The organism is Acinetobacter sp. WCHAc060006, assembly GCF_004209135.1.
GTDB lineage: Bacteria > Pseudomonadota > Gammaproteobacteria > Pseudomonadales > Moraxellaceae > Acinetobacter > Acinetobacter cumulans.
The window spans coordinates 1-115,343 of the sequence record NZ_SGSS01000001.1 but is presented as its reverse complement, the minus strand read 5'-3'; the positions used below and the strand labels follow the sequence as shown (position 1 = coordinate 115,343).

General features: G+C 39.9%; 109 protein-coding genes and 2 pseudogenes. 40 read left to right on the top strand and 71 right to left on the bottom strand.

Annotation, left to right across the window (positions count from 1 at the left end; translation table 11 throughout):
* The first annotated feature begins 134 nt into the window (after positions 1-134).
* The 14 genes from ppsA (at position 135) to alr (ending at position 15,926) form a co-directional block, all read left to right on the top strand.
* Positions 135-2,513 (top strand): phosphoenolpyruvate synthase, encoded by a 2,379-nt coding sequence (gene ppsA / locus EXE29_RS00555; protein ID WP_120363633.1) that lies wholly within the window; start codon positions 135-137, stop codon positions 2,511-2,513.
* Positions 2,514-2,594: 81 nt separating this feature from the next.
* Complete coding sequence (locus tag EXE29_RS00550) at positions 2,595-3,371, top strand: RDD family protein (protein WP_120363632.1); 777 nt, start codon at positions 2,595-2,597, stop codon at positions 3,369-3,371.
* 297 nt (positions 3,372-3,668) lie between these two features.
* Entirely contained in the window at positions 3,669-4,745 is a 1,077-nt protein-coding gene (gene cyoA, locus EXE29_RS00545) for a ubiquinol oxidase subunit II (RefSeq protein WP_106984884.1), read from the top strand.
* Positions 4,746-4,748: 3 nt separating this feature from the next.
* Positions 4,749-6,737 carry a cytochrome o ubiquinol oxidase subunit I gene (gene cyoB, locus EXE29_RS00540; RefSeq protein ID WP_106984885.1) on the top strand — a complete coding sequence of 663 codons (1,989 nt, stop codon included), beginning with the start codon at positions 4,749-4,751 and terminating at the stop codon, positions 6,735-6,737.
* Between the two features lie 4 nt (positions 6,738-6,741).
* Entirely contained in the window at positions 6,742-7,362 is a 621-nt protein-coding gene (gene cyoC / locus EXE29_RS00535) for a cytochrome o ubiquinol oxidase subunit III (RefSeq protein WP_117007602.1), read from the top strand.
* A complete protein-coding gene (locus tag EXE29_RS00530; RefSeq protein WP_171356355.1) occupies positions 7,359-7,688 on the top strand; it encodes a cytochrome o ubiquinol oxidase subunit IV in 330 nt (109 codons plus the stop codon). Before cyoC ends, EXE29_RS00530 begins: the two co-directional genes overlap by 4 nt.
* Before the next feature lie 10 nt (positions 7,689-7,698).
* Positions 7,699-8,577 (top strand): heme o synthase, encoded by an 879-nt coding sequence (cyoE, locus tag EXE29_RS00525; protein WP_120363631.1) that lies wholly within the window; start codon positions 7,699-7,701, stop codon positions 8,575-8,577.
* A gap of 110 nt (positions 8,578-8,687) precedes the next feature.
* A complete protein-coding gene (locus EXE29_RS00520; protein ID WP_120363630.1) occupies positions 8,688-10,802 on the top strand; it encodes a PA5441 family protein in 2,115 nt (704 codons plus the stop codon).
* A gap of 6 nt (positions 10,803-10,808) precedes the next feature.
* Complete coding sequence (locus EXE29_RS00515; protein WP_106984890.1) at positions 10,809-11,558, top strand: DUF3142 domain-containing protein; 750 nt, start codon at positions 10,809-10,811, stop codon at positions 11,556-11,558.
* Between the two features lie 244 nt (positions 11,559-11,802).
* Positions 11,803-12,189 (top strand): 30S ribosomal protein S6, encoded by a 387-nt coding sequence (gene rpsF, locus EXE29_RS00510; protein WP_106984891.1) that lies wholly within the window; start codon positions 11,803-11,805, stop codon positions 12,187-12,189.
* 12 nt (positions 12,190-12,201) lie between these two features.
* Positions 12,202-12,429 carry a 30S ribosomal protein S18 gene (gene rpsR / locus EXE29_RS00505; protein WP_004278792.1) on the top strand — a complete coding sequence of 76 codons (228 nt, stop codon included), beginning with the start codon at positions 12,202-12,204 and terminating at the stop codon, positions 12,427-12,429.
* A 9-nt stretch (positions 12,430-12,438) separates the two neighbouring features.
* Positions 12,439-12,885 (top strand): 50S ribosomal protein L9, encoded by a 447-nt coding sequence (rplI, locus tag EXE29_RS00500; protein ID WP_106984892.1) that lies wholly within the window; start codon positions 12,439-12,441, stop codon positions 12,883-12,885.
* 238 nt (positions 12,886-13,123) lie between these two features.
* Complete coding sequence (gene dnaB / locus EXE29_RS00495; RefSeq protein ID WP_106984893.1) at positions 13,124-14,563, top strand: replicative DNA helicase; 1,440 nt, start codon at positions 13,124-13,126, stop codon at positions 14,561-14,563.
* A 289-nt stretch (positions 14,564-14,852) separates the two neighbouring features.
* Positions 14,853-15,926 (top strand): alanine racemase, encoded by a 1,074-nt coding sequence (gene alr, locus EXE29_RS00490; RefSeq protein ID WP_120363629.1) that lies wholly within the window; start codon positions 14,853-14,855, stop codon positions 15,924-15,926.
* A 66-nt stretch (positions 15,927-15,992) separates the two neighbouring features.
* Here alr and EXE29_RS00485 read toward each other — a convergent pair whose 3' ends face one another.
* From EXE29_RS00485 to EXE29_RS00465, 5 genes are all read right to left on the bottom strand, one after another.
* A complete protein-coding gene (locus EXE29_RS00485) occupies positions 15,993-16,415 on the bottom strand; it encodes a BLUF domain-containing protein (RefSeq protein WP_120363628.1) in 423 nt (140 codons plus the stop codon).
* A 102-nt stretch (positions 16,416-16,517) separates the two neighbouring features.
* On the bottom strand, positions 16,518-17,252 hold the full coding sequence (locus EXE29_RS00480) for a proteasome-type protease (protein ID WP_106984895.1): 735 nt from the start codon (positions 17,250-17,252) through the stop codon (positions 16,518-16,520).
* A gap of 18 nt (positions 17,253-17,270) precedes the next feature.
* On the bottom strand, positions 17,271-18,053 hold the full coding sequence (locus EXE29_RS00475) for a transglutaminase family protein (protein ID WP_120363627.1): 783 nt from the start codon (positions 18,051-18,053) through the stop codon (positions 17,271-17,273).
* The gene (locus tag EXE29_RS00470; RefSeq protein WP_120363626.1) at positions 18,050-18,652 is read right to left on the bottom strand and encodes a hypothetical protein; all 603 of its coding nucleotides are present in this window, start codon (positions 18,650-18,652) and stop codon (positions 18,050-18,052) included. Before EXE29_RS00470 ends, EXE29_RS00475 begins: the two co-directional genes overlap by 4 nt.
* Before the next feature lie 28 nt (positions 18,653-18,680).
* Complete coding sequence (locus tag EXE29_RS00465; protein ID WP_120363625.1) at positions 18,681-20,222, bottom strand: circularly permuted type 2 ATP-grasp protein; 1,542 nt, start codon at positions 20,220-20,222, stop codon at positions 18,681-18,683.
* Positions 20,223-20,467: 245 nt separating this feature from the next.
* Between EXE29_RS00465 and EXE29_RS00460 the strand changes: the two genes are divergently transcribed.
* Together EXE29_RS00460 and EXE29_RS00455 are read left to right on the top strand one after the other, a co-directional pair.
* On the top strand, positions 20,468-21,469 hold the full coding sequence (locus EXE29_RS00460) for a helix-turn-helix transcriptional regulator (protein ID WP_106984899.1): 1,002 nt from the start codon (positions 20,468-20,470) through the stop codon (positions 21,467-21,469).
* Positions 21,470-22,034: 565 nt separating this feature from the next.
* On the top strand, positions 22,035-23,705 hold the full coding sequence (locus tag EXE29_RS00455) for an FMN-binding glutamate synthase family protein (protein WP_120363624.1): 1,671 nt from the start codon (positions 22,035-22,037) through the stop codon (positions 23,703-23,705).
* 85 nt (positions 23,706-23,790) lie between these two features.
* Here EXE29_RS00455 and EXE29_RS00450 read toward each other — a convergent pair whose 3' ends face one another.
* From EXE29_RS00450 to EXE29_RS00435, 4 genes are read right to left on the bottom strand one after another with little or no spacing between them, the layout of a single operon-like run.
* Complete coding sequence (locus EXE29_RS00450; protein ID WP_106984901.1) at positions 23,791-24,828, bottom strand: alpha/beta hydrolase; 1,038 nt, start codon at positions 24,826-24,828, stop codon at positions 23,791-23,793.
* Complete coding sequence (locus EXE29_RS00445; protein WP_120363623.1) at positions 24,828-25,967, bottom strand: YdcF family protein; 1,140 nt, start codon at positions 25,965-25,967, stop codon at positions 24,828-24,830. Before EXE29_RS00445 ends, EXE29_RS00450 begins: the two co-directional genes overlap by 1 nt.
* A 3-nt stretch (positions 25,968-25,970) precedes the next feature.
* Positions 25,971-27,005, bottom strand: a complete 1,035-nt coding sequence (murB, locus tag EXE29_RS00440; RefSeq protein WP_120363622.1) for a UDP-N-acetylmuramate dehydrogenase — start codon at positions 27,003-27,005, stop codon at positions 25,971-25,973.
* Between the two features lie 15 nt (positions 27,006-27,020).
* Positions 27,021-27,530, bottom strand: a complete 510-nt coding sequence (locus tag EXE29_RS00435; RefSeq protein WP_106984904.1) for a low molecular weight protein-tyrosine-phosphatase — start codon at positions 27,528-27,530, stop codon at positions 27,021-27,023.
* 117 nt (positions 27,531-27,647) lie between these two features.
* On the opposite strand from EXE29_RS00435, the gene EXE29_RS00430 reads away from it, so the two are divergent.
* The 3 genes from EXE29_RS00430 to EXE29_RS00420 all read left to right on the top strand — a co-directional run bounded on the left by EXE29_RS00430 (position 27,648) and on the right by EXE29_RS00420 (position 30,530).
* On the top strand, positions 27,648-28,808 hold the full coding sequence (locus EXE29_RS00430; RefSeq protein WP_120363621.1) for an iron-containing alcohol dehydrogenase: 1,161 nt from the start codon (positions 27,648-27,650) through the stop codon (positions 28,806-28,808).
* 310 nt (positions 28,809-29,118) lie between these two features.
* On the top strand, positions 29,119-29,931 hold the full coding sequence (locus tag EXE29_RS00425; protein ID WP_106984906.1) for an OmpW/AlkL family protein: 813 nt from the start codon (positions 29,119-29,121) through the stop codon (positions 29,929-29,931).
* A 149-nt stretch (positions 29,932-30,080) separates the two neighbouring features.
* Complete coding sequence (locus EXE29_RS00420; protein ID WP_120363619.1) at positions 30,081-30,530, top strand: acyl-CoA thioesterase; 450 nt, start codon at positions 30,081-30,083, stop codon at positions 30,528-30,530.
* Positions 30,531-30,544: 14 nt separating this feature from the next.
* Here EXE29_RS00420 and dnaX read toward each other — a convergent pair whose 3' ends face one another.
* From dnaX to EXE29_RS00395, 5 genes are all read right to left on the bottom strand, one after another.
* Positions 30,545-32,770: a DNA polymerase III subunit gamma/tau gene (dnaX, locus tag EXE29_RS00415; RefSeq protein ID WP_120363618.1), complete on the bottom strand. Its 2,226-nt coding sequence runs from the start codon at positions 32,768-32,770 to the stop codon at positions 30,545-30,547.
* Positions 32,771-33,119: 349 nt separating this feature from the next.
* Positions 33,120-33,581 (bottom strand): copper resistance protein NlpE N-terminal domain-containing protein, encoded by a 462-nt coding sequence (locus tag EXE29_RS00410; RefSeq protein WP_117007594.1) that lies wholly within the window; start codon positions 33,579-33,581, stop codon positions 33,120-33,122.
* Positions 33,582-33,664: 83 nt separating this feature from the next.
* Positions 33,665-34,924 (bottom strand): serine hydrolase domain-containing protein, encoded by a 1,260-nt coding sequence (locus tag EXE29_RS00405; protein WP_120363617.1) that lies wholly within the window; start codon positions 34,922-34,924, stop codon positions 33,665-33,667.
* A 96-nt stretch (positions 34,925-35,020) separates the two neighbouring features.
* Positions 35,021-35,875: a MaoC family dehydratase gene (locus tag EXE29_RS00400; protein ID WP_120363616.1), complete on the bottom strand. Its 855-nt coding sequence runs from the start codon at positions 35,873-35,875 to the stop codon at positions 35,021-35,023.
* 155 nt (positions 35,876-36,030) lie between these two features.
* Positions 36,031-37,422, bottom strand: coding sequence for a 3-oxoacyl-ACP reductase (locus tag EXE29_RS00395; protein WP_120363615.1), 1,392 nt, complete (start codon positions 37,420-37,422; stop codon positions 36,031-36,033).
* 241 nt (positions 37,423-37,663) lie between these two features.
* On the opposite strand from EXE29_RS00395, the gene EXE29_RS00390 reads away from it, so the two are divergent.
* Positions 37,664-39,187, top strand: coding sequence for an acetyl-CoA C-acetyltransferase (locus tag EXE29_RS00390; protein WP_120363614.1), 1,524 nt, complete (start codon positions 37,664-37,666; stop codon positions 39,185-39,187).
* 91 nt (positions 39,188-39,278) lie between these two features.
* Here EXE29_RS00390 and aceI read toward each other — a convergent pair whose 3' ends face one another.
* Entirely contained in the window at positions 39,279-39,710 is a 432-nt protein-coding gene (aceI, locus tag EXE29_RS00385; RefSeq protein WP_120363613.1) for a chlorhexidine efflux PACE transporter AceI, read from the bottom strand.
* A 125-nt stretch (positions 39,711-39,835) separates the two neighbouring features.
* On the opposite strand from aceI, the gene aceR reads away from it, so the two are divergent.
* The 3 genes from aceR (at position 39,836) to leuE (ending at position 42,578) form a co-directional block, all read left to right on the top strand.
* Positions 39,836-40,726, top strand: a complete 891-nt coding sequence (aceR, locus tag EXE29_RS00380) for an HTH-type transcriptional regulator AceR (RefSeq protein ID WP_117007588.1) — start codon at positions 39,836-39,838, stop codon at positions 40,724-40,726.
* 89 nt (positions 40,727-40,815) lie between these two features.
* Positions 40,816-41,805 (top strand): transaldolase, encoded by a 990-nt coding sequence (gene tal / locus EXE29_RS00375; RefSeq protein WP_117007587.1) that lies wholly within the window; start codon positions 40,816-40,818, stop codon positions 41,803-41,805.
* Positions 41,806-41,930: 125 nt separating this feature from the next.
* Entirely contained in the window at positions 41,931-42,578 is a 648-nt protein-coding gene (gene leuE / locus EXE29_RS00370) for a leucine efflux protein LeuE (protein ID WP_120363612.1), read from the top strand.
* Positions 42,579-42,647: 69 nt separating this feature from the next.
* Here the strand turns inward: leuE and EXE29_RS00365 are convergent, their stop codons facing one another.
* From EXE29_RS00365 to EXE29_RS00355, 3 genes are all read right to left on the bottom strand, one after another.
* Positions 42,648-43,211: a TetR/AcrR family transcriptional regulator gene (locus EXE29_RS00365; RefSeq protein WP_117007585.1), complete on the bottom strand. Its 564-nt coding sequence runs from the start codon at positions 43,209-43,211 to the stop codon at positions 42,648-42,650.
* Complete coding sequence (locus EXE29_RS00360) at positions 43,211-43,555, bottom strand: SMR family transporter (protein ID WP_117007584.1); 345 nt, start codon at positions 43,553-43,555, stop codon at positions 43,211-43,213. The genes EXE29_RS00365 and EXE29_RS00360 overlap by 1 nt, the downstream gene beginning before the upstream one ends.
* A 134-nt stretch (positions 43,556-43,689) precedes the next feature.
* Positions 43,690-44,682, bottom strand: a complete 993-nt coding sequence (locus EXE29_RS00355) for an alpha/beta hydrolase (RefSeq protein WP_410159302.1) — start codon at positions 44,680-44,682, stop codon at positions 43,690-43,692.
* Positions 44,683-44,935: 253 nt separating this feature from the next.
* On the opposite strand from EXE29_RS00355, the gene EXE29_RS00350 reads away from it, so the two are divergent.
* Together EXE29_RS00350 and EXE29_RS00345 are read left to right on the top strand one after the other, a co-directional pair.
* Positions 44,936-45,379, top strand: coding sequence for a universal stress protein (locus EXE29_RS00350; protein WP_106984921.1), 444 nt, complete (start codon positions 44,936-44,938; stop codon positions 45,377-45,379).
* 114 nt (positions 45,380-45,493) lie between these two features.
* Entirely contained in the window at positions 45,494-45,940 is a 447-nt protein-coding gene (locus EXE29_RS00345) for a universal stress protein (RefSeq protein ID WP_120363611.1), read from the top strand.
* A gap of 213 nt (positions 45,941-46,153) precedes the next feature.
* On the opposite strand, the gene EXE29_RS00340 is transcribed toward EXE29_RS00345, so the two are convergent.
* From EXE29_RS00340 to pepN, 3 genes are all read right to left on the bottom strand, one after another.
* A complete protein-coding gene (locus EXE29_RS00340; RefSeq protein ID WP_106984923.1) occupies positions 46,154-46,603 on the bottom strand; it encodes an RDD family protein in 450 nt (149 codons plus the stop codon).
* Between the two features lie 124 nt (positions 46,604-46,727).
* Complete coding sequence (locus EXE29_RS00335) at positions 46,728-46,934, bottom strand: hypothetical protein (protein WP_106984924.1); 207 nt, start codon at positions 46,932-46,934, stop codon at positions 46,728-46,730.
* A 327-nt stretch (positions 46,935-47,261) separates the two neighbouring features.
* On the bottom strand, positions 47,262-49,871 hold the full coding sequence (gene pepN / locus EXE29_RS00330) for an aminopeptidase N (RefSeq protein ID WP_120363610.1): 2,610 nt from the start codon (positions 49,869-49,871) through the stop codon (positions 47,262-47,264).
* Positions 49,872-50,555: 684 nt separating this feature from the next.
* Here pepN and EXE29_RS00325 point away from each other — a divergent pair.
* The 3 genes from EXE29_RS00325 to thiM all read left to right on the top strand — a co-directional run bounded on the left by EXE29_RS00325 (position 50,556) and on the right by thiM (position 53,106).
* Positions 50,556-50,819 carry a hypothetical protein gene (locus EXE29_RS00325; RefSeq protein WP_106984926.1) on the top strand — a complete coding sequence of 88 codons (264 nt, stop codon included), beginning with the start codon at positions 50,556-50,558 and terminating at the stop codon, positions 50,817-50,819.
* A gap of 246 nt (positions 50,820-51,065) precedes the next feature.
* Complete coding sequence (locus EXE29_RS00320; protein WP_106984927.1) at positions 51,066-52,223, top strand: hypothetical protein; 1,158 nt, start codon at positions 51,066-51,068, stop codon at positions 52,221-52,223.
* Between the two features lie 13 nt (positions 52,224-52,236).
* The gene (gene thiM, locus EXE29_RS00315) at positions 52,237-53,106 is read left to right on the top strand and encodes a hydroxyethylthiazole kinase (protein WP_120363609.1); all 870 of its coding nucleotides are present in this window, start codon (positions 52,237-52,239) and stop codon (positions 53,104-53,106) included.
* A gap of 76 nt (positions 53,107-53,182) precedes the next feature.
* Here thiM and EXE29_RS00310 read toward each other — a convergent pair whose 3' ends face one another.
* A complete protein-coding gene (locus EXE29_RS00310; RefSeq protein ID WP_117007579.1) occupies positions 53,183-53,914 on the bottom strand; it encodes a hypothetical protein in 732 nt (243 codons plus the stop codon).
* Between the two features lie 286 nt (positions 53,915-54,200).
* Positions 54,201-55,721, bottom strand: coding sequence for a TerC family protein (locus EXE29_RS00305; protein ID WP_106986763.1), 1,521 nt, complete (start codon positions 55,719-55,721; stop codon positions 54,201-54,203).
* A 769-nt stretch (positions 55,722-56,490) separates the two neighbouring features.
* On the opposite strand from EXE29_RS00305, the gene EXE29_RS00300 reads away from it, so the two are divergent.
* A complete protein-coding gene (locus EXE29_RS00300) occupies positions 56,491-56,955 on the top strand; it encodes a MarR family winged helix-turn-helix transcriptional regulator (RefSeq protein WP_106985782.1) in 465 nt (154 codons plus the stop codon).
* Positions 56,956-56,980: 25 nt separating this feature from the next.
* Here EXE29_RS00300 and EXE29_RS00295 read toward each other — a convergent pair whose 3' ends face one another.
* The 5 genes from EXE29_RS00295 to EXE29_RS00275 all read right to left on the bottom strand — a co-directional run bounded on the left by EXE29_RS00295 (position 56,981) and on the right by EXE29_RS00275 (position 63,215).
* A complete protein-coding gene (locus tag EXE29_RS00295; protein WP_117007578.1) occupies positions 56,981-57,640 on the bottom strand; it encodes an SOS response-associated peptidase family protein in 660 nt (219 codons plus the stop codon).
* A 120-nt stretch (positions 57,641-57,760) separates the two neighbouring features.
* A complete protein-coding gene (locus EXE29_RS00290) occupies positions 57,761-58,243 on the bottom strand; it encodes a hypothetical protein (RefSeq protein ID WP_106985784.1) in 483 nt (160 codons plus the stop codon).
* A gap of 82 nt (positions 58,244-58,325) precedes the next feature.
* Positions 58,326-60,488 (bottom strand): malate synthase G, encoded by a 2,163-nt coding sequence (locus tag EXE29_RS00285; RefSeq protein ID WP_117007577.1) that lies wholly within the window; start codon positions 60,486-60,488, stop codon positions 58,326-58,328.
* A 485-nt stretch (positions 60,489-60,973) separates the two neighbouring features.
* Positions 60,974-62,122, bottom strand: coding sequence for a cell division protein ZapE (gene zapE, locus EXE29_RS00280; protein ID WP_106985786.1), 1,149 nt, complete (start codon positions 62,120-62,122; stop codon positions 60,974-60,976).
* Between the two features lie 85 nt (positions 62,123-62,207).
* Positions 62,208-63,215 carry a helix-turn-helix domain-containing protein gene (locus tag EXE29_RS00275; RefSeq protein WP_120363608.1) on the bottom strand — a complete coding sequence of 336 codons (1,008 nt, stop codon included), beginning with the start codon at positions 63,213-63,215 and terminating at the stop codon, positions 62,208-62,210.
* Between the two features lie 167 nt (positions 63,216-63,382).
* Between EXE29_RS00275 and EXE29_RS00270 the strand changes: the two genes are divergently transcribed.
* Together EXE29_RS00270 and EXE29_RS00265 are read left to right on the top strand one after the other, a co-directional pair.
* Complete coding sequence (locus EXE29_RS00270; protein ID WP_106985788.1) at positions 63,383-64,888, top strand: flavin-containing monooxygenase; 1,506 nt, start codon at positions 63,383-63,385, stop codon at positions 64,886-64,888.
* A 50-nt stretch (positions 64,889-64,938) separates the two neighbouring features.
* Positions 64,939-65,847 carry a LysO family transporter gene (locus EXE29_RS00265; RefSeq protein ID WP_120363607.1) on the top strand — a complete coding sequence of 303 codons (909 nt, stop codon included), beginning with the start codon at positions 64,939-64,941 and terminating at the stop codon, positions 65,845-65,847.
* Positions 65,848-65,933: 86 nt separating this feature from the next.
* Here EXE29_RS00265 and EXE29_RS00260 read toward each other — a convergent pair whose 3' ends face one another.
* The 29 genes from EXE29_RS00260 to EXE29_RS00120 form a co-directional block, all read right to left on the bottom strand.
* On the bottom strand, positions 65,934-66,128 hold the full coding sequence (locus tag EXE29_RS00260; RefSeq protein WP_106985790.1) for a hypothetical protein: 195 nt from the start codon (positions 66,126-66,128) through the stop codon (positions 65,934-65,936).
* Positions 66,129-66,255: 127 nt separating this feature from the next.
* Positions 66,256-66,936 carry an orotidine-5'-phosphate decarboxylase gene (pyrF, locus tag EXE29_RS00255; protein ID WP_106985791.1) on the bottom strand — a complete coding sequence of 227 codons (681 nt, stop codon included), beginning with the start codon at positions 66,934-66,936 and terminating at the stop codon, positions 66,256-66,258.
* 245 nt (positions 66,937-67,181) lie between these two features.
* Positions 67,182-67,547 (bottom strand): lipopolysaccharide assembly protein LapA domain-containing protein, encoded by a 366-nt coding sequence (locus tag EXE29_RS00250; RefSeq protein ID WP_120363606.1) that lies wholly within the window; start codon positions 67,545-67,547, stop codon positions 67,182-67,184.
* Positions 67,548-67,565: 18 nt separating this feature from the next.
* Positions 67,566-67,871 carry an integration host factor subunit beta gene (locus EXE29_RS00245; protein WP_106985793.1) on the bottom strand — a complete coding sequence of 102 codons (306 nt, stop codon included), beginning with the start codon at positions 67,869-67,871 and terminating at the stop codon, positions 67,566-67,568.
* Positions 67,872-68,035: 164 nt separating this feature from the next.
* The gene (rpsA, locus tag EXE29_RS00240; RefSeq protein ID WP_106985794.1) at positions 68,036-69,712 is read right to left on the bottom strand and encodes a 30S ribosomal protein S1; all 1,677 of its coding nucleotides are present in this window, start codon (positions 69,710-69,712) and stop codon (positions 68,036-68,038) included.
* A gap of 107 nt (positions 69,713-69,819) precedes the next feature.
* Positions 69,820-70,503 carry a (d)CMP kinase gene (gene cmk, locus EXE29_RS00235; RefSeq protein ID WP_117007573.1) on the bottom strand — a complete coding sequence of 228 codons (684 nt, stop codon included), beginning with the start codon at positions 70,501-70,503 and terminating at the stop codon, positions 69,820-69,822.
* Positions 70,504-70,521: 18 nt separating this feature from the next.
* On the bottom strand, positions 70,522-70,953 hold the full coding sequence (locus tag EXE29_RS00230; RefSeq protein ID WP_106985795.1) for an SRPBCC family protein: 432 nt from the start codon (positions 70,951-70,953) through the stop codon (positions 70,522-70,524).
* A 60-nt stretch (positions 70,954-71,013) separates the two neighbouring features.
* Positions 71,014-71,532 carry a tRNA adenosine(34) deaminase TadA gene (gene tadA, locus EXE29_RS00225; RefSeq protein WP_106985796.1) on the bottom strand — a complete coding sequence of 173 codons (519 nt, stop codon included), beginning with the start codon at positions 71,530-71,532 and terminating at the stop codon, positions 71,014-71,016.
* Positions 71,533-71,538: 6 nt separating this feature from the next.
* A complete protein-coding gene (locus EXE29_RS00220) occupies positions 71,539-72,660 on the bottom strand; it encodes an enoyl-CoA hydratase/isomerase family protein (protein WP_106985797.1) in 1,122 nt (373 codons plus the stop codon).
* Entirely contained in the window at positions 72,657-73,370 is a 714-nt protein-coding gene (ung, locus tag EXE29_RS00215) for a uracil-DNA glycosylase (RefSeq protein WP_120363605.1), read from the bottom strand. Before ung ends, EXE29_RS00220 begins: the two co-directional genes overlap by 4 nt.
* 45 nt (positions 73,371-73,415) lie before the next feature.
* Positions 73,416-74,012 (bottom strand): 6-pyruvoyl trahydropterin synthase family protein, encoded by a 597-nt coding sequence (locus EXE29_RS00210; protein ID WP_120363604.1) that lies wholly within the window; start codon positions 74,010-74,012, stop codon positions 73,416-73,418.
* Positions 74,013-74,137: 125 nt separating this feature from the next.
* On the bottom strand, positions 74,138-75,097 hold the full coding sequence (gene gspK, locus EXE29_RS00205) for a type II secretion system minor pseudopilin GspK (protein ID WP_120363603.1): 960 nt from the start codon (positions 75,095-75,097) through the stop codon (positions 74,138-74,140).
* Positions 75,097-75,762 carry a type II secretion system protein GspJ gene (locus EXE29_RS00200; RefSeq protein WP_120363602.1) on the bottom strand — a complete coding sequence of 222 codons (666 nt, stop codon included), beginning with the start codon at positions 75,760-75,762 and terminating at the stop codon, positions 75,097-75,099. Before EXE29_RS00200 ends, gspK begins: the two co-directional genes overlap by 1 nt.
* Positions 75,759-76,139: a type II secretion system minor pseudopilin GspI gene (gene gspI / locus EXE29_RS00195; RefSeq protein WP_120363601.1), complete on the bottom strand. Its 381-nt coding sequence runs from the start codon at positions 76,137-76,139 to the stop codon at positions 75,759-75,761. Before gspI ends, EXE29_RS00200 begins: the two co-directional genes overlap by 4 nt.
* Positions 76,129-76,683 (bottom strand): prepilin-type N-terminal cleavage/methylation domain-containing protein, encoded by a 555-nt coding sequence (locus EXE29_RS00190; protein ID WP_120363600.1) that lies wholly within the window; start codon positions 76,681-76,683, stop codon positions 76,129-76,131. The genes gspI and EXE29_RS00190 overlap by 11 nt, the downstream gene beginning before the upstream one ends.
* A gap of 9 nt (positions 76,684-76,692) precedes the next feature.
* Entirely contained in the window at positions 76,693-77,307 is a 615-nt protein-coding gene (locus EXE29_RS00185; protein ID WP_106985804.1) for a TetR/AcrR family transcriptional regulator, read from the bottom strand.
* A 43-nt stretch (positions 77,308-77,350) separates the two neighbouring features.
* Positions 77,351-78,124 carry a TatD family hydrolase gene (locus tag EXE29_RS00180; protein ID WP_120363599.1) on the bottom strand — a complete coding sequence of 258 codons (774 nt, stop codon included), beginning with the start codon at positions 78,122-78,124 and terminating at the stop codon, positions 77,351-77,353.
* 29 nt (positions 78,125-78,153) lie between these two features.
* Positions 78,154-78,495, bottom strand: coding sequence for a PilZ domain-containing protein (locus tag EXE29_RS00175; RefSeq protein ID WP_106985806.1), 342 nt, complete (start codon positions 78,493-78,495; stop codon positions 78,154-78,156).
* A gap of 13 nt (positions 78,496-78,508) precedes the next feature.
* Positions 78,509-79,489, bottom strand: a complete 981-nt coding sequence (locus tag EXE29_RS00170) for a DNA polymerase III delta subunit-related protein (protein ID WP_120363598.1) — start codon at positions 79,487-79,489, stop codon at positions 78,509-78,511.
* A gap of 12 nt (positions 79,490-79,501) precedes the next feature.
* Entirely contained in the window at positions 79,502-80,263 is a 762-nt protein-coding gene (gene kdsB, locus EXE29_RS00165) for a 3-deoxy-manno-octulosonate cytidylyltransferase (RefSeq protein WP_106985808.1), read from the bottom strand.
* Positions 80,260-81,279, bottom strand: coding sequence for a tetraacyldisaccharide 4'-kinase (gene lpxK, locus EXE29_RS00160; protein ID WP_117007566.1), 1,020 nt, complete (start codon positions 81,277-81,279; stop codon positions 80,260-80,262). Before lpxK ends, kdsB begins: the two co-directional genes overlap by 4 nt.
* Positions 81,280-81,281: 2 nt before the next feature.
* The gene (gene msbA / locus EXE29_RS00155) at positions 81,282-83,009 is read right to left on the bottom strand and encodes a lipid A export permease/ATP-binding protein MsbA (protein WP_117007565.1); all 1,728 of its coding nucleotides are present in this window, start codon (positions 83,007-83,009) and stop codon (positions 81,282-81,284) included.
* The gene (locus EXE29_RS00150; protein ID WP_117007564.1) at positions 83,009-83,431 is read right to left on the bottom strand and encodes an ExbD/TolR family protein; all 423 of its coding nucleotides are present in this window, start codon (positions 83,429-83,431) and stop codon (positions 83,009-83,011) included. Before EXE29_RS00150 ends, msbA begins: the two co-directional genes overlap by 1 nt.
* An 8-nt stretch (positions 83,432-83,439) precedes the next feature.
* Positions 83,440-84,087, bottom strand: coding sequence for a MotA/TolQ/ExbB proton channel family protein (locus EXE29_RS00145; RefSeq protein ID WP_117007563.1), 648 nt, complete (start codon positions 84,085-84,087; stop codon positions 83,440-83,442).
* 31 nt (positions 84,088-84,118) lie between these two features.
* Positions 84,119-85,006, bottom strand: coding sequence for a ParB/RepB/Spo0J family partition protein (locus EXE29_RS00140; protein WP_120363597.1), 888 nt, complete (start codon positions 85,004-85,006; stop codon positions 84,119-84,121).
* The gene (locus EXE29_RS00135) at positions 85,003-85,785 is read right to left on the bottom strand and encodes a ParA family protein (RefSeq protein WP_106985814.1); all 783 of its coding nucleotides are present in this window, start codon (positions 85,783-85,785) and stop codon (positions 85,003-85,005) included. Before EXE29_RS00135 ends, EXE29_RS00140 begins: the two co-directional genes overlap by 4 nt.
* A gap of 25 nt (positions 85,786-85,810) precedes the next feature.
* Entirely contained in the window at positions 85,811-86,443 is a 633-nt protein-coding gene (gene rsmG / locus EXE29_RS00130) for a 16S rRNA (guanine(527)-N(7))-methyltransferase RsmG (protein ID WP_106985815.1), read from the bottom strand.
* A gap of 85 nt (positions 86,444-86,528) precedes the next feature.
* Positions 86,529-87,218 carry an N-acetylmuramate alpha-1-phosphate uridylyltransferase MurU gene (gene murU / locus EXE29_RS00125; protein ID WP_120363596.1) on the bottom strand — a complete coding sequence of 230 codons (690 nt, stop codon included), beginning with the start codon at positions 87,216-87,218 and terminating at the stop codon, positions 86,529-86,531.
* On the bottom strand, positions 87,218-88,231 hold the full coding sequence (locus tag EXE29_RS00120; protein ID WP_117007559.1) for an aminoglycoside phosphotransferase family protein: 1,014 nt from the start codon (positions 88,229-88,231) through the stop codon (positions 87,218-87,220). The genes murU and EXE29_RS00120 overlap by 1 nt, the downstream gene beginning before the upstream one ends.
* Positions 88,232-88,351: 120 nt before the next feature.
* On the opposite strand from EXE29_RS00120, the gene EXE29_RS00115 reads away from it, so the two are divergent.
* Positions 88,352-90,835, top strand: coding sequence for an LPS-assembly protein LptD (locus tag EXE29_RS00115; protein ID WP_120363595.1), 2,484 nt, complete (start codon positions 88,352-88,354; stop codon positions 90,833-90,835).
* Positions 90,835-92,154: a peptidylprolyl isomerase gene (locus EXE29_RS00110; RefSeq protein WP_117007557.1), complete on the top strand. Its 1,320-nt coding sequence runs from the start codon at positions 90,835-90,837 to the stop codon at positions 92,152-92,154. Before EXE29_RS00115 ends, EXE29_RS00110 begins: the two co-directional genes overlap by 1 nt.
* A 107-nt stretch (positions 92,155-92,261) precedes the next feature.
* On the opposite strand, the gene hfq is transcribed toward EXE29_RS00110, so the two are convergent.
* The 4 genes from hfq to tsaE all read right to left on the bottom strand — a co-directional run bounded on the left by hfq (position 92,262) and on the right by tsaE (position 96,267).
* On the bottom strand, positions 92,262-92,777 hold the full coding sequence (gene hfq / locus EXE29_RS00105; RefSeq protein ID WP_117007556.1) for an RNA chaperone Hfq: 516 nt from the start codon (positions 92,775-92,777) through the stop codon (positions 92,262-92,264).
* A gap of 92 nt (positions 92,778-92,869) precedes the next feature.
* The gene (gene miaA / locus EXE29_RS00100) at positions 92,870-93,814 is read right to left on the bottom strand and encodes a tRNA (adenosine(37)-N6)-dimethylallyltransferase MiaA (protein ID WP_117007555.1); all 945 of its coding nucleotides are present in this window, start codon (positions 93,812-93,814) and stop codon (positions 92,870-92,872) included.
* A gap of 6 nt (positions 93,815-93,820) precedes the next feature.
* Positions 93,821-95,800, bottom strand: a complete 1,980-nt coding sequence (gene mutL / locus EXE29_RS00095; RefSeq protein WP_117007554.1) for a DNA mismatch repair endonuclease MutL — start codon at positions 95,798-95,800, stop codon at positions 93,821-93,823.
* Positions 95,797-96,267 carry a tRNA (adenosine(37)-N6)-threonylcarbamoyltransferase complex ATPase subunit type 1 TsaE gene (gene tsaE, locus EXE29_RS00090; protein WP_106985822.1) on the bottom strand — a complete coding sequence of 157 codons (471 nt, stop codon included), beginning with the start codon at positions 96,265-96,267 and terminating at the stop codon, positions 95,797-95,799. Before tsaE ends, mutL begins: the two co-directional genes overlap by 4 nt.
* 129 nt (positions 96,268-96,396) lie before the next feature.
* Here tsaE and EXE29_RS00085 point away from each other — a divergent pair, with 129 nt between their 5' ends.
* From EXE29_RS00085 to EXE29_RS00075, 3 genes are all read left to right on the top strand, one after another.
* Positions 96,397-97,308, top strand: a complete 912-nt coding sequence (locus EXE29_RS00085; protein WP_228198689.1) for a pseudouridine synthase — start codon at positions 96,397-96,399, stop codon at positions 97,306-97,308.
* Between the two features lie 106 nt (positions 97,309-97,414).
* Entirely contained in the window at positions 97,415-97,756 is a 342-nt protein-coding gene (locus EXE29_RS00080) for a type II toxin-antitoxin system RelB/DinJ family antitoxin (protein ID WP_106985824.1), read from the top strand.
* A gap of 93 nt (positions 97,757-97,849) precedes the next feature.
* A complete protein-coding gene (locus EXE29_RS00075) occupies positions 97,850-98,293 on the top strand; it encodes a GNAT family N-acetyltransferase (RefSeq protein WP_106985825.1) in 444 nt (147 codons plus the stop codon).
* Positions 98,294-98,428: 135 nt separating this feature from the next.
* On the opposite strand, the gene EXE29_RS00070 is transcribed toward EXE29_RS00075, so the two are convergent.
* Positions 98,429-99,145, bottom strand: a complete 717-nt coding sequence (locus tag EXE29_RS00070) for a pseudouridine synthase (protein ID WP_120363593.1) — start codon at positions 99,143-99,145, stop codon at positions 98,429-98,431.
* Between the two features lie 152 nt (positions 99,146-99,297).
* Here EXE29_RS00070 and EXE29_RS00065 point away from each other — a divergent pair, with 152 nt between their 5' ends.
* Entirely contained in the window at positions 99,298-99,759 is a 462-nt protein-coding gene (locus tag EXE29_RS00065) for a DUF441 domain-containing protein (RefSeq protein WP_117007550.1), read from the top strand.
* Positions 99,760-99,921: 162 nt separating this feature from the next.
* On the opposite strand, the gene EXE29_RS00060 is transcribed toward EXE29_RS00065, so the two are convergent.
* The 7 genes from EXE29_RS00060 to hrpA all read right to left on the bottom strand — a co-directional run bounded on the left by EXE29_RS00060 (position 99,922) and on the right by hrpA (position 111,600).
* The gene (locus tag EXE29_RS00060; RefSeq protein WP_120363592.1) at positions 99,922-101,112 is read right to left on the bottom strand and encodes an MFS transporter; all 1,191 of its coding nucleotides are present in this window, start codon (positions 101,110-101,112) and stop codon (positions 99,922-99,924) included.
* A gap of 171 nt (positions 101,113-101,283) precedes the next feature.
* Positions 101,284-101,607, bottom strand: coding sequence for a gamma-glutamylcyclotransferase family protein (locus EXE29_RS00055; protein ID WP_106985829.1), 324 nt, complete (start codon positions 101,605-101,607; stop codon positions 101,284-101,286).
* A 135-nt stretch (positions 101,608-101,742) separates the two neighbouring features.
* Positions 101,743-103,458 (bottom strand): DEAD/DEAH box helicase, encoded by a 1,716-nt coding sequence (locus tag EXE29_RS00050; protein WP_117007548.1) that lies wholly within the window; start codon positions 103,456-103,458, stop codon positions 101,743-101,745.
* A 105-nt stretch (positions 103,459-103,563) separates the two neighbouring features.
* On the bottom strand, positions 103,564-105,594 hold the full coding sequence (locus EXE29_RS00045) for a hypothetical protein (protein WP_120363591.1): 2,031 nt from the start codon (positions 105,592-105,594) through the stop codon (positions 103,564-103,566).
* 177 nt (positions 105,595-105,771) lie between these two features.
* Positions 105,772-106,542, bottom strand: a complete 771-nt coding sequence (locus EXE29_RS00040; RefSeq protein ID WP_120363590.1) for a lysophospholipid acyltransferase family protein — start codon at positions 106,540-106,542, stop codon at positions 105,772-105,774.
* A gap of 54 nt (positions 106,543-106,596) precedes the next feature.
* Positions 106,597-107,706 carry a beta-ketoacyl-ACP synthase III gene (locus EXE29_RS00035; protein ID WP_106985833.1) on the bottom strand — a complete coding sequence of 370 codons (1,110 nt, stop codon included), beginning with the start codon at positions 107,704-107,706 and terminating at the stop codon, positions 106,597-106,599.
* A 30-nt stretch (positions 107,707-107,736) separates the two neighbouring features.
* Positions 107,737-111,600: an ATP-dependent RNA helicase HrpA gene (hrpA, locus tag EXE29_RS00030; RefSeq protein ID WP_106985838.1), complete on the bottom strand. Its 3,864-nt coding sequence runs from the start codon at positions 111,598-111,600 to the stop codon at positions 107,737-107,739.
* A 520-nt stretch (positions 111,601-112,120) separates the two neighbouring features.
* Here hrpA and ahpC point away from each other — a divergent pair.
* Positions 112,121-112,684 (top strand): alkyl hydroperoxide reductase subunit C, encoded by a 564-nt coding sequence (gene ahpC / locus EXE29_RS00025; protein WP_067767636.1) that lies wholly within the window; start codon positions 112,121-112,123, stop codon positions 112,682-112,684.
* A 106-nt stretch (positions 112,685-112,790) separates the two neighbouring features.
* Here the strand turns inward: ahpC and EXE29_RS00020 are convergent.
* Positions 112,791-113,765: pseudogene (locus EXE29_RS00020) on the bottom strand (linear amide C-N hydrolase).
* A 475-nt stretch (positions 113,766-114,240) separates the two neighbouring features.
* Here EXE29_RS00020 and EXE29_RS00015 point away from each other — a divergent pair.
* Entirely contained in the window at positions 114,241-114,447 is a 207-nt protein-coding gene (locus EXE29_RS00015) for a KTSC domain-containing protein (RefSeq protein ID WP_106985834.1), read from the top strand.
* Positions 114,448-114,533: 86 nt separating this feature from the next.
* Here EXE29_RS00015 and EXE29_RS00010 read toward each other — a convergent pair whose 3' ends face one another.
* A complete protein-coding gene (locus EXE29_RS00010; RefSeq protein WP_106985835.1) occupies positions 114,534-114,749 on the bottom strand; it encodes a DUF1653 domain-containing protein in 216 nt (71 codons plus the stop codon).
* A gap of 234 nt (positions 114,750-114,983) precedes the next feature.
* Between EXE29_RS00010 and EXE29_RS00005 the strand changes: the two are divergent.
* Positions 114,984-115,343, top strand: a pseudogene (locus EXE29_RS00005) (alkyl hydroperoxide reductase subunit F); the annotation flags it as partial.

Sequence of the window (115,343 nt, the reverse complement as noted above, 5' to 3'; positions counted from 1 at the left end):
TTGTCTAAGTGCTATATAATCTTTATAGTAAACCATCTTACATGACTGTCACTTAGTAAATCCAAAATGCTAAGTAATTTGTTATAATTTCATGCCAAGATAGTGATTAATACTGCAAAAGTGGAGTAACAACTTTGGAAGCGCGCGTAATTGGTCTAGAAAAATTAGGGAAACATGACGTTGAACTAGTAGGTGGGAAAAACTCATCTCTCGGTGAAATGATCAGCCATCTATCAAATGCTGGTGTATCTGTCCCGGGTGGTTTTGCGACAACAGCACAAGCTTATCGTGAATTCCTTGAGCAAAGTGGCCTAAACGCTAAAATTAACGCAGAGCTCGCAGCACTCAATGTTGATGACGTGATTGCTCTCGCTGAAACAGGCGCTAAAATTCGCCAATGGATTGTTGACACTCCGCTTACAGCAGAGCTTGAAAAAGAAATCCGCACAGCATTCGAAGCACTTTCAAACGGCAACCCTGACATCGCGGTTGCCGTTCGTTCATCTGCAACTGCAGAAGACTTACCAGATGCGTCATTTGCTGGCCAACAAGAAACTTTCTTAAACATTCGCGGTATCGATAACATTCTGATCGCGATTAAAGAAGTTTTTGCTTCACTTTATAACGACCGCGCAATTTCTTACCGCGTACACCAAAACTTTGCACACGATGTTGTTGCATTGTCTGCTGGTATCCAGCGTATGGTTCGCTCTGAAACTGGTGCTGCTGGTGTAATGTTTACACTAGATACAGAGTCAGGCTTCCGTGATGCAGTATTCATTACAGCATCTTATGGCTTGGGTGAAATGGTTGTACAAGGCGCAGTTAACCCTGACGAATTCTACGTATCAAAACCGCTTCTAAATGCAGGTAAACACGCGATTCTTCGTCGTAACCTTGGCTCTAAACACCAAAAAATGATTTACGGTGAAGAAGGCGCTGCAGGTAAATCTGTTGTTGTTGTTGATGTAGACAAAGCTGAACGTCAACAATTCGCATTGAACGATCACGAATTACAAGAACTTGCTAAACAAGCCTTGATCATTGAAAACCACTATGGTTCTCCAATGGACATCGAATGGGCTAAAGATGGCGATGACGGTTTAATTTATATCGTTCAAGCACGTCCAGAAACTGTAAAAAGCCGTGAAAATGTCGGTACTATGGAACGTTACCTTTTAAAACAAAAAGGTACTGTAGTATGTGAAGGTCGTTCAATTGGTCAACGTATCGGTTCTGGTAAAGTTCGTATCGTGACTTCAATTAAAGAAATGGACAAAGTTCAAGACGGCGACGTACTTGTATCAGACATGACTGACCCAGATTGGGAACCAGTAATGAAACGTGCTGCTGCAATCGTAACAAACCGTGGTGGCCGTACTTGCCACGCTGCAATCATTGCACGTGAATTAGGTGTTCCAGCAATTGTTGGTTGTGGCAATGCAACTGAAGTACTTGTAGACGGTCAAGAAGTGACTGTTTCATGTGCTGAAGGTGACACTGGCTTCATCTACGAAGGTTCTTTAGATTTTGAAGTTCAGCGTAACTCTATCGAATCTATGCCTGCTCTTCCGTTCAAAGTAATGATGAACGTAGGTAACCCAGACCGCGCATTTGACTTCGCTCAAATTCCAAACGAAGGTATTGGTCTTGCACGTTTAGAGTTCATCATCAACCGTATGATTGGTGTTCACCCTAAAGCATTGCTTAATATTGACAGCCTTCCACGTGAAACGCGTGCTGCAGTTATGGCGCGTACTGCTGGTTATGCATCTCCGATCGAATTCTATGTTGAAAAACTCGTTGAAGGTATTTCTACACTTGCAGCTGCTTTCGCTGACAAACCAGTGATCGTGCGTATGTCTGACTTTAAGTCAAACGAATACGCAAACTTGATCGGTGGTAAGTTATACGAACCTGAAGAAGAAAACCCAATGTTGGGCTTCCGTGGTGCAAGCCGTTATGTATCTGACAACTTCCGTGACTGCTTCGAATTAGAATGCCGTGCATTGAAGAAAGTTCGTGACGAAATGGGCTTAACAAACATTCAAATCATGATTCCATTCGTTCGTACTGTAAACGAAGCGAAACGTGTAATTGAATTACTTGCTCTAAATGGTCTTAAGCGCGGTGAAAACAGCCTTAAAGTGATCATGATGTGTGAATTGCCAACCAACGCATTGTTAGCAGACCAATTCCTTGAACACTTCGATGGTTTCTCTATCGGTTCAAACGACTTAACTCAGCTTACACTTGGTTTAGACCGTGACTCAGGTATTGTTTCTCATTTATTTGACGAACGTGATGCAGCTGTAAAAGTTTTACTTTCTATGGCAATCCAAGCATGTCGTAAAGCTGGCAAATACGTAGGTATTTGTGGTCAAGGTCCTTCGGATCACCCAGACCTTGCTTTATGGTTAATGGAACAAGGTATTGAATCTGTTTCATTGAACCCAGACTCAGTATTAGACACTTGGTTCTTCTTATCAGAAGAAAAAGCTCAACAAGCTTAAAAATCTGTGTTAAAAAAAGACCCACATTTGGGTCTTTTTTTTCACCTATACTTTTTATATACGTTTTGAGATTGTATTTTTATGCAGATTTACTTGGCACGAAATAATCAACAAGCTGGACCATACACTTTAGAGCAACTTAATCAAATGCTCTCAAGCCAACAAGTTTTACTGACAGATTTGGCTTGGCACCAAGGTATGACCGAATGGAAGGCTTTAGGTGAACTCACTCAAGGACAACTTACATACCAACCTGCAGGTTACCCCCCCCCAACACCTGCACCTACACCATTCCAACAACCTGTTGCCACGGCACAAAAAAGCACAAATGTTGCATCGCAAACACTTGCCTCTATTCCAAGTCGCGCATTAGCAAAAATTATTGACCTATTGCTTTGGCTACCTGCAACCTACATTTTGACATCTTTCTTTAGCGCTCAAGAAACTGAAGCATTCAACAAACTGAATGAGCAATTTATTACCGCTGTTATGGATGCAAGTACAAATCCAACGGTCATTCAAAATTTGCAAAATCAAATTTTTGATATGTTTTCACAACAAGCATGGATGGCAATGACAGCATATCTTGTCATCATGCTTATGGTTCAAGCTTACTTTATTACCAAGTCAGGGCAAAGCATTGGTAAAAAAATCACCAAAATTCAAATCGTAGATGCCGAATCAGGTGAACAAGTTTCAACCTTACGTGCATTTACCCTGCGCAGCATCGTATTTATTTTAATCAACTTTATGTTCTTAATGGTGGCTATTGTTGATTATTTATTCGCTTTTGGCGCGAAACGTCAAACTTTACATGATAAATTAGCGAAAACTAAGGTGATTAAGCAGCAAAAATAACATAAATTAAGGGATGAGTTTTCATCCCTTTTTTATTCATTCCTTTGAAATTAAAATAAAATTATTAACAGCATTTATGAATTCCGACTGACAAAATAGGTTTTTAATACAGTCATTTAAACCCGCTTTATGTATAGCTTAGTTTCCAGATATGAGGCATAATGCCCAACAACGTAGCGGTGTCTCATGATTGGGAAGGATTTTCTATGTCTAATAAGAATATTCTCAATCATGCGACACTATAATCGCTATCCCATAATTTAATTAGGGAATGGGACTCTTCACCGAGGTTGTAAAATGAGACAAACAATTTTAGCTGTATTGTCTTTATCTGCGATCGCCGCACTGTTAACAGGTTGCGGTGGTGATATGGTACTTCTAAACTCGAAAGGTCCAGTTGCTCAAGGTCAATCTGACTTGATGATGACTGCGATCTATTTAATGCTTTTAGTGGTGATTCCATCAGCACTTATGGCGTTATGGTTTGGTTGGAAATATCGCGCGTCAAATAAAGATGCAGACTATAAACCAACATGGGCACATTCAACTGCAATTGAAGTTGTAGTATGGGGTGTTCCTATCATTATTATTGGTATTCTTGCGTACTTAACATGGTGGGGTTCCCACAAATATGACCCGTACCGTCCGCTAGAATCAGATAAAGCTCCTTTAACTGTTCAAGTTATCGCTGAACAATTTAAATGGATTTTCATCTATCCAGAGCAAAACATTGCGACTGTTAACGAACTACGCTTCCCAGAGAAAACTCCAGTAAGCCTTCGTTTGACTTCTAACTTCACAATGAACTCATTCTTCATTCCTGCATTGTCTGGTCAGATCTATGCAATGGCAGGTATGCAAACTCACCTGAACTTATTGGCAGACGAAACTAGCCCAGCTGAAGGCTTCCGCGGTTTCTCTTCTAACTACTCAGGTTACGGCTTCTCACAAATGCGCTTCCGTGCTCATTCTGTGACAGATGCTCAGTTTGCTGAATGGGTTGCGGCTGTGAAAGCAGGCAATGGTACTTCAGTAAATCCTGAAGCAGTTCAAAAAACTGTTTTAGACCAAGCTGAATTTGCAACCTTACGTGACGGCAACCGTTCTAAGCATCAAATTGAAATGATGGTTGCACACGCTGAAACTGAAAAGCAAAAAGAAGCAGCAGCTCTAGCTGAAGCAGAAGGTCCTTATCCTACTAAGCCACACCCTGTGACTTATTACTCTTCAGTAGAACCTAAATTGTTCGAATCTGTAATTAACAAATACATGAGCAACTACCACGGTGCTGATCACTCAGCTGCTGGTCATGAAGCAGTAGCTTCTGAAGCTCATGCAAATGCAGATCATGCGACTGCTTCTGTAGGGGAATAAGACATGAGCTTATTAGGTAAGTTAGGCCCGGATTCAATCCCACACGATCCAATCGTGTTGGTGACTGTGGCTATGATGATCCTAGGCGGTATCGCAGTTGTTGCGGGTATCACCTACTTCAAAAAATGGAACTACTTGTGGACTGAATGGTTCACATCTGTAGACCATAAAAAAATTGGTATCATGTATATCTTCGTATCGATTATCATGCTTGTGCGTGGTTTTGCCGATGCGATCATGATGCGTCTTCAGTTGTTCCTTGCAAAAGGCGGCGGCGAAGGTTACTTACACCCAGAACACTATGACCAGATCTTCACTGCCCACGGCGTGATCATGATCTTCTTCGTAGCGATGGGTCTTGTTGTTGGCTTAATGAACGTTTCTGTACCACTTCAAATTGGTGCACGTGACGTAGCCTTCCCATTATTAAACTCTTTAAGCTTCTGGTTATTCGCAGGCGCTGCTGGTTTAATGATGGCATCTCTTGCGATTGGTGAATTCGCTGCAACTGGTTGGATGGCTTACCCTCCACTATCAGGCATTGAATACTCTCCAGGCGTGGGTGTGGACTACTACATCTGGGCACTTCAGATTTCAGGTCTTGGTACTCTTTTAACTGGTGTTAACTTCTTTGTTACCATCATTAAAATGCGTGCTCCTGGCATGAAACTTATGGACATGCCGATTTTCACTTGGACTGCGCTTTGTACTGCGGTACTAATTATCGCTGCATTCCCTGTGTTAACAGCTACAATTGCAATGCTTTCCCTTGACCGTTACTTCGGTTTCCATTTCTTCACCAATGACATGGGCGGTAGTCCAATGTTGTACGTGAACTTGATTTGGACTTGGGGTCACCCAGAAGTTTATATTCTAGTATTACCTGCTTTTGGTATTTACTCAGAAGTTACTTCAACGTTCTCTCGCAAAACACTATTCGGCTACAAGTCAATGGTTTATGCGACTATTGCCATTACCGTTCTTTCATTCGTTGTGTGGGTTCACCACTTCTTTACAATGGGTGCAGGTGCGAACGTAAACGCGTTCTTCGGTATCATGACAATGATCATTGCGATCCCTACTGGTGTGAAAATCTTCTCTTGGTTATTCACCATGTACAAGGGCCGCATCACGTTTACAACTCCAATGTACTGGACACTTGGCTTCCTTGTGACTTTCGGTATCGGCGGTTTAACTGGCGTATTAATGGCAGTTCCACCAGCTGACTTCCTTGTACATAACTCATTGTTCTTGATTGCTCACTTCCATAACGTAATTATCGGTGGTGTAGTATTCGCAATGTTCGCCGGCATCATTTTCTACTGGCCAAAAATGTTTGGTTGGAAATTAAATGAAGCTTGGGGTAAAGCTGCATTCTGGTTCTGGTTCTTCGGTTTCTACTTTGCATTCATGCCACTTTATATCCTTGGTTTCATGGGTATGACTCGTCGTTTGAATACATATGACAACCCTGAATGGGATCCGTACTTAGCGATTGCTTTCTTCGGTTCTGTACTTGTTGCAATCGGTATCTTCTGTTTTGTTATGCAAATTGTTGTTGGTTTCCTTCAACGCAAAGACAATATGGACGTTACTGGTGACCCATGGGATGGCCGCGTTCTTGAATGGGCAACTTCATCTCCTGCTCCGTTCTATAACTTTGCTCACCTTCCAAAGATCAATGGTATTGATACTTTCTGGACTGACAAAGAAAACGGCATCGCGTACGCTAAACCTACTAAATATGAAGACATCCACATGCCGACTAACCGTGCGGCAGGTTTCGTAATTGCAATGTTTATTACAGTTATGGGCTTTGGTTTGATCTGGCACATTTGGTGGTTAGTTGTTGTTACGTTCATTGCTTCAATCATCAGCTTCATTGTTTCTTCATTCACGAAGAAAGTGGACTACTATGTTCCTGCAGCTGAAGTTGAGCGTATTGAAAACGAACGTTACGCAATTCTTGAAAAACACTTGAAGAAGGACTAAGACAATGGCTGAAGTACTTCATCACGATAACCACGGACACGATGAACATCATCACCACGATGATACAGACATCACAGTCTTTGGTTTCTGGTCTTACTTGATGAGTGACTTGATCCTATTCGGTACACTCTTCATTGCGTTTGCTGTTTTAAGCAGTCACGTTCCTGTGGGCACTCCAAGTGCAAAAGAATTGTTTGGCGATACTTTAGGTTTCGTTCTAACAGAAACTTTTGCTCTCTTAATCTCTTCTGTAACGTTTGGTTTTGCTGTACTTGCTGCATACAAAAAAGACGTTTCAAAAGTTTTAACTTGGTTAGCAATTACTTGGGTATTTGGTGCTGCCTTCATCGGCATGGAACTTTATGAGTTCAATCACCTTGTACACGCTGGTCATGGTCCAAGCACAAGTGCGTTCTTATCTGCGTTCTTTACTCTAGTTGGTACGCACGGTATTCACGTAACTTCTGGTTTGGTATGGATGCTTGTGTTGATGTTCCAAATCAAGAAATATGGTTTGACACTTCCAAACACTCGTCGTCTTGCTTGCCTAAGCTTGTTCTGGCACTTCCTTGACATCGTTTGGATCTGTGTATTCAGCGTAGTTTACTTAATGGGAGTTCTATAATGAGTCACGACCATAACTCAGCTGGTGCTGCACACGGCAATACTAAGCAATATACAATTGGCTTCATCCTGTCTGTTGCTTTAACAATCATTCCTTTTGGTATGGTTATGATGGGCGGTTTTAGCCGTGGTTTAGTTGTTGCGACAATTGCAATCACTGCAGTTGCTCAGATTCTTGTACAGTTAGTTTACTTCCTGCACATGAACTCTTCTTCAGAGCAACGCTGGAATGTTATTGCGTTCATCTATACAATTCTTACAGTTGCAATCTTATTGGTTGGTTCTGTATGGATCATGAACTACTTACACTACAACATGATGATCTAAACTGTTCGTCATGCTGAAAAAGTATTTATTCCTGACTAAGCCAGGAATTCTCTTTGGTAACTTCGTTACCACTCTGGGCGGCTTCTTTTTAGCCGCTCAGGGGTCTGTAGATTTCCTCCTCCTTCTTATCACCCTACTTGGTACAACCCTAGTTGTAGGCTCTGGCTGTGTCGTCAATAACGTCATTGATCAAGATATTGATCAAAAGATGGAACGGACGATGAACCGAGCACTCGTTAAAAAAACCATTAGTCCAGCTGTCGCATTGACTTTCTCTGCGGTACTTGGAATTTTAGGCTTTGCCCTACTTTGGTTTTTTGTGAATGCTTATGCTTTTGGCTTTGCTGTACTTGGTTTTGTGGTTTATGTAGTTTTTTATAGTCTTTGGAGCAAACGTACTTCAATTCACCAAACGGTGATTGGCAGTATTTCTGGCGCAAGCCCTCCAGTCATTGGCTACACCGCTGTTTCAAATGAATTTGATGTTGCAGCATTGCTAATCTTTTTAGCGTATGCACTATGGCAAATGCCACATTCATGGGGAATTGCAGTTTATCGTTTTGATGACTATAAAAATGCAGGCATTCCTATTTTACCTGTCGCTCGCTCAATTTTTCGTACTAAGGTCGAAAGCCTGATTTACGTGATTTTGTTTGCTTTGGTACTTAATGGTTTGTATTGCTTTGGCTATACCAATATGTTCTTTTTAATCACTTTTAATGCACTTTGTGCATACTGGGTGTATTTATCAATTATTGGATTTAAAGCCGAAAATGATCAGGTTTGGGCAAAACGCTATTTCTTATATTCAGTGATTTTAATTACTGCTTTAAGTTTTAGTTTTAGTTTTAGCTATTCCTCACCTGCACCGCATTTACCGCTGTTTTAAAAAAGATAGAGTTTTACTCTATCTTTTTTCTTTATACCCCTAAAAAAATTCTTGAGTCTTATTTTCTAATTGATACCATAGCGAGCACAATAATAACCTACCGCTCAATAATGAAATTAACCCCTACAGCTTTTAAAACTTCACTTTTTATTTCTACATTTCCTTTTGCTCTAATGTACAGCACACATGCTTTTTCTGGTGTAGACATCTATTGCGAGACTTCAGCTCAGATTCAAAATAATGAATATACCGCGTGCAATGCCCTTCCTGCGCTTACACCAGCCAATGACAACCAAGTCAACATGCTCTTGTTACTTAGCGACTTAGGCTTAGCCAAATTTAAATTTGCTACCGATACTGAAACCTTATGGTACACATCTTCAAGCACTGTTCCATTCGAAACCAAAGCACTCACAGCATCCGCCGTCAATTTGGCCAAAAATGCGCGACAACCCAACAAAGCACTAGATGGTTCAAATTCAGAATACTGCAACACCATTCTGAACAGCCATCAAGATTTTATTCAGCAGGTTAAAGCAGATAAAAAACTGTCCAGTACAGAGCGTGATTTTCTGATCAAAGCGCGTAGCCAGCTCAAAACTTGCGACGACCACATCAGTTTGATTACCGTAGATCCTCATTGGTCTGTGACTGCACGCCAATTTGCTTCATATCTAAATGGCAGTATCGCCTTCTACAATACTAACTTTTCCACAGCTTCTAAGATTTATTCAGCTTTAACTTCCGCAGATCAACCATGGATTAAAGAAACTGCGCAATACATGCTAATTCGTAGCAATCTCAACGCAACCTATCAAACCGGCTTAGGTGAATATGGAGATTTGGATCAGTCCAAAATTAATCAGCAATTACTCAAAAATACTTATGACAGCATTAGCCAGTATTTAAAACTGTATCCATCGGGCAGATATGCAGCCAGCGCGCGTGGTCTACTGCGTCGCTGTTACTGGATTGGTGGGCAACAGCAGTTATTGGTAAATGAAATCACTTGGCAAATTAACAATCCCAAATCGCCATTTTATAATCTAGAAATGAGTAATTTGGCCTATGAAATTGACCGTCACGTTTTCCAATCCCCATTGTTCAAAGCGCAGTATTTAAAAGATCCTTTCTTGTTAGCCATATATGATTTAATGCGAATGCGCAAACCTGAGTCGGCGGAAGACCGCGTAATAAATTGGAATGAATTAAACAGCCAAAAAACTGTATTTAAAACACAACCAGAACTATTCCAATATTTACAAGCTACGCATTTATTTTATGTGCAAAACAAACCCAATGAAGCCTTGAATTATTTGTCTAACCCTCAGGTTGGCAATTCAAACAGTTACCTAGCTCTGAGTCAAATATTGCTCAAAGGTAGGGTTATGGAAAAAGCCGGACAATCTGCAAATACGCAGCAATACTGGGAAAACTTACAAACCAAAGCAAAAACACCAGAGCAACGCGGACTGTTTGAGCTTATGCTGTATCCATATTATGCCAAGCAACAAAATGCCAGCTTTTTTGCCGGCGAAAACTCAAAAATTAAAGCGCGTTTTCTACAACGTAACTTCATTACCGAACAAGCCAACGAAAACAGCTTAATGCATATTGTGCAGGACAAATCTGCCAGCGAAGATCAAAAAAATCTAGCGCTAAATACGGTGCTAGAAAAATCCTTGATTCATCAAAACTACAGCTTGTTTAATCAAGCCTACACACTACTGCCAAAAAATGCTGCGCAATATGTTTTTAGTGACACCGACTACATATCTTATAAAAAACAGCCTCCACTGGGTAATTTTGTCTGGAAAGGTTCAACCATAAACTCCAAGCTTAGCTGCCCAGATCTTTATAGTCTTACGCAAAAACTGCAAGTTGCACCAAAAGATTTGAGCTTAAAGCTCTGTCTAGGTGAATATATTCGTTCAGATAAAGCTTACCGTTTAAGCAGTATCACAGAAGATGAAAAACAGCGCAGTACCTTGCAAGGGCCAATCTTCGCACGCGGTCAAGTCTATAAGGATATAATCAAATCAACGTCCAATGCCGATTTAAAAGCCTACGCACTGTACCGTGCAATCATGTGTTACTCACCAGGTGGGCTTAATGACTGTCAGGATGCTGACGTGGCTAAATCCGTACGCAAACAATGGTTTGACCAAATTAAGCGTGATTATCCAGAGACCAGCTGGGCTAAATCGCTGAAATACTATTGGTAATTAAAAATGAAAACTTGGCTAACAGCAGTTTGCATTATTTTATGCTACATATTTACGCTGACGGCATGTAAGCCAAGTCAATCTGCTCAGGCAAGTGATTATATCAATGCCAACAGCTACGATTCATTCTGGATTTGGGGCAATATCAAATCTGCCCCCTACCTCAGTCAAGCCAAAGAACTCTATATACTGCAGGGCAATATTTATCTCGAGCAACATACCCAGCAGTCAGTACTTAGCGTACAAGGTATTGCTCCAATGAGCATGCCACATCAAAAAATATGGCTGGTCTACCGCAATCACCATTTAAATTGGAACAACAATGAACTCAATAGCATATTAAAGCGTGTAAAACGCTGGGAAAATATGGGAAGCAATATTGAAGGCATTCAAATTGATTTTGATGCTAAAACCAAGAATCTACACGATTATGCTTTATTTCTGACACTGCTTAGATCTCAGTTGCCTCAAAAATACAAGTTAAGTATTACTGGACTGATGGACTGGAGTAATCTTCAAAACACAAAAACGCTCCAGTTACTCCAAAGCAGTATTGATGAAATTGCAATTCAAACTTATCAAGGCTCCACAACTATTCCGCATTATCGCGCATATTTAAGTAAAATTGCAGCGCTAAACTTGCCCTTTAAAATTGGCTTGGTACAGCATGGCCAATGGGATAAAAGCATTGATTTTAAAAACAATCCTAATTTCAAAGGCTATATTGTTTTTTTGTTGCGTGAAGCGCCTCACTAAAAATATCCAGTCAGATCTGCTCATACATGCATGTCGCATTTCAACACATCTGTACAAACAACAACCCCACTTATGCTAAAACCATAAAAAATACAGGCTTTTTAGCTAAACACCTTGTATTCCAATAGCAAACCCTCTAAAATCTGTGCCTCGCACACACTGCGACATAACTATTTTATAGTAGTTATGCCTCCTTGCTTCTAACAATTACGTTAGGGGCTGTCTAAACCGTAAGGAGCTGACAATGCGTCATTACGAAATCGTACTTTTAGTACACCCAGATCAAAGCGATCAAGTTGTGGGTATGGTTGAACGCTATATCTCACAAATCAAAGAAGCTGAAGGTCAAATCCACCGTCTTGAAGACTGGGGCCGTCGTCAATTGGCTTACCCAATCAACAAGATCCACAAAGCTCACTACATTCTTATGAATGTTGAGTGTGGTCAAGCTACTCTTGATGAGCTTGAAGAATTGTTCCGTTACAACGATGCAATTATTCGTAGCCTTATCATCCGTCGTGAAAACGCTATCACTGAAGAGTCACTATTGGCTAAGAGTGCTGAAGAAAAACGTGCGCGTAAAGCTCAACGTGAAGAAGCACAACAAGCTCAAGACTCTGCTGAAGCATAAGGAGAACACTAAATGGCACGTTTTTACCGTCGTCGCAAGTTCTGCCGCTTTACAGCTGAGAACGTTACGTACATCGACTACAAAGATATCGACACTTTAAAACAGTACATCACTGAAAACGGCAAGATTGTTCCTAGCCGTATTACAGGTACTAAAGCTCGTTACCAACGTCAATTAGCGTTAGCTATTAAACAAGCGCGTTACTTGTCTTTGATCCCTTACACTGACAATCATAAGTGAGGTTGAGCTGTGGATATTATCTTACTACAACGCATTAAAAACCTAGGTAAACTAGGTGACAAAGTTTCAGTTAAAGCTGGTTACGGCCGTAACTTCCTTATCCCACAAGGTAAGGCTGTTGCTGCAACAGAAGCTAACACTGCTGCTTTTGAAGCTCGTCGTGCAGAACTTGAGAAAGAAGAAGCTGAAATTTTAGCTGCTGCTCAAGCTCGTGCTGACCAATTGAACGAAGTTAACATCGTTATCACTGCTAAAGCTGGTGACGAAGGTAAACTATTCGGTTCAATCGGTACTCGTGACATCGCTGACGCGTTAACTAACGCTGGTCTAGTGGTAGATCGTTCAGAAGTACGTTTGCCAAATGGCGCGCTTCGCCACACTGGTGAATTCAACATCGCAATCCAATTGCACCATGATGTTGTTGCAGAAGTTCTTGTTACTATCGTAGCAGAGTAATTTCGCACCAAAAAAAGAGCATGCATTTGCATGCTCTTTTTTTATCTGTACATTTTGTCATAGTCTTAACAAAACTATTCACACAAATATTCATATACAGATACACCTCAATATAAGATGAATCCCCAGTATAGATGATCGTATTTCTATGGTAGAAAGCGTATGATCTACTGCTATATACCCTATTTATCTGCTATAAATATTTAAGCCCAAGTATTGACTGTTAAACGGAATATCTATGTCTCAGGCCAATGCCGATACGAAACAAAAATCAGCTCCTACACCTACATCAGAGTCAGGACAACTTAAAGAATTTCGTACGCCTCCACATAATCTTGCCATTGAACAAGCTGTGCTTGCAGCCCTCATGACTGTGGCTGAATCATTTGAACAAGTGGGTGATACGCTCGTTGAAAATGACTTCTATGCAACACGTCATAAATATATTTTTCGCGCCATTGATCAGCTCTCCAAAGACAGCTCACCTTATGATGCCGTTTTAGTGCATGACTGGCTGACTAAGCAAAACCTATTGGATGCAGTGGGTGGCGAGGAATATTTAATGCAATTGATGGCTGACTCACCATCAAGTTTCTACAACTTAGAAACCTATGCATCTAAAATTAAAGAATTTTCAACTTTAAGAAATATGATTAAAGTCAGCTCTGAAATTTTACAAAATGCCTATGACACCAAAGGTCGTACAGTCAGTGAAATTTTAGATCTTGCAGAAACCAATATTTTCTCGATTGCAGAACAGCACAATAACAACGCGAAAGCTCAAGGCCCTAAAGCAATTAATACTGTCGTTGCAGACGTTTTTGACAAATTAAATGAATTGTCACAAATGGAAGGAAACATTACAGGCTTAACAACAGGATTCTTAGAGCTCGACAATAAAACCTCTGGTATGCAAGCCGGCGATCTAATTATTGTCGCGGCCCGCCCTTCTATGGGTAAAACCACTTTTGCCATGAATTTGGTTGAAAGTGTGCTCTTTAATAATGACTTGCCAGCTTTGGTTTATTCAATGGAGATGCCTGCCGACTCTATCGCAATGCGTTTAATTTCGTCTTACGGTAAGGTACATCAAGGGCATTTACGTTCGGGTAAATTAGATGGTGATGAATGGTCTAAAGTGACTGGTACCATCTTACAGTTACAAGAAAAGAAACTGTATATTGATGACTCATCTGCACTTCCTCCAACAGAGGTACGTGCACGTGCGCGTCGTATTGCCAAACAGCATGGTGGTAAGCTCGGCTGTATTATGGTCGATTACTTACAGCTGATGAAAGTTCCAGGCATGGGTGATAACCGTGTGGGTGAGATTTCGGAAATCTCTAGAAGCTTAAAAGCTTTGGCAAAAGAAATGATGTGCCCTGTAATTGCCCTTTCACAGCTCAACCGCTCACTGGAAAACCGCCCAAATAAACGACCTGTGATGTCAGATTTGCGTGAATCTGGTGCGATCGAGCAGGATGCCGACTTAATCATGTTTATTTATCGTGATGAGGTTTATAACAAAGAATCTAAAGAAGCTGGTACGGCGGAAATTATCATCGGTAAACAGCGTAATGGTCCAATTGGTACTGTTCGTCTTGCCTTTGAAGGTCAATATACGCGTTTTAGTAATTTATCGCCTGAGTTCTATGCACAATATGACGATGAAGAATAATCAATAGAAGCAGGCTTAGGCCTGCTTTTTTATATGTATATTTTTTAACTTTTTGTTCAAATAATTACTTTAAAAAAACCAATTTAAATACTTGATCTGCACAGTATTTCCAATCAAATTTACTCGCATCATTTTGCTTAAAATTCACTAAAATAGTGCATCAAGAACGTCTTTGGCCTGCGCTTTAAACTAAATTAGCGTAAACTTACAGGCCAAATATATTTTATGGCTTCACTCGCTTAGCATAATCAATCTATAGCGAGCAAACCAATCCTAAGGAGTTATTAGGGTGCGCCAAGCAACTGTCTATATTGATCAATCTGCACTTCAATATAATTTAAACCGCGTCAAACAACTTGCCCCAACTGCGAAAATTGTCAGCATGGTGAAAGCCAATGCTTACGGACACGGTGTAAAAGACTGCTTAGCAGCCTTAACAGAAACCGATGCCTTCGGTGTTGCCTGCCTAGAAGAAGCTTTAGAAATTCGTGAATTCGGTTATCTACAACCAATTACGTTGATTGAAGGTATTTTCAGCGCGGATGAAATGACTGCCGTGTTAGCGCACAATATCGAAGTTGTTGTGCACCATCAACCACAGTTGGAATGGCTACTGGCAAACAAAGATGCATACATTGCAAAAAACCTAAAAGTTTGGGTCAAACTCAACAGTGGGATGAATCGTTTAGGCTTTAAAGTGCCTGAAATCATTGAGGTCATTAACTCACTCAAAGCTGAAGGTTTTACTTGCGTACTTGCTATGCATTTTGCCAATGCAGATGCAGACAATCATCCATTAAATGAGCAACAGCGTGACCAATTCCTGCACGTAAAACAAGCTTGTGCACCTATTTTAGGCTCTTGCTGTAACTCAGCTGCTATTTTTAAATGGCCTGAATTAAACTTTGATTTTGTCCGCCCTGGCATCATGCTTTATGGTGCAACACCTTTTGCCGACAAAACAGTTCATGAGCTTGACCTTAATCCTGTCATGACGTTTACAGCGGATATTATCGCTTTAAATACTATTCAAGCCGGTGAATCAGTAGGCTATGGTTCAACTTTTGTGGCTGAACAAACCATGCAGTTAGCTATTGTCTCTATTGGTTATGGTGATGGTTATCCACGCGCCTTCCCGAAACAAAACTACGTCCATGTTAATGGTCAAGCAAGCCGTGTGATTGGCCGTGTTGCAATGGATATGATTGCGATTGATGTGACTGGCTTAAATGCACCAATTGGCACGACCGTAGAGCTTTGGGGCAAAGACCGTCTAGTAGATGATGTCGCAGAAGCCAATGGTACGATTGGCTATGAATTACTTTGCCGTATGAGTGCGCGCCCAATCCGTAAAACGGTTTAAAAAGATAGAAAATCTATTTTTAGATCATTTCCACAAAAAGCCCAAGTCAATCTTGGGCTTTTTGATTTAAGCAGCTTCATCAGGCTGTGCATCATACAAATGCACCAAAAAGGCTTCCACCTGATCAACATTCAAAGCAAATGGCCTAAATTTTTCCTGCCCTTGTTCATGCAGATACTGGAGCGCATGACTATTTCTACTCACATATTTCATCGACCAGTCTGCAAAATGCGCTTGATCAATGCTCTTAAATCCATAAATCTTAATCTCACGATGCCGAAAATCTTTGCTTAGCTTTTCTACCAGTAGTTCAAGTATCAGCTCGTTACCTTCCAAACACTGAAAAAAGTAGCCATCTGCATAATACAGTACACCTGTCACAGCGTGACGATGGTTAAAATCTCGCGCTTCACTCAGGATGTTTCTTAAATCTTCCAGCAATGTCACCGGAGAAGATGCTGAACAGCTGGCATAACAAAGTTGCTTCATGTTCGAACTGCCCTCAGCTTTTTTAGCCCCTAAAAAATAAAAACTGCATTGGAATCTTATCGTTCCAATACAGTTTTAACATAGCATTCTTCAACGGATCAATTAATTAAAATAATCTTCTGTGGGCTTTGCTAGGCCAACTAAACCATTGCGTAATACATCAGACCAACCTTTACTAATCATTGTAAAATATGGGTCTTCTTCATAAATTCGCTTTCCATTAGGAATGACAAGACTATCTTTTTTATAAATAAGTGCATCCAATGGCAACCCCACAGACACATTAGAACGAATGGTCGAATCAAATGAAATTAGGCTACAACGCATCGCTTCATCTAAAGGCATGTCATAACGTAATGCACGGTCTAAAATAGGCTTACCATACTTACTTTCACCAATTTGGAAATATGGTGTATCCGAAGTTGCACTGATAAAATTGCCCTGCGGATAAATATTATACAATTGCATATCAGCACGACCAATTTGCCCACCAACTAACAAACTACAAAAGTAATTACTTTGCTCAACTGTATCTGAAGTGACATCTGCAATGACTTTTCTTAAGGTATGCCCAACCAATTCAGCAACCTCAAACATCGTATTTAAGCTATACAAATTAGGCTCTATTTTCAGCTCCAACTGATTTTGTAGATGACCAATCACGGCTTGCGTTGTGGCTAAATTGCCTGAGGTTTGTATCACAATGAAGCGCTCATTGCTTACACCAAAGGTATATAATTTGCGAAATACAGAAATATGATCTACGCCCGCATTAGTACGCGTATCACTAATAAACACCATGCCATCCTGTAAGCGCATCGCACAACAATAAGTCATTTTTAATCCTTCTTTTTTTCAACAGCGAAGTACTTGCACAATCGAACTCATTGATTCAATACCGCCTTTTTCCCGTACCCCCCGCACGGGAGCAACATCCCAATAATCACGGCCAATTGCAACATAAATATGCGCATTTGGTTTAAACAATTGATTACTAATATCAAAACAATACCATGCATTGTCTATAAATGCTTCAGCCCATGCATGACTGGCCAGATGTGCTGTTTGTGGTACATATAAATACCCCGATACATAACGTGCTGGGATACCCAAATACTTACACATTGCAATAAGCACATGACTATGGTCCTGACAAACGCCTTCACCATGCAAAAAAGCTTCTATTGCTGTGGTATGTACTGAGGTTCTTGCAGGTGTGTACGGAATACACTGTAAAATTGCCTCAGCCAAAGCCACTAAGTTTTGATGTGTCGGAGTTGGAACATACTGATGTGCGAAACACTGCATTTCCGTATTGCACAAGGTACGATCTGTCGGCTGTAAAAACATAGCAGGTGAGATATGTGCCAAATCTACACCCAAACTATTATTTACATTCAACTCCACAATTCCCTGCGCCATAATCGTCAATTGGCTATAAGGTTCGTATTGTGAGCTGGTCAACCAAATATTTTCAAATGCATCATGTTTCGCAATAGATTGACCAGGCACACTGACCGCCCAATGATGTACCTTTTGATGGACATTACTGGGTGGTGTCATACGAATATATTGAATGCTCCGATTTACATCCGCAGAATAACTATAATGCGTTTGATGGTTCACCATGAATTTCATGTATCAGCCTCAAATATCCGTTGAATCGAGTCATAAAAATGAAAAAAATGCGTGTTATTAGGAACTTGCTGCAATTGTGTCCATGTTTGTTCTAAATCAGACCAACCTAAGTGCTCCAATGAACTCACAATATGACCAACCTTCGCTAATGTCGTTGTTTCATCTTGTTGTAAACGTAACTCTCGATCGAGTTCCTCTATACCTTGCCCCAAACTAAAAAATAGAAAAATAGTTTCAGATTCAGTTTCTAAAATATCTTGGCATTCAGATGCCACATCACAAATATAGCCTCGATTTTCATTGGCATTTTTTATCAGCAAACTTAATTCTGCATAATTCACTGCACTTAGCACTGCGCGTAAATCTTGAATATTGTTTTTTGCACATTCAAACTGATAAGAAAATGAGGCCACCTGTGTTGGATCTAACAGGAGCTCATTTAACTCAATTGCATCCTCAGCATTTAAAGCAAATGCATGTGCATACTGCGTTGCTTCTTCGTCTACTTGAAAAGGAAATTGAGCACATAAGTACTGTATACGTGTTAAATATCGCCCCAACCAAAAAATATTTTGTACATTACTTTTTAATAAAATCATCTCATTTTCCTTTTATTGGTATAAGGCATCACACATGTAGGTTATCCACCACCCAAGTATCCTTAATCCCTCCACCCTGAGATGAATTTACCACCAATGAACCCGCTTGCATGGCTACACGCGTCAAACCACCAGGCACAATTTCTGTGCGATAAGGTGAACTCAGCACAAAAGGACGTAAATCAATGTGTCTTTCTGCAGCCCCATGCGCAGTCAGCGTTGGGCACACAGATAAATCCAAAGTAGGCTGTGCAATATATAAATGTGGCGTAAGGCTTATTTTCTTTCTAAATTCATGAATTTGTTGTTCAGACGCTTGGGGCCCAATTAACATGCCATATCCACCAGAACCTTGTGCTTCTTTTACCACCAATTGTTCTAAATGACTCAACACATAGTCTAAATCTGCTGCTTCACGGCATTGGTAAGTGGGCACATTTTTTAAAATGGCTTGCTCACCCAAATAAAACTGAATCATTTTATCTACATACGGATAAATTGATTTATCATCTGCCACACCAGTACCTGGTGCATTGGCAATCACAACATTATGCTGATGATACGCCGACATTAAACCTGCAACACCCAAGGTACTGTCTGGTCTAAACGTTAATGGATCCAAAAACGCATCATCTAAACGACGATAGATCACATCTACCCGTTGACGACCTTTAATGGTTTTGACATAGACCACGTCATTTTCTACAAATAAATCCGCAGAAGTTACTAACGGTACATCCATTTCACGTGCCAAGAAAGCATGTTCATAATAGGCACTGTTATAGCGACCTGGCGTTAAAATCACGATAAATGGATGATCACAATAAGCATTTTCTTCAAGAATTTGTCTGAGCAAGCTTGGATATTGCTCTATGCCCAAAATATTGCTCTTTGCACATAAATCGGGCATGAGTTTTTGGCTTATTTTGCGTGACTCCAACATATATGACACACCCGATGGCGTACGCAAATTATCTTCAAGCACATAAAACTCACCATGACGATCACGGATAATATCAACACCACTAATCTGGCTATATACCTGACCTTTTAAATGGTGCTGTACCATTTGAGGCAAATATGCCTCATGCGACAACACTTGTAACTCAGGAACAATACCCGCCTTTAAAATTTCTTGTTGATGATAGATATCATGTAAAAATAAATTGAGTGCACGTACACGTTGAGCACAACCAGTGGCTACGGTATTCCATTGTTTCTTCGCAATCACACGTGGAATTAAATCATAAGGAATTGTACGTTCTGTCCCCTCAGCCTCACCATAAACATTAAAGGTAATGCCTTCATATAAAAAATGTTCTTTCGCACGTTGGTTTAATGCTTTTAATTCATCTAAATTATGCTGCGATAGCCAATGTTCTATGTTTTGGCATGCTTCACCCGAGATTAAACGATCATCACGCATTTCATTAAAAAAATTTGACTTCAAATGTTCAAACAACGCATAGGACTGTGCTGTCGCTGTATTTCTACCCATGGTAGATACAGATGATGCATACGCCTCTAAGGATGTACTGGAAGCTGTATCGTGTATATTTTCTTTCAACATACCAACCTCTTCTCTTTGTAATCTATTGTAAGCAAATCAAAGCAATAAGCATGCCAGCTGTCTAAATTATCACCTTGCCTTACATTTATTGATCATTTCCAACATGTACACAAGACTAAAATTGCGCCATCTTGTTTCAAATTGTGCTGTTTTTTTAAGTCAAAGACTTGCGAAATAAATCCAGTTTTTTTATTGTGTATTTTGGCGTTGCCCATCTCACTACTAGATTAGTTATTGTCTAAATTATGTCCTCACAAGAAAAAGAAACATCCAACAGTCTCTATCGCCAATGGCAAATTTTGTCGCGATTACCCACAGGAAAGTGGATTGGGACACGTGAATTGCAAGAAAGCTTGGTACGCGAAGGTATCGATATTAGTTTGCGCACCATTCAGCGTGATTTAAACCAAATTGCCCAGCGCTTTCCAATTGAAAGTAGCAAAACATCGCCTCAGGGCTGGCGTTGGCGGGCTGATGCGCCTATTCAAAGCTTGCCACACATGACCAGTTCTCAGGCTGTAACTTTTATGATGGTTGAGGAACATCTTAAACATTTACTTCCGCCTAGCCTCATAGAGGAAATGAATCCTTGGTTTGATTTGGCTCGCCGAAGTCTTTCTACCCAAAACAGTGTGCGCCAATGGATCAACCGTGTTCGTATTGTGCCAGCCAATCAGCCTCTTATACCGCCAACTGTAGATAAAACCTCACAACAAACGATTTATGAAGGCTTACTCCAAGACAAGCAATTAGAATGTGTATATCAAGGCCGTGGTTTACAAAGTGAGGAAAAGACCTACATCTTAAATCCACTGGCATTGGTTCAAAAAGGTGCGATCATTTATTTAGTGTGCACCCGACATGACAAAACTGACATCCAAACATTCGCTTTGCACCGCTTTAAATCTGCGCAAGTGCTTAATTCACGTGCATTGCATCCAGTCAATTTTGATATAGATGCTTATATAGAATCTGGTGCATTGGGCTTTAGGGTTGATTTTAATCAACCTACTGAGAATATCGAGCTTCGCCTTACTGTTACAGAACAAGATGCAGGCTACTTTGAAGAATCTCAGCTCAGTAGAGACCAAACCATACAAAAACTAGATAATGGACAGATTTTAATTACTGCAACTGTACCCTATACCTCGCAATTGGTTTGGTGGTTACGTAGCTTTGGAAAACGTATTCAAAATATTGAACCCGAATATGTTTTACATGCAGTACAACAAATCAATGAACCTTAAAACGCTAAAAAAATCCAAATACTGTATTCAAGCTAAGCTTTGAATGAGATGTTATGGCCAAGCTTATCTAGCCATTTTGCAAGCATAAGGCTGCATAGAAAAAAGTCCCAAAACTGGGACTGATAATTTCTTAAAATGTTATTGTCATTCTTAGCGTTGATTGGCTGATTGAAATACTGTATTCAGTTGCTTTCCCCACTGCATACGGTATTGGTAAGTTAAAGTCAGTTTAGAGATCTTGATTAGCATAAGCATGCTAGATCTGCATTGTTAAAACGGATCGATTTTTTAGTCATCTTTATTGCTCCTTTTGCTGGGGTAAAATCAATTTATCTAAAAAATCTTAGCGAGTGAAATCATAAGAATTGCTTTATATAGCAGATCAAAACCTAAACAATTTTTCAGCAAAACTTAGTCCACTCTTTGCAAATAAGCATGCGTATAGCTCAGGAATTTCGCATATTAATTTGCACAGAAATACATTCAATCAACAAACTAAAACTTGAGAATTGCTAACAAAATCGGCACATTAAAAGCTTAATGCAGTCTATGGATAACTTTTTATATGCCAAGCCCAACACAATCTATACGACATAAACTGCTCAATACATTTTTTTCACGCCATTCTATTTGGTTCTTGTGTATTTTTATTTGTTTGTTGGTCACGTCATTCCATATTGGCTATGAGCCTCGCTATATTTATTATTTTGTTCCCAAAACCTTGCTCAATAGTGTTTGGGTTATCACGGCGATCTTAAGTTTGATTGGTTTGTATGACGTACTTCAAAATAAACACTCCATCTTAAAAAATTACCCAATCATGGGGCATTTTCGTTTTTTATTTGAAGAGTTCCGTCCTGAAATTCGCCAATATTTTATTGAAGCTGATCAAGATGCCCTTCCTTTCTCTCGCATGCAACGTAGCTTGGTTTACCAACGTGCAAAAAATGAAAATGCAGATAAACCCTTTGGTTCTATTTTAGATGTTTATCAGGATAATTATCGCTTCATTACCCATTCACTCAGCCCATGTAAACCTGCAAATCCTGCAGACTTTAGAATCAGCATTGGTGGGCCACAATGTACTCAACCTTATAGTGCATCAATTTTAAACATTTCAGCCATGAGCTTCGGAAGCTTAAGTGCTAATGCCATTCGTGCACTCAACAAAGGTGCACAGATGGGACAGTTTTACCATGACACAGGTGAAGGTAGCATTAGCCCATATCATTTAGAACATGGAGGCGATATTGTTTGGGAACTAGGAAGTGGCTATTTTGGTTGTTGCACACTAGATGGTCAATTTGACCCTGTTCGTTTTGCAGAACAAGCCAAACTTCCTCAAGTCAAAATGATTGAAATTAAGCTGTCTCAGGGCGCTAAACCTGGTCACGGTGGCATTTTGCCTAAAGATAAAATTTCTGCTGAAATTGCTCAAATCCGTGGTGTTAGTCGCGATCATGATTGCGTATCACCGTCAAGCCATCCTGCTTTTAGTACCCCCCTCGAATTGATGCATTTTATTCAACAATTACGAGAGCTTTCTAATGGTAAACCTGTAGGCTTTAAACTTTGCCTCGGCCAACCTTGGCAATTCATGGGTATTGTTAAAGCCATGCTTCAAACCCAAATTTTGCCAGATTTTATTGTGGTCGATGGCTCTGAAGGTGGCACTGGCGCAGCCCCTGTCGAGCTAATTAACTATATGGGTACACCGCTACGAGAAGGTCTACTCTTTGTACACAACAGCTTAGTTGGTGCTGGTTTACGCGATAAAATTAAAATTGGCGCCAGCGGTAAAATCATTAGTGCTTTTGATATTTCCAGTACAATGGCGATTGGCGCTGATTGGGTCAATTCTGCTCGTGGCTTTATGTTTGCCGTTGGTTGTATTCAAGCGCAGAGTTGCCACACCAACCAGTGCCCTGTGGGCGTTGCCACGCAAGACCCAGACCGCCAAAAAGCGATTCATGTACCTACCAAAGCAGAACGGGTCTATAACTTTCATAAAAACACCCTACATGGCTTGTCTGAAATGTTAGCCTCAGCCGGCTTAAGCCACCCAGCAGACTTAAAGGCACATCATTTAGCGCAGCGCATTAACGATCGTGAAATTAAAAACTATGCCCAGCTCCATTTTTGGCTAAAAGAGGGTGAACTTCTACACTGTGAGAATAAAGATCAAGAAAATTTTTATTATCGCATGTGGAATATGGCAAGCGCCGAGCGTTTTTAAATAACTGAATGGACATAAAAAAAGTAGCATATTGCTACTTTTTTTATGTTTTTGATCAACAAAAACTCAAGGCTAAACCTGCAACTTAGTAATAACTTTTACTGCTATTTGCATTTAAAAAAGCAGGAATTAAACCTGTTAGCGCAGCGCGAATATCTGCACGCTCGTTAATTAACTGATGAGAGCCTTCTTCTAACATGAGTAGCGTTTGTAAACGGAACTTACGGCGAATAAACTCAATATTGTAACGCCAGTCAACAGTCTGATCCTGCGCACCTTGTGCTAACCACACTGGAATGCGACATGCTGGACGATCTTCCATTTCCTGCATCCACTTCGACATTGCTAAAATCCAATCCATACCCATCATACGTGGCTGTAGTGGATCTTTTAGGCGTACAAAGCGTAAAAACTCAGGATTATGGTTATTGCGGCGAAAATGACGAGGCACTTCACGCTTAATACGGCGAATAATGCCCAAACCAACCGAATTGTGCCACCAAGCAGTTTTGGCTGGACGAATTAATGGCGATAACAACAATACGCGATCTACATACGGGTTTTCACGACGCTCAGCAAAGGCAAGCAAGTGATGCAACCAAATTGCGCCACCCGTGCTTTGACCAATGCCTAACCATGGCTGAGGCAATTGCGAAGCATGTTTTACATAACGGTATACGGCGTCTAATACGGCTTGGTAATGATCAAAATTTTGAATACTCGCAGGTGAGCCATTGCTTAAACCATGCCCAGGTAAGTCATAGGTCAAAATACTGTAGCCTTGCTCAAGTATTTCTCGAATTATCGGTTGATAAATACCGCTATGCTCTAAATAGCCATGCAATAAAAATACCGTCCCCTTACTCTGTTGACCTTGTTCTAATTTGGGTTGAAAGACCTGTACATGTAGCTTAAACAAAGGCATTTCAATTGCACCTTGCCAATGCTCACAATTCAAAGCATCTAAACCATACAAACGACGATAAGCTTGAATTTCCAAAGTCGGCGTATAAGGTCGATTTAAATTTAATTGTTCTAATAACAGAGGCGTAGTTTCACGGCTCGGTATAGGCAACTCTAATTGCTTTAAAATTGCAGGATTTAAAAAAGGTATATCAGACATTAAGGTACCTCCCTGCATTCTGTACCTACCCACATGTCGCGCATTGTCGCCAACATTTCATAATTGGCACGGCGACTATGGTCATAATTTTTTTCACTTGGGCGCCATCGGGTTAAATGCGTTGGCATTGGTGCTTCTATAGCGATTGTTTCAATGCCATTGAGTGCAAATAAACGTCGAGTTCTTGGCATGTGATAACGATCTGTAATGAGCATTACTGTAGGTGCACCACCTTTTTTCTGCAAGAGCAAAGAGCTAAACCGTGTATTTTCACAGGTATTCATACTACGGTCTTCAAGCAATTTGGCTTCTACACCACGCTCAGCCAACCAACGTTGCATATAAGGTGCTTCTACACCACTCAGTACAATTGGCAATTTATACTGCTGTTCTACTGTGAGCGTTTTTTCTAAACGTAAGCGTGTATAGTCATTTACAACAATATCTTTACCATTTTTATCGAGTGTTAAACCACCACCTAACACCACAATTGCATAAGGTTCAGATAAGTGCGCTGGCTTTGCTTGTGTGGCTTTTTTCTCATTTTCATTTTGGTTCTGAATCAGGGCAATATCTTTAAAAATTTCATCATCCACAGGCTCTGAAGCCGCCATTTCAACAGGATGTGTTTTTAAAAACTTAATATAATATTGCATCTGTTCATCATCAAGTTTTGCATTGAAATCAAAAACATTTGCCACTGTCGCTTCAGATGCACTACTTGCCTCTGCTTGATCAACCACAGGCGCCAATAATGGGACCTGAGGGCGATTTTTCTCTTCAACTTCTTTTTGAATGTCTTCTTCGATATTTTTTTGCAGTGCTTTATAACGTGCCTGTACCAACATCAAATCTTGTGCATTTTTAGTTTGGATCGCTTCTTCCATCACTTTTAAATACGCTTGACGTGCAATCCACATATCTGAGCCTGGCTCATAGCTTTCGTGGTCACTTAAAGAAGCCATTTTTTGACTTTTGGCAGCCACCTCATTCACTTCTACAGGTACAAAATAATTCAGTGCACGTACGATCAAACTAGAATAAAAAGGCGTATAAATAAAAACGATCAGACATCCGAAAAGCGCAAATAGTAAAGCGACTATTTGCACCAAACGGACTATCCATGGCGTTTTTTTCATTTTTTAGTCCTGATGTGAACGGATTAAACCTTGCTGACTAAACAACACAGGTTCAGGTTCTAAGTCAATTCCAAACTGATGATATACATCATTTTGTACAGCTTGATAGGTACGGCGTACATCGTGCAAAGTTGCATCAGCATAATTTACCAGCACCAAAGCTTGCTTATGAAACATTCCTACAACACCTAACTTTTTGCCTTTCCAACCCGCTTGATCAATTAGCCAGCCTGCTGCAATTTTGACCTGCCCATTCGCTTGAGGATAATGCGGTAAGTTAGGATGTTTTATTGCAATTGCTTCATAATCCTGCTGAGAAATGACTGGGTTTTTAAAAAAACTACCCACATTTGGAAATTCTTTAGGATCTGGTAATTTAGCTTGTCGAATATGAATCACCTGACGTTGTAAGTTTTCTGCGGTGAGCTCATCACCTACTGCTACTTTTAAATCACCATACTGTAATTTCAGTTCTGGTGTTTTCAACAGCTTAAATTGAACCGCACAGATAATGTAACGGTTTGGATCGTCTTTAAATACACTATGACGGTATGCAAAATCACAGTCTGCCGATGCAATACATGTAAATTTTTTCTGATTACGATCATAGACTTCAACCGTATCAATAAATTCACCTGCTTCAACACCATAAGCACCAATATTTTGTACAGGTGCCGCGCCTACAAGCCCAGGAATCAAAGCCAAATTTTGTAAGCCATACAACTGCTGTGTCGTCGTCCATAACACGAAGTCATGCCATACCTGACCAGCACCCACACACACCGTTCGGGTATGCTCATCTTCTACGAGAGTTTCAATCCCCATTATGTGCATGTGCAATACCAAAGCATTGATGTGCTCTGGCAGGAGCATATTACTGCCCCCTGAAAGTATAAATACATTCAGTTGCTCTGCCTCTGCAAAGGCCAATGCTTCTAACAGGTCTTGTTTTGAAGACACTTGAACATAATGAGAAGCAATCGAATTTAAATTGAGCGTATTAAAAGGCTTAAGTTGTACTTGAGTCTGGATATGCATATCGAATCTTAAACCTTAATATTTTAATTTTTTCTGAAGAACCTGAATCCAGGCACGACTGCTGGATTCACACTGGTCAAGTACCAACTCAAAACCATTTGCACCACCATAATACGGATCTGGAACAGCTTGTTCAAAAAAGTCAGGATCATGCTGACTCATGAGTGCAATATCAGCACGTAAGGCATTTGCACCAAACTCTTGCTGTGCTTGGATCTTTAAAGCTTGAATATTCGCTAAGTTTTCATAATCCATGGCAAGAATCAAATCGAATTCTACAAAATCTTGAGTTTTAAGCTGACGTGCACGTAAGGCAGACAAATCATAGCCACGCTTTTTAGCATGTTGCTGGCTTCTAGAATCTGGTGCCTTACCAGGATGGTAATTGCTGGTACCTGCAGAATCAATTGCAACATTCAAGTTCGCTTCATCACATAAGTGCCTGAACACAGCTTCAGCCGTAGGAGAGCGGCAAATATTACCTAGACAAACACATAACACCTGATAGGGCGTTTGGGATGACATAAGAACCTCAATGTTACTTTTATTTCAAGCATCTTATGTTAAGTTATTTAAAGGATGAATCCTATATCAACCCTCAACAATAATGCGCATTTAGATATAAAAATTAAGGATAAAGTCATGAGCCAATTTCAGTTTCAAACGGTGAGTAATATTATTTCGGGGTTGGGCTCAATTCTTGAGCTTAAAAACCTGCTCCATGACTTTAACCCGAAGCGCGTATTAATTGTGACTGATCCAGGTATGTTGCTTCATCAGTTGCATTTACCCATTGTCGAAATATTGGAAACGCTTAAACAAGACTATGTAATTTATGCCAATGTACAAGCAGACCCTCCTGAGCATTTGGTCCTCGATGCAGTACAATTTGCACAAAATGAAAAAATTGATCTCGTACTTGGCTTTGGCGGCGGTAGTTCTTTAGATGTGGCTAAAGTGATTGCGATCTTAGCGCACCCTCAACAGCATCAAACTATTCAAGACCTATACGGTGTAGGCAATGCCAAGCGACCACGCCTGCCTCTGATCTTAGTTCCAACCACGGCAGGAACCGGTTCAGAAGTTACTCCTATTTCTATCGTCACCACAGGTGAAACCACCAAAACTGGCATTGTTTCGCCTGTGTTATATGCAGATGTCGCTATTTTGGATGCTCACTTTACGCAAAATTTACCTGCTTCAATTACAGCTGCCACAGGTATAGATGCTATGGTGCATGCCATCGAAGCTTACACTTCTAAAATAAAGAAAAATCCTTATGCAGATATGTTGGCCAAGCAAGCGCTTCGCTTATTAAATAAAAATCTTCCGTTGGTACTCAACGATGGAAATAATCTTGAAGCACGACAAAACATGCTGGTTGGCTCAATGCTCGCTGGACAAGCATTTGCGAATGCACCCGTAGGTGCAGTACATGCCTTAGCCTATCCGCTTGGTGGGCATTTTCACATTTCACATGGACATAGCAATGCTTTAGTACTGACTGAAGTTCTAAAATTTAACGCACCAGAAGCCAAAGGCCATTACGCAGAGCTTATGCAATGGCTTGACCCTTATAGCACTGGATGTACAGCAGGCTTATGTGATTTATTTATTGATCACATGCAAAACCATCTAGATCAGAGTGGTTTAACGCTTAAATTGCAACAGCTCGATATTCCACATACCAAATTAACTGAGTTGGCTACTGATGCCATGTTGCAAACTCGGCTCCTACAAAACAACCCACGCCCCTTACAACAACAGGATGCTCTACAGATTTACAACGCAATTTACGCTTAAATAATAATTTATGACTGTCTAGCTGTGATGAATTCGACAGTCCTACACTTTTACTGTTTATTAAATCAGTGAAATGGCGATTTATTTATACATTCGAATTCAACACATTAGATGTTGATTAAAAATCAATCACAACAAACCATATTGTTTTTAAACAATTTTTATTACTTTTATATTTTTAAATAGCTTCATTTACATTGTAATTTTTCTTATTTATTAAGCTTTTTCATGTATTAACTGCATACACTTATATCTAAAACCACTTCAGGATTTGAAATGGTATGACGCAATACAGACTAAGGAAAAGCAAATGAATCATATTAAAAAATCAGCATTATTGGTCGCACTATGTGGTGCAATGCCTTTGGTTCATGCCTCTACATCTGATGGAAAAACATGGGCTGTTTCAGCAGGCTGGTTGCACATCATGCCTCAAAGTAGCGCGCAAGGTGTTTCAGGAAGTACAACAGATAAAACACCTATTTTAGGCGCTCAACAGGCCTCCTCTCCAAATGCTGGCTTTGAAGTACAAAATGCGGATACTGCTGGCTTAATGCTTGATTACTTTGTTAATGACAATGTTTCTCTCGAACTAGTTTTAGGTGCACCGCCAAAAATGGATTTATCTGGTAAAGGTGAAATTAGCCTCCCAGTTGTTGGATCAGTCGCAAACTTAGAGCAATTTAATAAAATTGCAACAACAGATGCATATACCCCAACCTTCACTGCACGCTATCACTTTGGCTCAATTAATAACCGTATTCGGCCTTATGTGGGCGCAGGTGTAATGTACGCACATTTCAGCAATGTAAAAGCAGATCCTGCCATCAATACAGAACTACAGACGCATAATCCGCTTGTAGGTGGTTTACTTAAACCTGAATTAGGCAAAATTAAAGTCGATGATGCTTTTGCACCCGTTGCTACGGTAGGTGTTGATGTGAATTTGACTAAAAATTGGTTTGGTACGGCGTCTGTCAGCTATGCTCATCTCTCGACAGATGCAAAACTTAATGTCATTGGTAATAGCAACACAGGTGACCGTGACACGGTGTTACTTGGATCAAGTAAAATTGAAATTAATCCCGTTGTCACCTACTTAGGCCTTGGCTATCGTTTCTAACTCAAAAATACAGAAAAAATTATTGTTTTAATTTTTAAGCTTTCATTTTGCCATAGCCATTCAAATTGCTTGAATGGCTTTTTTTTTACTTGAATAAACTGGCGTAGCAAAGTAAAAACACATAATGCTTGATAACAATACCGACCCAAATGAAACCAACGATCAGACAACGCAATCAATATCGCTTTATATTTCCTATTCAAACCCGCTGGGCAGATAACGACTTGTACGGGCATGTCAATAACGTCACCTATTACAGTTACTTTGACACAGCAGCCAATGCCTTATTAATTCAAAAAGCGGGCTTTAATATTCACCACTCTCCCATCATAGGTCTAGTGGTGAGCTCTTCTTGCAACTTTATGCAAGAACTCAGTTACCCTGAGATTATTGAAGTCGGTGTTGCCATTCAAAAAATTGGAAACTCCTCTTTAAGCTATGACTTGGCAATTTTTAAACAAGGACAAAATCACGCTGCTGCACAAGGTAATTTTGTACATGTTTTTGTTGAACGTGAACATAAAAAAAGCACCCCGATTCCACCAGAAATGCGAGATGCCTTAAAACACTATCTAATTGATTTAATTAATGAAGAATAATGTATTCCACCTGATTATTTCAGTTGAATATTATGTAGTTCACCATTAAATGCTTGGATTAAAGATTTCACGGTAGGCTCACTATGCAATAACTCTGAGGCGCGAACATACGCTTGCTCTTTACGTGCATTTAACAACACATAAGGCGTACGCTCACTCACATCGCCATACACCACATTAAAGCGTGTTGCTGGCCAAGCACTGTGTAATGCTTGCTCCAACAGGTGTTGCATTTGAGTCAGCAACTGTTCATATTTTTTAGGAATATGGAAGTTGCTCTCACCATCAATTGTGCCAATCATCACCCCATGTTGTGCTAACTCCTGTACAGCAGGTGACAAATCACTATGACGGAACCAGTATTCCCACTTATCGACTGTCCATTCACCTTGTAGGTCTTGTACAGGCAGTTTCAAAATATCCTGTGGCATAAGATGGCTAACAGATGCAGATGATACCGTGACTGAGTTTTGAGGTTGCTGTACTATTTCTTCCTGTACAAAACTTTCTACTACAGCTGCAACTGTCATGTCTTGTGCAAATAAACCAGCCTCTGCACCGTCTTGATCTGGCTCAGCTTGCGCTTCAGTTACAGGGCTATTTTTAATAACCGTTTCTAAGGGAGCAATAGATTCAAAGGCATAATCAGGTGTTAGATCTACAACTTGATCCCCCCCTGCCAAAGCATCTAAACCAAATAATGTTTCACCATTCGATGGATCAAAAATAATTTGATTTTGATCAGGCGACTGTATTTGATCTATCTGTGATGCATCCGCATTTTGCGTATGTGCTTCAGAGCTTATTTGAACATCGACTAGAACCTCAGACTCTAGCTGATGTTTCGTACCTTCAGGCTCTGGAGACAGCTCAAATTCAGCTTCATCCAAAAAATCATCTGATGAAGGCTCATTCACAGTTGCTTGCGATCTAAAGTCATCTTGCTCGTCATCATATTCATCAGAGAAAAAACCATCAGAATTTAGCGCTTCGTTTTTTTCATCCTGCGTTAAAGGGGCATCTGTTGCTAATGGTGATGCATGTGCTTCTGTTTGATCGCTTTGAGGTGTTAGCGCTTCGCTTACAGCTGCTGGTTCAACATGTGCAACTGGTTGAGCTGTTTGTACTGGTGCTGATGCAGATATTTCACTCGGTTGCATTGGGCGGAAAGCAAGCAAACGTAGCACGGTCATTTCAAAACCCTGCTCTTGTGTCACTGCTAGCTGTAGATCAGCTCGACCTTTACAAGCAATTTGATAATATAATTGCAAATCTTGTGCTGTGACTTGCGCTGATAAACGCATAATTTTTTGGTTAATTTCAGCACTGTATTTTAAAGCTAAATCTGGCAAATACTGTAGTAATGCCAATTCATGCAGTGTCGAAATCAATTGATCCAGCACCATAGAAACATCAAGTGCTTGCTGGCGGAATTGCATTAACAACTGGCTAATCCGCGCTTGCTGATTTTGATGTATCGCTAAAATCAAATCATAAATAATCGTACGATCAATCAGACCCAACATGTCTTTGACATCTTGGTGATGAATAGCACCCTGCCCATAAGCAATTGCTTGGTCTGTCAATGACATCGCATCACGAAGTGAGCCTTGCGCAGACTCTGCAATTTGCCAAATCGCATCCTGCTCTGCTTCGATGCTTTCTTTGTGTAACACATCGGTTAAATGCGTTGTAATTTCATCTACAGCCAGCGGACGTAAGGTAAATTGCAAGCAACGCGAAATGACGGTAATTGGCAATTTTTGTGGATCTGTCGTCGCAAACAGGAATTTTACATGCTCAGGCGGTTCTTCCAGCGTTTTCAAAAGTGCGTTAAATGAATGCGTAGACAGCATGTGCACTTCGTCAATCAGATAAACCTTAAAGCGTCCTTGCGTAGGCGCATAAGGAACATTATCTAAAAGTTCACGTGTATCTTCTACTTTTGTACGCGATGCTGCATCAATTTCAATCAGGTCGATAAAACGCCCTTCATTGACAGACTTACAGGTCGCACAAACTTCACATGGCGTAGAAGTAATCCCTGTTTCACAGTTCAAGCATTTCGCTAAAATACGCGCAATTGTGGTTTTACCTACACCGCGAGTCCCTGTAAACAAATAGGCATGATGTAGGCGACCACGGTCTAAAGCGCTGGTTAATGCGCGTGAGACATGGTTTTGGCCAACCAGTTCATTAAAATTGCGTGGACGGTATTTTCGCGCAAGTACTTGATACATGTATGCTCCTTTTCACATGCATAAGGATACTGTTTTTTTGACGAAGAGTGAATGCGCTTCTTGACTCACTGTGGCTATATCACTCAATTTATTTCAATTGCGGCCGATTGGCGGTTTTCCTGTTTTATCATTCTGGTTTAAGCGGTAAAAATAACAGGCTCAATAACTTAAAAGATACTTGATGATTTTCCAATTCAGCCACAGCCCACCATGGGATTTGGTAAGTCTGAGGATTATTTTGCAATATCTGATGTAAAGTATCCGTCAGCTGATGTAGCTAACTGATTCAATCGATATTCAGCTTAAAATCATTTTTTAATCAGTGCTTACTTTGGCTCAATATGTAGATTTAGGCACGTTCAAGTAAAAAGTTATCTTGCGCATCATAAGGTTGCGCGGTGTCATTCTTCAAAATTTCTAACTGTTTATTTGCTAAATTAACATACAGCAAATTACGACTTTCTACATTCACCAGCTCTAATTTAGTCTTTTCTGGATTATGAAATTTCATCGCGCCATGTAGTAAAGCTGGCTGGTCATTTCCACTCATGCTTTGACGATCTAAGGTATAGGTCATATCAGCATTTAAAGTTAGTTTAACCGCCATTCCCTCACAATCTTCACACAATGCGCTACAACTCATGCATGGCGTATGCCCGCTATAACTACCAACCCAAGCTGGGACGATGTGTTTCACTTGCACAGCCTCTGTTTGCTTTACAGTCGTCTCGGAGGCACGCTCACAACCCACCAAACCAGTCACAGTCAAACTAGAAAGAGAAACTAAGGGAATTAAGATCGACTTATTCATGTGTTGCCTGCCTGTCATACATTCGGCGGGAAAAATAGCACAAACAAACCGATACGTCGTCCATTAATGTACAGCATGTGCAATTAAAGCCAGCCTTTCCGCCCTTTTAGCACACGGTCTGCACAGCGGAGTGTTTCCTGCGTCAGCGCCCATAAACGGTAATCCCCCGTCAGTGAGCCTGTTGGAAAGTTATGTGTATATGCAAAGCTTAAATCACGCTCTGGGTCACACCATGCACCTGAGCCATTAAAACCAATATGACCAAAACCATTGGATGATTTTCCTAAACTCAGTACTCGGTGATAGCCCAGTCGCCAATGCATCGGCAATGGCATAATTCGGTCACGCTTTTTACTCTGGATTGTACTTAGTACTCGATACACTTCCGGTTTAATCAACTTTTGACCATTCCATACACCATTATTTGCCAGCATGGCATATATCTTAGCCAAACTTCCTGCTGTAAAAGCACCATTGGCTGCCGGAATGATGGCCTGAATGCCCTCATTACTAAAGAAACTAAAGTGCTTCATGCTTTTAGGAATCATTGCGTCCTGAAAATCTTGCGGATTCTGGCCACTCAACTCAATCAACTTATCCATCGGTGATGTCTTACGCTGTTTCGAGTGATCTGAAGATTTTTGTGGCTGCGCTACATTTGAACGTGGCGCTTTGGGCAATGGACGAGCTACGCGCTCAAACTGATCCTGCGGTACACCAAAATACGCGCCGTCCAAAGCCAAAGGTCCGACCAAATACTGTTGCATTAACTCAGATAAACTTCGCTTGGTCGCTTTTTCCAGTACACCACCCACCAGCCAGCCAAAGGTTAGAGGCTGATATGCCATGTCTTCACCCAAACCAAAACGTGGCGTCATATTTTCCATTACTTGGAGCATGTGTTGCCAATCTGCCATTTCAACGGCCTGATCAATATTATTACGGATGTCATATAAACCGCTTTGATGGCTCAAGATATGTCTAAGCGTTATATGAGATTTACCATTTTTTGCAAATTCAGGCCAATAATTAGCAATTGGTACGTCATAGTCAATAAAGCCTTCACTGACTAAAATATGCGCCAAGGTTGAGAGCACACCCTTACCTGTGGAATAGCAGATTGAAAGTGTATCTGACTGCCATTTTTCATCTGCCGATTTTTGACCTGTAAAAATATCCAGTACTTTATGCCCCTTAAAATAGACACATAGCGCAGCGCCACCTTGCGTGCTACGCGCATCCTGTAAGCGACTAAACAGCTTTGCTGCATCTTGAAAAGATGCATCAGCTTCACCTGAATAATGATCAGTACTTGCAAATAAAACTTCTTTGAGCTGGTTCATATCCTTTGAACTCCAATGCTATAAGGCATAAATGATATGACATATTTTCGGACAGAAAAAAAGCCTGATGCAATGAAGACATCAGGCTTTTTTGGCTTATAGCGCTGTGACTGTACCCGTCACATGCGGTTTTTTATTTTTTGCACTACGAATCATAAAGTCTGTTTCAGATGAATTCGCCGCAGTTAAAAATTCTACTTTTGACGGCAGGTACATCGGCAGTTTAAACCAAACATCTGCATCATACGCATCTGGCAGGCTTAAATTCGCCAATGCTTTCGCTTTGCTCCACATACCATGTGCAATGGCTTGTTTAAAGCCAAATGCTTTTGCTGTAACAGCATGAATATGAATCAGGTTAAAATCACCAGAGGTCATTGCATAACGACGTCCTGTATTTTCAGAAACCCCCCACTCCGCAACCAGCTGATAGTTTGGTGTTTTGCTCTCAGCCGTTTTTGCTGCAGCTTTTACATCGGTTTTTTGACGCGCTAAATAAGTGGTCAGCGACTCTACAACAACATCATTACCTACTTTTGCAGTGGTAATAAAGTCAAACTGTACGCCTTTATCATGCGGCTTTAATTCGCCAAACTTGCAAGACAGGCTTAGCTGTTCATTTACACCGACTTTACGGGTTTGCTTCACTTGGTTACGAATGTGCACCAAGCCTAAAATTGCAAATGGAAATGCTTCGGTAGTCATCATGTGCATTTGCAGGCTTTGCGACAGCACCGCCAAGTAAATTGCAGGAATATAGCCGTTGTTTTTAAAACCGCAAACTTCGTTATACGCTTTTAAGTGTTTTGCATCGACTTGAAATGAATCCACCACATATTCAACTTGCGGCAGCACTTTTTCACCTTTCGGCTTTTTAAAAATCAAGCCTTGGATGACTTTTGGATAAGCCAAATAAGGTTTTGGAAGTTGACTAAAATGGCGAGTATTCATACTGAACCTTTGAGAAGTTTTTATTTCAATGTCTTAAAAGCCCCTTCTCCCTCTGGGAGAAGGCTGGGATGAGGGTAGCCTCATGTCCCTTTATAGTAAATTTTACCTCTCCCTAGCCCTCTCCTTAAAGGAGAGGGAATTTTAAGAGGGATGCATTAAGCCCCTAACAGGCTTTGACCGCAAACACGTACTACGTTGCCATTTAGACCTGTAGATGCAGTTGAAGCAAACAATGCAATCGTCTCTGCAACATCGACTGGCAAACCGCCTTGACTCATCGAGTTCATACGGCGACCCGCTTCACGGATTGCAAATGGAATAGCAGCGGTCATTTGCGTTTCAATGAAACCTGGCGCAACGGCATTAATGGTCACACCATTAGTTAGTGTAGGTGCTGTAAATTTAACCACACCAATTACACCTGCTTTAGAAGCAGCATAGTTAGTTTGACCCAAATTACCTGCGATGCCTGAAATAGACGATACACAAACAATACGGCCATTCGCATTAAAACCGTCATTCGCTAACAAATAGTCATTCACACGTTCAATGGCAGACAAGTTGATGTTAATTACCAAGTCCCAAAGCTCAGGCTTCATATTTGCCAAAGTTTTGTCGCGAGTAATACCTGCGTTATGCACAATAATATCTAAACCGCCTTGCGCAGCTGCCGCAGCTTTAATTTTTTCGCCTGCATCGCCTGCTGTAATATCAATCGCAAGCGTTGAACCGCCAATTGCACCAGCTACACGGTCAAGGTCAGCTTGCTGCTGCGGAACGTCTAAACAAATCACATGCGCGCCATCACGTGAAAGTACATGCGCAATCGCTTCACCAATACCACGGCTCGCACCTGTCACAACAGCTGTTTTACCTGCAAGTGGCTTAGTCCAATCAATATCTACTGTGTCCGCTTTCGACACACGGATCACTTGACCTGAAACATAAGCTGAACGCGGTGAAATCGCGAAACGAAGCGCAGATTCTAGGTTTGCTTCAGCACCTGCATCTACATAGACCAAATTAGCCGCAATGCCTTTTTTGAATTCTTTACCTACAGATTTTACAAAACCTTCAAGCGCACGCTGTGCAATCGCCTGTTTTGCAGTTTTTGCAGTTTCAGGTGTAAGACCTACAACCACCACACGGCCAGAGGCTTGAACTTGGCGTGCAATTGGGTTGAAAAATGCATATAGCTCATGAAGCTGTTCTGAGTTTTCAATGCCCGATGCATCAAATACAACCACTTTAAATTTTGATTCTTTGTCGCCTTCATTAAATGCGCTTAGGTTCAAACCTGCTTTTGCCGCTGCCTGTTGCAATTCTGCATTATTGCCTGCATAACCATTTGCATGCACATTTGCCAAAACTTGAGCAATAGAACCAGCCAAAGTGCTGTTTGGCGCAGCGCCGACTAAAATAGCGCCTTTCACCACAGGAGAAGCAGATTCAAAACGCTCTAGGAAAGTCGGTGCTGGCAATCCTAAATTTTTAATGACAAATTTACCAATTGGAGATTTTGAAAATGCTTGGTATTGGTCAGTCATGTTTGTATCTCTCGAATAAATTAATTTTTTGATGGCTTTGAAGATATCCTTTAAACTTCAATATGATGTTATTGGCCTTATATTTCAATAGATCCACCAGTTTCCATTGAATCATACTTGAGTTAATGTAGATATGACTTGACCTGAATGCATTCTGCAATGTCATTCCAGTCAATTCAGCACTGCTGAGTTTATGATAATGTAGCCTTCAGAAACACTTTTACATGCTTGGAAAAGCCTTATGAGCAAGACTACTCAAGAAAATCCAGCAGTCGAAACTTCTGCTGAACAAGATGTGTCAAAACCATCAAAAACCGCATCTAGCCGCACCGCTCGAAAAACCAGTACAACGGCCAAATCAGCAGCAAGCGCTAAACCTGCCAGCACACGCTCAGCAGCGCCGCGTAGCAGCAGTAAAAGTACAGCGTCTAAAACTACAGCTTCAAAACAAACAACTCAAACTTCTGTTCAACAGGAAAAACACATGAGCCAAAATTCAGTTCGCCGCGTAGCAATCATTGGCGGTAACCGCATTCCATTTGCACGTTCAAATGGCGCTTTTTTCACAGCTTCTAACACTGACATGTTTACAGCTGCTTTAAATGGCTTGGTTGAACGTTTCAACCTGCAAGGTCAACGCTTAGGCGAAGTTGTTGCAGGCGCAGTTTTAAAACACAGCCGTGACTTTAACATGACACGTGAATGCGTATTAAATACTGAACTTGCTCCAGAAACACCTGCTTACGATATTCAACAAGCATGCGGTACTGGCTTGCAAGCTGCATTCCTTGTAGCAAACAAAATTGCTTTAGGTCAAATTGACGTAGGCGTTGCTGGCGGTGTAGATACGACATCTGATGCGCCAATCGCATTTGGTGATGGCTTACGTAAAGCATTGCTTGAATTAAACATTGCAAAAACGGGTAAAGAGCGCCTGAAAGCATTAACGAAAATTAATGTCAAAGATTTGATGGATGCACCTAAGAATGGTGAACCACGTACTGGCCTTTCTATGGGTGACCACCAAGCGATTACAGCGCTTGAATGGGGTATTCCACGCGAAGCGCAAGATGAACTTGCTGCGACGTCTCATCAAAAAATGGCGAAAGCATACGAAGAAGGTTTCTTCGATGACCTGATCACGCCATTCCTTGGTTTAGACCGTGACAACAACTTGCGTCCAGATTCATCTGTAGAAAAACTTGCGAAACTTAAGCCAGTATTTGGTAAAGGTGACGGCCGTACAATGACTGCGGGTAACTCTACGCCACTTACTGACGGCGCATCTTGTGTGCTTTTAGCTTCTGAAGAATGGGCGAAAGCAAATGGTCACGAAGTATTAGCTTACTTAACTTTCCAAGAAACTGCTGCTGTAGATTTTGTTGGCAAGAAAGAAGGCCTATTGATGGCGCCTGCTTATGCAGTACCGCGTATGCTTGAGCGTGCTGGCATTAGCCTTCAAGATTTCGACTACTATGAAATTCATGAAGCTTTTGCATCTCAAGTATTGTCTACACTTAAAGCTTGGGAAGATCCTAAATTCTGTAAAGAACGTTTAGGCCTAGATGCGCCATTAGGTTCAATTGACCGCACTAAATTAAACGTTAAAGGTTCTTCACTTGCTGCAGGTCATCCATTTGCTGCAACTGGCGGACGTATTTTAGCAACGGCTGCAAAACTGCTAAATGAAAAAGGTTCAGGTCGCGTATTAATCTCGATCTGTGCTGCTGGTGGCCAAGGCGTAACAGCAATTGTAGAAAAATAATTTGCATAATAGATTTTAAAAAGCACCTCAATTGAGGTGCTTTTTTATTTTTACAATATTTCTTGATGTACTCACTCTTTTGCGCTGTCCATTATGAAGATCTATGCGCAGGCTGATAGCCTAATTGAGCTTCAATGTAGTCATAACACCATTGGAAAATAAAGGTATAAACCAAAATACACATTGTAAGTACTAAATCAGTGATAAAGGCTTGGGCTAAAGACATATTCAGCGCATACGCCACCATAGGGATAGTCGCAAGCATTAAACCGCCCTCAAAACCAATTGCATGCAAAATACGCACACCTACTGTTCTTTTCAGTTTACGTTTTGCTTCAAATTTTTCAAAAAAATGGTTAAAAATCATATTCCAAATTACAGAGGTTACAGCCATAGCAATGCCCAAAGTGCCTGTAACTTCCATTGGCATTTTAAAAATAAAACTCAGCGCAATTGCAATGATCACCAATAGGATAATTTCATAGCTCAGCGCATGAACAATCCTTCTCTTGGAAATCAACATTTTCAACTACTCAACTTGTTTGTTTAAGATGAGCCTATTTTATTTGTATATTTTTGATTGATCGAGTTAGCTTCTTTCAATTTATTTGATAGATTAACGTAAATTTAGCTTCACAAGAGATTCCTATGAATCTGAACCAAGAACAATTGATTATTTTTAAAAAAGTCATGGAAACAGGTTCTTTTTCTGCCGCTGCGCGGGCTTTAGGAAAAGTACCTTCTGCTGTCAGCATGTCCATTGCCAACTTAGAAATTGATTTAAATCTGCAGCTGTTTGAACGTATTGGCCGTGAGCCAGTCCCTACTTCACATGCAAAAATATTATATGAAAAAGCTGAACAGCTACTCATCGAAATGAATCAATGGAAACAGCTTGCACGGTCGCTCAGCACGGGACTTGAATCTGAATTGAATATTGTTGTCGTATCTGAGCTACTGCATACCCGCTGGACGGATTATATTGCTGCACTGGAAGCCCAATTTCCCACACTGCAAATTAATATCTTTACAGCCCCCCAAGAAGATGCACAAAAAATGCTGATCAATGGCACGGCACAATTTGCATTGATGTTTGAACGTGAACAGCTTGAAAGCAATGAGCAGTTCATTGAACTTAAACAACAAGCTTTGATTCCTGTGGCAGCGAAGAACTACGCCCTTGCACAATTTACACAGCAAAGTTTTGAACAAATTTTACAAAGTAGACAAATTGTCGTTGCCAGTCGTGACCGCAATATTCGGCCTGAACTCTTATTTTCAAAAAATTACTGGCGTACAGACAACCATCACTCAGCCTGTGCCATGATTTTACAAAACCTTGGCTGGGGAGTTTTACCTGTCGAAATGCTGGATGAAAATCCATTTCTGAAAAAACAACTTAAAGTTTTAAACTTTTCAGATTTCACCCCAAAGTTTGATTATTTTGTAGATTTGGTATGGAATCGAGAAAGCCTTCAGGGCACGGCTGCGCGTTTTTTAATAGATTATGTAAAAAAACTGCGTAAAAACACCGTTTAAATGTCTTAAAAATAGCCACAGGCACTTTTGCTGTACAGTCTTTATGATATAACTAAATCAAGGGCAATAACTTTAAGAACTAGATTTAAATGACACATACAGCTTTAACTCAATTAAAAAATTTAACAACGATCGTTGCAGACAGCAGTGACTTAACTGCGATTGAAAAATTCCGTCCACTGGATGCAACAACTAATCCTTCTTTAATTACTGCGGCCGCAAACCAACCTGAAAATATGGCTTTAATTGAGGCCGCTTATCTGCAGGCACAGCAAGAAGGTTTACAGCATGATGCTTTGATTGAGCGTACTATTGATATTTTAACGGTAAAATTTGGCGCGGAAATTTTAAAGCTGGTCGAAGGTCGCGTATCAACAGAAGTTGATGCAGCGCTGTCTTATGACACTGAAGCTACAATTTCAAAAGCTAAAGAGTTGTTGGCACTTTATGCACAGTACGGTGTAGACCAAAACCGTATTTTGATTAAAATTGCATCTACATGGGAAGGCATACAAGCAGCCAAAGTATTAGAGGCTGAAGGTATTCACTGCAACCTGACGCTGTTATTCGGCTTACACCAAGCTCAAGCCTGTGCAGATGCAAAGGTTACGCTCATTTCGCCTTTTGTAGGTCGTATTTTAGACTGGTACAAAAAAGCAGAAAATGTGGACAGCTATCCGATTGAAAAAGATCCTGGCGTATTGTCTGTAAAACAAATCTACCACTACTATAAACAGCATGGCATCCGCACTGAAATTATGGGGGCAAGCTTCCGTAGCGTCGATCAAGTGCTAGGCTTAGCTGGATGTGATTTACTGACCGTCTCTCCGAACCTATTAGATGCATTAGCGCAAGATCAACGTACGGTAGAAGCGCAACTTTCTGCAGATCATACACATCCACACACTGAACACCCAATCAGTCCGCTCACAGAAACTGGATTTAAAGCACAGCTGGAAAAAGACTTAATGTCATTCCAATTACTGCAAGGTGGTATTGATGGATTTATTAAAGCACGCGAACAGCTGAGTCAGTTGTTACGCCAAGCTTTTGGTGAATCACAAGAAATTAAAGCTTAATTCTCTGCTTTACGCATAGAAGCTTTTATAAATCAGGTGAATTTTCTAATTTATCTACATATCTTGTCCACTCTAAAACTGATGTTGTTATACTGACGGCATCAGTTTTTTATTGGCAAAATCACGTGTTTGGCATTACAGACTTAACGACCTTTATTATTGGCACAACATTGATTGTGTTACTTCCGGGTCCAAATTCCATCTATGTAATGACCATCGCTTCACGCTACGGTATTCGCGCTGGCTATAAAGGTGCTTTTGGTGTTTATAGTGGCGATTTAATTCTGATTATTTTAACGGCTTTAGGTGCAGCATCTTTACTGCATGCATTTCCTTGGCTGTTTATTTTATTAAAAATTGTGGGCGCTGCATATCTAAGCTACTTAGGCATTAAGCTTTTAAAGGCTGCCTATGACACTTGGCGCACTTCCGATGCACCTCAAGCTGTACAGCAAAAAGAAGATCTTTCGTCATTAAAGCCCTTCCAAACTGCGCTTACCATCAGCGTTTTAAATCCCAAAGCAATTTTGTTTTATCTGTCTTTTTTCGTACAGTTTGCAGATCCCAATTACCCGTACCCTGCTTTAACATTCACCATGTTAGCTATCGTGCTGCAAATCATTAGCATGAGCTATTTAACTATTTTAATTTTTTCAGGCGCAAAATTGGCGTCTTACTTTACTGCACGTAAACGCTTAACTGCCAGCTGTGTTGCCAGTGTCGGCATTTTATTTTGCGGTTTTGGGCTGAAATTGGCATTTTCATCACTCTAAACACTAAAACCATACTTAAGATGAATTAGGGATCTTTTAACGACAATAATTATTTGTCCCTAACTGAAATTATGGCGCATTGCGGTAAGTACGGCGCATCATCTCCAACTCTAAACGCTGTGTTTCATCTGGATCATCTACCCCTGTAAACATAGTCAGCCAAAGACCGTCAGCCGCACAGCGTAAAAGTTGCAACTCAATGCCACTGTCTGTCTCTGCATGTAAAACCAAACGCCCATTTAACCATTCAATCCACTGTGCATTAAACGCCTGATCCGTCAGCATGACCATAGAAATCGCTGTCCATAAACTGCCAATTTCTTGCGCATCACGCTGTAAGGTAAAATGAATAAAAGCACGGGTAAAGCGGCCATAAGGCTCAGGGTCTCGCGCCATATATTCCTCAAAAGCCTGATCGAATCTTTGCAACACAGTACTAACAACCCCATGAATTAAAGCGGGTTTATTCGGAAAATGGTGGAGTAAACCACCTTTCGTTACACCGGATAAATCAGCAACAGCCTGCAAAGACACACCAGATAAACCTTTATCTGCGGTCAACTGAATCGCCACATCTAAAATACGTTGTCGGACTCGCTCAGGTTCTTTTTTCCGCTTGTAAGGATTATCCATTAATGCCCCGTTGAATTTGAAAATAAGTTAATCACCAATACACCTGAAACAATCAGTGCGATACCCAGCATTGCAGGCAAGTCCAAATTTTGTTTAAAAATAAAATAGCCCACTGCAGCAGTTAAAATAATACCCACACCCGCCCAAATGGCATAAGCAATGCCCAATGGAATAACCTTAATTACTTGTGACAGTAAATAAAATGCAATACAAAACAGCACAACAACAGCTATCGATGGCCAAAACTTTGTAAAGCCCTCAGATTTTACCAAAAAAGTAGAACCTGTGACCTCAGTAATAATGGCTAAGGCCAGCATGGCATAAGCCATATAAATCGGATTCATTGTATTTACACTCATCAAAACATACCGTATGGTCGGTATGTTATAGTTTTATAAAAAGAATGCAAGCCCATACGTGTATCTGTGAATCACTACTTTGTGTATCGATGCTACTTGAATGCAGTTTTTATATGATCTTAGGGCGCATATTGCGCTAAAAATTCAAAGGTTTTTTGCAAAGTTTGTTGGCTTGCTTTTTTACCCATCATAAATTGATATTCATGAACCAATAATTCTTTGCTCTCTGGGTAAAAAACTTCAGTTACGGGAACATTAACCTGTTTTAAACTTTGCACAAATGGCATGGATTGGCTTTGGGTTAAAAAGTCCTTATTTCCCCCGCTGATAAAGACAGGCGGATACGCTGCGCTCAAATGCTGACGTGGTGAAATACTGGCTAAGAAATCAACATCCTGCATTCGATCCCCTGTATAAGCTTGTACTAAATTGACAATCCCCCATTCTAATAATTTAATTTCTTCTGGAGCCATGTGTACAAAATCACTTAAATCATAAATGCCACAATGCAAAATCAGACCTTTTAAATCTGTTTGTTCTAAAACGGGTTTAAAGTTTTGAGATTGTGCATATCCAGGATTACTCACAAAACTGGCGTAGTGGCTAGCCATGTTTGCCCCAGCCGAATCTCCAGCTAAAAAGATCTGTTGTGCATTTAAATGGTATTGAGTCGCATGCTTTTGAATATAAGCAATCGCTTGGTTTATTTGATGTAACTGTGTGGGATAAATTGCTTCAGGTGCAAATTGATATTGTACAGACACCACGTTATAACCAGCATCTGCAAGACGTTTAAAATAGCCACGTGCATGTTCTTTATCGCCAGAAATCCAACCGCCGCCATGTATCCAAACAATAACAGGTCGAGGTACTAATTGCGCCACATAAGTAGGTTGATATAAATCAAGTCTAAGCTCTGGCGTTTGCATATAAGGAATATTGTTATATACCTTGATATGTTGAGGTGCGTGTCGATCAATGAATTTTTTTTGGATTTGGGTCGATGCATTAAATACACCTGCAATCACACGGCTATTGGACTTTGTTGATTGACATGCAGATAACTGTAACATCAGTAAAACACTTAAAATTGTCATTCCTGTTTTATGCATGATTCCGCTCACAACAAATAATACCAAACACAAATTATACCTTTAAATACAGAATAATTAATCTGGATCGCAAAACAGAAAAAACTAGTCAAAAGCTGAGCATTTTACTGTGAATTATTTGCCAATCAATTGGCATTTAATTAACTTAATTATATGAAATCAAATATTATTTTCCATTTAAAATTGAACCTTTACACGCAATATGCTATGTATAAAGAATACATTGATAAAGATAAATACTGGAGTTTTTCTCATGGCTTATCAACAAATTTTAGTCCCTGTAGATGGTTCAAAAATCTCTCTTTCTGCTGTTAAAAAAGCAGCTCAACTTGCTATTGCTTTCAATAGTAAATTAACGCTGATTAGCTTGGTTGCAGAAGATCCATTTACTGATGCTGACTTCTACTACTCAACTGCCATCATGCGTGATTACTTTGTGCAAGCCTATGAAAATGCCGAAAAAGCATTGCTTGAAGCATCTCAAATTGCAAAAGATCTTGGCGTAGATGCATCAACAGAAGTGGTAAAAGGTCTTGTTTCTGCCGAAGGCGTAGTGGCAACTGCCGAACAATACAAAGCCGATCTGATTGTAATGGGTTCACATGGCCGTAAAGGCTTCCAAAAAATCCTGCTCGGTAGTTTCGCACAAGATGTATTAAGTAATACTGAATTACCTGTACTGATTGTAAAATCTTAAAACTCACTACGATCCCAATGAGTCACCGTTTTAAGCGATTTACAACAACACAAAAATCACACGTTTTTTTATGAATGTATCACCATAATAATGTGATGACTTAAGGAGTCTAACATGAGCGCATATTCACACATTCTTGTTGCTTTAGATGAATCCCCTATGGCTTATGCTGCTGTAGAACAAGCCTTAAGCTTGGCACAAGACCTAAAAAGTCAAGTCACTATCATGAGCGTGATTGCAATTGATCCCTTTGTTGGTGTCGATTTTTATAAAGTTGCCCCAGCAATTACGGACTACTTTATGCAAGCAGAAAAGAATGCCAAAGAGCGCCTAGAAGATGTAAAACAATCTTTTGTTCGTGATGGCCTCAGTGTGAATATCAAACTTATTCATGGGGTATCTCCTTCACAAGGTATTATTCAAGTGGCTGATGAAGTCAATGCAGACTTAATTATTATGGGGTCTCATGGTCGCACAGGTATTCAAAAAGTTATGCTCGGCAGTGTAGCTCAAAATGTCCTGACCCAATCACCAATTCCTGTACTAATTGTCAAAGTCTAAATTCAAGCAAAAAAATATAATTAAAAAAAGCCCAATCCTTTTCGATTGGGCTTTTTACATCTCAGTAACAGCATAAAATTTAAAGCTTTACTCGTGCCAATGTAGAAAATGCTTTTTTAGAATCTAGTGACTTACAATAATCCTAGCCCGCAGATTAATTTATTGCGGTTCATTTCAATCAAAGTTGTATTCATTTTTTGACCAAACTACAATTTATTCATTGCTTTTAATAACAACGGTATTGGCCATTTTGTCATGCCAACCTTGTTTCTTTTGATCAAATGCAACCCAAATTAAACCCAATCCAAATACCAATGATGAAGGGAAATAGCCCAAATAACGTATCAACGATTGTAAGGGTTTTATTTTGTCACCTGTGGTGGCATCTACAATTTTAAGCCCCAAAAGAATTTTCCCAGGCGATGCCGACCAAATGTGCCAGACCAATAAAGTTAAAATAAAAGGTAAAATATAATTAATCGTGACATCAAACCATAATACGGATAATTGCTCAGAACGTCCCGTATCTAAAATTAAATCCCAATCCCCTTGGTAAAACCAAAAAAGAAGAAACAACATGATAATCAATAAAATAAAGGAATCGATAATACACGCGCCTGTACGGATCCAAAATCCTGCATATTGAGAAGGTTCCTGAAGCATGTGAATTATCCTTGTTTTTTGTTTTATTCACTTACTATAAAGCAGTCTATTTACAGACTAAATTGTAATTTTGTATAAAAAAATCCTTCTATTGAAGGATTTTTAATATCACTTGAAATTTGAATTAACTCATAGCTTTATGCAAATGTTGCAAAAATACTTCTGCCTCTAAGCCAGTATCAAAATGCTTTTCGAATACTGCATTTTTTTGCACGCTGTTTGGGGTGTACTCTGTTGCAACGGTAAAACCGCCACTTTGACTCTTAGAAATTCGCACTGCAATAATATGTTGGGTATTTAAATAAAAGCCATCTTCAACTTTAACTAACATAACAGCCTCAAAATTTCGCTCACACTAACTGAGTCTCATCAACTCTTTCACTTGATACATTTATTACAGTCAGACACTATAAAATGTAATGTATTTAAATAATTGTACTCCTAAAACGTGAAATACATAACACTTTTCACATAAATTTAATAATTTAGCATTATTAAAACAATGAATTATTCAATATACCTCATTTAAAAAAACATCATTTTTACAGGATGTTTTTTTATTTCATAAGTTTAAATTTATTTTTAAATTAACTTTATATACACAATAGACATAAAAAAACCGGATGCGAACATCCGGCTTTAAGCCAACCCTTTCGCACTATACGCTTAACATACTGTTCAGAGTTTCTGATACGTTTTTAGATTTTACTTGAGGTTTTAAAGCCTCCAATTCCGCTTTTACCACCGAGCGCTGTGGTTCTGCCAAAGTGTACCAACGTGACAACGCTTGCAATAAACGTGAACCGACAATTGGGTTTTTCTCATCAAGGTACTTCGCAAGCCCAATAAAATGCTGCACGCCAAAGCTCCATGTATTTACAGGATTGGCATTCAAGCCGCCAGATACTGCGCGGATACGGTTCGGCACTTTCAAATCATAATCCGGATGCTGCGTTAATGCCTGAATAGATTCAGCTGTCGCTTTCGGATGCGCTGCCTGCACCATGAACCATTGATCCATCGACAGCGCTTCACCTTTAAAGCGTGCATAGAAATCCGCCAATGCTTCTTTGGCTTGCGGCGCATCATTCCAAACCAGCACTTTTAAAGCGCCTAAACGTTCAGACATATTTTGCGTGGTTTTAAACTGTTCAAAGGCTAAATCAAATACTGACTCATCCCCCTGACGCGCCATCATATTCAAAGCGATATTTTTCAGCGCGCGCACACCCATTGCCTGACTGAACTCTGCAGGCGCTTCTAATGTTTGATAAATATTTTTCCAAAAACCGGTAAATGACAGCGCAACAGCGGTAAGTAAAGCATTGCGCTTTTCTTGGATCATGGCTGGATTGTAGTTCTCATCAATACGGCTGCCCAAATAGCCCTCAGCCGGAACATCCAACAAGCGTGAAGCCAATAACGGATCTTTGCAGACCAATTGAGGCAGCAGCTTAGGCGAACTGATCGCATCTAAATAAATTTGCGCATCATGATCTTTCAGTAGAATGTTTTCGACCAGGCTCTGCGCCGCCTGCCATTGGTTAAAGCCATTGGTTTCATACTGCAGAAGGAATGCAAGCTCTTCATCTGAATAGTTGAATTCCAGATTTACCGGCGCGGAGAAACTACGTAGCAATGAAACAACAGGTTGTGCTTTTACGCCTGTAAATTCGATCACAGCTTCATCTTGATCAAATAAATACACACCATCTTTTACGGCGTTTTCAAACAATGCATCAGAATTTAACACCAATTGCTCGCCAGACGCTTTATTAAAGAGTGCAAGCGCCACAGGAATCGGCACTGCTTTTAAATTTGGATATTTAGGATGTGCTTTTAGGCTTTGCTTTAAGCTTAAACGGTAAGTTTGTGCAGTTGCATCGTATTCACCCTGCGCTTCTAATTTTGGTGTACCTGGTTGGTTATACCAGATCAGGAAGCTTGATAAATCTACACCCGAACCTGCAGTTAAAGCAGCTACCCAATCTTCGACAGTTACTGCTTGGCCATCATGGCGCTTGAAGTATTCATCTGTACCCGCACGGAATTTTTCTTTGCCGAGCAAAGTCGCCATCATGCGGTTAATTTCAGCGCCTTTTTCATAGACTGTTGCCGTATAAAAGTTATTAATTTCAACAAAATGGTCAGGACGTGGCGGATGTGACAGCGGGCCTGAATCTTCTGGGAATTGATGTGCTTTAAGTACAGCAACATCATCAATACGCTGTACCGCAGCTGATTGTAGGTCTTCAGAGAAAGACTGGTCACGAAAAACGGTCAAACCCTCTTTTAAGCACAATTGGAACCAGTCACGGCAAGTAATACGGTTACCTGTCCAGTTGTGGAAGTATTCATGCGCAATCACAGACTGCACACGCATAATGGCGGCATCCGTTGTATATTCTTCATCTGCCAATACACATGAAGTATTAAAAATATTCAGGCCTTTATTTTCCATTGCGCCCATATTGAAAGCGCTAGTCGCGACAATCATATAGTTATCTAAGTCATAAGGGCGACCGTAGTGTTCTTCATCCCAACGCATAGAGTGCTTTAAGGCTTCCATCGCAATATGACATTTCGCGATATCTTTTTCTTCTGCATAAATTTCTAAGGCAACATTACGCCCTTCAGAAGTGACGTATGAGTCTTTTAATACAGCTAAATCACCAATGACACAGGCAAATAAATAAGCAGGTTTTTTAGTTGGGTCTTGCCATACCGTATAGTGACGACCTTCACCCGCCTCACCGGCTTCAATCAAGTTACCATTAGCCAAAAGCACAGGGAATTTTTTATCTGCCTCTACGCGTGTGGTAAATACCGACAACACATCTGGACGGTCTGGGTAAAAGGTAATTTTACGGAAACCTTCAGGCTCATTTTGCGTAACGAATAAATCGCCACCCGCCAAATATAAACCTTCAAGTTGTGTATTCGACTCTGGATGAATAATGACATGCGTTTCAATTACAGCATGTTCAGGTGCATTCGCAATTGACAGTTGTTCTGTGTCAAGTTGATATTCATTTTCTGCTAGAACTTGACCATTCACTTTGATGGATTGTAGTTGCAAGTCTCGGCCTAAAAGAACAAGATCGCCTGCCGTTTGGCGTTGCATATCGAGTTTTGCGTAAACATGCGTTTTTTCATCAAAGACTTGAATATCTAGCTGAATAGAATCTACAAGGAAAGACGGCTTTTGATAATCTTTTAAATAAACAGTTTGGTCTGCTTCAACTACTGGATGTGCTGCAATATTCATATAGAGTCCTAATCCTTTATTTAAACGTCTAGACAGCTGACGATTCTTAAAATGGGCAATGCATTAGATCATACGATAAGTTTTTCTAGCTGTCTGTGCATTTCATTTGTAATGTATATGGGAATAAAGCGCACTCATTTCAATTGCTTTCGCTGAATATTTATGATGCCCGCTGTATATTTGCGCAGATTAAAAACCAAGCTCACAATACAATTGTAAGCGCAACAGCTCTTAAGCACGCTAATTAAGTTTTATCAGCGAACATACACCTAAATAACAAATTCACTAAAACTTAAGGAATGTGCACAAGTAATCTATGTCAAATTTCATGCAAATCTAGTATCTAATTTTAGGCAAAATTTACTCTGATTGAAGCAAGCTCATGGCAACACCGTACATGCACCAAGCCACATCATTTTATTCTTTTCATGGTGCATCTAGATAACAAAGCTACTGAGGTTCAGCCAGCATTTAAACTCAATCCTATAAATTCCAAAGCTTTAAAATGTTGAATTTTAAAGTATCAGCCAATAAATAGTTTTTATTTTTAAACAACTTAGCAACATAATTAAAATTAATTCACGCTAAATTGCCCAATTCGTACATTTTGTGCACAGTTATTGCTTTTATCTAGCTGAACAAAGTTCACAATAAAATTTACTGAAAACAAAAAAGAGGTGCACCATGTATTTAAAAGATCACATTGTACGCGTAGAAAACGTAAAAGCACTACAAGCACTGGATGCAGCAAATATTGATCACAAAGTGATTGCTATGTTTATGAGCTGCGAAGGTATTCCCCTACAAACCTATGAGGTTAGCGCAATATTAAATAGCTATGAGCATTTAGGAGGCAAAAAAATCCCCACAAAGAAAGTCCAAGCATTGATTGATGCAAAACAACTCGGTGAGGAAGATGAATCATTACCATGCCCTGCAGCTTACTAAAAACAGTTACAGCAGTTTCTACTAACTGACCAGGAGATAAAGGATTGCCAAGATATGAAAAGTGCTAAAGGACATCCAATGCTATGACCTTAGTACGCTTAAACCACGCATACCCTGTGTAAAGCTGACTTTATACGACGCTTTATACAGGATTCATCCTTTATAGGCGCTTAAATTTAACCCTTAGCACCGAATGACAACGGTGTATAATCAATTCACTTTCTCTTTGATTTGATGACTTAGGTTATGACTTTAAACGTTCTACAAAAACAGCTGGATGCGAGCACAACGTGCCCACTCTGCCATGCTGCAATGTTTTGGACGGAAGCCGAACAATACGATCAAGAAATCAATTATTTTGAATGTAGTCACTGTCAGCACCAAATATTTCCAGAGCAACAACGCACATGCCACTGTGAAAAATGCTTAGCACAGCGTAAAAAGCTGATGGCGGAATCCCGATTACAGGAGCAACGTAAGCTACGCCAAAAAGATCAGCATGAATATGAACTCAGTCAATTGAGCTTTATGCAAAAGCTGTTTTTATTAGCGCTTTTAGATGACCTAGTGCAAGAACATACAACACATCACGAGTTTATTGATTGGGATCAAATCAAATACTACCCAATAACGCCAAATTATCTCTTTCAGAACTCAATTATTAAATATCTAGTGAAAGAGCAAGTATTAATCTGCAAAGACTTTGCTGCCCAAGCACAGCAGTATTACCTGAATATTCGCTTAGATGGCTACTCAGAACCAAGCCTATTTAGCATTACGCACCAATTACGGTTATGGTTTTATGAAAACCTCTCTATGGGTGTGCCATTTAAAAATGCCGAAGAAGTGAAAGATGCTCTTTACACGGTTTTGTATCAAGAAATTATTCAATTTATGCAGTTTTATTGTCGCTCGTGGGGAATCCAAATTGCGGGCAATAAAACCTTCCGTGCATTTTGTTATCAATTAATGGATGGGCTAGCAATTGGACAAATTTATTACCTAATCCAAACGGCCTTAGAATACTTGTATCAAAAAAATGCACTGCAAGCGCGTAACGAAAACTTTATTAATACCAACTTATTAAAAAAAACCTTACAGCAATATCGAGAGCGTAGCCTGACAGAAAAATGGGAAACCAGCACCCTGCCACGCCCACCCCAAATGCCATTGAGCAAAATGAGCCAAATTTTGTTTTACCGCTTTTTGGGCTATGACGAACGAATTTTTTTCCAGCCAGTATGGCGTTCTTGGAAAAAAATTGAAGCGCGTTTGAGTTTCCATTCCAACAAACGTTGCATCCACTGTGGTTCAGAAGAACTCTCTGTCGATTACGATGCCTCTGATTATGTCACGCTTTTCTGTCGCAATTGTAAACATCAAGATCACTATTTCACGCGTTAGGGACAATCAGCTCATGAACCAACTCGAAACCTTGCTTCCCTTAAACACGACTGAACATTTAAGCGACCTCAGCGCTCCCTTAATGGAGCAAGTCTGTGAAGCATGGACACAATTACAAACCCAACAGCCTTTGGTACATATTATTACCAATGGGGTTGCCAATAATTATGTTGCAAATGTGCTTTTGGCTGCAGGCGCATCGCCAGCTATGATTGATAACCCTTTCGAGGCAGAAAGTTTTGTACGAATTGCGGGTGCTTTAAATATAAATTTAGGCATGCCCACTTCTGAGCAGATGCAAGCCATGCAAATTGCGGCACAAACGGCACAACACATGGCAAAGCCTTGGGTACTTGACCCAGTTGGTTATGGACCTGCTCTGCCTTGGCGCTCAGAAATGACCAATCAGCTGATTCAATATGCACCAACTGTGATTCGAGGCAATGCTTCTGAAATTAGTGCACTTGCAGGTAATCAAGTCGAATCCAAAGGTGTAGACAGTACCTTAGACAGCGCTGAAGCTTATTTACAAGCGACATCATTACTCGAATATGCAAGTTGCATCGCCATTTCAGGTGAGTCAGATTATATTTTATCTAAAGAACTGAATGCAGTTATTCAAGTTAAAGGCGGTTCTTTCCTACAACCGAAAATTACAGCATCAGGCTGCGCATTAGGTGCATTAACAGCTGCCTATTGTGCAGTCAGTAACGCTACGGTAGGCACTGTGGCCGCACATATACATTTTGCAATTGCAGGTAAAAAAGCCTATGAACGTGCCAATACGGTTGGAAGTTTTAATGTTGCATTTTTAGATGAACTACATTGCTTAGATGCAGATAGCCTGCATCAATATCAAGACCTATACATAACAGCCTTATAAGTGAGGCTTAATACCCAAGCAATATGTATCAACGACTTGGTTTTTAATCGTGCATAAGCATACCCAGCCAGTATGCTTAACGCACCTTACGCCCAATCGCTAGGTTAAACGTCGTTTCCACAATGGTTTTTAAATCTAACTGACATACACACATCATGCCCATCCCATCAAAATAATCAGGCACATGTTGCATAAAAAATTGATGATGCGTGTCCTGTTTATTACGCAGTCGAATCAATTGCTCAGGCGTAATTTTTGGAATATCACAATAATGTGTAAATACCTCATCATCACGTTTCTCAACTTGTGATTTACGCGACATCACCATTTTTAGTACTCTCAAATGATCTGAACTCATTTTTCGTCCATTACGCGGATAAAAGTTTACCGAGCGCGAAGCAAATAGAGAATAGACTTTAGGTTGCATAAGCGTAGTGACAAACCATAATGGAACACTGGGATGACGTAAGCGATGATGAAATGCAACTCGAATTGCAGAACGTAAAGATAAATTGCGACGACGATACTGAGCTAAAAATCCAGCACGTGACATCACCACAAAAATAGGCTGGTGATCTAATTTTAATTTTAAAATGGCAATAATATTTTGCCCAACCAAAATGTTTTTGTGAAAATACTGAACCACTTGAACTGAAACGGCATCTAAGTCATATACAAATTGATATAAGTTTTCAATTTCAGTGTGTGGAAAAATTTGCTGATCAAATGCCCAAATTTGTTGAAAAAACAAATGCTTTTGCTCTACAGAGAGCTGCACAAAATCAGTCACTCGTTCTGTGATTTTCATAAGATGCACTCACTGCATTTAACTTTATAATAAAAAATATTTTTTTAATTTAAAATATATATGACTCTAATGAGTCTATTTGTCTTAAGCATAATAACTTTCACGCATAAAACAATGACCTAATATCCAGAACTTTTGGGCTATTTATACAATAGACAATCTACCCTGTACATATTGAACAAAAAACTAAATCATACCTAAGCGTATAACAAAAATCTTCATTCAAGCCCTATAAAAAAAGCTGGTAGATAACTACCAGCTTTTTAAATAAGTATGTGAAGCGTGTTTAATGACGTATTAGAACCGTTTTAATGCGATTTTCATCCATCTCAGTGACTTCAAATACAACGCCCTGATATTCAAGCTGTGTGCCAATATCGACCACACCCTGCATCTTGTCTAGAATTAAACCAGACACACTAATGTAGCCTGCATCTTCTTCAACCAAGTCCAACATGCCCAATTCAAGTTCTAACTGATAAACATCTAGCAAGCCCGAAGCACGCCATGTGTGTTCATCTAATTTAACTAAATCAAGTTGCTCGTCTGCATCAGGGAATTCCCCTGCGATTGCTTCAAAGACGTCCAGTGGAGAAACTAAACCTTGCACATTACCAAACTCATCACTCACCATCACCAAAGAACCTTTTGAAGTTCTCAAGGTATTAATCGCATCAATCACTTTCATTTTTTCGAAAATATAAATTGGGCGGTGGCGTTTAATTAAAGCTTTGAGTTCCGTTTCGTCATCGAGTACATCCAATAAATCCTTGGCGCGCACCACACTAATGACTTTATCTAAACTACCTCGACACACAGGGAATAAACTATGTGGTACCGATAAAACCTTTTCACGAATTTGCTCTGCTGTGTCATCAAGATCGACCCACGAAATTTGGCTACGCGGTGTCATAATTGATGCAACTGAACGTTCTGCTAGGGTTAAAACCCCACCAATCATATAACGCTCTTCATCAGCAAATGCTTCTTGTGCTTGTAAGACAACACGATCATCCGTAGTTTCAACACGACCACCCATTAATTTTAAAATGGAGTCTGCAGTCCGATGACGCAAAGGAATTTTAGATGCATGTTTGGCAACATTACGTTGACCAAATTGGTTAAAAGCTTCAATCGCAATGGCTACGCCAATACCCGAATAGATATAACCTTTAGGAATATGGAAACCAAATCCTTCTGCAATTAAGCTGATACCAATTAATAGTAAGAAGCTCAAACACAAAATCACCACCGTTTGATGACGGTTCACAAATGCAGTTAAAGGTTTAGATGCCAATAACATGACTGCCATAGCGACAATCATTGCTGCCATCATAATGCGGATATCATCCACCATACCAATAGCAGTAATTACAGAGTCTAAAGAGAACACTGCATCTAACACGACAATTTGCGCGACAACTGCAGCAAAGCTCGCATAGACTACATTATTCGACACTTTGACTTCTGGCTTACCTTCAATTTTTTCGTGTAATTCAGAAACCGCTTTATACACAAGGAATAAACCACCACCCAACAGGATAAGGTCTCGCCCAGAAAAAGGATGATCAAATATATTAATGAGAGGTTCAGTCAGGGTGACTAACCAAGAAATAGCAAACAACAAGCCTAAACGCATGAACAATGCGAGCGTTAAACCAAGTACACGTGCTTTATCACGTTGTGAAGGAGGAAGTTTTTCTGCCAAAATGGCAATAAAGACTAGGTTATCAATACCTAATACAATTTCTAAAATGATTAATGTAATTAAACCAACCCATAACCCAGGATCCATAAAAAATTCCATTAGTTATTTACTCCGCAGTATTGAGTTTGGTAGGTACTAAGCAGATCTGCGCACGGCGACGGATCCATATTTGAAGCCTTTGTTACTATAGATAAATTTATTATGCACAAACTTAAGATTTTGTAATGATTTTTTTGTAATTTTTTTGAGTTAAAGCTCAAATTTCACGCAGAGTAAAAACTTACTTTATATGTGTTCAGTTACTGTAGTGTAAACAACTAAATTAAGTATGCTGGGCTAAACTGGACTTTAAATTGAAAAATTTAATACCTTAATAATTTATTACAAGCTCAATAAACATTTAATTTATTCATATTTATTTATATCAATCGTTATAAAAATCCAATTTTATATATGTAAAATATTTTTCAAATAAATACTTAAATTAAATCATCCAAACACATATATACACATACTACAAAACTTTGTATTCAACCAATAAAACAAAGATTAATACTAATATTTAAAATATACAGTTACTTAGAAACCAACTATCACTCTGACACTATTCATGACCTATATATTATAAAATCAATATTTGTTATAGATGACGGACAGTAAAAAACTGATTTAACAGTTAAACTTAAAGCCATTTATCCGAATATTCTGGTGCATCTATCATTTGAAAAATCATTTAACTATAATCAAATGATTAAATTTCTTTTACTTGTTGTGAATTCTAAAAATATCTATTGATATTGAACACACTTTTTACTTAGAATAACGACAGATTAAATAAAATTACAAAAAATTTGACTTGGGGCATTTCATGACGAAAAAGTATTCTAAATTTTTACCAACGACTGACGACTTCAACTTAGAAAATTTCCCATATTATTGGGTAACTCAGGTTCATGCACAATATGTTCTTAATGTAGATCATGCACTTAAGAAGTATGGTGTTGATAACTCACGTCGACGTATTCTCCTTGCATTGAAGTCTAAGCCACATGCAAGCGTATCGGATTTATCTGAAATGGTGGTGTCTAAAATGTCCACCACAACCAAGATTGTCTATCGCTTAAAAGATGAAGGATTAGTAGACACTTATTCATGTGAAGATGATGCACGTATTACGCGCGTTGTACTCACTGAAAAAGGCAATCTAATGACGCAAAAGATTAATGATTTAACCAATATTGTATTGGAGCAATCATTCGAAGGCCTTACTCCCCTTCAAATTGAAAAAACCATGGAAAGCCTACGTCATATATTTAAGAACTTGTCTCGTTAAATATATCTCACTACATTCTCAAATATCAGTCGAAAAAATTTAGTTGGGGACTAATTTTTTCGACTTTTATTTTGGGTACGTGTGAACATTCAAATTCTTCTACTGGAAAGCCTTCCACAAAACTCTGGATATTCGGCGATTTCCAGTTTAACCACTCTTCTAAACGTGCATGCGGTATAACTATAACTGAACGCTTTACATCACCAGGCTCATGAAAGTCCTTCATCATAGGATGGTCTATGGCATTCATTGTGATCATTGTACTTGACCGTATAACTTCAGAACCTTGCTGACAAATATCATAGAGCGCAGCAATATAAAATGCCTGCCCGTCTTTACGACGCACACCCCAACGCTGGGGTTTATTATCGATATATTTTGATTCATAAAACTCTGCAACGGGTATAACACCAAACTTGCATTTAGAAATTGCATTGATAAAACTGGCTTTTTGTAGCAAAGTTTCATTACGTGCATTATAGGTTTTTAATGCAATTGATTTATCTTCTGCCCATTTAGGTACCATACCAAAACCCACTTTACGCCACTCTAAACCTTGTTGAGCATTAAATAAGAGTGGTAAATCGTAATTTGGATATACTTCCGCCACATACTCAAATGGAATTTCAGGGAGGTGCAATCTGTGTAATTGCTCCAACGTCAGCGGTTTAAAATTAGCACACATAGTTTCTAGACTAAAAAAACTTATTAATATAATAATAGATTCACATAAGCTTGTGCATTCTGACTAAAATCCATCAAGCTACTATTTCTTTACATTGCGATGTGTATGCATCATTTTTTATTAATTTTCTAAAGGTTCTTGAATTTTCAACATAGCACGATAGATCCGCCAATACACGACGCACGAAAAAATAGGATCAATTGCCACATCTTTGTATTCATTAATTTTTTCTAATTCTGGCTCACTCCATCCTTCAGAATAATTTGTCCAAATCAATTCAATCAAAATCACAGCAACTACAAAAATGACTAAAGTTTTGAGCACAATCGGCAAATATAATGCAAAAAAGCGATTTAAAAATTGTTGCCCTTGTTCCCCACCATTGGCCTTAAATATCGCATTGGTCCAACTAATCAATAGCCCCAGATTCACCACAAAGGTTGCTAAATTTAATCGTACAGGTTGCTCAGGCGTAATGGCCACAAAAAAGAATGAAACTAATATTAAAATACTGCTCGCGATATAATAGTTTTTAAATTGACTTTGCTTAACCTGATGAGTTTTTAAATCGTGTATGAGCTGTTTTACATTCCAAAAATACATATAAAATAAGTTCCTCTATTTATTTCTATTTATACATGAAAAAAGCCTCCGAAGAGGCTTTTTTAGTCAAACAGTCTGACGATTAGTCACCTGTATAACCTTTTAACTTCAAGCGGTAAGCATGAAGTAGTGGTTCTGTATAACCTGATGGTTGCTCTGCGCCTTTGAATACCAAGTCATAAGCAGCTTGGTAAGCAAAACCGTCAAAACCTGGTGCCATTGCAGTGTATGCAGGATCATTCGCATTCTGTTCGTCTACGATTTTCGCCATACGTTGCATAACTTCTTCAACTTGCGCTTTCGTTACGATACCGTGACGTAACCAGTTCGCTACGTGTTGAGAAGAAATACGTAAAGTTGCACGGTCTTCCATTAAACCAACGTTGTTGATGTCTGGAACTTTAGAACAACCTACACCGAGGTCTACCCAACGCACTACATAACCCAAGATACCTTGAAGATTGTTTTCAAGTTCTTTGATCTTGTCTTCCTCAGACCAGCTTGTATCTGTCGCTAAAGGCGGTGTTAACAAGTCATCTAAAGAAAGCGCTTCAGTTTTGAGAAGCTCTTGCTGACGGTTTGAAACATTGCATTGGTGGTAATGGATCGCGTGAATTACAGCGCCAGATGGTGACGGAACCCATGCACAGCTTGCGCCAGCTTCTGGATGCTCAATCTTAGTTTTGTACATATCAAGCAGCATATCTGGTTTTGGCCACATGCCTTTACCAATTTGCGCTTTACCGCGTAGACCTGCTTGAAGACCGATCATTACGTTACGGTTTTCGTAAGCTGGGAACCAAATTTGCGACTTCACTTCGCCTTTACGAACGAATGGGCCTGCTTCCATAAATGTATGGATTTCATCGCCAGTACGGTCCATGAAGCCTGTGTTAATGAAGATCGTACGATCTTTTGCTTGCGCGATACAGTTCTTCAAGTTTACAGATGTACGACGTTCTTCATCCATAATACCGATTTTTAAAGTCTTCGCTGGAAGGCCTAGCGCTTGCTCTGAACGTTCAAATAGTTCAACTGCAAATGCAACTTCTTCTGGACCATGCATTTTTGGCTTCACGATGTACATAGAACCTTTACGAGAGTTCTTGTTTTCGTTTTCGCCTTTAATATCTGCAAACGTCAATAACGGTGTAATTAACGCATCCATAATGCCTTCGTAGATTTCAGCGCCATCTACAAGGATCGCAGGGTTTGTCATTAAATGACCAACGTTACGAAGAAGCATTAATGAACGGCCATGAAGTTTAGTTTCACCGCCAATTAAGTTTTTATGCGTACGGTCTTTATTAAGTGTACGTGTAATCGTTTTACCGTTCTTCTCAATAGACTCTGAAAGTGTGCCTTTCATTAAGCCTAACCAGTTACGGTAGCCTTCAACTTTCTCTTCAGCATCTACTGCTGCGATAGAGTCTTCCAAGTCTTGAATCGTTGTTACAGCAGCTTCAAGAACAAGGTCTTTTACGCCAGCAGGGTCTGCTTGACCAATTGGGCTTGTCGCATCAACTTCAACGATCACATGTAGACCATTGTTAAGCAAAACGATTTCAGTTGGCGCCGCTTCGTCACCATTAAAACCAACGAATTGTGCTTCTTTTGCTAAAGTCGTTGTAGAACCATCTTTTAAGGTTACAACTAATTTTTTAGCTTCAACTGCGTATTTTGTTACATCTGCATGTGAGCCAGTTGCAAGTGGGAAAGTTTCATTTAAGAAATTCTTAGCAAATGCAATTACTTTTTCGCCACGTACAGGGTTATAGCCCTTGCCTTTTTCTGCGCCGCCATCTTCAGAGATCACGTCGAAGCCGTAAAGTGCGTCGTATAAAGAACCCCAGCGAGCGTTCGCTGCGTTCAAGCAGTAACGAGCATTACGTACAGGTACAACCAATTGCGCACCAGCCAATAATGCGATTTCTTCGTCTACATTTTCTGTGCTGATGTTGAAATCTTCTACTTCTGGTAATAAGTAGCCAATTTCAGTTAAGAAAGCTTTGTAAGCTCCAAGTTCAAATTTGTTGTTGCGGTGCCATTCATCAATTTTAGCTTGAAGGTCGTCACGCTTAGCCAGTAGTGCTTTGTTCTTTGGGCTAAGATCGACAACGACTTGTTCGAAGTTTTTCCAATATGTATCGCTGTCTAAACCAGAACCTGGAAGCGCTTCATTTTCGATGAAATCGTAAAGTTCTTTAGCAATCGCTAACTTGCCTTTTTGAATACGTGCAGTCATTGTCTTTCCTGATATTGCTACTTTTTATAACAAGAGATTCCAGTATACCCATTTATACTTAGCTGAATAGCACTATCACATTACTAAATAGTGATCATTTTTTAGCAAGTAAATACCCTCATTTTCTTGCTAAAACATCTGATCGGCAACGCAACATCATCAGCTTGAATGCTCTTTTACAGTGTATAAATTTTTTGTTATGCCGAAATTAGACTTAAGTGCAGACTTTTGATTTAAAAATATACAAATAGCACTAATTTAGTCATATTCAATGCTGATTAAGCCATGAAAAAGCCGAAATGTCGATAAAACACACAGTCACTTTTGAATAAAAAAAGCGCCATAAATGGCGCTTCTTCATCTTTGTTCGATCCGTGGCTTTTACACAAATAACGAACATATTCCAGCTATTTTGCTGTAAAAATACACCTTATATCTATTTCAAGTTCACCATTTTAAGTACGGACTTTTCACTAAACTGCTCACTATAATTCCATACCTGCTGGTGCACTAATTTGGCGATGTGCTGCGTTTAGATAATCATCTGACTGCATTTCTAATAAACGCGAACGTGTACGCTCGATTTCAAATGCCAGTTTCTCACCTTGATAGATATCAATAATCGAGTCTTCAGAGGTTAATAATAATTTAACACCACGGTCGTAAAACTCGTCGACCAAGTAAATAAAACGACGTGTACCTTCCGATAAATAGTCCGTCATGTGTGGCACATTACTGACCAATACGGTGTTATAGACATTGGCGATTTCAATAAAGTCAGCTGGACTACGAGGTTTTAAGCACAGTTCTGAATATTCACACCAAAGCACATCTTCTGTATGACCAATAGTTTCCACAATTCGCTTATTAATAATAATCGGCTCTTGTGACTGAGTCTGACCTTGCGTCAAAGCACTAAAACGCTTTGCCATCCAAAGTTTATTTTCATGCGTAAGTGGGGTTTTAAACAATTGTGCTTGCTTTAATACGCGCAGGCGATAATCCACACCTGCATCCACATTTAAAATCACACAATTCTTTTTAACCAGTTCAATGGTTGGAATAAAACGGTCACGGTGAATACCATTTTTATATAAACCATCTGGCGCAATATTTGATGTTGCAACCAGTGTAATACCACGTGCAAAGAGTTTTTGGAACAAATCGCTTAAGATCATGGCATCTGTCACGTTTGAAACAAAAAACTCGTCAAAACAAATGACAACGGCCTCTTTATAAATTTGGTCTGCCACTAAGTCGAGCGGGTTACGTTGCCCTGAAAGCTTATTGAGTTCACGATGTACGTGCTGCATAAAGTGGTGAAAATGCATTCGTGTTTTACGGCGAAATGGAATCGACTCATAAAATTGGTCCATGAGCCATGTTTTACCACGTCCGACACCACCCCACATATATACACCTTGTGGTGCAGTTTGGCGACGGAAACGACGAAATGCCTTTTTAGATGCTTTAAAGCGTTGAATCAGTTCTTGCCATACGCGATCTAATTCATGCACAGCTTGCGCCTGTGCTTCATCCGGTAGGAATTGGCCTGATGCCAAAACTTCAGCATATCGCTCTGCCGGTGAAATTGGGGTAAATGCTGTACTGTGCTGTGCTTGAATGTCTGACATAACTCTAAATACTATTTTGGGCTATTTTAAATTATAGCGAAGATTAAACTTGAATATATAACACTTTGGGATATACATGCTTAGGCTATTTTAAATATTGCCTTGGGCTTTGACCAAACCACCGTTTAAATGCATGATTAAACGCCGCTGGTTCTGAGTATCCCAAAAGTTCAGCTATCATTTCTATTGAATATTCATTGTATTCAATTAAGCGTAAGGCTTTATCTTTAATAATATCTTCACGGATTTGTTTATAACTACTCCCGAGTTGTTGCAACTGATGTCTTAACGTTCGCTCTGGTAAATTTAGTGCTTGTGCTGTTTCAGCCATGCTTGGCATTACACCTGTTTGAAGCTCTAAATAATCCTGCACTCGTTGTATCAGTGAAGGTACTGTTTCATCCGCATTGAGTCGGTTGAGTTCAGCAATGCACTTGGCTTCATATAAATTAAAAGTCATTGCATCAGCAGAAGGAATTTTGACATCCAACACCGACTGCTCAAACCAAAAAGACGCAAATGGCGCACCAAAGCTAACCTGCTGGCCATAATAATCATGATAAACCTGTAATTGCTGTGCCTCACTAGGCAAGTCAAAGGGTAATTCAATTTGAATTTGTGGCGAAGCCAGACCCATCATTTTGTACAAATCACGAATAAATTTGTAAGTACCTGATATTTCAGATTGTGCCAACAACAAACCTAAAGGACTGTTGATATTTTGTGGCCGATAACATAAAGCCGCTTGGTGCTCACGAAAATCTAAGCCCAATTCACCCGTTAAATGTGTTAATTGCTGAAAGCACATGCCCTGCTCAAGTACAGTTCGAATATTCGGACTAGTCACCAATAGCATTAACAAGGGGCCATAACCTGCTAAAGCATAATGCTGACCAATGAACATTCCTTGCTCTGGCGGCACATCATGCCCAATCACCTTTAACACATCCCACTCAAGGCTTGGGTGAATCACCGAAGTTGCATCGAGTGCATCAATACGCAAGCCAATGGTTTGGAGTTTCTGATCCACATCTATGCCTGCCTTACGCATGCCTTGGATTAAGTACATAAGGCTGAGAACAGATCGCTTCATAGACATCCAATAATAAACAGAGAAAGATTTAATTCATGTTTGTTTTACTATAATTTTTAAGCTTTGCAAATTGCCGTTTTGATCAATTTTCCTGTCATGACAATCATTTCTTCTATTAGAACGAATGCGGTACTCTAATTCCATAAGCAAAAAAAGAGCAAAACAATATGCAATCGAGCGATATCCAAAATACGCAAAATAACCGCACGAAAGTCGCTATCATTGGCGGAGGCTTTGGTGGTATAGCTATGGCTATTCGACTTTTACAAAACAATATCAACGACTTTGTAATTTTAGAAAAAGCCACAGATTTTGGTGGGACTTGGCGTGAAAACCAATATCCTGGTGCTGCTTGTGATGTGCAATCACACATGTACTCGCTTTCATTTGCTCCTAAAAAGGATTGGTCTAAGCGCTACGCCGAAGCCCCAGAGATTTTTGCCTACATTCAAAGTTTAATTCAAGAGTTTCAACTCAAGAAGTACACTGAACTAGACTGCGAGGTACTCGGTGCACAGTACAATGAAGAACGCTGTGAGTGGCAATTAACTTTAAACAAAGAACGCCAATTGACGGCGCAATATTTGATTTTTGCCTCAGGCCCTTTACATGTACCACAAATCCCACATATCTCAGGCATAGAAAAATTTAAGGGTAAAGTCTTCCATTCTTCTCAATGGGATCACCAATACGACTTACATGGAAAAAATGTTGCCTCTATTGGTACAGGTGGTAGCGCAATACAATATATTCCTGAAATTGCCCCACAAACCAAACAACTCTATGTATTCCAACGTACCGCTGCTTGGGTCATTCCACGTGACGAACGCGAATACAACCAACTTGATCAAACTCTATTTAACAAATACGAGTGGTTTAGAAAACTACATCGCGCACGCTTATATTGGAGTAACGAGTCCCGCGTGATGCCAATTGTTAAACCTAAAATAATGAAATATGGCCAAAAACTTGCTGAAGCTTTTATTCGTTATCAAGTTAAAGACAAAACCACTGCTAGGCAATTAACGCCGAATTTTGTGATGGGCTGTAAGCGTATTTTAATTTCTAATAAATATTTCCCTACATTTAATCGACAAAATGTAGAACTCATAACAACCGCTATTCAGGAAATTACCGAAGACAGTATTATTACCAAAGATGGCCAAAAACGCCCTATTGACTGTTTAATTTATGGAACAGGCTTTATTACCGATCCACGCGTTTATATGAAATCATTTCAGTGCATTGGCCAAAATGGCTTAGCGCTCAGTGAAGCTTGGAAAGATGGTGCTGAAAGTTACTTAGGTGTGTGCACCAAAGGCTTTCCAAATTTATTTCAGTTACTCGGCCCGAACACGGTACTGGGTCATAATTCGGTTATTTTTATGATTGAAGCTCAGGTCAATTATATTTTACAAATGATCAATTTAGTGTCTAAAACCCAAAACCAAGCCATTGTGATTAAAGACCATATTCAAGACAAATTTAATGATGATGTTCAAGAGCAACTTAAAGGTACCGTTTGGCAATCTGGCTGCGTGAGCTGGTATCAACAAGATGGCGGCAAAAATTTTGCGTTGTGGCCAACCTATACATGGAAGTATTGGCTTCAAACCAAAACTCTCAATCCTGCGGACTACCTATTATTACAACAACAAAATCAAGCAGCTTAAATCTTAAGCTGTCATACTAAGCAGGTGTCCCATCACCTGCTGTTTTTGTTATGCAATCTCTTTGGTTGATTTTCCAACTGCTGTTCTGCCTATTTCTTGGCTTTGTTCTGGCACGTCGCTTACCACAAAATATTGAAAAAATTGGCTTTAAAATTCTTCCCTATTTTACCTATATTTTACTCATTGCTATTGCGATAGAATTTTCACAAACCTTACATCAGATTAATAATCCACAGCTTATTATTAGCAGTGCCGTGAGTATTGCCTTTGCAACATCGCTTGGTGCATTTGTTTGTTGCTATATACTATTTAAACTAATTGGCTATCAACCTACCCAAGGTAAAGTATCTACTGAACTTTTATTAAGTTCATTACTCAATATTAGCTATGCTTTTTTTGCACTTGCACTAGGTTATGCAGTTGCAGAACTGTTTAATTATATAAATATTCCTCTGCACATAAGTACGTGGCATTTACTGCTCGTCTTTATGTTTTTAATTGGCTTAGATTTAGCCTATTCACCACTCGATCGCTCTTGGCTTAATTGGAAAATACTGCTTGTGCCATTAGCCTGCATTATTGGCTCAGTTATTGGTGCGGTGGCTATTTCATACTTCCTGACCGAGCTACATCTTAAAGACCTCATTATGCTTTCACAAGGTTATGGTTTTTATTCAATGTCTGGCATTGTGGTCACTGAATTAAGAAATGCGCAACTTGGAAGCATTGCACTGATCAATGATTTATTTAGAGAAATATTTGCGATTCTCTTTATGTATTTGATTGGATGGCGCTATCCACGCTCTGCTATTTCATCTGCTGGGGCAACCGCCATGGATGTGACCTTACCCATGGTGAAACAAGCCTGCGGTAATGATTTTATTCCACATGCAATGGTCAGTGGTTTTGTACTTTCTGTTTTAGCACCCATTGCTGTTAGCGTACTGGCTGCGCTTTAATTGACTTAGCAATTTAAATGATAAGCCCTTATTTTCCAATAGGGCTTATCCAAACATTACAGTAAACGAGCTAATGAACAAATCAATTAGATGTTCAAATCAATACCACTAATCAAATCACCAACAATATCCACTGCTCCCTTTGCGATTTCAATAACATCAATACTTGAAGTCCAATCAGCAGAATCAGATTGCTTCTGTTCTTGCTCTAATTGCTCATTGTCCTGAACTTCAATATTTTGCAACCCGTCTAATGCGGGCTTATTTTTAGGGATTGTCATATCGCCAATTCACTATTTTAAGAATGAAAAGACCAATGTATAAAAAAAGCCCTTCTTATGAAAGGCCTTTTAGCATTCTAGATCAAATAACATAATTACCAAGTGAGGTAATTATCGAATGCAAAAATTATAGTGTTGCTAAAATATCTTTTAATGTTTGACGTGGATTTTCAGATTTTGTAATCGGGCGACCAATCACCAAATGCGTAGAACCATCTAGCATTGCTTGCTTTGGTGTCACAATACGCTTTTGATCATCTGCATTTGAGCCTTCAGGACGGATACCAGGGGTTACTAAAGCAAAATCTTTCCCTAGACTTTCACGTAGCATTTTCGCTTCTTGAGCCGAGCATACAACACCATCTAAACCACTGTCTTTGGTCAATTTAGCCAAGCGTTTAACATGCTCAAATGGTTCAACATCCAACCCTAAATCGGCAAGGTCCTCACGCCCCATAGAGGTTAATACAGTCACAGCAATTAATTGTGTATTGTAATTACCCGCTTTTAAGCGCTCTACGCAGGTCTCCATCATCTTACGGCCACCAGATGCATGAACGTTTACCATCCATACACCCATATCTGCTGCCGCACAAACAGCCTGCGCAGTGGTATTTGGAATATCGTGAAATTTTAAATCTAGAAATACTTCAAAGCCTTTATCATGCAAAGCTTTAACAACACTTGGACCCTCGTGGGTAAATAACTCTTTACCAACTTTTACTCGACACAGCGCTGGATCTAATTGTTCAGCAATTGTTAATGCGTCATATTGGCTTTTAGCATCTAAGGCAACAATGATACTCAAGAGACTACCCTTTTTTTGATTAAGACAAAAGAAAGCACATTATAGAGGCAATCTAATTCTGCAACCAAGCTTAAAACTTAGATTATCCAACTTTATCTCGTGCTGGCTTGATATTTTTATCAAGCACTGCATTGATCAACATAAAAAAAGCGCCCTAATGCATACTTAGAGCGCTCTAAAAATTTTATTAAGTCTGTTTCTTTAATCCGATTGGCTAAACAACTGTTTTAACTCAACCAGCTAGATTATAACGGGTTTGACGGTCGATCATCTGGATGAATATCCATCACAGTTTTTTCATGCCGTGTCACTGATGCAGCTTCCGCCGCAGCCAATTGTGCCGTTTGAATCTGTTCTTTACGTAGGCGATCTATGTCTTTACGTAGGCGTTTAATTTCCCAACTGTTTTGGAATACCCGGAAGATTTGAACTCCAAGTAATAATCCAAGAACAATACCCAATGCTAAAGTCAACAATAAGAGTAGACCTAAACGCATTGCTGGAACTTGTGTAAACAGAAGATCTACACTTAGTTCTGTACTATTCTGTAGTACCAGGAATAAAGAATATCCGAACAGCAGAATTAATAAAATAGCCAAGACATAACGCATAAACATCCCCGGATAGAATTATTTGTTTGCGGATTCGTTTACCGCATCACGTAAAGCCTTACCAGGTTTGAAGTGCGGAACAGCTTTTGCTGCAACCTCAACCGATCTACCCGTTTTTGGGTTACGACCTACACGTGGTTCACGATGATGCAATGCAAAACTGCCAAAGCCACGAATTTCAATACGATTGTCAGTTGATAAAGCTTCAATCATCTGATCAATCATAATTTTAACGGCCTCTTCAACCAGCGGTTCTGCTAAGTGCGGGTTTTTAAGAGAAATACGCTCTATTAAGTCAGACTTATTAAGTGCTTCCGTAGTCATCTGCGACCTCTTTAATTATCAAGCTACTTGGGAATCTATAGGCTGATAATAACCTGTTTAAATACAAAACGGTAGCGCAATAATTGATTACTACGCTACCGTTTACAGTAATTGTATAAAAAGTATGAGTTAATTTACATCAACTATACAATTCAAGCACTTACTTAGTTGCCCATTTGAGCTTTGATCAAATCACCAATAGTCTTAGGACCATTGTCTTGACCGTTAGCAGCTGTTTTCAAGTTAGCAACTGCTTCTTTTTCTTCAGCTTCGTCTTTCGCTTTGATAGACAAGTTGATAGAACGAGATTTACGATCTACGTTGATGATTTTAGCTTCAACTTCTTGACCAACTTCAAGGAACTTAGTTGCATCTTCAACGCGGTCGCGGTTGATTTCAGATGCTTTAAGAGTAGCTTCAACTTCGTCAGCTAACTTAACAGTTGCGCCACGAGCGTCAACAGCAGTTACAGTACCTTTAACAAGCGCACCGCGTTCGTTAGCAGCTAAGAAATCGTTGAATGGATCGCTGTTCATTTGTTTGATGCCAAGGCTGATACGGTTGCCTTCAGCGTCTACTGAAAGGATAACCGCTTCAACTGTGTCACCTTTCTTGTAACGACGGATAGCTTCTTCGCCTTGTTCGTTCCAAGAAATGTCAGACAAGTGAACTAGACCATCGATACCGCCTGGTAAACCGATGAAGATACCGAAGTCAGTGATTGACTTGATAGTACCAGATACTTTTTCGCCTTTGTCGTGGTTTTTAGCAAACTCTTCCCATGGGTTAGCACGAGTTTGTTTGATACCAAGAGAAATACGACGACGTTCTTCGTCAACTTCAAGAACCATAACGTCAACTTCGTCACCAATCTGAACAACTTTAGATGGGTGGATGTTTTTGTTAGTGTGGTCCATTTCAGAAACGTGTACTAGACCTTCAACGCCTTCAGCGATTTCTGCGAAACAGCCGTAGTCAGTAAGGTTAGTTACGCGTGCTTTAACGATAGAACCTTTAGGGTAACGGCTCATGATCGCTAACCATGGATCTTCGCCTAATTGTTTAAGGCCTAAAGATACGCGGTTACGTTCGCGGTCGAATTTAAGTACTTTAACAGTAACTTCTTGACCAACTTCAACAACTTCTGAAGGGTGCTTGATGCGTTTCCAAGCCATATCAGTGATGTGAAGAAGACCGTCGATACCGCCAAGGTCAACGAATGCGCCGTAGTCAGTAAGGTTCTTGATAGTACCAGTAACTGTTTGACCTTCTTCAAGCTGAGCAAGAAGAGCTTCACGGTCAGCTGAAGATTCAGCTTCCATAACAGCACGACGAGAAACAACAACGTTGTTACGTTTAGCGTCAAGTTTGATTACTTTGAATTCTAACTCTTTGCCTTCCAAGTGAGTAGTATCACGGATAGGACGAGTGTCAACTAAAGAACCAGGAAGGAACGCACGAACTGGACCGATGTCAACAGTGAAACCGCCTTTAACCTTACCAGAAATAACACCAGTAACGATTTCGCCGTCTTCAAAGATTTTTTCAAGTTTAGTCCAAGTTTCAGCGCGTTTAGCTTTTTCGCGTGAAAGAACTGTTTGACCCATACCGTTGTCAAGCGCTTCAACAACAACATCAACAGTGTCGCCAACTTGAACTTCAAGTTCGCGTTGTTCATTTAAGAACTCAGCACGGTCAACAACGCCTTCAGATTTAAGGCCAGTGTCAACTGTTACCCAGTCAGAGTCGATGCTTACTACAACGCCTTGGATGACAGCACCCTTTTCAACGTTGAGGTTTAATTCGCTTTCTTCAAAGAGGGCTGCAAAAGATTCGGTCATGATATTTCCGATAAGTCAGCGGTCTTGGATCAGACAAGGCCGGTTTAATTAAGCGTCTACATAGTCCATATTGAACTGATCAAGCTATGCTTCTGCTGAAAAATTCTTTAATTTGTTAATTGTTGATCGACATAATTTGTCATCAACTTGAATACATCATCAATGCTTAAATTAGAGCTATCGATAATATACGCATCCGAAGCAGGCTTGAGTGGCGCGACTGTGCGCTCCATATCTCGTTTATCGCGAGCTTCGATATTAACTAAAATGTCGTTTATTTTAGCATCCAGCCCCATCCCCTGCAACTGCTTTACACGACGCTGTGCACGAGATTCAGCCGATGCCGTCAAATATATCTTGGCTTGCGCCTCTGGAAAAATTGAAGTGGCCATATCACGACCATCAGCAACCAAACCAGGCGCTTGAGCAAATGCATGTTGACGCGCCAATAAAGCAGCTCTAAGTGCAGGAATTGCTGCAACTTTTGAAGCATACTCTCCCACGCGTTCAGTACGAATCTGTTGTGTTACATCAACTGATTCTAGTAATACCGTCATGCCAGTTTGAGTTGTAACAAACTGTATGTCTAAATTTGTTGCAATTTGGGTACAGGCTTCAAGTTCTGTATCTAACTTTTCAAGCAAGCCTTTATTAAACAATGACAGCCCCAGCAATCGATACAGCGCACCTGAATCCAATAAATGATATTGGTAATGCGACGCCAGTTTTGCCGCTAATGTGCCTTTACCCGAACCACTTGGCCCATCAATCGTAATAATATTTACTGTCATTGCCTTTTCCGCCATTCCCTATACAGTTTTTGCGAGTTTTGAAAAACCAAGTTTAATCGCTGATTTAAGCTGTGCAAGGATTAATTTACTGACAAAAGGTGCACGTGCTTGTAATTCAATCGTATAAGTCACTAAAGTTTTCTCACCATCAACGCGCTGAAATTGAATCACGCCCAAATGATGCTTCACCAATGGGTTTTTAATAATTTTATATTCAATACGTGAATTCGGCTCAAGCAGTGTAATTTGCTCTTGGAGTGGCTTAACTGGGCCAAACCCCATACGACGCACAGACCCAACTCCATCCGGACGCTCAGGATCTGCTGAATCTTTCACACGCACAACCTGCACTGGCGCAAAAGCCACGTTATAAGTTGCATGTTTAGACAATAGTTCAAATACCTGTTCTACTGGCGCATTAAATTCTTTTTGTATGGTAATAGAGTTCATAGTAGATCCTAAAAGTTATTGTGCTGTTTTATGAAATAGAAATAGCAAATATCATACGCTTTAGCCTTGATCATTTAAGGCCTTTTCTTGTAATTTTTGCTGTCTTTTCTGCTCACGACGCATTTTAAAAAACAGGCTGAGTTGCTCTGAACATTCGCTATGCAAAACACTCTGCTCAAATGCAAAGACATGATTGTAGTAACCCGTTTCAAAGAGTTTACGCGCACTAACCAATGAACCTGCTTTCGGCTCTGTCGCACCATACACCACACGTTGCACACGGGCATGAACTAAAGCACCCACACACATCGTACAAGGCTCAAGTGTGACGTATAGCGTCGCGTCATCTGGTAAACGGTAATTTTTAATCTGTTCACACGCTTGGCGAATTGCTTGTATTTCAGCATGTGCTGTCGGATCGTTTAAACCAATAGGTGCATTAAAGCCAAAACCAATCACTTGGTTTTGGCTCACAATAATCGCACCGACTGGAATCTCACCTTGTTTTGCAGCAGATGCAGCCTGATCAATCGCCAACTGCATCCAATATTCATCACTATAAAGTTCAAACTCAGTCATGCGAAATTAAATAACACCATAGTGTTTTAATAAAGCATTCCAGCTTTCATTTGATGTCACTGGAGGTTGATCTGCCAAAATCCCCTTTAATGACATATCTGCACCTTGCTTCCACTCAGGAGAAAGGTCTTTATCTACCAAGCGTGCACGCACACCCTCAACAAAGTCTGGGTGATTAATCTTCCAGTTTGAAATTTCAGTTTCAAGTTCAAACACTTCATTCCACGAATGAATTTGCTTACCCCATTGCCATAGCAACCAGCTCAATGCTGCTGTTGTTGGTGAACCTTTTTGCAAGTTTTCGCTGGCTTGACGCAACCAGTCACTTCGCGCATCACTCAAACCAACAATAGCTTCATAGTCATGCTCAAAATTCACACCACGACATACACTCTGAATCACATCAAGCGAGTTTTGAAGTGGACCTGGGCCGACTGGACGGTGCATGCTATTCAAAGTGTCATCAATTGCACGGAAATCGCCAGCTGGATAATGGCCCCAATCAATATTAATGACTTTATCAAGTACATTATCACGTTGTGCATCACAGATATGTGTTGCCCAACCAATACCATACGCACCTGCAGCAGTCATAATTGAACCAGTTAAACCTGTAAATAGGCCTATAGCACCACGGTCTGCTAAGAAGCGAGTTGCCCCCACATCTGGATATAAACCGATATTGATTTCAGGCATCGCCAAACGAGAATATGGTGTCACCAAGCGGAAAGGTGCCGCCATGAACAAGCCCAAGCCCCCACCCATGACATAACCTTCACCCCATACCAAAACGGGTTTAGCATAGTTATGCAATAACAAATCTAAAGCATATTCTTGTTCAAAAAACTTATTCGCAGTTGCTACTTCATCATTAATGACCAATTGACGTAGTTTGCGTACATCGCCACCTGCACAAAACGCTTTTGGTGTGGTTGAATCAAACCAAATCGCTTTCACACTACTATCACCATGGAAGTCTTCAAAAACTTCAAGCAAAGCAGTCACAATGGATTCATCTAATGCATGTAAAGATTTCGGACGGTTCAGGCGAACAATGCGCCAACCGTTTTTCGCTTCTTCTACAATTAAATCCGGATGGTAGTTTTTTGAAACGGGAGAATATGTCATGCGTCCAGCTGCCAATCAATAGGCTCAATGCCATGTTGTTTAAGATAATTATTAGATTTTGAGAACACTTTACAACCAAAAAAACCACCGCGGTTTGCAGCCAATGGTGATGGATGCGCGGCTTTTAACACCAAATGTTTATTTTGATCGATACGTTGTCCTTTTCGTTGTGCATACGCTCCCCAAAGAATAAAGACAACATGTTCACGCTGTTCATTCAATACATCAATTACATGATCTGTGAAATCCTCCCAGCCACGTTTTTGATGTGATGTTGGTTGACCAGCTTCTACAGTTAACACACTATTCAGCAATAACACACCTTGTTCTGCCCAACGTGTCAGATCCCCGTGCTTAGGTACTGTAATTCCTAAGTCACTTTGCAACTCATGGTAAATATTGCGCAAAGACGGCGGTAAAGGTACGCCTTTTTGCACAGAAAAACTTAAACCATGTGCTTGATTTGGACCGTGATATGGATCTTGCCCTAAAATAACCACTTTGACATTTGCCAAAGGTGTCGTATTTAGCGAATTAAAGATCAATGCATTTGGCGGATAAACCACTTTATCTGCTTTAATTTCTTGCACAAGAAAGTCTTTTAGCTCATCCATTTTTGGGCTAAGCAAAAACTCACTCAGTCCATATTTCCAGCCCGCATCAAGCTGAACTTTGTTTAGTTTCGCTTGTTGCTCTTCTGTAAAAGACATACTTGCTACCCAATCCTTTTTACTTTATATCATTGCTGTGTTGCATTAGATTTTAACTTGTAACTCTACCTGCGGGTTTTGAAATTTCAGACCTTTTTTCAGTTGTTCAAACATCTGGGGATTTGACCATTCTGCTTGAATTTGCTCAGAAAATACAATTTGCTCTAAATCCAAAACACCCATTTGTTCATTTTGAATATCTTCTAAAAAGCTTTGTGCATAGCCAGTATCTGTTTCATGCACAATGACAGAGTAAACTTCAACATCACCTTCACCATTTTGTGTTTCTGTCGATGCTAAAACTTGTTGTGCCAAATAAAAGAAAATACGCGAAAACTGTTCAGCTGACGGTGATACTGGTAATGATACCCAACGCGCACTAAATGTTTCACATGCTTGAATATATTCTTGACTGTCTTGATTCCAATAGCAAATCGCATGATCAAAACTATCATACAAGTCTTTGATCACACCTTTGAGCAAACCAAAATCGTAGACCATTTGCCCATGATCAAGTTTCGATGCTTTCAAAAGCAACTCTACTTTATAACTATGCCCATGAATGGAACGTTTACAACGATCTGATGTGCAATTACGCACAATATGCGCATTTTCAAACTTAAATAACTTACGAATTATCATGTGCCGTAATGCAATTAAAAATCTCTAGATGACCTATAATTATAAAGCAAAAGTAAATGTTTGAGCATTAATTTTACTGTTCACTATGATTGACAAAATACATCAGCCACACAAAGATTTTTTGACTAAAATGGCGCCATGCTCCGATAAGCCACATAGACATCTTTATCTTGTCTGATCATTTGCGAGCTAAACTGGCGTTTTCTCCCACCTAGTTCAACCTGAATTTTGGCTTTAAAACATTCAGACTGAACACCAAGCAAGGTATTCACTGCAGATTGTTTTTCTTCTGATACCTCTGAAAATGGTGCTAAAGCCCATAAATCCGAAACACTTTCAAAATGTTTTAAATTGGCTTGCTGTTGCTCGATAGCCTGCTTTACCGCATTCACATCAAGCTTTTCATCCAAACTCGCCAATAAAAATGCAGACGCTGTATTAATATTCACTTTACTGTCGTGACTTGGAATGGCTGTTACATAAGGTGCGATTAATTGATCTTTGCCTGCATCAAAACCACGAATTTGTTTTAATTCTGCCACATCATGAAATTTAGCATTGGGTGGCAATGAAGCATTTGCCATGCCTTGATAATAACTCGCTTCTGCACCCATTGAACCTAGAGGTTGATCATCCGAATCTTGCCAATCAATAACCGCCTCACTCAATTGAGCAGGAAGACCCCCACGCACCAAAATCCGCTCAAACCAAGCTTTGGCATTTTCATTGACCTGACCTTCGTTATTCACCAAGCTATTGAGGTTAAACTTACCTGATTCATCTTCTAAAACACCAGCCACTGAACCATCTTCAACGGGAAAAGCAGGCATAGGTTTAGCCCAGTTTTCTTGTAAGTGATCGACTTGTCCTGCATTTTCAGCATCGTCTTTTAAAAGTTCGGCAAAAAATGCTTCTGCACTTTTTGCATACAATAAAGACTGATTTTGACGCATCAAATAAGACGTGCTTTCTGCTGTATTGGCCTGTTGCTTGGCAATTCCTGCTGCTAAAATTGTCGCCAAGGCCACCATCACCAAAATGGTCAACAAGGCAACACCTTTTTGAGTTCCAACCTTAATGTGCATTAAGATGACACTCCTTGGTTACCATCTGGCGTGCTAACAGTTTTTTTCTCTTCTAAAAAGTCCGTATTGAGTAAACTAAAAATCCACTCATAACTTACACCATTTACTGTTAAGTTCAACTTAAGCCCGCGCGGTAAGCGTTGCTTTTCCGCATCACTACTTAAGTTGCCCACTGAATCTGGCCAAGTGGTGAGCTCATTGGGGTTTAATACTGTAATTTGATATTGCTCTACGCCATTGAGCAAAACACTACTGTCTGGCTGATCACGCCCAGATTGATTAATATTTGGATATTTTAAACGGTATAATTTCTGCTCATCTTGACGATAGACATATTCTACCCGCTCATCCGCAGCAACACCTTGATTAAGTGGGTCGGTTACCCCTGTTTTACTAAACGCCAATTTGTTATTTTGCAAAGTTAACGCTGCCTGCACCTGTCCAGCAATATTTGCAGTCAATGGCACAGCTTGCACTGTATCTCTTAATATTTGTTTGTAACTTTCTTGTAATTGTCCCAATTTGCTTTCATGCATTGCATTTTGAGTTTTGACTTTTGCAATATAATCAAACACTTTCCAACCCAGCGCAGATAATACCGCAAAAATTGCGATTGCAACCAACAACTCCACCAAGGTAAAACCCCATGCTTTTTTTAGTTTCATGAGCTTTTAATCCGATGATTAAAGAAAAGTAAGTTGGTCACACCTGATTCTACTTGCCCAGTTTCTGCATTTACTAAGCTCACATGCACATCAACACGTTGTACATTTGGGCTAATGGTGGATTGAGCGCTTTTATCAATTTGCCACGTTTCACCCTGCTGCGTCACTTGTTTAGACGATGTACCACTCATCCACTCTTGATTGATTTCCATCATGGCAATTTCATTCAGCGCAGTGAATTGTGCTTTGGTTCTTAAAACAGCATTTGATGTGGCTTGCGTGTATTGTCGTGCAACATTAGTCAAAGCAATCGCAACGACTGAAAATATTGCCAGCGCCACCATTACTTCCAACAAAGTAAACCCTTTAGCTTTCATCAACTATTTTACCTAAATGGTCTATTTCTATTTCTGAACCAATCGGTTGGTCATTTAAATAAAATTGCACTCTTACTGGTTTAGCCTCGCCATTACCCAACCAAATTAACTTAGGTGCGCTTTGCTTTAATAATTCAGAATTATTTGCATTACGATAGGCATGATCTAAAGCTTGAATACTTAATGACACATGATCCGGCAAAATGCGCGGCTCAAACTCCGAATAGGTTTTCCATTGATTATTTTGATTGTAAGACCCACTCGTTTGCTGAGTAGGTAAATATTCGACAACATTATACTGAAAATTAGCCACATCTGTTGCAGATTGCGGGTTTAAAGCCAATATCCGCGATTGATCATTGGCAACTCTTAACATCTTCTGCATATCCATGAGAAAGACTTCTCTGGCTTGCATGGCTTTACGCTGATCTGTACCACCAATATTCATCAATATCATGGAGGCTAAGATACCCATCACCACAATGACGACCATCACCTCAACTAAAGTAAAACCCTTGATGGATGATCGTCTTGGTGAGTTCATAGCATGCCTTTACGCAAATTGTGGAACAGCATGCGTCAGCTTAGGCAGGGCTAAAGCTTGATCGATGTAAGCAACCCTTAACGTATCTCTTGAACCTAGATAACGCTGATAGAAACTTGAGTTCAAAATTGCAGCAGCACCATGCGTAAGCGACCAAATTGAAGCCAAATAATCACGTACAACCATTTTACTTTCAATTAATGCTAAATAGCTTTCTGTCATTCGAATAATTAAGCGTAGACGTTGCTTACGAACTTGATAAAGCTCATTAAACAAATGCTGGATACCCACACCAGTTGTAGATAAACGCTCTTCAATTTGATGAAACAGCACAGTTCTTTCAGGATGATGTAAATGATGTAGCATAAAGAAAGCTAAATGCTCAGGGAATTGTTTATCTGTATCCTTGATCATTTCAAGCAACATGCGCTCATTACGAATAATGAGCAACATATATAATTCATCTTTACTTTGAAAGTGTTTATATAGAGTGCCTTTTGCTAAATCCAGCTCTGCCGCCAATGCATCTAGCGTCATCCCTGCTTCACCATTTTCAAGCAACAATTGCTCTGCAACTTGAAAAATTAACGCTTCTCTTGCTCTGAATTGAGCTTGACGATCCATCTTCACCCTATTAACTCTCTTATACGCTATATCATTCAATTTTTTACTTTTGCTTGAGGAGATTCTCAAAATTTTGCATCGTTATACGCGCAATCTCTTCAACGGGTTTATCATATACCTCACTTAATGCTTTGGCTACATAAGGCACATACTTTGGTTCATTAGACTTTCCTCTATAGGGCATAGGCGCCAAATAAGGACTGTCTGTTTCAATCAACACGCGATCGAGTGGAACTTGCTTAGCGACATCACGCAGATCTTGCGCATTTTTAAATGAAACGATGCCTGAAAACGATACATAATAACCGCAATCCAATACTGCTTTTGCAGTTTCCCAGTCTTCTGTGAAGCAATGCAAAATACCATGTGTCGATTTTTCAGCACGAATGATATCCACTGTATCGTGTTTAGCTGCACGAGTATGCACAACCACAGGCTTGTTCACTGCTTGCGAAGCATGAATATGGCGAGCAAAACATTCTTTTTGCTCTGTAACGAAGTCCGTACTGTGATAATAGTCAAGACCAGTTTCACCCAAAGCCCAAACTTTTTCGGGTTGTGCAAGTTCAATTAAATACTCTGTCGTCGCACGCGCCATGGTTTGAGCATCTTCGCATGGATGCACACCTACGGTATAACCTACATCTGCATGTCGGGCTGCAATTTTAGCCAGCTCAATGTGATCGTCCAAATCAACCGATATACTCATAAATTTTGAAACACCCGCTTCGCGGGCTTGCGCCAATGCCAAATCCAAATCCCCACCATAAGGGCTTAAATCCAACATAATCAAATGGCAATGAGTATCTACAAACACAATGAAACCTATTCGCTAAAATTCAAATTCTACATAGTGTAACTTCTACGCCCTTCAGTTTTAAGCCCTGTAAGTAATCGTTCTGTTTCAGAACGGAAGTAAACGCCTTTTTCACCGCTCAATTGAATCCCAAAACCTTGAGGTTTCACCCCATTTTGTTTATGGGAAATCCAGATCACCTTACCTGTTAAGGGTACTTTTTGTGTTTGCTCAGGCAATGTCGCCAAAATAAAAACTTCCTCACCCATTTTAACTGGCTGATTTGACGGCACAAATAAACCACCACCAGAAACATAAGGCATATAACATGCAAAAAGTGTATCTACATCTGGGATATTCGCCTGAATAATTCCGCCCATACGTGGCTGCATCCTTTTCCCCTTTTTATATATTCATTAATTTGATGCACAGCTGATCGAGCACAAGATTGGTTTGTACATTTTGCTCAATAAACCGCTTAGATTGCTGAAAATCAGCATAAATACCAAACAACGCTTCTAAAGAATACTGCGCTGGTAAATCACTATAATTCAAATCAATATTTTTAATTGATTGATTTAGCTTGACACAAATTATATCGGACAACAAGTATTCAAACATTTGACTAAAATCACTAAAACTTAGTGCTTTGTTCCATTTGGTCGCAATTGCCATCGGCATATTTTTCTGTTTGATCAGTTTTTGCCAATCATCAACAAAGTCTTGTCTTAATGTTAACCATTCACACTCTGCTAGATTCACAGCGCGCAATGGCATTTGATCGGACAAATTCATCAACAACTCATGACTAAACTGCTCCGTAGCAATATTTTCTTGTAAAAACTGCTCCGACTGTGCTGGGCTTATTCGATCAAGCGCAAAGTGCTGTAAACGACTACGAATCGTTGCTGGCAATTTTAAGTAATGATCTGCCAACAGAATAATGACAATACGCTCACCAGGCTCTTCTAAGGTCTTGAGTAAAGCATTAGAAGAAGCAGTATTTAATGCTTCTGCTGGTTCAATAACAATGACACGCCAACCGTCTACCGTTTGTTGCACAAAAGGTAAAAGATCTCGAATTTTTTCAATTTTAATCTTGGCGTTTTGTTTTTTATTGTCTTCATCTGTACTAATGTGCACATAATTTGGATGTGTATCAGACTTTAGCCACTGACAACTACCACACTCACCACATGCATAGCGATGGCTATCACGATTTTGACAAAGCACCCAAGCGACAAATGACTGTGCAAATGTTTCTTTTCCACAGCCATTTTTGCCATAAAACAATAAACCGTGCCCAATTTGTGGAAAACGACTGGTTAAGGTGTGCCAGACATTTTCCTGCCAAGGGTATACAGGTGCTTTTACATCATTTTGCATGGATAATTATCCTTATTCAAAATGTGCTACATCCATTTGGTTTAAGCGATCCAAATCTTCTTGAGTATCGACACCCGGTGGCAAATTCGCTTCTGCTACAGCTATCGCAATACGATGTCCATTTTCAAGAACACGTAATTGTTCTAAGCTTTCCAGCTTTTCTAACACGCCCATATCCCAGCTCACGTACTCTTGTAAAAGTTTAACGCGATACGCATATAGCCCTAGATGACGATAAGCTTGATCATGTAATTTTTGCTCTGCAAGCTTCGCACCATCTCGATCATAAGGAATGGTTGCACGGCTAAAATATAAGGCTTGGTGATGTTTTGACATAACCACCTTCACAATACTATCACGCTTAAATTCATCTAAATGATGAATAGGCTCACACAGTGTAGACATTGAGCAGGCAGGCTGTTGCTCTAATAATTGAGCGACTTGTTTAACCAATAGCGCTGGAAGCAATGGTTCATCGCCTTGCACATTGACAATAATATCGTTTTCATCCCAACCTTTTAAACGCGCAACTTCGCTCAAACGATCTGTACCTGAAGGATGATCTGCCGAGGTCAACACAACATCAATACCTTCTGCACGACATACTGCTGCAATACGCTCATCATCTGTTGCTACACATAAGTCATCAAAGCCTTCTACTTTTTTAGCCTGATCTACAACGCGTAAAATCATAGGACGACCATGAATTTCCAACAACGGCTTACCAGGTAAACGAGAACTCGAAAAACGCGCTGGGATGACGATATGTTTCATAAAATACTGCCTTCAGGAAGAGTAATGCCCAATTGACTCAATTGCTGATGCAAGGTGCGATAGCATTCTGCTGAAAGTACAGCATCTACAGGAACAACCCAAATCTCACGTTGTATATTTGGGTGTTGTTTGAGTAAGGGTAAAATTTTAACTGCATCTTTTTCAGTGGTGATAATTGGATAATTATCTTCAAACTGTAAATCTGCAAGTTCGTATTCATAATGATCTGGAAATTCATGGCATTGGAACTGATGAATGCCCATATTTTCCAATGTTGTATAAAAACGTTGTGGAAAACCAATACCAACTACAGCATAAAATGCTTGATGCGGATTAAACACTTGTTCAGTCGTGCTATTAAGCAGATAAGGCTCAGACGCCTCTAAGTGCATATTGAGTGGACTAATGGCATGAGATGCATGCTCAATCACCGTACCCGTATTTAAGCGACTTTTGGGTTCGCGCAAATAGCCTTCAGGAAGAATTTTTTCATTCCCCAAGCCACGGTTATTATCCAGCACAATCCATTCTAACTGTCGATTGAGTGCCAAATGTTGCAAGCCATCATCGCAAATAATTAAATCTAGAGGATGCTTGCTCAGCAATAGCTCAATGCTTTTTTGACGATTGGCACCCACGGCCATCGGCACCCCCGTAGACTGAACAATCAAAGCAGGTTCATCACCCACTTGCTCGGCTTCTGCATTCAGATCGACATAGGCTGGAAATGGGCCTTTACCGCCATAACCACGACTAATGACACCTACACTTAGGCCTAAGCTTTGTAAGTAATTAACCAAGTGAATTAGCAATGGCGTCTTACCGCTTCCACCCACGGTAATATTACCAATCACCATAACAGGCACTGGCGCGGTATAACTTTTTTTAAGACCCGTGGCATACATTTTCTTATTCAGTAAAAATCCGCCACGATAGAGCCACGACAACGGTCGGAACACAATTAGCCACTTCGCTTGTTTATGCCAAGCATCTTGTATTAACTGTGCGACCGACATACTTAGTGCTCCTCAAAATTACGCTGATGTAATTGGAAATATGCACCTTGTTTTGCAAGCAACTCTGCATGCGTGCCTTGCTCTACAATCAGGCCTTTATCCATCACCACAATACGATCCGCATTTTCAATCGTCGACAATCGGTGAGCAATCACAATTGTAGTACGATCTTTCATTGCAGTATCAAAGGCTTGCTGAATAAAGTACTCCGATTCATTATCTAAAGCACTGGTTGCTTCATCCAAAATCAATATTGGCGCATTTTTTAATATTGCACGAGCAATAGCAATACGTTGACGCTGACCACCAGACAAGTTTAAGCCTTGCGCGCCTAATGGCGTATCATAACCTTGTGGTAAGTTCATGATAAAGTCGTGTGCATACGCCGCTTTAGCAGCTGCAATCACTTCCTCATCACTAGCAGATCCCAACTGACCATAAGCAATATTTTCACGTACCGTACGATTGAAAAGCACCACTTGCTGATTCACCATTGAAATTTGTGACCGCAATGCATTCAGCTCAATATCATGAATATCCATTTGATCGAGCTTTAACTGACCCGAACTAATCTCTTGATAGCGCAGAAGTAAGTTAACCAATGAGGTCTTACCTGCACCAGACCGCCCAACCAAAGCGACCGTTTCACCCGCATTCACTTTTAAGCTAAAGTCATGAATTGCATGATAACCATCTGAGTAGGTCAAGTTCACATTATTAAATTCAATTTCACCTGTTAAGGCAGGTGTTAATGTGCCTTTATTTTCTTCTTCAGGTAGATCCAATAATTCAAAAACCGAATATGCAGCCGCCATACCACGTTGAATTTTTTCGTTAATATCCGTTAAAGAACGAATTGGCTTCGCCAACATGCCCGCTGCAGTAATGTAGGCAACAAACTCACCCGCAGACGTTTCACGCAAAATCTCAGGTCTTAGGGCAATAAACATAATAATGGCCAAAGAAATAGACATGATCAACTGTACGACTGGACTATTCAGCTGTTGTACCACCACCATTTTCAAGCCACGGCGTAAGTTTTCCATTGAGCTTTCATGAAAACGTTGTTGTTCATAACTTTGCCCAGCAAAACCTTTGACCACCATATTGCCGTTTACAGTTTCTTGCACCACATGGTTTACATCACCCATCGTATCTTGTACTTGATTCGATAGTTTACGCATCCGTTTCGATGCCTTACGAATCAACAAGCCAATCAAAGGGCCAAATACCAAAATAATTAAGGTCAAACGCCAATTGGTATAAATTAAATAGCCCATTAAGGCCAGTGTAATTAAACCTTGTTGTAATAACGTTTTTAATGATTCGGTCGATGCAGCGGTTAATTGCTCGACGTTATACATAATTTTGGCAGTAATATGGCCGCTCGAATTATCTAAATAATACTGCGATGGCAATCGCATAAGCTTAGCAAATACTTCTTGGCGGATATTAAAGATTAAATTACGGGAAATCACTGCCGTGAAATACCCACCCATAAATAAACCCAAACCGCGGAAGAACATCAGCACCACAACTAGCAGTGGAAACAGTGTTGTAAAGCTTTGGTCTTTATTCTGAATCGCATTAATGATTTTCTCTAGCAATTTTGCCACAGAAACTTCTGTTGCAGCATTGATCGCAAAACCAAGTACAACCAATAATGCTACGCCCCAAAATTGCTTTAAATAGCTTAACAGGCGCAGATAGACCTTAACATCTTGCTTCACTAATAACCTCGAGTTGGTACTTTGGTACTAATATTAACGTTCACGAAACCTAACTGACCAGCAACATCCATTACACGAATAACATCTTGGTGTGCAGCCTTGGCATCCGCAGCAATAATAAACATTAAATCACGGCGATCATGAGAAATCTGTTTAATTGCCATATTTAAATCTACAGTATCCTTCCCCTCTAAGGACTGCCCATTCACAGCATAGTGTCCAGTAGCGTCTACCGTCACTTCAATTTTTTGATCATAGTGCTTAGGTGGCACACCCTGCGCATCTGGCAAGGTTAAATTCATTCGACTCATTTGGTTAAATGACGTCGACAACAGCAAAAACACCAAGATAAACAATAAACAGTCAATCATTGGTGTTAGGTTGATATGAATATCTTCAACTTGACGGCGTCTGAACTTCATTTTAGACCTCAGCTTGCTTTTGGCATGTCTTGATCTTGTCGTTCAGCTACAGGTGTTACTTTATAAAATAATGCAGCATGAAATAAGGTCGATTGTTGTTCAAGTTCGGCTGTAAATTCTTGCACCAAACGCTGAAAATAACGATGTGCGAATAATGCTGGAATTGCAATTAACATACCCGCCGCTGTCGTAATCAAAGCCTTTGAAATACCCGGCATCATCAGTACTGGATCACTATTCGTACCTACATCAATCATTAAAAATGATTCAATAATACCCAGCACTGTACCTAACAAACCTAGTAATGGCGCCACTGCACTTAGTGTGCCCAAGAAATTTACATTTTTTTCTAAAAAACCAATTTCTTGAGAAGCCACAGCTTCCATTTGAGCACTGGCATATTGCTGTGCTTGGTCTTTGCTTTCATAGCCAGCTAAAAAAATACGGCCAAGCGTACTGTCTTGTAGCGCTTGGCTTTGGCGCATAACCTTTACAACTTGATCTGCACTTTGATTTTTTTTCATTAACAATGCAGTGGGTAATACTGTCGATTTTTTCAAGCGAATAAATCGCTCAATCGTAATAGCTACGGTAAAAATCGAACAAAGTACCAAGGGTAGCATCAGCCACCCACCTGCTTTGACTAATTCCCACATTTGATTTTCCCCAATAAATCGAAATACAAAATTAATCTGCGAAGCAAATATTTAAAATACCATCCAACTCTTCGAGTGAATGATAATTAATCACCAACTTGCCTTTGCCTTGTTTGTTATGGTCGATTTTAACATCGGCACCAAAACGATCAGATAAACGTTGTGTTAATTGCTGAATATCTGAAGATGCTGCTTGTTTTTCTTTGACTTGTTTTGGCGCATTCATGTCTCGCACCAATTGTTCGGTTTGACGCACAGACAAGCTCTTTTCAATCACATGTTCAGCCATTTTAAGCTGATCTCTGGCTTTTAGCGTCAAAATTGCACGTGCATGACCCATGTCTAAAAGGCTTTGTTGCATAAAGTCTTTTACAGGCTCAGCCAAAGTTAATAAGCGTAGTAAATTACTTACTGTCGTACGTGCTTTACCCACTGTATCGGCAATTTCTTGATGGCTTAAACCAAACTCATCATGGAATCGTTGTAATGCCATCGCCTGATCAATTGGATTTAAGTCTTGACGTTGAATGTTTTCAATTAAAGCCAAAGCAATTGCAACTTGGTCCGTTAAATCGCGAACAATTGCAGGCACTTCCGTTAAACCGGCCAACTGTGCGGCACGCCAACGACGCTCACCTGCAATAATTTCATACAGGTACTTTTCATCTTCAATTGGACGAATCACAATTGGCTGCATCACACCGTGCTTTTCGATTGATGCCGCTAATTCTTGTAAGTCTTGCTCATTAATATAACGACGTGGCTGATATTCGCCACGTTTGAGTAAATGAACATCAATTTGTTTGAGCTGACCATGGTCCAAAGATTGTGCTTCGAGTTGCAACTTTTCTTTTTGAATGGAACCAAGCAACGCGTCTAGACCACGACCTTTCGCTAATCCGCGTTTTTTTACTGTCATGCTTTAATTCCTTTTTTTACTTTGCTTTTCTTTAACATTTCAGCAGCAAGGTTTAAATATGCCACTGCACCCTTCGAGCTTTTCTCAAAATAAATGACTGGCAAACCATGCGCAGGTGCTTCTGCTAAACGAATATTACGTGGAATAACCGTCTCATATAGCTTCTTGCCAAAATATTGTTCTAGTTCTGCTGAAACATCACGTGTCAAAGCATTTCGCGCATCATACATGGTGCGTAAAACACCTACAATTTGTAAGTCTGGGTTTAATGCTTGCTGAATACGATCAATCGTTTGCGTTAAATCGGCCAAACCTTCCAAAGCGTAGTATTCACATTGCATTGGAATAATCACGCCATCCACTGCAGCCAAAGCATTCACCGTAATCAAGCTTAAACTTGGCGCGCAATCGACAATAATATAATCAAATTTATCTTCAACCTCTTTTAAGGCTTCACGTAAGATAAATTCACGGCCAGGCTGCTCCGCAATTGCAAGCTCAACACCTGCTAAATCACGGTTTGCACCCAATACCTTATAACCAACTTCAGCTTTACTAATTGCTGTTTCAATCGGCATTTCGCCCAGCAATACATCAGTTACCGAATACAGCAGATCATTTTTTTGAATGCCAGAACCCATCGTCGCATTGCCTTGTGAATCCATATCCACAAGTAATACGCGTTTTTTAAGTACGGCCAATGATGCAGCCAAATTTACTGCGGTTGTAGTTTTACCGACACCACCTTTCTGGTTCGCAATCGCAATAATCTGTGCCATGGTAACCCCAAATCCTTTGAAAAAATTAAATACGTTTTAACAGCAACAAGTGACGCTGTTCATCCAAACGTGGAACTTTTAACTCAATAATTTTACAGCTAAATTGATCTTTAAAAGCTTCGACTTCTTCGCTTGGAATCAGCCCTTTCATAGAAGCAATAATGCTGTTGTCATGCATAAATGGAAGTGACGCATGAATAAAATCTGTTAATGAGGCAAAAGCACGGCTGGTAATGACATCAAATTTACCAAGCTCTTGAATGCTGTCTTCATTTTCGACACGTGTTTGTACTGCGACTACATTACTCAATTTTAAATCTGCAATAAATTGCTTTAAGAAGCGAATTTTCTTGCCATTTGAGTCAAGTAATACACATTGGCGTTCAGGCTGACACAAGGCAATAATCATACCCGGCATACCCCCACCTGTACCAATATCTAAAAGACGACCTGCAGGTAAATCTTTTAAAATACTAAGGCTATCTAGTAAATGCTTAACCAACATTTCTTTTGGATCACGAATCGCAGTCAAGTTATATGCTTTATTCCATAACACCAAAGCATCTTGGTATTTGAGTAATAAATTTAAAGCTTCATCGCTTAAGCTTAAACCTAAAGCCTGACTACCTTGCTTGAGTTCTTGAAAAAAAGTATGCATAACCAATTTACGTCTCGAAAATTTAGATGGAAGTATAACGATTTATCCTGCCTGTCACAGCAGGATGTGTCTAGCGAATATGCACTTAAACGTACATCCCTTCACGAATCTGGAGATCTAGTGCACTTAAACGCTCAGGAGTGCCTACATCTACCCAAACCGCCTGCATTTTTTCTGCAGCAATTTTTCCGTCGTGCATGGCCTGTTTTAAGAGTGGCGCCAATGGACGTTTACCCGCCTCTAGGCCATCGAACATCTTAGGATCAATCACAGCAACTCCACTATAAGTGAGTGCCTCTCCCGCATGTGCCTGCTCAAAGGTGTAAGCACGGCCAGCATCCAAGGTAAAATCACCCTTTGGATGTTGCTCAGGATTTTCTACAAACACTAAATGTGCTAAATCATCATTTAGTTGCACATCTAAGAGTGATGCAAAATCAAATGTCGTCCACACATCGCCATTGACCAAAATAAATGGCTCTGTCCCTAGAAGTGCTAAGGCATTAATAATACCGCCCGCTGTTTCTAAACCTTCCAATTCACGTGTCCAACGTATATCGACACCAAATTGTGAACCATCGCCGAGAGCGCCTATCAATACATCCGCCAACCATGCCGAGTTAATTACAATTTCAGTCACACCAATAGATTTAAGTTTCTCGATATGCCAAACAATTAAAGGCTTACCCCCCACTTCCAACAATGGTTTCGGTTTATATAGCGTTAAAGGTCGCATGCGGTTGCCCAACCCAGCAGCTAAAATCATGGCTTTCATTATGCTTCAACCTCGTATTTGCCATATTTCTCTTCAAATTTTGGCAACACTTTAGCCTGAATAAACTGCATAAATGGTTGTAATTCTGCATACGGCTTACTTTCTTCGAGCAAATACCACATCACACGCGGTAAATCTTTTAAATAACCAGACTTACCATCACGCTCAAACAAGCGAACAAAAATACCCAAAATTTTAATATGGCGCTGAATTGCCATTAAATCTGCGTCTTTTTTAAATTGCTCAAAGTCACGACCTTCTTTTGCAGACACAGGAAGTAGATCATAAAATACTTTAAACCACGTATAGACACGCTCAGGATTCCATTGCACATAAGCATCTCGTGTAATCGAAATCAGATCGTAAGTATCTGCACCAATTACGGCATCTTGAAAATCAATGACACCTTGCTCTGACTCACCTTCCAATAACATCAGATTACGACTATGAAAATCACGATGCACAATAACTTGAGGCTGTGCTAAAGCAGCATTGGCTAAAATAGCAAAAGTTCGCTTAATTAAAGCACTTTCAGCTTCAGTTGGTTGGATCTTAAGTGAAGGAAGTAGCCAATCTGTAAGTAATTCCATTTCTGAAATGAGTTTTTCGTAAGCATACTCAGGGAAATGACCTTGACCCGCAATCGATTGTAATTGAATTAACTGTTTGAAACTTTGTGCATAATGCGCATCTACAGTTTTGTCATTTAATTTTGTAGACAGCAATACATCACCAAAATCTTCCAACAATAAAAGACCTAAATCAAAGTCTTTCGCCACAATATGTGGTACACGTACACCATGTGCATCGAAAAATTCATCAATCGTCACAAAAGGCACACAATCTTCTTTTTCTGGAGGTGCATCCATGAGCATAAATGTTTTATTATTCAATTTGATTCGTGCATAACGACGAAAGCTAGCATCGCCTGCTAAAAAATGAGTTTCAAATTGATCTGAACCGAGTACAGATGTCATCCATGATTGTATCAATTGTTCACGTTGTGTATTCATTTGCGATTATTTCTAAAACAGGCTGAGTTTTTAAAGTGCTAAGTGTAGCCACTTATCAACTTTTTCTCTATGATGCGACAATAATTAATTGCAATTAAGCATACTTGGTTAATGAGACAAATGAAGCATCAGTTTAAATTTAATCCTTTAGCGACTGCGATCTTAACTCTACTTTGCGGTAGTTCCATCGCGGGCTATGCCGCTGACCAGACTGCTTCGACTGTCACTAATGCAGAGCTTAAAAAAAGCATTACTGAAACCTACCCTGGCCAAAAGTTTTTTGAACAATACTATATAGATAAATCTGCGCCTGAAGCGCAGCAACGCCAAGGCCATCAACTGAGTTCAGCTTATTGCCAAGGTGCTTGGGTAACTCCAATTGCTTCAGACACAAAAGCAGCTTCTCCTGAAACTGCAACGTCTACAATTACTGCAGATTATGGTCATTTTGATCCAAACGGCGACTCAATTCTTGAAGGCAATGTCGTTATTGATCAAGAAGGCCGTCAAATTCGTGCTGATCAAATCAAAATTGATAAAACTAAAACCTATGCAAATGCGTCAGGCAATGTGCAAATGGCCCAATCTGGGCTACTGTCACAAAGTGACAATGTCGATTACAACCTCAAAACCCAACAAGGCAATTTAAATAACAGCCTTTATATTGCTGAGCAGCAACATGCTCACGGCCGTGCAGATAAAATTTCACGTACATCAACATCTACACTGGAATTGGATAACGCAACCTACACCACATGTCCACCAGATGAAAAGCCCACTTGGAAAATTCAAGCAGACCATATTAAGCTGAATCAAGAAACGGGTCGTGGTGAAACCAAAGGCACTAAACTTTATGTAAAAGACGTGCCAGTGATGGCCGTTCCATATTTCAACTTCCCAATTGATGAGCGTCGTACCACGGGTATTTTGACTCCAAGCTTTGGTTTTACCAATGATGGTGGTTTAGAGCTTGGTGTACCTGTTTATTTAAATTTAGCACCCAATTACGATGCCACTATTACACCTCGTTTCTTGGCAGACCGTGGTGCAATGCTTGAAGCTGAATTCCGTTACCTTACCCAAAACTTTGGACAAGGCTTAATTTCTGGGGGTGCATTACCATCAGATAGTGGCTACAACGATAAAGATCGAAAATTCTTACACGCTGAACACAATTGGCAAATTAACGACCAATTTAGTACGAACCTCGATTATAACTACGCCTCTGATAAAGACTATTTTGCAGATTTAAATAACAACCCAAACTCTAGAACCGACCTAAACTTACGTCGTGCTTGGGAACTGAACTACAAACACGGTATTCCTGGTTTAAAGGCTCAGCTTAAAGTCGAAGACTTCCAAACATTAGATAAAACCGTAAAAGACGAAGATCGCCCTTACGCGCGTTTACCGCAATTCTTGGTTAACTATAAAACGGGTAATCCACTCGGTTTACAATATGAGTTTAACCACGACACGGCTTACTTCAAAAAAGACATTAATGACTACAGCATTTATAACAATAATTTAAATTCGTTTGAGCCAAGTGGCACGCGTATTTATAACGACTTCTCTGTTCGTTACAACTATCGCACCCCTTTTGCATTTGTGATTCCTGAAGCAACTGTACGTAACGTCAACACCTTCTTTGATAAGAACACAATTGACTACTTACAAAGCAATGGTAACAACGCTGTACAAACCAACTCTTCAAATGAAACCAAATCTATTACCGTACCACAATTTACTTTAGATGCTGGATTAGTCTTTGAAAAGCAAGGTAAGTTCTTACAGACTTTAACACCGCGTGTGTTCTACGCATATTCACCATATCGCAATCAGGACTCACACCCAAACTTTGACTCTGCTACAGCCTCTGTAAGCTATGACCAATTATTTAGCCCATACCGCTTCTATGGTCATGACCGCTTAGAAGACAACAACTTCACATCATTAGGCTTAAGTTATAGCTTGTTTGATGATGTTGGCTTAGAACGCTTAAAAGCAAGTGTTGGTCAAAGCTTCTACTTTGAAGATCGTCGTGTCACACTCAACAACACCAGCGATGATTTTGATCGTGAACGACACACTGGCCCTGTTGTTAGCTTAACTAGCCAATTATCAGAGCGCTTTACCATCAATGCCAATAGTGCATGGATGGCAAACGGTGATAATGCCGAACGTGATATTCAAGCCTATTACACAAGTGATAAGGGTAGCCTATACAACCTAGGCTATTTTAACCGTCGTGCTATTCCAAACCGCCAAGATCACTACGATCAAGTAGTAGCGTCATTTATTCAACCTGTACACAATAACTGGCGTATTATTGGTCATGCACAATATGACTTAGACAACAGTGTTGCCCGTGAATATCTGCTTGGCGTGAACTATGAATCATGCTGTTGGGGTGTTTCTGTCTATGGTCGTTCATACTACAACGACTTAGATAACGTGAAAGATGACGGTGTTAACCCAAAACGTGCCATCATGGCTGAGTTCACCTTAAAAGGCTTAGGTGGCTTTAATAACAAACTTTCATCATTGCTTGAAAACCGTATTTTAGGTTTTAACAATATCAATCAAAATTGGACTGAACGTTAATGAAGACAACACAATTAAAACGCATTTTTAAAGCAACAACGCTCGCACTTTGTTTGAGTGCTGCAGTACCTGTTTTTGCTGCTGGCCAACCTAAAGATGAAGTTGTTGCTGTTGTCGATAATAGTGTGATTTTACGCAGTGACTTAGAGCAAAGCATTTCAGAACTCACACACCAATTACAGGCACAGAAAAAAACTGTTCCACCAGAACAATATTTACAACAACAAGCACTTGAACAGCTGATTGCGCGCCAAGCACAATTAGAACAGGTAAAGCGCTATAACATTAAACCAGATGAAAAAAGCCTTAATGAAGCTGTATTAAAGGTTGCTAAAGATTCAGGTTCTACTAGTCTTGAAGCTTTCCAACAAAAATTAGATGCCCTATCACCGAATACTTATGCAGGTCTACGCAATCGTATTGCAGAAGATTTAGCGATTAATCGCTTACGCCAACAAATTGTGACTTCACGTATTCACATTTCTGATTCGGACGTAAAAAACTTCTTAAACTCACCGCAAGGCCAAGCTGCCATTGGCAGTCAAGCGCATGTGTTACATGTTCGTATTTCTGGAACAGACCAAGCCGCTGTAGAAAAAACAGCAAATCTAGTGAAAGCCGAACTCAATAACTCCAATGATGTTAAAGCCATTAATCAAAAATTTAGTACCAATGGTGTTAAAGTTGAAGGCGCAGATATGGGTTTCCGTAGCTTATCAGACATCCCTGCTGAATTAGCTGCACGTGTGAGTACACTCCAAGAAGGCCAAACCACAGAACTGATTCCTGTACGTGATGGTACTCATGTCTTAAAGCTTATTGAACGCAAAGGCGCAGACCAAAAAGCGATTGTTTCACAATTTCAAACTCGCCACATTCTGATCCAACCTTCTGAAGTGGTTAGCCCTGAAGATGCTAAACAGCAAATTGATAGTATTTATACACGTTTAAAAAATGGGGAAGACTTTGCAGTTTTGGCAGGAACTTTCTCCAATGACCCTGGTTCTGCACGTGATGGCGGTAGCTTGGGCTGGGTAACGCCTGGTATGATGGTTCCAGAATTTGATGCAAAAATGCAATCTACGCCAAAAGGCCAAATTACTGAACCTTTCCAAACTCAATTTGGTTGGCATATTCTGCAAGTGACAGACACTCGCCAACAAGACATGACGAAAGAATACCAAGAACGCATGGCCCGCCAGATTCTTGGAGAACGTCAATTTGATGCTGAATTAGACAGCTGGTTACGTGAAACGCGTAACAATGCTTTTGTAGACATCAAAGATCCTTCTTTAGATCGTAAAAATAATCGCTCTTAATATTAGAGCAAAAAAAACCAGCACTCGATGCTGGTTTTTTTTCTTAATTTTTAAAATTAAGTCATAAAAAAGCCTCTCAATTGAGAGGCTTTTTTATGAAGTATCAATTAACGATTATTTTCGTCTTCTTGAGAATCTTCAAATTTTGACTCGCCATCAAAGCCAGCAGATTGACCACCGAAGCCACCTTGGCCACCGAAGCCACCTTGACCGCCGAAGCCACCTTGACCGCCGAAGCCACCTTGACCACCGAAGCCACCTTGACCACCGAAGCCACCTTGACCACCGAAGCCACCTTGACCACCGAAGCCACCTTGTTGACCGCCACCGAAACCGCCTTGTTGACCGCCACCGAAGCCACCTTGTTGACCGCCAAAGCCAGCCGCGCCTTGAGCACCAGCAGGAGCACCAGCAGGACGTGGATTACGTGCAGGAACTACTGTAGAAATCGCATGTTTGTAAACCATTTGGCTTACAGTATTTTTTAATAAAACTACATATTGGTCAAAAGATTCAATATGACCTTGTAACTTAATACCGTTCACAAGGAAAATAGAAACAGGAATACGTTCCTTACGGAGAGAATTCAAGAACGGATCTTGTAAAGTTTGACCTTTAGACATGTTATAACTCCAAAAAATTTAAAAATCAGCGCAAAAACTACCTTTGATTTTTCAATTAAAAATTATAAAAAAGGTAGTACCCAAATTTTGCTTTATCCGTAACAGTTTCGCAAGTCTTCTTGAGCCTGCTTAATCGTTAAATATGTTGTAAATTTATGCGTTTCTTGCAAAGATCTTAACCATGTGTATTGACGTTTTGCAAGTTGTCGTGTTGCAAATAGAGCTCTATCCTCCATTTCTTTACGATTTACGATACTTTTATCACTATTTTTTAAAAATTCCATGGCTTGTCGATACCCGACTGAGCGCATCGAAGGTAAATCCTCGTTTAAATCGTATTTTTTCATGAGTTCTTCAACCTCATTTAAAAATCCGATATCCCACATAATCTCGAGACGTTTTTCTATTCTTTTATGCAACTCTATACGATCAGGTAGCAAAGCGTAATTATGAAAAGTGTATCGATATGGTAAGTTCTTCGGTTGTTCAGCTTGAAGCTGTGTAATTGGTTTACCTGTCAGCTTAAATACTTCGAGTGCGCGAATAATGCGTTGCTTATCACTCACCTTAAATTTCTGACCTGCCAATGGGTCAACCTGACACAAATGCGCATATACAGCATCCCAGCCATCTCGTTCACCCATCGCTTCAATTTCTGCGCGTACTGCATAATCTGCACTTGGCAAGTTACTCGATAAACCTTCAAGCAATGCTTTGAAATACAACATGGTTCCACCCACTAATATTGGGGTTTTTCCACGTGTGTGCATATCATCAATCAGTGCAGATGCATCTTCAACAAAGCTTGCCGCTGAATACACTTCAAGTGGTGAAATAATATCAATCAAATGATGCGGGAATTGAGCCAATTCATCTTTTGTCGGCTTTGCCGTACCAATATCCATATCTTGGTAAACCAGCGCAGAATCGACGGAAATCAACTCAAAATCACCTTGCTCGTATAATTCGCATGCCAAAGCAGTTTTCCCGCTTGCAGTTGGTCCCATTAAATTGATGACCGGCAATTGATTTGACATGTAAAACTACTCTCCTCGAGCAAAAAGTTTATCAAGTTGAGCCAATGGAAAGGCACGCCATGTAGGACGGCCATGATTACATTGGCTGGCAAATTCGGTTTGCTCCATTTGACGAAGCAAAGCATTCATTTCAGAAAGGCTGAGTATTCGATGTGCGCGTACTGCCCCATGACAAGCCATACCCGCTAAAATTTCATCGCGACGTTGCAATAAACCTTGCACTTGATCAGTCGGATCTAAATCATTTAGCAATTCAGGTACTAAGGCTTCCAGATTTGCTTTATGTAAAATCGCAGGCACACCACGTACAATCACTTGCTCATCACCATATTGATCGATTTCCAAGCCAAAACGAGCCAATTGATCTCTTAGATCATCAACTCGCATCGCTTGCATGCGACTAATAGGAACCACTTTAGGAATTAATAGCTGCTGTGACATCCAAAATTCAGGCTTATCCCAAGCAGCTTTCATTTGTTGCAACACAATACGCTCATGCGCGGCATGCATATCAACAATAATCAAACCTTCAGTATTTTGCGCCAAAATATAAATACCATGTAGCTGCGCAATCGCAATACCCAATGGATGCTCATCTACTTTAGACGCAATATGTGCCTCTAAACTCATCTCTTGCGCTGTAGCACTCGATGCATCTTCAGTTGCTCGAAGTGGTGCCAAATAACTTTGCAAAGCGTTATTTAGCCGTGCTGAGCCACCTAATTGTGCATTGTACTGATAAGCAGTCGCTGTCGCTTGTGTAGCATCACGGCGCATTTCTGGTACAGTCTGAGCAAACTGAAAGTTTTCATCATGCTGCGGCATTGTCGGCGTCAAAGTCTGAGCTTGCGTAGTGGCCTGCTTATGCAAGTCAAACTGCTCTTGATAACGTGGTTGAGGCGCATGCTGTACAATTGGCTGTTCAATATCTTGCTTCATTGCAGAGGATAATTCTGCTGAAGCCGTTTGAAATTGAGCCAAGGTTTTTTTTGCAGAATGTCGCACAAACTCATGCACTTCGCGTTGGTTTAAAAAACGAATTTCATGTTTGGTTGGATGAACATTGACATCAATGTTTTCAGGGTCAACTTCTAAAAAGAGCAAATAGGCCGCATGTTGATGCCCATGCAAAATTCCCTCATAAGCCATACGCAAAGCATGAGAAATTGTCTTATCTTTCACAATACGGCCATTCACATATACATATTGTAAATCTGCCTGCGCTCGCGCATCAGATGGATGGCCTAACCAACCGCTCAAACGCATACTGATGCTATCTGCATCCATCCAATATGCATTTTCAGTAAACTGACGCCCTAAGAGCTGCTGTACCCGCTGAAACCGTAGTTCACCACTATCAGCTATAGGTAAATTCAGCTTAATACTGTTGTTATGTTCAAGTACAAAACGAATATCAAAATGGGTCAGCGCTAGACGACGCACGATTTCTTCAATATGACCAAACTCAGTACCGGGTTTCTTTAAAAATTTACGTCGTGCAGGGACATTAAAAAATAAATCTTGCACCCGAATGTGTGTGCCCCGTGGCGCTGCTACTGCTTGAATTTGCTGGTGATCAAATGCCGTACCATTTACTTCTACCTGATAACCTACCCCTTCATCCGTCTGACTACTGGTTAAGGTTAAGCGAGATACAGCTGCAATCGAAGCTAAGGCTTCGCCACGAAAGCCAAGACTGACAATTGCATGCAAATCTTCAGCTGACTGAATTTTACTGGTTGCATGACGCATCACAGCTAAAGGTAAATCTTCAGGGTGAATGCCACGGCCGTTGTCTATAATTTCAATGAGTGTACTGCCACCCTGCTCAACCCGAACAATCAGTTCTGTGGTTCCTGCATCAATGGCATTTTCCAGTAATTCTTTGACCACAGATGAAGGGCGTTCAATCACTTCACCTGCTGCAATTTGGTTAGCTAAAGCAGGCTCAAGTGTGCGAATACGGCGTACACTCAATTCACTCATGAAAAACGGTTCTCTAAAGCAGTTTTCAGGCTGTCTGAAGCAAAGCTTAAAGTCGCATAGCGCGTTAGCTCATCTTCAGACTTTTCAATATTAATTAACAATTCTGGCGCAGGAATTTCATCACCACCTTTCGATGGCCATTCAAACAAAAATAACGCATTTGGGGTTTCGAGATAATCGCGAATACCCATCAGTTCTAATTCATAAGGATCATTTAAACGATACAAGTCAAAATGAAAAATATCTTGCCCTTGGATATTGTAAGGTTCAACCAAGGTATAAGTTGGGCTTTTTACCGCACCTTGATGCCCCAAAGCTTGCATAAAATAACGTGTTAAGGTTGTTTTACCTGCACCAAGATCACCAATTAAATGGATAACACCTGAGTTAAAATGCTGCGCCAAAACTTGTGCTAAGTTCTGTGTATCTTCTTCATTGTTTAAAACCAAATTAAATGAATACTGCATAATACTCACGACACCAATATAAAGATTGATTATGATAGCATTGCATGGCTTTAAAAGCCTATTTTCGCCTATCAGTTTGTGTATTTTTTCACGGCTTAACGCTCTCATCATCTCCTATTGAATATGCCCATGCTTCTTTCTAATTTCATACCACCTATGATCAATGGCGTAAGTGCCAGTAAAGTGTTTTTAAAAGCTTTACAGCCACAACCACAGAGCATTTACCAATACTTGTGCCTTGAATTTCCACATATTGAGGCGCAAGAATGGTTACAACGTTTTCAAGATGGGCTGATCTTTGATGCGCAAGGGCAAAAACTCAATGCAAATAGTCCCTTTCAGCCAAATAGCCACGTGTTTTACTATCGGTTTTTAACACATGAAATTCATGTGCCTTTCGAACACCATATTATTTTTGAAAATGAACACTTTATTGCCGTAGACAAACCCCACTTTCTCACTATTAGTCCCACAGGACAATATGTACAAGAAACGCTTTTGGTTCGCTTAAAGAAACAAACTGGCATTGAGCATCTCACGCCAATTCATCGTCTTGACCGTGAAACTGCAGGGATTGTTTTATTTTCAAAGTGCATTGAAAGTCGCGGTATCTATCAGCAGTTATTTGCCGATCGTAAAGTGCAAAAAACCTATCATGCGATTGCACCCTATCTACCCACTTTAAAACTGCCACTTACGCTTCGTTTAAGAATGGAAAAAGGTGAGCCGTTTTATACCATGCGTCAAATAGAAGGCGTAGCCAATAGTGAAACAGAAATTCAACTCTTAGAGCATAATCAGCAGTGGGCAAAATACTTACTCACCCCCCATACTGGTAAACAACACCAACTCCGTTTACACCTTAGCCACTTGGGTATTCCGATTCAAAATGACCCATTTTATCCGCAAGTCAAGCACAAAGATGATCATGACTTTAGCGCACCACTACAATTACTGGCCAAGCATATCGAGTTTATAGACCCTGTATCTAAACAGCAGATCTCTTTAAGCTCCACATTTGACCTCACACTGTCATCTTAATGTCATTACAAATAATTCATATTTTTATGAGTTGAAGGATTGAATTTGGCGTGTAATAGATTAAAATAAATGCGAAAAGTTAAGTATTTAAAAGCTTTCTAAAATTATGAGAAAAACTGAAGTCTACCAAATCCGCTTGGATTCCCAAGAAAAGAAACAAGCATTTGCGGTATTTAAACAACTGGGGATTACACCAGCTCAAGCTGTGCGTCTGTTTTTCAAGCAAGTTGTACTTACAAAATCTATCCCCTTTTCGATTGAAAATCAAAACATCAATCTTGAACAATTAATTCGTTTACGCAAACTGAAGCAACAAGATGTGAAATCATCTGTGGCAGCAACAGATGCAGACAATATGATGACTTCAAGCGATATAGATTTAGATGATGAGCATTTAGATATCTTTGAGGAACTCAATGCTATTTTGGGCGAAGGTGACAAAACTTAACACTGTCGTATTTTTAAACAATTTAAAAATCACAGTTTTTTAATTATTCGTTATGCTTCATGCAACCCTCTAATTTTAAGCATGGAGTAAAGCATGATTGTAAGACGCGCTGTAGAATCAGATTTAAAGCAACTTGCAATATTATTTGATGAATATCGTCAGTTTTATGGTGCTTCTTCCAATTTAGACCTTTCTTTTCAGTTTTTAAAACAACGCTTTGCTAATCAAGAAAGTGTGATCTTCATTCATATTAAAGATGATCTATTTACGGGCTTTGTCTTACTGTATTTAGGTTTTTCTTCTGTTGCTTGTTCTCGTTATTATCTCTTAGATGATGTTTATGTCCGACCTGCCTTTAGGCGCCAAGGCTCTGCCAAACAACTGATTGATACTGCAATCTTATTTGCACGCCATGAAAATGCGCAGCGTATTAGCTTAGAAACACAAAAGAATAATTTTCAATCGCATGCATTATATGAATCTATGGGTTTTGTAAAAGATGAAGAATTTCAAACCTACCATTGTTTTTTAAAATAAGCCTCTAATAGTTATCTTTGTAAATTCAGCGATCTTTGTATTTAAACAAAATCATGCAACAACAGCATCTATCAATCGCATGCGTAGTTCCAATCCACGCATGCATAACATATCAGTCAATTTAACTTTAAAAAGCTATTCAGCGCGTTGCTTTGCTAATTCAATTTGCGCCTCAGTTAAATAAACCCACTCACCTTCTGCTAAGTGATTTAACTGTTCCAAGCCCAATTGTCCAATCTGCGCCCGATGTAATTGCTCTACCTTATTCCCTACAGCCGCAACCATGCGTTTCACTTGATGATACACACCTTGATGCACAGTAAAACGTAGTTGCTTCTCTGCTAAGCGCATAGCTTCTGTAGCAGCAAATATACCGTTTTCATTGCGTAGCTCTACACCCAGCTCAAGCTGTTGTAGCTGCGCGTCTGTTACATCATCGGCCGTATACATTTCATAAACTTTTGGCACATGCTTTTTAGGATGCGTTAAAGCCTGCAAAAACTGACCGTCGTCCGTTAACAACAACAAGCCTGTTGTGTCTTGATCTAAGCGGCCCACACACTGTAAACCTCGATTCATTAGCGCATCATCAAAAAACTCAAACACACTAAAATGATGGGTCGCCTGATGTGAACATTCATAGCCTTTAGGCTTATGTAGGGCGATATAAACTTTTTCTCGATAAACATAGTTTTGACCATAAACTTGAAACGCTAACTGATCCAAATTTACTTTATATTTGAGATTATCAATCAACTCACCATGAATTTGAACAGCACCGCTTTTAATTAACTGTTGGCAATATTTACGTGAACCAAAGCCCTGTGACTGCAACATTTTTTCCAACAACATAAAAGCATATCTCAAATAAATCGCCTGATATTCTAAAGGATCATGATCTGAAACCCAACTCAAAACAATGCAGCGGAAAATCGACCTGAGCCACGATCAGTAAAAATATGCTTTATACTCTACTTGTCAATGCAAATCCTATATCTCCCGTGATGACCCTTTCCAACCTTGATTTAAACCTTATTGTCCTAATTGTTTTATTGGCGTGTGGTGTCTTTAGTCATAACACTGCTGTAACCATTGCAGCAGCTGTGCTCATTGTGTTTCGTATTACGCCTTTAAGTGAATATTTTCCTTTGCTGCAACAGCATGGTTTAAATATTGGCATCATCATCCTGACCATTGGTGTACTCACACCAATCGCAAGTGGCAAAATCCCTGGCGATGAAATTTTGAAATCCTTTTTAAATTGGAAATCCTTATTTGCCATCGCTATTGGTGTGTTTGTGGCTTGGTTAGGTGGTCGTGGCGTACAACTGATGAGTAATCAGCCTAATATTGTTGCTGGATTACTGATTGGTACAGTCGCTGGGGTTGCTTTATTAAGAGGTGTACCTGTAGGACCATTAATTGCTGCAGGTATTTTGTCACTCATTATTGGGCTTGGCCAATAACACAGCTTGATCAGCTTCGCCCTAAAAAGATCAAATGGCAAAAAAGTTATTCTTCTATAATTAAAAGTTGTATGTACTTTCACACGTCTTAGTTATAGCAAAAGCCAACAGAGTTAATGTGTTGGCTTTGAATGCCTCCCAACCAAAGCTCCCCCCAAAAACTTAAGCAGAAGTTTTGGGCTGAATTGCAAATAAGTGCTGTGTAAGCACAATACCCAGAATAGACAGAACACTCATGAGCACACCGACCCACAACCAAGTTCCAGTGCTAGACACTAAGAATGCGATACTTGGCGGTAATAAAAATTGAGACAGTGCAGAACATTGTAAAATCATCCCCACAGTCGTGCTAATCGCCATAGGACTTGGGGCAAAATGTAGGGCTTGTGCAAAGATACTTCCCGCTACCAAGCCACCAAATAATGAAAAGCCAAAAACCATTACGTATTGCAGCATAAAAGGCAAACTGTCTTTTGCTGTATAAAAAAGTAATGCACAAGCAATTAATACAACAAATCCCAAAATGACCAGCAGCTTCGCCTGCAAGCCTCGTTGTAACAGTAACCCACAGATAAAAGTACCTACGGCATTTGCGATAGATACACTTGCCGTAAGCAATCCCGCCAAAGTAGGTGCAATATGATTTTGCTCATAAATCGTCGGTAAAAAGCCCACCAAAGCAAACCATTGCCCTGCATAAGTTCCAAATATCAACGCGAGTAACCATGCTGGCTGATGCTGCAATGTAAGTTTAATTAAAGATTTTAGCGGTACAGCTTGTGAAGAAGGCGTTGTATTTGGAATAAACCATGCAATACCAATTAAAAAGCTCAATGTAATGAGTGCATAACTAAACCAAACCACAGACCATGACCAACTTTGAATCAACATAGGTGCAGTAATTAAAGCAATGCCTACTCCTCCGCCCATATAAGCCGCCCATAAGCCCATTTTGGCCGGTAAACTCTGCATAGGTGCCAACTCGCGAATAAGCGCTGGCCCACTCAAGGTAACCAGTAAAAAGCCAAAACCTTCTATAATTCGCATGCTAAATAAAGACAGTACCGACTGCGTGAGTCCGGCACAGATACTGGCTAAAGTGAGTAAACTGAGCCCCAACAATACACAACGCTTTAAACCTAACTTTGATACATAACTACCAATCAGTAGCGCAAAGCACATCCCTGCGCATTGTATACAGGACAATAGTAAACCCGACTGCACCAAACTTAAGCCTAGCTCAGCCTGTAAAATAGGGATAGCAGCGGGTAATTTACCAATATGCATCGCAGCGGCAAAACCAGCACCAATGATGAGTAAATCCTTTGCAAACCATTGTACTTTTGCTGACATTTAATAAAATCTTTTACTTGAATAAGGCAGTAACATAGCAAATATAAGATTTAATTAATATCGTCAAAAAATATAAATTAATATCTATTTGCGATAATTTAAGCCAAAAAATTAGATTTTAGTAAATAATTTATTAATTACTCTCATTTTGTATCATTCAAACTTATTCAATTAGATCAAAGCATACACCTGACTTTGCATCACTTTTCCATCTTCCAAATATACGGTCACAGCTTGGCGATGATATTCCACGCCTTCAAACTCATCCAAATATTCCCAGTGATCCTCTAAATGCTCAGATATAAATACATAGCCCTGAACAGGATTTCCGTCATCTTTCAAACGAATTCCAGGACTACCTAAAGCCGCACCCCAACCGCTATTTTCTAAGTTCCCCAATATATAACCTTTAAACCATGTGCCACCAATTCGCTCCATCACATGTGCATTCGGCTCACCGAGGCGTAAAGTGCCGTATACAAATAAACTTTGCATATTGTGTATTTCCAATTTCATTGTCTCTGTACTTTAACGTTCAAATTTAAAAGCCACTTATTTCAACCCAAAGCGTTGGAAATAAATGGCTTTATTTATGAATCAAAATATTAATTCAATCTGTATTTAGATTAACTATTCAACAAATAACAAAGCCAAACGCACTTGGTCATAACCCATACGCGGGCTGGTCTGTTCCACAATCGGACGTAATTTAATGCTACCGTCATCATTAAAATGTTCGGCATCTTTACGCTTCATCAAACGTTTATAAATTTTACGGACTTGTTCCACTGTTTCTTCACCCGGATGAGCAACAGAAATATCGAGCGCCTGTTCTTTTTGCAAGCGAGCCAAGTGATTAATAATTGTCGCTGGAGTTAAACCACGCTCTTGTGCAATATCTGCTATATCATAGCCATCTTCAAACAATGCTCGTGTTTCATCCAAAGTAGCTGAACCATAACTTTGTTTCGCACCATTTTTGGCGATTTTCTTTTCATTACGCTCAATTTCATATTCATTTAATGTGCCACCACAGTGACGAATAAATGCTTTATGTTGTGGGGTTAAATCAATATCTGCAAATTGATTTTCTGCTTCTGCAGAAAGCTCTTGAAAACGACGATCTGCTTTAATAGCCAAACTATCTAACTCAAGTGCTTGCTCATTAAAACCTAATAATCTTAAGCCTTGTAAGGTTTTTAAACGCGACAAGGCAACATAGCCTTGGCCTTTTTCAAAAGTATGACTGAGATTAATCTCAGCAGCTTCTAAAGTCATACCTTGTGATTTATGAATGGTAATTGCCCATGCCAAACGTAAGGGAATTTGCTGAAAACTGGCAATAGTTTTACCTTCGTCATTGTCGACTGACCATGTTTCAGGCTCCACAATTAAAGTCGTACCATCCGTAAGTTTAACTTTAGGCAATACACCGTATTCATCGTCTTCTTCAAAACCAATCACTTCACCCAAACTGCCATTGATATAGCCCACATCAAAGTTGTTTTTTACAAACATCACTTTGGCATTTTTCTTTAAATTGAGTGTTTCTGGCGCACGCACAGATGATTTCAGGGTTTCGATGAGCTTTTCATTACCATCACACTGCGCATCAAATTGCTTCGCTTCCTGCTCAATTTCATTCAAATGTTTGAAGTTAATACTGTCCACATCCATATTGTGGGTATATAAACGTGTAAAGGTATCGCCAATATCTTGTGTGCGTGTTTGTTTTAATGCTTCTAAGTGTGCAGGACCAATCGTTTGCGCACGAATTGCATTTAAAATATCATTTAAATAGTCATTGCCTTGACGGTGTTGCTCAGTCAAATAACACACGCGAAATTTGGCTTCGACCCAAGCCTCAGACATAAAGCAAAACTTATCGCGATTGCGTTCTTCATTACGGCCTACAGGTGGCAACTGGAAAAAGTCACCAGCCGCAATGACTTGAATCCCACCAAAGGCTTCATCACTTTCTTTAAAAAACTTCAGGACTTTATTCACCAAGTTGAGTTGCTTGGCATGTAGCATCGAGATTTCATCAATAATCAATACTTGGGCATTTTCTAAATGCTCTTTTAAATATTTACGTTCTTTTAAGCGTTTGAGTTCATCTTCAGAAATCGCATCTTTAATGCCTATGCCCGCCCAAGTATGAATCGTCATGCCATTCATGTGTGTGGCTGCAATACCTGTAGATGCTGTAATCGCAACCGTCACCTTGCGCGCTTTTAGATAATTAATATATTGATTTAAGGTATATGTTTTACCCGCACCTGCCGAGCCTGTTAAAAATACGTTTTCACCAGCTTTTAATAACTTGAGTGCGGTTTCCTGATTCATAAGACCTATACCATTAAAGAACCGCTATAGCCTACCGACTTTTACCTCAAAAGTTAAGCTTCATCCGCCAGAGTCTGTCGCGTATTGAATCGTACTTTGCTTGAATCAAATGGATTGTTGATTTCGTAGATTCAGAAACTCAATAAAACGACAGGCAATCATTGTTGCTGTTACTTGAGCTTTTTTATTATGAGCATGTTCCAACTGATCAAAAATCAAGACTTCATTTTGTAATACGCAACCTAAAGTCATCGGTGCGAGCGTTGAATCGAGTGGCATCACATGAAAAGCCACATATTCACCTTCTATAATCCGATGTGCATAACTGGCGGCCAAACAATGCCGAAATACTTTAGACTCTTGAATAATGCGGTCTATAGATGTCAACTCTTCAATCAACCATTGTTCAAACTGTATTTGCGGCGAATGACTCCACGCACTCCATGATGCTTTTAAGCAGTCTTTTTTGAGCTTGGTCATAATTTCTTCTTTTTGAATTTCATCATGCCAAACAATCGCCTGCTGATATAAGCCAAACCATGTCACATTCTTGGCAATGACTTTATTTTCTGCAAAATATGCTGTGAGATAATCACGGACATAAGCATCAAATAACGACTCCCGTGATTGCTCATGAACTAAATAGAAACGCTGACGAAAATCATCCAACTGAATACGGTGACGTCTTAAGGTACTGTGAAAATCTCTATTTTGCTGAGTTTCTGGGCGTATAAACGCAATCAACTCGGTTGCCAAAGGCTGGGTAATTTTAGACAAATGCTGTAAATACGCCTGCATCACTCGACTGAGTGAGGCATAAACTCGTTTTTCAAGTGTTTGGTCTTCACGTGCAATACAACGAACCAAGGCCATCCACTCATCTAAATATAAAATAGAATGGCTTATTGCAATACGATGATCATCCATCGCCTGTTGCGTCCCTTGTAAAACGGCATGGGTATTGTTCGGATGCTCAAACCACTGTTCCTGATTTGCAAACTCATAACACCGACTAATAAACATGCGAGCAGCAGCATATTGAAAATACTGCAACGTCGCTAAAATAATTTGAGGATGTTGCTGACTACAATCAATAAAGCTCATGGCCGTCATGGCTACACGTACACTGCTATGCTGAATATTTTCACTGATCCAATCGATCACTTCACTTGATTGACGGTACAACCAATTGACAGTGCGCATACCATCGAAGAGTGGTAGCTTCGCCGCTTTTTTTTGCCAAATTCGTGTATTAGCCTGTACAAAATGTTGCTTAGATAAAATATCTGGCTGTTGCCATACTTCACGGTGCATCAGGCGTAAAAAACCCAACATTTTAGGTTGCTCAAGCGCATGCCGATATAGCAGTTCAATATCCGCTCGATGTTCCTGTAAATCATTTAAATTAAAGCGTTCTACAAAGTTTAAAGACATAACTCGATACACAGGTGCATCTAAAAACTGCGTCGCGGTATAGCCAAACTCATCAAAGCTTTCCATCAAATTCTGCACAGGCAAGAATTCTGTCTCCATTAATAGATCAAAGCGAAACATCGTTTTAAATTGTTCGATCACTGCTTCTGGAATAGCGACATCTTTACGGCGAAAATTTTGCAAAATGGGCGTTTTGTAATACTTGGCTTTTATCATTAAATGATCAGTGATTTCAGCTTGTACTTGCGTAATTTGCTGTAAAAAAGCTTCTGCCCGCTGTTCAACCTCACAGCACTGATAAATATATTCAAGTAGTAACTGTTTAAGTTTTTGCGCCTTGCTTCTGAGTAAAAGCGAATGCTGTGGCTTACGATCACCCGTTAAAAAGTAAATCTCATGTAAAAAGAACTCCTCCAACGCTTCGGCATGTGGTTGCCCAGCAACAAAATGCATGTCAAATAAAGTTGGTGAGCTTAGACAGCCCAAGCTTGTATAACGTTCTGGCGTATGAAAATGAATGGAAAATAATTGATTCGCCAAAATAATACGTTGCTTTGCAGGTTCAATTTTGAACATGTTTTGCGAAGTAATGTTTCCTGCCAATTCAATTTGATCAAGATACAGGCGATTTAAACCCTGTGAAATACGTAGCAACTGTTTCGCAATCGCCACCAAAGAAGTGGTAACGTCTTTTTGATCCATCCCCCACTCCTTATTGATTCATACATTTTATTTATTTCTTCAATATAGGAAATATTCGCTATTTGCTCCAGTCTTTTCTATAGCCTGAGCGAATTTATGGCTTATGTGAAATACACTTTAGCACTACGCTACCTTTATACAACATAGTCATAGCTCAAACGCTTTTTACAGTATAATTTAATGCGCAAAAAGATCGTGTTGTTGCTCACGATATTGTTTTAAATCAGATATTCCCTGATAAATCTGTTGCTGTATGTGCTCACGAAATGCTTTCAACTCCTCCACATCTTGAATCTGCATCAGACTTTGACGGGGCATAAATTGAAAATAAAATGGTAATCGCTTTGGAATTAAACTTTTAGGTAAAGATGGAATGACCTCTCCATGCCTTAACAATTTCGCTAATCTTGGGACTTTGAGCAAGGTTTGAAAAAATTTAGTATTCACTAGCGTCGAAGCATCTACACCAATTTCATAAGCTTCATCACCACCTAAGGCAGCAAAAGGTACAATATCATAACCAAACTCTTGCGCCAGTTTTAGAAAGCCGTAACGCTCTTTCCAAATCAGCTGATAAGCTTCGCCTTTACGTTTCAGCACCTCACGCCCACCACCTGGGAAAACTAAGATGGAATAGCCTTGTTGCATCACGCTACGGACGTATTCTTGTACACCGTCCACCGCACCAAACTTTTTGACAATCTCACGCCAAACAGGCAAATAAAAATGGCTATGGTCAGCCATACTAACCACAGCCACTTTATGTTCATTGTACAGGTAGTCGATAATCATCGGTGCATCAAGCACACCATACATCGTATGATTACCCACATACATTGCAGGTATAGATGCATCAATATATTCTGCGCCTAAAAAAGTTGGCTGAAAATATTGCTTGGAGATCGAACTAATTCGCCCAATCCATTTTGCATCATGTTGTACCTGCACCTGTGTACCTTTTACATATCTACTGTTCAGTCTATAAAGACCTAAAATCAGGATTTATGCAACGTGTTTTTGTACGAGGATTGAACCTACTGAATAACCCGCACCAAACGAACACAATACGCCATATTCACCATCATCCACTTGGTCTGCAGTACGGTGTAAAGCAATAATGACACCTGCTGATGACGTATTTGCAAACTCATCCAAAATAATTGGTACTAAATCTGCTTTTGCATTTTCTTTACCTACCACCAATTTCAGAATTAATTCATTCATACTGGCATTGGCTTGATGTAACCAAAAACGCTTCACATTTGCGGGTTCAATTTCATTTTTCTCTAATTGCTTTGAAATCATTTTCGCAACTAAAGGACAAACTTCTTTAAACACTTTACGTCCGTCTTGGCGGAAACGCTTATCATCAGTATCCGTCGTTTCACTTGGATTTAAGAAACCAAAATTATTGCGAATATTGTTTGAGAACTGGGTAAACAAATTAATGTCGAGCACTTCAAAACCAGTTTTGCTTGTTGTTTCTTCAATAATTGATGCAGTTGCAACATCACCAAAGATAAAGTGACAATCACGCGAACGGAAATCTGTATGACCCGACGTAATTTCAACGTTAACCAACAATACGCGACGAGCACCAGCTTTAATCGCATCATAAGCTTGCTTAATACCGAAAGTCGCTGCTGAGCAAGCCACATTCATGTCGTATGCATAGCCTTGAATACCCAGCGCAGTTTGAATTTCAATCGCTACTGCTGGATATGCACGTTGCAAATTAGAGCAAGATAAAATCACCACATCGATGTCTTCTGCAGTAACACCTGCATTTTCCATCGCTTGTTTGGCAGCAGTCACGCCCCATTCTGCTTGAATAGATAATTCATCATTTGAACGTTCACGCAACAATGGACGTAAACGCTTTGGATCTAAAATACCTGTTTTCTCTGCAACATAACGACGCTTTACGCCTGACGCTTTTTCAATAAATTCTGCGCTCGAACCACGACGAGCCTCTAGCTCACCTGCTGCAATTTTTTCAGCATTGTCTTGGTTATACTGTTCCACATAAGCATTGAGACCTTCTACCAGCTCTTCGTTGGTAATAATGTCTTCTGGATGATATAAACCCGTACCTGTAATGCGGATGCCCATGTAAAACTCCTTTTTGAAATTGCCACTATCTTAACTGATTCCAAGTTTTTCCCATAGTTTTTGCAACCGGGTTGGAGAAATTGGCATCTTTGTTTTCATTGGTTGTGAAAATAAAGAAATGCGTAATTCCTCGACCATGAAATACAATTCTTTTAGACGAGCATCGTTTTTAAACTTAAATAATTTTTCCATCCATGGGTCAACTTGATCAATGGCAGAATTGTCCCTTTGCAGATTATTTGCTAAGCGATCTAAACGCAACACCAAGGCCTTTAAATAACGCGGAAATTCTTGCCAAACATCGGTTGGTTTCACATAAACAAAATCTGATAAATTCATCAAATCTAGCTGATCTTCAATATCATCAATATTTTTTCCAAAGATAGAATCATCTAAAACCAGCAGTTTGCGACGGATATCCTGCCATTGAATAAAAATTTCACTTAATGTGGCCAAGACCTGCTGACCATGGGTTAAGAAAGATTTTTTTACATTTAAAACTAAGTTTTGATACTCCTGCTCATTGACAGGAAGCTCATTTATTGCAACTTGCAGTGTGGCATAAACTAACATTTGCTCTAATTTTGCTTTATCACCCAATGGCGAATATGCCAAAGCTAAAGGTTTTGAAATCTGTTTTTTTAACTGACGAACTACATCACCCAATTGCATATACACCAAACGAATCACACCTTCACGATGCTTTCGCACGGCTTCTGCTTGGTCATTAAAGGTTTGTATCACAACACCCGATTCATCTTTTTGCTCTAGGCTCGCAAAAGGTTTTACAGAAACCAAGGCCTGATATTGCTTAACCACCACCCCTGTCACTTTTTGTGAAGCTTCAAATACAAAAGACTCTGGGAAGCTTTTGAATTCACCTTTTAATTGTTTGACTGGGCTATGGGTTTCTGTGCGGCAACGTGCTTTTAACTCACTTAAATCACGACCTTGTTCAACCATTCGGCCTTTTTCATCAATGACTTTAATCAGTGGTTGTAAATATTGCTCAATACGATCAAATGAAAAATCTTTTTCTGTGATTTGATCCCCACGCAGTTGATAAGCCAAAAAGCTAAAAATATGCTGATTCAAATGTACAGCATCAAGTCTTGCCATCAACTTTTTCGCGGTGTCTGGGATGGGTACCAAGCCGCGGCGTTTATCTTTAGGTAAAGACTTTAATAACGCTTCGATCAGGTCCTCACGCCAACCTGGAATTCCCCAAGACCAAATTCCTTCGTCTACTTGTGGCAAGGCCTGTAGTGGAATTTTAACCGTTGCACCATCTTCATCATGACTTGGGTCAAAATGATAGGTAGCCGCCAATCTCAGCTCACCATTACGCAAATAATCTGGGAATTGTTGCGTTGTTGGGCGGTCATTCAGCCAAAGTGCATCATCTTCAATAAATAAATAACGTGGTTGCTGTTGTTCAACAGTAGCACGCCAATCTTCAAAGCTACGTCGGCTTGCAACTTCAGCTGACACTTTAGAGGCATAAAATTGATAAATCGTTTCTTCATCCACCACCAAATCACGACGACGCAATTTATCTTCTACACGCTCTACTTCTTCAAGTTTAAGTAAGTTATGTTTTAAGAATGGTGGGATTACACCTAAGTTCCCTGTGGTTAACGCATCACGCAGGAAGATTTCATGTGCTGCAGGTTGATCGACTTTTTCATAATTAATTTGTCGCTTTGGCTCAATAATCAAACCAAATAGCGAAATTTGGTCATAAGCATTCACCACGCCGGCTTTTTTCGACCAGTGTGGTTCAAAATAGTGATGCTTTAACAAATCACGCGCAGCCAACAAAATCCACTCGGGTTCAATTTTGGCCAAAGTACGCAAATACACCTGTGAAGTTTCAACCATTTCAAAAGCCATCACCCAAGGTGTATTGGTTTTATGTAAGGTCGAGGCTGGAAATACACGCGCTTTTTGCTGACGTACCGCCATGAATACATTTCGTTCATCTGTTTTGTTGGCAATAAACGACAGTAAACCCGTTAATAAAGCACGATGTAAATTTTCATAGCTCGCTTTCTTTTCGTTAAATGACAGCTTTAAACCTTTAGCTAAGTCAACCAACTGCTCATGCGTCTTTTTCCATTCACGTAAACGCAACCAACTTAAAAAGTGAGTACGGGCAAATGAGCGTCGTTTATTTTCACTCATGCTTTCGCGGTTATCGTTTAGCGTGTCCCATAATTTGGTATAAAACAAAAAGTCGGAATCGGCCTCGCGGAACAAAGCATGTTTTTGGTCTGCTTGCATTTGCTTATCGGCAGGACGTTCACGTGGATCTTGCACAGCTAAAGCAGCCACAATCACCAACACTTCATTTAACACACCAAAATGAGCACCACCTAAAATCATACGTGCCAAACGTGGGTCTATCGGCATTTTTGCCATTTGCTGACCAATTTTGGTTAATGAGTCACCTTTGGCATGAGCATGCTTGCCTTGCTGAGCATTAGACTTATCTGCCATTGCGCCAAGCTCAATTAAAAGCTTACGACCATCATTGACTAAACGGTGATCTGGCGGCTCAATAAAATCAAAATCTTCTAATGAACCCAAGCCTAAACTTTGCATTTGCAAAATTACAGAAGCCAAATTTGTACGTTTAATTTCAGGTTCTGTAAATTCTGGACGGCTCTGAAAATCTTCTTCCGAATACAAACGAATACACACACCCGGTGCAATACGACCACAGCGACCTTTACGCTGATTAGCCGCTGCTTGTGATACCGCTTCAATTGGTAGACGTTGAATGCGTGAGCGATAGTTATAACGTGAAATACGAGCAAAACCACTGTCAATCACATAACGAATATTCGGAACAGTTAACGCTGTTTCTGCAACGTTGGTGGCAATAATAATGCGTCGACCACCCCCAGTAGGGTTAAAGATTTTTTGTTGCTCGGCTAAAGCTAAACGTGCATACAGTGGTAAAACCTCCGTATGACGTGGGCCATGTTTGATTAATGTTTCTTGTAATTCACGAATTTCTTGCTCAGTGCTGGCAAAAATCAAAATATCAGCATGCTCTGGATGGCCTTTCGTTTGCGCATCCTGAAAACATTCTTCTACTGCTGACACCACAGCACGGGGCAGATTTTCTTCAAAATCATCAAATTCGTCGTCATCACTGCCCACAATACTCAGTTCTGAAATAGGGCGATAGCGCAGTTCGACAGGAAAACTACGGCCTTCGACTTCAAAAATAGGCGCATTGTTAAAATACTGACTAAAGCGGTTCACATCTAATGTTGCAGACGTAATAATCACTTTTAAGTCTTTACGACGTGGCAATAATTGCTTGAGATAACCCATGATGAAGTCAATATTGAGCGAACGCTCATGTGCTTCATCAATGATAATCGTATCGTATTTGGTGAGGAAGCGGTCATTGGCCAACTCTGCCAATAAAATACCATCCGTCATTAAGCGTACAAGAGAATCTTGCGAACCTTGTTCATTAAAACGAACTTTAAAAGAAATTGCCTCACCCAGTTTTTGCCCAACTTCTTCTGCAATACGTTGTGAGACACTACGTGCAGCCAATCGGCGTGGTTGCGTATGGCCAATCATCCCCGTCAAACCACGGCCTGCAAGCATTGCAATTTGAGGTAACTGTGTGGTTTTACCCGAACCTGTTTCACCAGCAACAATAATCACTTGATTGCTTTGAATCGCATCAATCAATTTGTCTGCATATTGAGTTACAGGCAAATCTTGATTCAACTTGATGTTTGGAATGCTTTCCACACGCTCAAGTACTTTGAGATGTGATTTCTCAAATAATTCTTGATATTGCTTTTCATTGGCGTCTTTGCCTTTGCGCAATCGATTTAAACGGTGAAGATCACGTGCCATCACCATATTTTCTACATTTAAACCTTTTGCAACCAAGTGAACGCCCTACAACTATCTGAAAACGCCCTATTCTACTCGTTTTCAAATAGATTCCCAATCTCCTGATGTCCCGTTTCAAACATTCAAATACACTTTAGCGCCAAACATCACAATTCAAATCGCTCTATACCGCTCAGCTCTACTTTTTAGTGCATACGATTTAAAAATTTGCTTGTGTCTGCTTTAACGAAATGTCATGCCCAAATTTGAGTCCAATAAAAAATAAAAATGACTTTTTTAAAATCTACCCTTGAATTTTTAACTCACTGGCATCATGTTCTTAAGCGAGTATTTGGGTCGATCATTTTGTCATTTAGACATCATATTTTTCATGCTAAATGAACAGAATCATCTGACTTTAAGTCTGTGGATATTTTTCTAATTCGGTTTTTCCGATATTTGTAATGTAAAAATACTATTTCAGCAATGACTTAAAGTTCGATACTCTATTAGAAATCAAATACAAACCTCAATCATGGAGACAATGATGAGCTTAATTAATACTGAAGTTAAACCATTCAAAACTACTGCATTCCAAAACGGTCAGTTCATCGAAGTAACTGAAGCTGATCTTAAAGGCAAATGGTCTGTAGTATTCTTCTACCCAGCTGACTTCACTTTCGTTTGCCCAACTGAACTTGGTGACCTTGCTGACAACTACGAAGAATTCAAAAAATTAGGCGTTGAAATCTACTCAGTTTCTACTGACACTCACTTCACTCACAAAGCTTGGCACGATTCTTCAGAAGAAATCAAAAAAATCCAATACGTAATGGTTGGTGATGCAAACTGGACTCTTGCTAAAAACTTTGACGTATTAATCGAAGCTGACGGCCTTGCTGACCGTGGTACTTTCGTTATCGATCCTGAAGGCAAAATCCAAATCGTTGAAATCAACGCTGGTGGTATTGGCCGTGATGCTTCTGAACTTCTTCGTAAAGTTAAAGCAGCTCAATACGTACACGCTCACCCAGGCGAAGTTTGCCCAGCTAAATGGAAAGAAGGCGACGCAACTCTTGCTCCTTCAATCGACCTAGTTGGTAAAATCTAATTTCTAATTAGATTAAACTGATTAAAAAACCGCGCTTTTAGCGCGGTTTTTTTTATTTTTGCGAAGGATAATCTTAAAGATTAGATCTGGTACATTCATAACCATTTTAGGGATTTACACCTAAAAAGCTAAATGGCGCTGTCTCTACAAATTTAGCCGTAGCATCACCTGCGTATGCAATTGCCTGATCTTTGCCTAAATTCAACTTACGTGTTCGAGACTGCTTGAAGTTAATTTGTTTTAAGTCCACCCAAAATACATTCGGTGACACAGCAGACTCAAAGTAATATTTCAAGTTTTTATGGTCTGCCACAGTACGCCAGCGCGTAGAAGAAATATTTGGTTCTTCTTCTGTATTTAAACCAAAAGGCACAGATACATTGCGAATCACACTAAATACACTGGCTAAGCTAAACTGAGTCTCTGCATTTTTAGGAATGGCATGAATATAAAACGAAGCACGTGCAAATCGGTCAGCTGCGCGATTGATTCCTAGTAAAAAAGTTGTCCCACCTATTTACTTCCAATATTGGTTTAACGCCAATTGCTGATCAAATATTGGGGAGTTGGTCATCACTTGATAACTTGCATCATGATGAATCACTTGCTTTCCAGCAATATATTCAATAATCGCGCTATCCCCAGTCGCATCCGATAACGATAAATGCAAAGTTGCTAAGCGTTGTTCGCCGGGGACTTGATCAGAAATCACAGCAAAGGGGTCTTTTTGTAAAAATTGAACTGCTTCTGCCACAGTGGCAAAATTATCCAACATGTATTGCGCCCAAAGTGAAATACTCAGTGTTGGCTTTTTAGTTTGCTCCAGTTGTGGGTATTCAGCTTCTACCAACCAGAGTAAATTGGCATTCAAACCCTTTTCATTTAAACCATCTGTGGTCGCAATATCATAGCCTGTAGCAATCACATTGCCATATTTTGAGGTCCATTGTGTCGAGTTCTTGCCTGCATTACCCCTAAGCTTAACACCTTGCAGTAAAATCCAAAGGTTGGTACCCACATCACTTTTCCAATCCATGGAGCGGGCCGTCATTACATTTTGCCGCTACCCTTGAAATACCACATGAGTACATGCATCTGCTCAAGAACTTAATAGCAGGCCTGATATGACCATCATACTACATCCCGTTTTTCATACGCTTACCCTCTAGATGAATGTTTTAATCGCAATATTTTTTTAAAATTGTAATGTGCTGAGTAAATCTACTTTGCATCTCTACACGTGAACCTACAAACAGTACGCTGAACTTTCACGGCTTATGCTTTGTTCTAATATTTAATTCTTATCACAGACAATACACTTTTGACCATAATCTCCTCATTATCATAAATTTCAAATATTTATTATTTTTACCGCGCAAATCGCTATGGTGAGCATAATCACATCATATTGCTCATGAGCTCAGCTTGAAAACTGATTATTTTTTGTTACAAATCTATGCTATTAGCATCTCTTAATTTAACTTAAGTTCAAGAGACAGAAGAAGTTCTGTATTGAAAAAGATTGATTCAGATTAAATCAACGAAGGGAGTAGCTTATGGGAACACCGATTGCTGTAACGTCCTGGAAATATAGTGCATCATCACGCTATTTAACGATTTTTTATAATAATGGCTCAGGTGATCTTTACCACCCTGTCCCCGCTTTTGTATACGACAATTTAATGCGATGTAATGATAAAACCGCTTTTGTGCATAAATATTTAGAATACGATTTGCACTTTACTCGGCTCAGCATTCAGTGAATTTCACTAGCTTTCATGCCATCAATCTTGATGGCATTGTTATTTTATGATGCAGGGCTACATTGTTCAGCCCTGCCACATCTACCTTAAACTGCCTGAATAAACTTAAAGCGTGGCAATACGTCCCCGTTGTATTCAACTGTTTCTAAAAACATGCTTAATGGACGAACCCACATCGAATACTCACCGTACAAGCATTGGTATACCACCAATTTTTCTGCCGTTTCACTATGTGTAGCGACTGAAAATACTTGATAAAGTGGTCCTTTATAATGCTGATAAATCCCGCGTTGCAATTCCATATTCTCGTCTCCGCGCTAAATAATCGCATCATAACGAATTTTTAATTCGTAAATGCAACTTTCACTTGAAATCCAGAGAATCAACCTTATCTATTAAGTTGAAATTTCAAATGAAATTAACCAATTATTTATAAAACCGATTGTTTTTATAAAAACAAACTGTTTTATCTATTTTTATATTTATCTTATTCTTATCCCATCAAATATACATTTACTCCTTTGGAGACGTTAGCAATGTTAGATCAAAATACTTCTGCACAATTAAAAACTCTTCTTGAACGCCTTGAAGGTCCAATCGAAATCGTTGCGACTTTAAATGGCTCTGACAAATCAGACAAAATCAAAGAATTGGTTGAAGAAGTTGCTGCATTATCAAACTTAGTGACTGCTCGTTTCGATGGCACAAACAAACGTGCGCCTAGCTTCGGTATTGCAAAAGCAGGGGAAGAACCGCGTGTATTCTTTGCTGGCCTTCCTATGGGCCATGAGTTCACATCACTGATCTTGGCATTGCTACAAACTTCAGGTTATGCACCAAAAGTATCTGATGAAGTATTGGCTTCAATCAAAGGCTTAGGTATTAAATCAGATTTC

What these genes read in the sequence shown, in the direction of transcription:
- EXE29_RS00285 (WP_117007577.1), bottom strand. Translation starts at nt 60,488, where the DNA reads ATGACTGCACGTATTCAAAAAGGCAAGTTAGCGATTGCTAAAGAACTT.
- EXE29_RS00465 (WP_120363625.1), bottom strand. Translation starts at nt 20,222, where the DNA reads ATGTTGAAAGAAAATATACACGATACAGCTTCCAGTACATCCTTAGAG.
- EXE29_RS00085 (WP_228198689.1), top strand. Translation starts at nt 96,397, where the DNA reads ATGCTTCTTTCTAATTTCATACCACCTATGATCAATGGCGTAAGTGCC.
- EXE29_RS00460 (WP_106984899.1), top strand. Translation starts at nt 20,468, where the DNA reads ATGTCCTCACAAGAAAAAGAAACATCCAACAGTCTCTATCGCCAATGG.
- tal (WP_117007587.1), top strand. Translation starts at nt 40,816, where the DNA reads ATGACACATACAGCTTTAACTCAATTAAAAAATTTAACAACGATCGTT.
- EXE29_RS00475 (WP_120363627.1), bottom strand. Translation starts at nt 18,053, where the DNA reads ATGAAATTCATGGTGAACCATCAAACGCATTATAGTTATTCTGCGGAT.
- EXE29_RS00230 (WP_106985795.1), bottom strand. Translation starts at nt 70,953, where the DNA reads ATGAACTCTATTACCATACAAAAAGAATTTAATGCGCCAGTAGAACAG.
- EXE29_RS00080 (WP_106985824.1), top strand. Translation starts at nt 97,415, where the DNA reads ATGAGAAAAACTGAAGTCTACCAAATCCGCTTGGATTCCCAAGAAAAG.
- EXE29_RS00450 (WP_106984901.1), bottom strand. Translation starts at nt 24,828, where the DNA reads ATGTCTGATATACCTTTTTTAAATCCTGCAATTTTAAAGCAATTAGAG.
- EXE29_RS00015 (WP_106985834.1), top strand. Translation starts at nt 114,241, where the DNA reads ATGGGAACACCGATTGCTGTAACGTCCTGGAAATATAGTGCATCATCA.
- EXE29_RS00295 (WP_117007578.1), bottom strand. Translation starts at nt 57,640, where the DNA reads ATGTGTGCTAATTTTAAACCGCTGACGTTGGAGCAATTACACAGATTG.
- EXE29_RS00175 (WP_106985806.1), bottom strand. Translation starts at nt 78,495, where the DNA reads ATGCAGCCACGTATGGGCGGAATTATTCAGGCGAATATCCCAGATGTA.
- EXE29_RS00425 (WP_106984906.1), top strand. Translation starts at nt 29,119, where the DNA reads ATGAATCATATTAAAAAATCAGCATTATTGGTCGCACTATGTGGTGCA.
- EXE29_RS00210 (WP_120363604.1), bottom strand. Translation starts at nt 74,012, where the DNA reads ATGATAATTCGTAAGTTATTTAAGTTTGAAAATGCGCATATTGTGCGT.
- zapE (WP_106985786.1), bottom strand. Translation starts at nt 62,122, where the DNA reads ATGTCAGACATTCAAGCACAGCACAGTACAGCATTTACCCCAATTTCA.
- EXE29_RS00360 (WP_117007584.1), bottom strand. Translation starts at nt 43,555, where the DNA reads ATGAATCCGATTTATATGGCTTATGCCATGCTGGCCTTAGCCATTATT.
- EXE29_RS00435 (WP_106984904.1), bottom strand. Translation starts at nt 27,530, where the DNA reads ATGTCATCCCAAACGCCCTATCAGGTGTTATGTGTTTGTCTAGGTAAT.
- EXE29_RS00485 (WP_120363628.1), bottom strand. Translation starts at nt 16,415, where the DNA reads ATGAAGCAACTTTGTTATGCCAGCTGTTCAGCATCTTCTCCGGTGACA.
- EXE29_RS00290 (WP_106985784.1), bottom strand. Translation starts at nt 58,243, where the DNA reads ATGTATTTTTGGAATGTAAAACAGCTCATACACGATTTAAAAACTCAT.
- EXE29_RS00245 (WP_106985793.1), bottom strand. Translation starts at nt 67,871, where the DNA reads ATGACTACGGAAGCACTTAATAAGTCTGACTTAATAGAGCGTATTTCT.
- EXE29_RS00275 (WP_120363608.1), bottom strand. Translation starts at nt 63,215, where the DNA reads ATGAAGCGATCTGTTCTCAGCCTTATGTACTTAATCCAAGGCATGCGT.
- EXE29_RS00135 (WP_106985814.1), bottom strand. Translation starts at nt 85,785, where the DNA reads ATGGCACAGATTATTGCGATTGCGAACCAGAAAGGTGGTGTCGGTAAA.
- EXE29_RS00480 (WP_106984895.1), bottom strand. Translation starts at nt 17,252, where the DNA reads ATGACTTATTGTTGTGCGATGCGCTTACAGGATGGCATGGTGTTTATT.
- cyoB (WP_106984885.1), top strand. Translation starts at nt 4,749, where the DNA reads ATGAGCTTATTAGGTAAGTTAGGCCCGGATTCAATCCCACACGATCCA.
- EXE29_RS00520 (WP_120363630.1), top strand. Translation starts at nt 8,688, where the DNA reads ATGAAATTAACCCCTACAGCTTTTAAAACTTCACTTTTTATTTCTACA.
- tsaE (WP_106985822.1), bottom strand. Translation starts at nt 96,267, where the DNA reads ATGCAGTATTCATTTAATTTGGTTTTAAACAATGAAGAAGATACACAG.
- EXE29_RS00070 (WP_120363593.1), bottom strand. Translation starts at nt 99,145, where the DNA reads ATGTTGTTGGAAAAAATGTTGCAGTCACAGGGCTTTGGTTCACGTAAA.
- EXE29_RS00300 (WP_106985782.1), top strand. Translation starts at nt 56,491, where the DNA reads ATGACGAAAAAGTATTCTAAATTTTTACCAACGACTGACGACTTCAAC.
- aceR (WP_117007588.1), top strand. Translation starts at nt 39,836, where the DNA reads ATGAATCTGAACCAAGAACAATTGATTATTTTTAAAAAAGTCATGGAA.
- mutL (WP_117007554.1), bottom strand. Translation starts at nt 95,800, where the DNA reads ATGAGTGAATTGAGTGTACGCCGTATTCGCACACTTGAGCCTGCTTTA.
- murU (WP_120363596.1), bottom strand. Translation starts at nt 87,218, where the DNA reads ATGAAAGCCATGATTTTAGCTGCTGGGTTGGGCAACCGCATGCGACCT.
- hfq (WP_117007556.1), bottom strand. Translation starts at nt 92,777, where the DNA reads ATGTCTAAAGGTCAAACTTTACAAGATCCGTTCTTGAATTCTCTCCGT.
- EXE29_RS00145 (WP_117007563.1), bottom strand. Translation starts at nt 84,087, where the DNA reads ATGTGGGAATTAGTCAAAGCAGGTGGGTGGCTGATGCTACCCTTGGTA.
- EXE29_RS00060 (WP_120363592.1), bottom strand. Translation starts at nt 101,112, where the DNA reads ATGTCAGCAAAAGTACAATGGTTTGCAAAGGATTTACTCATCATTGGT.
- EXE29_RS00410 (WP_117007594.1), bottom strand. Translation starts at nt 33,581, where the DNA reads ATGAATAAGTCGATCTTAATTCCCTTAGTTTCTCTTTCTAGTTTGACT.
- EXE29_RS00050 (WP_117007548.1), bottom strand. Translation starts at nt 103,458, where the DNA reads ATGAATCAGGAAACCGCACTCAAGTTATTAAAAGCTGGTGAAAACGTA.
- EXE29_RS00320 (WP_106984927.1), top strand. Translation starts at nt 51,066, where the DNA reads ATGACTTTAAACGTTCTACAAAAACAGCTGGATGCGAGCACAACGTGC.
- cyoC (WP_117007602.1), top strand. Translation starts at nt 6,742, where the DNA reads ATGGCTGAAGTACTTCATCACGATAACCACGGACACGATGAACATCAT.
- miaA (WP_117007555.1), bottom strand. Translation starts at nt 93,814, where the DNA reads ATGTCAAATCAATTGCCGGTCATCAATTTAATGGGACCAACTGCAAGC.
- EXE29_RS00340 (WP_106984923.1), bottom strand. Translation starts at nt 46,603, where the DNA reads ATGCTTCAGGAACCTTCTCAATATGCAGGATTTTGGATCCGTACAGGC.
- EXE29_RS00345 (WP_120363611.1), top strand. Translation starts at nt 45,494, where the DNA reads ATGAGCGCATATTCACACATTCTTGTTGCTTTAGATGAATCCCCTATG.
- EXE29_RS00390 (WP_120363614.1), top strand. Translation starts at nt 37,664, where the DNA reads ATGAGCAAGACTACTCAAGAAAATCCAGCAGTCGAAACTTCTGCTGAA.
- EXE29_RS00110 (WP_117007557.1), top strand. Translation starts at nt 90,835, where the DNA reads ATGAAGACAACACAATTAAAACGCATTTTTAAAGCAACAACGCTCGCA.
- pepN (WP_120363610.1), bottom strand. Translation starts at nt 49,871, where the DNA reads ATGAATATTGCAGCACATCCAGTAGTTGAAGCAGACCAAACTGTTTAT.
- EXE29_RS00310 (WP_117007579.1), bottom strand. Translation starts at nt 53,914, where the DNA reads ATGAAAATCACAGAACGAGTGACTGATTTTGTGCAGCTCTCTGTAGAG.
- EXE29_RS00010 (WP_106985835.1), bottom strand. Translation starts at nt 114,749, where the DNA reads ATGGAATTGCAACGCGGGATTTATCAGCATTATAAAGGACCACTTTAT.
- EXE29_RS00200 (WP_120363602.1), bottom strand. Translation starts at nt 75,762, where the DNA reads ATGAAACTAAAAAAAGCATGGGGTTTTACCTTGGTGGAGTTGTTGGTT.
- ahpC (WP_067767636.1), top strand. Translation starts at nt 112,121, where the DNA reads ATGAGCTTAATTAATACTGAAGTTAAACCATTCAAAACTACTGCATTC.
- EXE29_RS00120 (WP_117007559.1), bottom strand. Translation starts at nt 88,231, where the DNA reads ATGAATACACAACGTGAACAATTGATACAATCATGGATGACATCTGTA.
- EXE29_RS00185 (WP_106985804.1), bottom strand. Translation starts at nt 77,307, where the DNA reads ATGGATCGTCAAGCTCAATTCAGAGCAAGAGAAGCGTTAATTTTTCAA.
- aceI (WP_120363613.1), bottom strand. Translation starts at nt 39,710, where the DNA reads ATGTTGATTTCCAAGAGAAGGATTGTTCATGCGCTGAGCTATGAAATT.
- EXE29_RS00075 (WP_106985825.1), top strand. Translation starts at nt 97,850, where the DNA reads ATGATTGTAAGACGCGCTGTAGAATCAGATTTAAAGCAACTTGCAATA.
- EXE29_RS00515 (WP_106984890.1), top strand. Translation starts at nt 10,809, where the DNA reads ATGAAAACTTGGCTAACAGCAGTTTGCATTATTTTATGCTACATATTT.
- EXE29_RS00270 (WP_106985788.1), top strand. Translation starts at nt 63,383, where the DNA reads ATGCAATCGAGCGATATCCAAAATACGCAAAATAACCGCACGAAAGTC.
- EXE29_RS00220 (WP_106985797.1), bottom strand. Translation starts at nt 72,660, where the DNA reads ATGACATATTCTCCCGTTTCAAAAAACTACCATCCGGATTTAATTGTA.
- EXE29_RS00065 (WP_117007550.1), top strand. Translation starts at nt 99,298, where the DNA reads ATGACCCTTTCCAACCTTGATTTAAACCTTATTGTCCTAATTGTTTTA.
- EXE29_RS00430 (WP_120363621.1), top strand. Translation starts at nt 27,648, where the DNA reads ATGAGCCAATTTCAGTTTCAAACGGTGAGTAATATTATTTCGGGGTTG.
- EXE29_RS00190 (WP_120363600.1), bottom strand. Translation starts at nt 76,683, where the DNA reads ATGAACTCACCAAGACGATCATCCATCAAGGGTTTTACTTTAGTTGAG.
- cyoA (WP_106984884.1), top strand. Translation starts at nt 3,669, where the DNA reads ATGAGACAAACAATTTTAGCTGTATTGTCTTTATCTGCGATCGCCGCA.
- EXE29_RS00150 (WP_117007564.1), bottom strand. Translation starts at nt 83,431, where the DNA reads ATGAAGTTCAGACGCCGTCAAGTTGAAGATATTCATATCAACCTAACA.
- cyoE (WP_120363631.1), top strand. Translation starts at nt 7,699, where the DNA reads ATGCTGAAAAAGTATTTATTCCTGACTAAGCCAGGAATTCTCTTTGGT.
- EXE29_RS00400 (WP_120363616.1), bottom strand. Translation starts at nt 35,875, where the DNA reads ATGAATACTCGCCATTTTAGTCAACTTCCAAAACCTTATTTGGCTTAT.
- EXE29_RS00035 (WP_106985833.1), bottom strand. Translation starts at nt 107,706, where the DNA reads ATGGGCATCCGCATTACAGGTACGGGTTTATATCATCCAGAAGACATT.
- thiM (WP_120363609.1), top strand. Translation starts at nt 52,237, where the DNA reads ATGAACCAACTCGAAACCTTGCTTCCCTTAAACACGACTGAACATTTA.
- EXE29_RS00305 (WP_106986763.1), bottom strand. Translation starts at nt 55,721, where the DNA reads ATGGAATTTTTTATGGATCCTGGGTTATGGGTTGGTTTAATTACATTA.
- EXE29_RS00325 (WP_106984926.1), top strand. Translation starts at nt 50,556, where the DNA reads ATGTATTTAAAAGATCACATTGTACGCGTAGAAAACGTAAAAGCACTA.
- EXE29_RS00350 (WP_106984921.1), top strand. Translation starts at nt 44,936, where the DNA reads ATGGCTTATCAACAAATTTTAGTCCCTGTAGATGGTTCAAAAATCTCT.
- EXE29_RS00365 (WP_117007585.1), bottom strand. Translation starts at nt 43,211, where the DNA reads ATGGATAATCCTTACAAGCGGAAAAAAGAACCTGAGCGAGTCCGACAA.
- EXE29_RS00455 (WP_120363624.1), top strand. Translation starts at nt 22,035, where the DNA reads ATGCCAAGCCCAACACAATCTATACGACATAAACTGCTCAATACATTT.
- EXE29_RS00250 (WP_120363606.1), bottom strand. Translation starts at nt 67,547, where the DNA reads ATGCGTTATGTCTTGGCTATTTTATTAATTCTGCTGTTCGGATATTCT.
- EXE29_RS00405 (WP_120363617.1), bottom strand. Translation starts at nt 34,924, where the DNA reads ATGAACCAGCTCAAAGAAGTTTTATTTGCAAGTACTGATCATTATTCA.
- tadA (WP_106985796.1), bottom strand. Translation starts at nt 71,532, where the DNA reads ATGACTGAGTTTGAACTTTATAGTGATGAATATTGGATGCAGTTGGCG.
- rpsF (WP_106984891.1), top strand. Translation starts at nt 11,803, where the DNA reads ATGCGTCATTACGAAATCGTACTTTTAGTACACCCAGATCAAAGCGAT.
- rpsR (WP_004278792.1), top strand. Translation starts at nt 12,202, where the DNA reads ATGGCACGTTTTTACCGTCGTCGCAAGTTCTGCCGCTTTACAGCTGAG.
- EXE29_RS00470 (WP_120363626.1), bottom strand. Translation starts at nt 18,652, where the DNA reads ATGATTTTATTAAAAAGTAATGTACAAAATATTTTTTGGTTGGGGCGA.
- EXE29_RS00445 (WP_120363623.1), bottom strand. Translation starts at nt 25,967, where the DNA reads ATGAAAAAAACGCCATGGATAGTCCGTTTGGTGCAAATAGTCGCTTTA.
- ung (WP_120363605.1), bottom strand. Translation starts at nt 73,370, where the DNA reads ATGTCTTTTACAGAAGAGCAACAAGCGAAACTAAACAAAGTTCAGCTT.
- murB (WP_120363622.1), bottom strand. Translation starts at nt 27,005, where the DNA reads ATGCATATCCAGACTCAAGTACAACTTAAGCCTTTTAATACGCTCAAT.
- EXE29_RS00055 (WP_106985829.1), bottom strand. Translation starts at nt 101,607, where the DNA reads ATGCAAAGTTTATTTGTATACGGCACTTTACGCCTCGGTGAGCCGAAT.
- cmk (WP_117007573.1), bottom strand. Translation starts at nt 70,503, where the DNA reads ATGACAGTAAATATTATTACGATTGATGGGCCAAGTGGTTCGGGTAAA.
- gspK (WP_120363603.1), bottom strand. Translation starts at nt 75,097, where the DNA reads ATGCACATTAAGGTTGGAACTCAAAAAGGTGTTGCCTTGTTGACCATT.
- rpsA (WP_106985794.1), bottom strand. Translation starts at nt 69,712, where the DNA reads ATGACCGAATCTTTTGCAGCCCTCTTTGAAGAAAGCGAATTAAACCTC.
- EXE29_RS00140 (WP_120363597.1), bottom strand. Translation starts at nt 85,006, where the DNA reads ATGACAGTAAAAAAACGCGGATTAGCGAAAGGTCGTGGTCTAGACGCG.
- EXE29_RS00395 (WP_120363615.1), bottom strand. Translation starts at nt 37,422, where the DNA reads ATGACTGACCAATACCAAGCATTTTCAAAATCTCCAATTGGTAAATTT.
- kdsB (WP_106985808.1), bottom strand. Translation starts at nt 80,263, where the DNA reads ATGAAACATATCGTCATCCCAGCGCGTTTTTCGAGTTCTCGTTTACCT.
- rsmG (WP_106985815.1), bottom strand. Translation starts at nt 86,443, where the DNA reads ATGCATACTTTTTTTCAAGAACTCAAGCAAGGTAGTCAGGCTTTAGGT.
- EXE29_RS00420 (WP_120363619.1), top strand. Translation starts at nt 30,081, where the DNA reads ATGAAACCAACGATCAGACAACGCAATCAATATCGCTTTATATTTCCT.
- dnaB (WP_106984893.1), top strand. Translation starts at nt 13,124, where the DNA reads ATGTCTCAGGCCAATGCCGATACGAAACAAAAATCAGCTCCTACACCT.
- EXE29_RS00265 (WP_120363607.1), top strand. Translation starts at nt 64,939, where the DNA reads ATGCAATCTCTTTGGTTGATTTTCCAACTGCTGTTCTGCCTATTTCTT.
- EXE29_RS00115 (WP_120363595.1), top strand. Translation starts at nt 88,352, where the DNA reads ATGAAGCATCAGTTTAAATTTAATCCTTTAGCGACTGCGATCTTAACT.
- EXE29_RS00335 (WP_106984924.1), bottom strand. Translation starts at nt 46,934, where the DNA reads ATGTTAGTTAAAGTTGAAGATGGCTTTTATTTAAATACCCAACATATT.
- EXE29_RS00355 (WP_410159302.1), bottom strand. Translation starts at nt 44,682, where the DNA reads ATGCATAAAACAGGAATGACAATTTTAAGTGTTTTACTGATGTTACAG.
- EXE29_RS00045 (WP_120363591.1), bottom strand. Translation starts at nt 105,594, where the DNA reads ATGGATCAAAAAGACGTTACCACTTCTTTGGTGGCGATTGCGAAACAG.
- dnaX (WP_120363618.1), bottom strand. Translation starts at nt 32,770, where the DNA reads ATGTATCAAGTACTTGCGCGAAAATACCGTCCACGCAATTTTAATGAA.
- hrpA (WP_106985838.1), bottom strand. Translation starts at nt 111,600, where the DNA reads ATGGTGATGGCACGTGATCTTCACCGTTTAAATCGATTGCGCAAAGGC.
- gspI (WP_120363601.1), bottom strand. Translation starts at nt 76,139, where the DNA reads ATGAAAGCTAAAGGGTTTACTTTGTTGGAAGTAATGGTGGCGCTGGCA.
- lpxK (WP_117007566.1), bottom strand. Translation starts at nt 81,279, where the DNA reads ATGTCGGTCGCACAGTTAATACAAGATGCTTGGCATAAACAAGCGAAG.
- EXE29_RS00260 (WP_106985790.1), bottom strand. Translation starts at nt 66,128, where the DNA reads ATGACAATCCCTAAAAATAAGCCCGCATTAGACGGGTTGCAAAATATT.
- EXE29_RS00170 (WP_120363598.1), bottom strand. Translation starts at nt 79,489, where the DNA reads ATGCAAAATGATGTAAAAGCACCTGTATACCCTTGGCAGGAAAATGTC.
- EXE29_RS00550 (WP_120363632.1), top strand. Translation starts at nt 2,595, where the DNA reads ATGCAGATTTACTTGGCACGAAATAATCAACAAGCTGGACCATACACT.